This is a genomic window from Teichococcus rhizosphaerae (assembly GCF_002631185.1).
Lineage (GTDB): Bacteria > Pseudomonadota > Alphaproteobacteria > Acetobacterales > Acetobacteraceae > Pseudoroseomonas > Pseudoroseomonas rhizosphaerae.
The window spans coordinates 1-110,810 of sequence record NZ_PDNU01000004.1; the positions used below are offsets into that span (position 1 = coordinate 1).

At 73.4% G+C, this 110,810-nt stretch carries 106 protein-coding genes and 1 tRNA gene (1 of these 107 running past the window's edge); 52 read left to right on the forward strand and 55 right to left on the reverse strand.

Going from position 1 to position 110,810, the window contains the following annotated elements:
* The coding region (locus CR162_RS04305) for a VapE domain-containing protein (protein WP_176559712.1) at positions 1-1,781 on the reverse strand (1,781 nt) is incomplete at its 3' end.
* 406 nt (positions 1,782-2,187) lie between these two features.
* Between CR162_RS04305 and CR162_RS04310 the strand changes: the two genes are divergently transcribed.
* The 4 genes from CR162_RS04310 (at position 2,188) to uvsE (ending at position 5,453) form a co-directional block, all read left to right on the forward strand.
* Positions 2,188-2,490 (forward strand): hypothetical protein, encoded by a 303-nt coding sequence (locus CR162_RS04310; protein WP_099094313.1) that lies wholly within the window; start codon positions 2,188-2,190, stop codon positions 2,488-2,490.
* Positions 2,491-2,633: 143 nt separating this feature from the next.
* The gene (locus tag CR162_RS04315) at positions 2,634-3,239 is read left to right on the forward strand and encodes a DNA-3-methyladenine glycosylase (protein WP_099094314.1); all 606 of its coding nucleotides are present in this window, start codon (positions 2,634-2,636) and stop codon (positions 3,237-3,239) included.
* A gap of 129 nt (positions 3,240-3,368) precedes the next feature.
* Positions 3,369-4,184 carry an SDR family oxidoreductase gene (locus CR162_RS04320; RefSeq protein ID WP_099094315.1) on the forward strand — a complete coding sequence of 272 codons (816 nt, stop codon included), beginning with the start codon at positions 3,369-3,371 and terminating at the stop codon, positions 4,182-4,184.
* Between the two features lie 270 nt (positions 4,185-4,454).
* Positions 4,455-5,453: a UV DNA damage repair endonuclease UvsE gene (uvsE, locus tag CR162_RS04325; protein WP_099094439.1), complete on the forward strand. Its 999-nt coding sequence runs from the start codon at positions 4,455-4,457 to the stop codon at positions 5,451-5,453.
* A gap of 56 nt (positions 5,454-5,509) precedes the next feature.
* Here uvsE and CR162_RS04330 read toward each other — a convergent pair whose 3' ends face one another.
* The 4 genes from CR162_RS04330 to CR162_RS04345 all read right to left on the reverse strand — a co-directional run bounded on the left by CR162_RS04330 (position 5,510) and on the right by CR162_RS04345 (position 17,703).
* Positions 5,510-12,436 (reverse strand): hypothetical protein, encoded by a 6,927-nt coding sequence (locus CR162_RS04330; RefSeq protein WP_141563067.1) that lies wholly within the window; start codon positions 12,434-12,436, stop codon positions 5,510-5,512.
* A 13-nt stretch (positions 12,437-12,449) separates the two neighbouring features.
* Complete coding sequence (locus CR162_RS04335) at positions 12,450-13,742, reverse strand: HlyD family type I secretion periplasmic adaptor subunit (RefSeq protein ID WP_176559713.1); 1,293 nt, start codon at positions 13,740-13,742, stop codon at positions 12,450-12,452.
* Between the two features lie 134 nt (positions 13,743-13,876).
* Positions 13,877-16,012, reverse strand: coding sequence for a peptidase domain-containing ABC transporter (locus CR162_RS04340; RefSeq protein ID WP_099094318.1), 2,136 nt, complete (start codon positions 16,010-16,012; stop codon positions 13,877-13,879).
* Complete coding sequence (locus CR162_RS04345; RefSeq protein ID WP_099094319.1) at positions 16,009-17,703, reverse strand: ATP-binding cassette domain-containing protein; 1,695 nt, start codon at positions 17,701-17,703, stop codon at positions 16,009-16,011. The genes CR162_RS04340 and CR162_RS04345 overlap by 4 nt, the downstream gene beginning before the upstream one ends.
* A 287-nt stretch (positions 17,704-17,990) precedes the next feature.
* Here CR162_RS04345 and CR162_RS04350 point away from each other — a divergent pair, with 287 nt between their 5' ends.
* The 5 genes from CR162_RS04350 (at position 17,991) to CR162_RS04370 (ending at position 22,324) form a co-directional block, all read left to right on the forward strand.
* Complete coding sequence (locus CR162_RS04350; protein WP_099094320.1) at positions 17,991-18,995, forward strand: 2-hydroxyacid dehydrogenase; 1,005 nt, start codon at positions 17,991-17,993, stop codon at positions 18,993-18,995.
* A gap of 121 nt (positions 18,996-19,116) precedes the next feature.
* Positions 19,117-20,121: a TRAP transporter substrate-binding protein gene (locus CR162_RS04355; RefSeq protein ID WP_099094321.1), complete on the forward strand. Its 1,005-nt coding sequence runs from the start codon at positions 19,117-19,119 to the stop codon at positions 20,119-20,121.
* Positions 20,122-20,165: 44 nt separating this feature from the next.
* Entirely contained in the window at positions 20,166-20,672 is a 507-nt protein-coding gene (locus CR162_RS04360) for a TRAP transporter small permease (RefSeq protein ID WP_099094322.1), read from the forward strand.
* The gene (locus tag CR162_RS04365; protein ID WP_099094323.1) at positions 20,669-21,988 is read left to right on the forward strand and encodes a TRAP transporter large permease; all 1,320 of its coding nucleotides are present in this window, start codon (positions 20,669-20,671) and stop codon (positions 21,986-21,988) included. The genes CR162_RS04360 and CR162_RS04365 overlap by 4 nt, the downstream gene beginning before the upstream one ends.
* Before the next feature lie 132 nt (positions 21,989-22,120).
* A complete protein-coding gene (locus CR162_RS04370; RefSeq protein ID WP_099094324.1) occupies positions 22,121-22,324 on the forward strand; it encodes a hypothetical protein in 204 nt (67 codons plus the stop codon).
* A 32-nt stretch (positions 22,325-22,356) separates the two neighbouring features.
* Here CR162_RS04370 and CR162_RS23040 read toward each other — a convergent pair whose 3' ends face one another.
* Together CR162_RS23040 and CR162_RS04375 are read right to left on the reverse strand one after the other, a co-directional pair.
* The gene (locus CR162_RS23040; protein ID WP_281254949.1) at positions 22,357-22,488 is read right to left on the reverse strand and encodes a hypothetical protein; all 132 of its coding nucleotides are present in this window, start codon (positions 22,486-22,488) and stop codon (positions 22,357-22,359) included.
* A 1-nt stretch (position 22,489) separates the two neighbouring features.
* Positions 22,490-22,963, reverse strand: a complete 474-nt coding sequence (locus CR162_RS04375) for a hypothetical protein (RefSeq protein WP_099094325.1) — start codon at positions 22,961-22,963, stop codon at positions 22,490-22,492.
* A 186-nt stretch (positions 22,964-23,149) separates the two neighbouring features.
* On the opposite strand from CR162_RS04375, the gene CR162_RS04380 reads away from it, so the two are divergent.
* Positions 23,150-23,551 carry a DUF4112 domain-containing protein gene (locus CR162_RS04380; RefSeq protein ID WP_099094326.1) on the forward strand — a complete coding sequence of 134 codons (402 nt, stop codon included), beginning with the start codon at positions 23,150-23,152 and terminating at the stop codon, positions 23,549-23,551.
* A gap of 10 nt (positions 23,552-23,561) precedes the next feature.
* Here CR162_RS04380 and CR162_RS04385 read toward each other — a convergent pair whose 3' ends face one another.
* The 9 genes from CR162_RS04385 to CR162_RS04425 all read right to left on the reverse strand — a co-directional run bounded on the left by CR162_RS04385 (position 23,562) and on the right by CR162_RS04425 (position 32,521).
* Positions 23,562-23,993, reverse strand: a complete 432-nt coding sequence (locus tag CR162_RS04385) for a secondary thiamine-phosphate synthase enzyme YjbQ (RefSeq protein ID WP_099094327.1) — start codon at positions 23,991-23,993, stop codon at positions 23,562-23,564.
* A gap of 16 nt (positions 23,994-24,009) precedes the next feature.
* On the reverse strand, positions 24,010-24,423 hold the full coding sequence (locus CR162_RS04390; protein ID WP_099094328.1) for a hypothetical protein: 414 nt from the start codon (positions 24,421-24,423) through the stop codon (positions 24,010-24,012).
* Between the two features lie 144 nt (positions 24,424-24,567).
* Complete coding sequence (locus CR162_RS04395) at positions 24,568-25,689, reverse strand: hypothetical protein (RefSeq protein WP_099094329.1); 1,122 nt, start codon at positions 25,687-25,689, stop codon at positions 24,568-24,570.
* An 83-nt stretch (positions 25,690-25,772) separates the two neighbouring features.
* Complete coding sequence (locus CR162_RS04400; protein WP_099094330.1) at positions 25,773-26,477, reverse strand: FkbM family methyltransferase; 705 nt, start codon at positions 26,475-26,477, stop codon at positions 25,773-25,775.
* 47 nt (positions 26,478-26,524) lie between these two features.
* Entirely contained in the window at positions 26,525-27,598 is a 1,074-nt protein-coding gene (locus tag CR162_RS04405) for an ABC transporter ATP-binding protein (protein ID WP_099094331.1), read from the reverse strand.
* A gap of 5 nt (positions 27,599-27,603) precedes the next feature.
* Entirely contained in the window at positions 27,604-29,352 is a 1,749-nt protein-coding gene (locus CR162_RS04410) for an ABC transporter permease (protein WP_099094332.1), read from the reverse strand.
* A 34-nt stretch (positions 29,353-29,386) separates the two neighbouring features.
* Entirely contained in the window at positions 29,387-30,445 is a 1,059-nt protein-coding gene (locus tag CR162_RS04415) for an ABC transporter substrate-binding protein (protein WP_099094333.1), read from the reverse strand.
* 92 nt (positions 30,446-30,537) lie between these two features.
* Positions 30,538-31,602, reverse strand: a complete 1,065-nt coding sequence (locus tag CR162_RS04420) for an ABC transporter substrate-binding protein (protein ID WP_099094334.1) — start codon at positions 31,600-31,602, stop codon at positions 30,538-30,540.
* 109 nt (positions 31,603-31,711) lie between these two features.
* Complete coding sequence (locus CR162_RS04425) at positions 31,712-32,521, reverse strand: enoyl-CoA hydratase (RefSeq protein WP_099094335.1); 810 nt, start codon at positions 32,519-32,521, stop codon at positions 31,712-31,714.
* Positions 32,522-32,731: 210 nt separating this feature from the next.
* Between CR162_RS04425 and CR162_RS23045 the strand changes: the two genes are divergently transcribed.
* From CR162_RS23045 to CR162_RS04455, 6 genes are all read left to right on the forward strand, one after another.
* Positions 32,732-33,520, forward strand: coding sequence for a GntR family transcriptional regulator (locus CR162_RS23045; RefSeq protein WP_176559714.1), 789 nt, complete (start codon positions 32,732-32,734; stop codon positions 33,518-33,520).
* Positions 33,521-33,546: 26 nt separating this feature from the next.
* Entirely contained in the window at positions 33,547-34,380 is an 834-nt protein-coding gene (locus tag CR162_RS04435) for a sugar phosphate isomerase/epimerase family protein (RefSeq protein WP_099094337.1), read from the forward strand.
* Positions 34,381-34,530: 150 nt separating this feature from the next.
* The gene (locus CR162_RS04440; protein WP_099094338.1) at positions 34,531-34,776 is read left to right on the forward strand and encodes a DUF3297 family protein; all 246 of its coding nucleotides are present in this window, start codon (positions 34,531-34,533) and stop codon (positions 34,774-34,776) included.
* Between the two features lie 73 nt (positions 34,777-34,849).
* Positions 34,850-35,632: a M48 family metalloprotease gene (locus tag CR162_RS04445; RefSeq protein WP_141563068.1), complete on the forward strand. Its 783-nt coding sequence runs from the start codon at positions 34,850-34,852 to the stop codon at positions 35,630-35,632.
* Between the two features lie 11 nt (positions 35,633-35,643).
* Positions 35,644-36,186, forward strand: coding sequence for an NUDIX domain-containing protein (locus tag CR162_RS04450; protein ID WP_099094340.1), 543 nt, complete (start codon positions 35,644-35,646; stop codon positions 36,184-36,186).
* A 122-nt stretch (positions 36,187-36,308) separates the two neighbouring features.
* Positions 36,309-36,938 (forward strand): YcbK family protein, encoded by a 630-nt coding sequence (locus tag CR162_RS04455; protein ID WP_099094341.1) that lies wholly within the window; start codon positions 36,309-36,311, stop codon positions 36,936-36,938.
* Positions 36,939-37,026: 88 nt separating this feature from the next.
* Here CR162_RS04455 and CR162_RS04460 read toward each other — a convergent pair whose 3' ends face one another.
* Positions 37,027-38,649 carry an ABC transporter substrate-binding protein gene (locus CR162_RS04460; protein ID WP_099094342.1) on the reverse strand — a complete coding sequence of 541 codons (1,623 nt, stop codon included), beginning with the start codon at positions 38,647-38,649 and terminating at the stop codon, positions 37,027-37,029.
* Between the two features lie 257 nt (positions 38,650-38,906).
* On the opposite strand from CR162_RS04460, the gene CR162_RS04465 reads away from it, so the two are divergent.
* Both CR162_RS04465 and CR162_RS04470 read left to right on the forward strand, forming a co-directional pair.
* Positions 38,907-39,764, forward strand: a complete 858-nt coding sequence (locus tag CR162_RS04465; protein WP_176559715.1) for an isocitrate lyase/PEP mutase family protein — start codon at positions 38,907-38,909, stop codon at positions 39,762-39,764.
* Between the two features lie 233 nt (positions 39,765-39,997).
* Positions 39,998-41,176: a BaiN/RdsA family NAD(P)/FAD-dependent oxidoreductase gene (locus CR162_RS04470; protein ID WP_099094344.1), complete on the forward strand. Its 1,179-nt coding sequence runs from the start codon at positions 39,998-40,000 to the stop codon at positions 41,174-41,176.
* Positions 41,177-41,191: 15 nt separating this feature from the next.
* On the opposite strand, the gene CR162_RS04475 is transcribed toward CR162_RS04470, so the two are convergent.
* Positions 41,192-41,866: a glutathione S-transferase gene (locus CR162_RS04475; protein WP_245870123.1), complete on the reverse strand. Its 675-nt coding sequence runs from the start codon at positions 41,864-41,866 to the stop codon at positions 41,192-41,194.
* Between the two features lie 168 nt (positions 41,867-42,034).
* Here CR162_RS04475 and CR162_RS04480 point away from each other — a divergent pair, with 168 nt between their 5' ends.
* Entirely contained in the window at positions 42,035-43,249 is a 1,215-nt protein-coding gene (locus CR162_RS04480) for a polyhydroxyalkanoate depolymerase (RefSeq protein WP_456316207.1), read from the forward strand.
* A 49-nt stretch (positions 43,250-43,298) separates the two neighbouring features.
* On the opposite strand, the gene CR162_RS04485 is transcribed toward CR162_RS04480, so the two are convergent.
* Positions 43,299-43,820, reverse strand: coding sequence for a flavin reductase (locus tag CR162_RS04485; RefSeq protein WP_245870124.1), 522 nt, complete (start codon positions 43,818-43,820; stop codon positions 43,299-43,301).
* A gap of 171 nt (positions 43,821-43,991) precedes the next feature.
* Here CR162_RS04485 and CR162_RS04490 point away from each other — a divergent pair, with 171 nt between their 5' ends.
* Complete coding sequence (locus CR162_RS04490) at positions 43,992-44,690, forward strand: dienelactone hydrolase family protein (protein WP_099094347.1); 699 nt, start codon at positions 43,992-43,994, stop codon at positions 44,688-44,690.
* A 58-nt stretch (positions 44,691-44,748) separates the two neighbouring features.
* Here CR162_RS04490 and CR162_RS04495 read toward each other — a convergent pair whose 3' ends face one another.
* A complete protein-coding gene (locus CR162_RS04495) occupies positions 44,749-45,330 on the reverse strand; it encodes a GNAT family N-acetyltransferase (protein WP_099094348.1) in 582 nt (193 codons plus the stop codon).
* A gap of 147 nt (positions 45,331-45,477) precedes the next feature.
* Here CR162_RS04495 and CR162_RS04500 point away from each other — a divergent pair, with 147 nt between their 5' ends.
* The 7 genes from CR162_RS04500 to CR162_RS04535 all read left to right on the forward strand — a co-directional run bounded on the left by CR162_RS04500 (position 45,478) and on the right by CR162_RS04535 (position 52,478).
* Positions 45,478-46,302 carry a CoA transferase subunit A gene (locus CR162_RS04500; protein WP_099094349.1) on the forward strand — a complete coding sequence of 275 codons (825 nt, stop codon included), beginning with the start codon at positions 45,478-45,480 and terminating at the stop codon, positions 46,300-46,302.
* Entirely contained in the window at positions 46,299-47,057 is a 759-nt protein-coding gene (locus CR162_RS04505; protein ID WP_099094350.1) for a CoA-transferase, read from the forward strand. The genes CR162_RS04500 and CR162_RS04505 overlap by 4 nt, the downstream gene beginning before the upstream one ends.
* Positions 47,054-48,310 carry a CaiB/BaiF CoA transferase family protein gene (locus CR162_RS04510; RefSeq protein WP_099094351.1) on the forward strand — a complete coding sequence of 419 codons (1,257 nt, stop codon included), beginning with the start codon at positions 47,054-47,056 and terminating at the stop codon, positions 48,308-48,310. The genes CR162_RS04505 and CR162_RS04510 overlap by 4 nt, the downstream gene beginning before the upstream one ends.
* Before the next feature lie 110 nt (positions 48,311-48,420).
* Positions 48,421-49,320, forward strand: coding sequence for a DMT family transporter (locus CR162_RS04515; protein ID WP_099094441.1), 900 nt, complete (start codon positions 48,421-48,423; stop codon positions 49,318-49,320).
* 45 nt (positions 49,321-49,365) lie between these two features.
* Positions 49,366-50,145, forward strand: coding sequence for an urease accessory protein UreH domain-containing protein (locus tag CR162_RS04520; RefSeq protein WP_099094352.1), 780 nt, complete (start codon positions 49,366-49,368; stop codon positions 50,143-50,145).
* Between the two features lie 64 nt (positions 50,146-50,209).
* Complete coding sequence (locus tag CR162_RS22295) at positions 50,210-51,937, forward strand: DUF4214 domain-containing protein (protein ID WP_176559716.1); 1,728 nt, start codon at positions 50,210-50,212, stop codon at positions 51,935-51,937.
* A 103-nt stretch (positions 51,938-52,040) separates the two neighbouring features.
* Positions 52,041-52,478, forward strand: a complete 438-nt coding sequence (locus CR162_RS04535) for a hypothetical protein (protein ID WP_099094354.1) — start codon at positions 52,041-52,043, stop codon at positions 52,476-52,478.
* A gap of 55 nt (positions 52,479-52,533) precedes the next feature.
* Here CR162_RS04535 and CR162_RS04540 read toward each other — a convergent pair whose 3' ends face one another.
* From CR162_RS04540 to hemC, 4 genes are read right to left on the reverse strand one after another with little or no spacing between them, the layout of a single operon-like run.
* Positions 52,534-53,784: a heme biosynthesis HemY N-terminal domain-containing protein gene (locus tag CR162_RS04540; protein WP_099094355.1), complete on the reverse strand. Its 1,251-nt coding sequence runs from the start codon at positions 53,782-53,784 to the stop codon at positions 52,534-52,536.
* Positions 53,784-55,508, reverse strand: coding sequence for a hypothetical protein (locus CR162_RS04545; RefSeq protein WP_099094356.1), 1,725 nt, complete (start codon positions 55,506-55,508; stop codon positions 53,784-53,786). The genes CR162_RS04540 and CR162_RS04545 overlap by 1 nt, the downstream gene beginning before the upstream one ends.
* Positions 55,505-56,305, reverse strand: a complete 801-nt coding sequence (locus tag CR162_RS04550) for a uroporphyrinogen-III synthase (RefSeq protein ID WP_176559717.1) — start codon at positions 56,303-56,305, stop codon at positions 55,505-55,507. The genes CR162_RS04545 and CR162_RS04550 overlap by 4 nt, the downstream gene beginning before the upstream one ends.
* 4 nt (positions 56,306-56,309) lie before the next feature.
* Positions 56,310-57,431, reverse strand: coding sequence for a hydroxymethylbilane synthase (gene hemC, locus CR162_RS04555; protein WP_099094358.1), 1,122 nt, complete (start codon positions 57,429-57,431; stop codon positions 56,310-56,312).
* Positions 57,432-57,478: 47 nt separating this feature from the next.
* Here hemC and tsaD point away from each other — a divergent pair, with 47 nt between their 5' ends.
* The 3 genes from tsaD to CR162_RS04570 are packed head-to-tail and all read left to right on the forward strand — an operon-like array spanning position 57,479 to position 60,410.
* A complete protein-coding gene (gene tsaD / locus CR162_RS04560; RefSeq protein ID WP_099094359.1) occupies positions 57,479-58,606 on the forward strand; it encodes a tRNA (adenosine(37)-N6)-threonylcarbamoyltransferase complex transferase subunit TsaD in 1,128 nt (375 codons plus the stop codon).
* Positions 58,603-59,430, forward strand: a complete 828-nt coding sequence (locus CR162_RS04565) for a 23S rRNA (adenine(2030)-N(6))-methyltransferase RlmJ (protein ID WP_099094360.1) — start codon at positions 58,603-58,605, stop codon at positions 59,428-59,430. Before tsaD ends, CR162_RS04565 begins: the two co-directional genes overlap by 4 nt.
* Positions 59,427-60,410, forward strand: coding sequence for an NAD(P)H-dependent glycerol-3-phosphate dehydrogenase (locus CR162_RS04570; protein ID WP_099094361.1), 984 nt, complete (start codon positions 59,427-59,429; stop codon positions 60,408-60,410). Before CR162_RS04565 ends, CR162_RS04570 begins: the two co-directional genes overlap by 4 nt.
* Before the next feature lie 15 nt (positions 60,411-60,425).
* Here CR162_RS04570 and ccmB read toward each other — a convergent pair whose 3' ends face one another.
* Together ccmB and ccmA are read right to left on the reverse strand one after the other, a co-directional pair.
* Positions 60,426-61,076, reverse strand: a complete 651-nt coding sequence (ccmB, locus tag CR162_RS04575) for a heme exporter protein CcmB (RefSeq protein WP_099094362.1) — start codon at positions 61,074-61,076, stop codon at positions 60,426-60,428.
* Positions 61,073-61,669, reverse strand: coding sequence for a heme ABC exporter ATP-binding protein CcmA (gene ccmA / locus CR162_RS04580; RefSeq protein WP_099094363.1), 597 nt, complete (start codon positions 61,667-61,669; stop codon positions 61,073-61,075). Before ccmA ends, ccmB begins: the two co-directional genes overlap by 4 nt.
* Before the next feature lie 93 nt (positions 61,670-61,762).
* On the opposite strand from ccmA, the gene acnA reads away from it, so the two are divergent.
* The 3 genes from acnA (at position 61,763) to CR162_RS04595 (ending at position 66,747) form a co-directional block, all read left to right on the forward strand.
* A complete protein-coding gene (acnA, locus tag CR162_RS04585; RefSeq protein ID WP_099094364.1) occupies positions 61,763-64,459 on the forward strand; it encodes an aconitate hydratase AcnA in 2,697 nt (898 codons plus the stop codon).
* Positions 64,460-64,890: 431 nt separating this feature from the next.
* Positions 64,891-65,844, forward strand: a complete 954-nt coding sequence (locus CR162_RS04590; protein ID WP_099094365.1) for a diacylglycerol/lipid kinase family protein — start codon at positions 64,891-64,893, stop codon at positions 65,842-65,844.
* A gap of 78 nt (positions 65,845-65,922) precedes the next feature.
* Entirely contained in the window at positions 65,923-66,747 is an 825-nt protein-coding gene (locus tag CR162_RS04595) for a metallophosphoesterase family protein (RefSeq protein ID WP_099094366.1), read from the forward strand.
* 7 nt (positions 66,748-66,754) lie between these two features.
* Here CR162_RS04595 and CR162_RS04600 read toward each other — a convergent pair whose 3' ends face one another.
* Complete coding sequence (locus CR162_RS04600) at positions 66,755-67,870, reverse strand: MFS transporter (protein ID WP_176559718.1); 1,116 nt, start codon at positions 67,868-67,870, stop codon at positions 66,755-66,757.
* A 102-nt stretch (positions 67,871-67,972) separates the two neighbouring features.
* Entirely contained in the window at positions 67,973-69,661 is a 1,689-nt protein-coding gene (locus CR162_RS04605; RefSeq protein WP_099094368.1) for a methyl-accepting chemotaxis protein, read from the reverse strand.
* Positions 69,662-69,832: 171 nt separating this feature from the next.
* Here CR162_RS04605 and CR162_RS04610 point away from each other — a divergent pair, with 171 nt between their 5' ends.
* From CR162_RS04610 to CR162_RS04625, 4 genes are all read left to right on the forward strand, one after another.
* Positions 69,833-72,730, forward strand: coding sequence for a helicase-related protein (locus CR162_RS04610; protein WP_245870125.1), 2,898 nt, complete (start codon positions 69,833-69,835; stop codon positions 72,728-72,730).
* A gap of 1 nt (position 72,731) precedes the next feature.
* A complete protein-coding gene (locus CR162_RS04615) occupies positions 72,732-73,088 on the forward strand; it encodes an RNA-binding S4 domain-containing protein (RefSeq protein WP_099094369.1) in 357 nt (118 codons plus the stop codon).
* Positions 73,089-73,254: 166 nt separating this feature from the next.
* Entirely contained in the window at positions 73,255-73,587 is a 333-nt protein-coding gene (fdxA, locus tag CR162_RS04620; protein ID WP_099094370.1) for a ferredoxin FdxA, read from the forward strand.
* Between the two features lie 262 nt (positions 73,588-73,849).
* Complete coding sequence (locus tag CR162_RS04625; RefSeq protein WP_099094371.1) at positions 73,850-74,419, forward strand: CarD family transcriptional regulator; 570 nt, start codon at positions 73,850-73,852, stop codon at positions 74,417-74,419.
* Between the two features lie 142 nt (positions 74,420-74,561).
* Here CR162_RS04625 and CR162_RS04630 read toward each other — a convergent pair whose 3' ends face one another.
* From CR162_RS04630 to CR162_RS04640, 3 genes are all read right to left on the reverse strand, one after another.
* The gene (locus CR162_RS04630; protein WP_099094372.1) at positions 74,562-75,347 is read right to left on the reverse strand and encodes a Bax inhibitor-1/YccA family protein; all 786 of its coding nucleotides are present in this window, start codon (positions 75,345-75,347) and stop codon (positions 74,562-74,564) included.
* Between the two features lie 139 nt (positions 75,348-75,486).
* Positions 75,487-78,021, reverse strand: a complete 2,535-nt coding sequence (locus tag CR162_RS04635) for an ABC transporter permease (protein ID WP_099094373.1) — start codon at positions 78,019-78,021, stop codon at positions 75,487-75,489.
* Positions 78,018-78,791, reverse strand: coding sequence for an ABC transporter ATP-binding protein (locus CR162_RS04640; protein ID WP_099094374.1), 774 nt, complete (start codon positions 78,789-78,791; stop codon positions 78,018-78,020). The genes CR162_RS04635 and CR162_RS04640 overlap by 4 nt, the downstream gene beginning before the upstream one ends.
* 67 nt (positions 78,792-78,858) lie before the next feature.
* Between CR162_RS04640 and CR162_RS04645 the strand changes: the two genes are divergently transcribed.
* From CR162_RS04645 to CR162_RS04670, 6 genes are all read left to right on the forward strand, one after another.
* Complete coding sequence (locus tag CR162_RS04645; protein WP_456316208.1) at positions 78,859-79,461, forward strand: arylesterase; 603 nt, start codon at positions 78,859-78,861, stop codon at positions 79,459-79,461.
* A gap of 6 nt (positions 79,462-79,467) precedes the next feature.
* Positions 79,468-80,052, forward strand: a complete 585-nt coding sequence (gene thpR / locus CR162_RS04650) for an RNA 2',3'-cyclic phosphodiesterase (protein WP_099094375.1) — start codon at positions 79,468-79,470, stop codon at positions 80,050-80,052.
* 12 nt (positions 80,053-80,064) lie between these two features.
* Positions 80,065-80,460 (forward strand): DUF2946 family protein, encoded by a 396-nt coding sequence (locus tag CR162_RS04655; protein ID WP_099094376.1) that lies wholly within the window; start codon positions 80,065-80,067, stop codon positions 80,458-80,460.
* 74 nt (positions 80,461-80,534) lie between these two features.
* On the forward strand, positions 80,535-81,056 hold the full coding sequence (locus tag CR162_RS04660) for a copper chaperone PCu(A)C (protein WP_245870126.1): 522 nt from the start codon (positions 80,535-80,537) through the stop codon (positions 81,054-81,056).
* Positions 81,057-81,150: 94 nt separating this feature from the next.
* Complete coding sequence (locus CR162_RS04665) at positions 81,151-81,873, forward strand: NAD-dependent deacylase (protein ID WP_099094377.1); 723 nt, start codon at positions 81,151-81,153, stop codon at positions 81,871-81,873.
* An 83-nt stretch (positions 81,874-81,956) separates the two neighbouring features.
* The gene (locus tag CR162_RS04670; protein WP_367604090.1) at positions 81,957-82,457 is read left to right on the forward strand and encodes a uracil-DNA glycosylase family protein; all 501 of its coding nucleotides are present in this window, start codon (positions 81,957-81,959) and stop codon (positions 82,455-82,457) included.
* Positions 82,458-82,491: 34 nt separating this feature from the next.
* Here CR162_RS04670 and CR162_RS04675 read toward each other — a convergent pair whose 3' ends face one another.
* Together CR162_RS04675 and mscL are read right to left on the reverse strand one after the other, a co-directional pair.
* Positions 82,492-82,884 (reverse strand): metallopeptidase family protein, encoded by a 393-nt coding sequence (locus tag CR162_RS04675; RefSeq protein WP_099094445.1) that lies wholly within the window; start codon positions 82,882-82,884, stop codon positions 82,492-82,494.
* A 49-nt stretch (positions 82,885-82,933) separates the two neighbouring features.
* Positions 82,934-83,404 (reverse strand): large-conductance mechanosensitive channel protein MscL, encoded by a 471-nt coding sequence (mscL, locus tag CR162_RS04680; RefSeq protein WP_099094378.1) that lies wholly within the window; start codon positions 83,402-83,404, stop codon positions 82,934-82,936.
* 101 nt (positions 83,405-83,505) lie between these two features.
* Between mscL and CR162_RS04685 the strand changes: the two genes are divergently transcribed.
* On the forward strand, positions 83,506-83,937 hold the full coding sequence (locus CR162_RS04685; RefSeq protein WP_099094379.1) for a VOC family protein: 432 nt from the start codon (positions 83,506-83,508) through the stop codon (positions 83,935-83,937).
* Between the two features lie 86 nt (positions 83,938-84,023).
* On the opposite strand, the gene CR162_RS22300 is transcribed toward CR162_RS04685, so the two are convergent.
* The 9 genes from CR162_RS22300 to CR162_RS04735 form a co-directional block, all read right to left on the reverse strand.
* Positions 84,024-84,578, reverse strand: coding sequence for a hypothetical protein (locus tag CR162_RS22300; protein ID WP_176559720.1), 555 nt, complete (start codon positions 84,576-84,578; stop codon positions 84,024-84,026).
* Between the two features lie 127 nt (positions 84,579-84,705).
* Positions 84,706-86,037 carry a TRAP transporter large permease gene (locus tag CR162_RS04700; RefSeq protein ID WP_176559721.1) on the reverse strand — a complete coding sequence of 444 codons (1,332 nt, stop codon included), beginning with the start codon at positions 86,035-86,037 and terminating at the stop codon, positions 84,706-84,708.
* On the reverse strand, positions 86,037-86,573 hold the full coding sequence (locus CR162_RS04705; RefSeq protein WP_099094382.1) for a TRAP transporter small permease: 537 nt from the start codon (positions 86,571-86,573) through the stop codon (positions 86,037-86,039). The genes CR162_RS04700 and CR162_RS04705 overlap by 1 nt, the downstream gene beginning before the upstream one ends.
* A gap of 85 nt (positions 86,574-86,658) precedes the next feature.
* A complete protein-coding gene (locus CR162_RS04710) occupies positions 86,659-87,648 on the reverse strand; it encodes a TRAP transporter substrate-binding protein (RefSeq protein WP_099094383.1) in 990 nt (329 codons plus the stop codon).
* A 186-nt stretch (positions 87,649-87,834) separates the two neighbouring features.
* Positions 87,835-88,272: a CBS domain-containing protein gene (locus CR162_RS04715; protein ID WP_099094384.1), complete on the reverse strand. Its 438-nt coding sequence runs from the start codon at positions 88,270-88,272 to the stop codon at positions 87,835-87,837.
* 131 nt (positions 88,273-88,403) lie between these two features.
* Positions 88,404-89,138 carry a S1 family peptidase gene (locus CR162_RS04720; RefSeq protein ID WP_176559722.1) on the reverse strand — a complete coding sequence of 245 codons (735 nt, stop codon included), beginning with the start codon at positions 89,136-89,138 and terminating at the stop codon, positions 88,404-88,406.
* A gap of 436 nt (positions 89,139-89,574) precedes the next feature.
* The gene (locus CR162_RS04725; protein WP_099094386.1) at positions 89,575-90,486 is read right to left on the reverse strand and encodes a CDP-alcohol phosphatidyltransferase family protein; all 912 of its coding nucleotides are present in this window, start codon (positions 90,484-90,486) and stop codon (positions 89,575-89,577) included.
* Complete coding sequence (locus CR162_RS04730) at positions 90,486-91,199, reverse strand: phosphatidylserine decarboxylase (RefSeq protein ID WP_099094387.1); 714 nt, start codon at positions 91,197-91,199, stop codon at positions 90,486-90,488. Before CR162_RS04730 ends, CR162_RS04725 begins: the two co-directional genes overlap by 1 nt.
* An 86-nt stretch (positions 91,200-91,285) precedes the next feature.
* A complete protein-coding gene (locus tag CR162_RS04735; protein WP_099094388.1) occupies positions 91,286-92,362 on the reverse strand; it encodes a LysM peptidoglycan-binding domain-containing protein in 1,077 nt (358 codons plus the stop codon).
* 152 nt (positions 92,363-92,514) lie between these two features.
* Between CR162_RS04735 and CR162_RS04740 the strand changes: the two genes are divergently transcribed.
* Positions 92,515-93,186 carry a cytochrome b/b6 domain-containing protein gene (locus CR162_RS04740; protein WP_099094389.1) on the forward strand — a complete coding sequence of 224 codons (672 nt, stop codon included), beginning with the start codon at positions 92,515-92,517 and terminating at the stop codon, positions 93,184-93,186.
* Positions 93,187-93,256: 70 nt separating this feature from the next.
* On the opposite strand, the gene CR162_RS04745 is transcribed toward CR162_RS04740, so the two are convergent.
* Positions 93,257-93,721 carry a c-type cytochrome gene (locus tag CR162_RS04745; protein WP_099094390.1) on the reverse strand — a complete coding sequence of 155 codons (465 nt, stop codon included), beginning with the start codon at positions 93,719-93,721 and terminating at the stop codon, positions 93,257-93,259.
* 161 nt (positions 93,722-93,882) lie between these two features.
* Here CR162_RS04745 and CR162_RS04750 point away from each other — a divergent pair.
* A tRNA-Pro gene (locus CR162_RS04750) sits at positions 93,883-93,959 on the forward strand.
* Between the two features lie 171 nt (positions 93,960-94,130).
* On the forward strand, positions 94,131-94,880 hold the full coding sequence (locus CR162_RS04755) for a TorF family putative porin (protein ID WP_099094391.1): 750 nt from the start codon (positions 94,131-94,133) through the stop codon (positions 94,878-94,880).
* 89 nt (positions 94,881-94,969) lie between these two features.
* Here CR162_RS04755 and CR162_RS04760 read toward each other — a convergent pair whose 3' ends face one another.
* Positions 94,970-95,164 (reverse strand): DUF2842 domain-containing protein, encoded by a 195-nt coding sequence (locus tag CR162_RS04760; protein WP_099094392.1) that lies wholly within the window; start codon positions 95,162-95,164, stop codon positions 94,970-94,972.
* Between the two features lie 241 nt (positions 95,165-95,405).
* Here CR162_RS04760 and CR162_RS04765 point away from each other — a divergent pair, with 241 nt between their 5' ends.
* Both CR162_RS04765 and CR162_RS04770 read left to right on the forward strand, forming a co-directional pair.
* On the forward strand, positions 95,406-95,987 hold the full coding sequence (locus tag CR162_RS04765; protein ID WP_099094393.1) for an adenine phosphoribosyltransferase: 582 nt from the start codon (positions 95,406-95,408) through the stop codon (positions 95,985-95,987).
* Between the two features lie 5 nt (positions 95,988-95,992).
* Positions 95,993-97,135, forward strand: coding sequence for a hypothetical protein (locus tag CR162_RS04770; protein WP_099094394.1), 1,143 nt, complete (start codon positions 95,993-95,995; stop codon positions 97,133-97,135).
* 17 nt (positions 97,136-97,152) lie between these two features.
* On the opposite strand, the gene CR162_RS04775 is transcribed toward CR162_RS04770, so the two are convergent.
* The 4 genes from CR162_RS04775 to CR162_RS04790 form a co-directional block, all read right to left on the reverse strand.
* On the reverse strand, positions 97,153-97,488 hold the full coding sequence (locus tag CR162_RS04775; RefSeq protein WP_099094395.1) for a flagellar biosynthesis regulator FlaF: 336 nt from the start codon (positions 97,486-97,488) through the stop codon (positions 97,153-97,155).
* Positions 97,488-97,943, reverse strand: coding sequence for a flagellar biosynthesis repressor FlbT (locus tag CR162_RS04780; RefSeq protein WP_099094396.1), 456 nt, complete (start codon positions 97,941-97,943; stop codon positions 97,488-97,490). Before CR162_RS04780 ends, CR162_RS04775 begins: the two co-directional genes overlap by 1 nt.
* A 245-nt stretch (positions 97,944-98,188) precedes the next feature.
* Positions 98,189-99,394, reverse strand: a complete 1,206-nt coding sequence (locus tag CR162_RS04785; RefSeq protein ID WP_099094397.1) for a methyltransferase domain-containing protein — start codon at positions 99,392-99,394, stop codon at positions 98,189-98,191.
* A gap of 16 nt (positions 99,395-99,410) precedes the next feature.
* Positions 99,411-101,084, reverse strand: a complete 1,674-nt coding sequence (locus tag CR162_RS04790) for a formate--tetrahydrofolate ligase (protein WP_099094398.1) — start codon at positions 101,082-101,084, stop codon at positions 99,411-99,413.
* 157 nt (positions 101,085-101,241) lie between these two features.
* Here CR162_RS04790 and CR162_RS04795 point away from each other — a divergent pair, with 157 nt between their 5' ends.
* Together CR162_RS04795 and CR162_RS04800 are read left to right on the forward strand one after the other, a co-directional pair.
* Positions 101,242-102,249 (forward strand): Bug family tripartite tricarboxylate transporter substrate binding protein, encoded by a 1,008-nt coding sequence (locus CR162_RS04795; protein ID WP_099094399.1) that lies wholly within the window; start codon positions 101,242-101,244, stop codon positions 102,247-102,249.
* Positions 102,250-102,343: 94 nt separating this feature from the next.
* A complete protein-coding gene (locus tag CR162_RS04800; RefSeq protein ID WP_176559727.1) occupies positions 102,344-103,009 on the forward strand; it encodes an OmpW/AlkL family protein in 666 nt (221 codons plus the stop codon).
* Positions 103,010-103,075: 66 nt separating this feature from the next.
* On the opposite strand, the gene CR162_RS04805 is transcribed toward CR162_RS04800, so the two are convergent.
* From CR162_RS04805 to CR162_RS04840, 7 genes are all read right to left on the reverse strand, one after another.
* A complete protein-coding gene (locus CR162_RS04805) occupies positions 103,076-103,711 on the reverse strand; it encodes a hypothetical protein (protein ID WP_099094400.1) in 636 nt (211 codons plus the stop codon).
* A 195-nt stretch (positions 103,712-103,906) separates the two neighbouring features.
* Positions 103,907-104,524 carry an ABC-type transport auxiliary lipoprotein family protein gene (locus CR162_RS04810; protein WP_099094401.1) on the reverse strand — a complete coding sequence of 206 codons (618 nt, stop codon included), beginning with the start codon at positions 104,522-104,524 and terminating at the stop codon, positions 103,907-103,909.
* Between the two features lie 14 nt (positions 104,525-104,538).
* Entirely contained in the window at positions 104,539-105,561 is a 1,023-nt protein-coding gene (locus tag CR162_RS04815; RefSeq protein WP_099094402.1) for an MlaD family protein, read from the reverse strand.
* Between the two features lie 4 nt (positions 105,562-105,565).
* Positions 105,566-106,351, reverse strand: a complete 786-nt coding sequence (locus tag CR162_RS04820) for an ABC transporter ATP-binding protein (protein WP_099094448.1) — start codon at positions 106,349-106,351, stop codon at positions 105,566-105,568.
* Positions 106,352-106,437: 86 nt separating this feature from the next.
* Positions 106,438-107,691, reverse strand: a complete 1,254-nt coding sequence (locus CR162_RS04825; protein WP_245870127.1) for an ABC transporter permease — start codon at positions 107,689-107,691, stop codon at positions 106,438-106,440.
* Between the two features lie 46 nt (positions 107,692-107,737).
* The gene (locus CR162_RS04835) at positions 107,738-109,021 is read right to left on the reverse strand and encodes a flavin monoamine oxidase family protein (RefSeq protein WP_099094403.1); all 1,284 of its coding nucleotides are present in this window, start codon (positions 109,019-109,021) and stop codon (positions 107,738-107,740) included.
* 11 nt (positions 109,022-109,032) lie between these two features.
* Positions 109,033-109,506, reverse strand: coding sequence for a YccF domain-containing protein (locus CR162_RS04840; RefSeq protein WP_099094404.1), 474 nt, complete (start codon positions 109,504-109,506; stop codon positions 109,033-109,035).
* A gap of 139 nt (positions 109,507-109,645) precedes the next feature.
* On the opposite strand from CR162_RS04840, the gene CR162_RS04845 reads away from it, so the two are divergent.
* A protein-coding gene (locus CR162_RS04845; protein WP_099094405.1) for a molybdopterin guanine dinucleotide-containing S/N-oxide reductase crosses the window boundary here: on the forward strand, positions 109,646-110,810 show its 5' portion. 1,151 nt of this gene lie beyond the right edge of the window; 1,165 of the gene's 2,316 nt are visible here — the first part of the coding sequence; the start codon lies at positions 109,646-109,648; its stop codon lies beyond the right edge, outside the window.

Genomic DNA, 110,810 nt, shown 5'->3' on the forward strand with positions numbered 1-110,810 from the left:
ACCTCCGCTTGGTCGAGGGCGCTCATCTCTGCCACCTCGATCAGCCACTTGCCGTTGAGGTGCTGCGACACGTCCTTGCCGCCGCGAATATCGGGCAGGTTGTCGCTGAACCACGGGCCGCCCAGGATGGCGCAGGCGGTGGACTTGCGGGCGCCCTGCGCGCCCTCCAGCACCAGCATGTAATCGGCTTTGCATCCCGGCTGGAAAACGCGGGCGACCATGGCGATAAGGAACATGGTGCCGATGCAGGCGGTGTAGGTGTTCGCCTCGGCGCCCAGGTAGGTGTGCAGCCAGGTTCCCAGCCGCGCCTTACCATCCCACCGCAGCCCGTTCAGCAGATCCCGCACCGGGTGAAAGCCGCGCTCCCTCGCCCGCAGCGCCACCGCCTGATGCACCGTATCCTTGCTGACCCGCTCCAGCCCACGCCGCTGCAAGAACTCCTGTAGGGCCGACACGTCCGCGTCCTGGATCGGCCGTGCTTCCTCCGGCGGGCGCAGGCTGGCCGGAACAGGCCGCGTCAGCAGCTCGGCCCGCAGCATCTCGTCATAGGCCAGCAGGTCGGACAGATGCGGGTCCGCCCGGAGCGCGGTCATGGTGTTGAACAGGTTGCCGCGCGGATCGCCTTCGCGGTCGGTCTGGCAGTGCTCTAGCCAGGCGGGCGCGTTGTCCTTCCGGCTGCCCTTGCCACTCTGCTGCCGCTCGCGCTTCTCCCGCCAGCCGCAATCCTCCGGGGTCACGCTCAACTGCTCGCAAAGCCAGAAGGCAGCTTCCTGCGGATTCGCGGCGCCACCCCATTCCATCACCACGTCGATGGGGGAACAGCTCTCCCGCGTGCCGAAATCCTGCCCGCCCTCGGTCGGGTGCATGGACAGGTCTTCCTCCAGCCCGCGTCCCAGATCGGCGGAGTGAACTCGCCAGGCGCCCGTGCCCGGCTGCTGCTCGGCCTTGGGAAAGAGGCCAGGGAACCAGGCGCCCAGATCGGCCAATGCCCGGCGGTTCACCTCCTGGAAGAAGGCATTGCCCCCTGCCCCGTGCTTGGGCCGCGCCGGGTTGATGGTTGGCTCGGGTTCGGGCTCGGCGGCGCGCTCCTTCTCCGTCTGACCACCTGCCCCGCGCAGGGTGCTTTCCGCCGCCGCCAGGAAGCCGCGCAGGGCCGCCGCCGTGGTCGGCGGAAGGTCTGCCAGCGGCACCACGTCCGGGCCGCTCTCCGTCCACTCGTATTCCTGCCCGGTGTCGGGGTGGATGCCGTAGGCGACGAACTGCTGCCCCTCGGCCAGCACCTCCACCTGCGCCTTGCTGCCATCGGGTAGGGTCAACTCGGGCGTCTCCATCTTGGAGATACCTTCGCCGGCCCGGTAGCACAGCAGCAGCTTGGGCGCCTTTCCCACGCGCCGCAGCGGTGTGGCTCCCAGCATCTCCACGGCCATGCCTTCCAGCCTCTTGGCCAGCTCAGGCACCAGCACGTCGATATCCAGGCCGATCAGCGCCCCGCACAGAATGCCCGTGTTGGTGTGCTGGTCGCCGCGATAGACGCTCTGTCTACCCTTGGCGTTCGCGTAGCTGAAGCTGGTGGTCCACCGCTCCAGCTCGGCACGGTCGGCCCTCGCGGCGCATCCCCGCCAATCGGGCAGCAGCGGCCGCTTCCCCATCACCGGCACGGGCTTGTAGCCCTGGCTCAGCAGTTGAAGACGCAGCGCCGTGCGGTTGTCATTTGCACCATCTGAGCGCGCCGAATAGAAATTGTCGGTGGGACTATCCTTCGCGGAAACCCTTGTATTCACAGGGGATGAACTTTGGTCCCACCGTGTGCTAAACTGCTGATTCAGCGGGCGTTCTTCCGCCCGGCTCTGGGCACCATCTCCTTTTCCGCGCGATGCCGGCCGCCAACCTGTCGCGCAGGGGCGGCTTCCTTGCCCCGGCGCATCATCTCCGCCTGCCTGCCACGCGCCATCCGCCCCGTCTCGTGCCTGCTTGACCAGCCCGGCGGATCGGGCGTTCCGGGGAGCGATGCGGCCCCTCAACCGCATCCCCGCTCATGCGTTCACCAGCAACGCGGCCCGAGAAGCACGCCCGGGAAGGCTGCCGGAGCGGCGGCCCCTGGAAGCCGGCCTGTTCCAGGGCCCGCAAGGGGTGGGAATCTTCCGGCTCCTGCCCGGCAGGCGCCGCCGCGCATGGATGGAGAGCAGGATGTATCTGGCCCGGTTTTCCTATGATGTGCTTCCCGCCAACAGGCAGGACGCGCTCGGCTTCATCCGGCGGGAGGTCGAGGCCGCGCGGCGCGAAGGGCTCAATGCGCGGCTTCTCGTGCCGCTGACCCGGGGCCAGGGCGGGGCGGCCCTCCAGTTCGAGGTGGAGCTGACCAGCCTGGACCAGCTCGAGGGCATCCGCCACCGCGGCGGCAGCCCGGCCGAGGAAACGGGGGACTGGATGCGGGCCTTCAGCGAGATCCTCCTCGCGCCACCCGCCGTCGAGATCCTCCGGGTCGACTGACACGGCCGGAGCGCCGCCCGCTTGCCTGCAGGGAACGAACGTCTCCGCCGACACCGGTGCCCGTTTCCCCGGCGCCGCTTTCCGCCCTTCGGCACCCGCGAAGCCGGAGGCAGCCCGCGATTCATGCCCGGCCGACGCGCCGCATGCCGATGACGATCCAGGAAACCGACCCACCGGTGCCGCCGGATGCCAGACTGCCCGAGGCCTTCTACCGGCAGCCGCCGCCCCGGCTTGCGCGGGCGCTGATCGGGTGCCGCCTCTTTGTCGATGGAGCAGGCGGGCGGATCGTCGAGACGGAGGCCTATGATGCCGATGATCCGGCCTCGCACAGCTTCGGCGGCCGGACCCTGCGGAATGCCTCCATGTTCGGGCCGCCGGGCCATGCCTATGTCTATCGCTCCTATGGCCTTCACTGGTGCCTGAACGTGGTTTGCGGCACGGTGCCGGGCGGTGCCGTGCTGATCCGGGCGCTCGAGCCGGAACGCGGCCTGGACAGGATGCAGGCGCGCCGGGGCGGGCTGGCGCCGCGCGATCTCTGCCGGGGCCCCGGGCGGCTCTGCCAGGCGCTGGCCGTCACCGGGGCGCTGGATGGATGCTCCATGAGCGCGCCTCCCTTTATCCTCGCCGCCCCGGTGGAAGGGGTGGCGGCCATCGCGGGGCGCAGGATTGGCATCACGCGCGGGGCGGAGACGCCCTGGCGCTTCGGCCTCGCCGGCTCGCGCTTTCTCAGCCGCCCCCTGCGGGATTGAGCAAGCGAGGGGGCGCGGGAGCGGCTTGCGCATGCTTCCGGGGCCCTTCTCCGGTGCAGCGTGGCAAAACCCCACGGGCCTTTCCCGTGTTGATCAGACCATCGTCTCGTCTGGCCGGAGAAGTGGAACATGAGCAGCACAGGAAAAGGCATCCTGGCGGACCGCCACGCGCTGGTCACCGGTGCCAGCTCCGGGATCGGCCTCGCCGTCGCCCGCGGGCTGGCAGAGGCCGGTGCCGCCGTCGCCGTGAACTACCACTCCGACGGAGAGGCGGCCTGCCAGCTCGTCTCCGAGATCCGGGCGGGAGGCGGCCAGGCCATCGCCCTGGAGGGCGATGTCTCGCGGGAGGATGAGGTCCGGCGGCTGTTCGAGGAGGCCAGGGGCGCCTTTGGCCGGCTGGACCTCCTGGTGGCGAATGCCGGCATCCAGAAGGACGCCGGGATCGCGGAGATGACGCTCGCCGAATGGCAGGCGGTGCTGGAGGTGAACCTGACGGGCCAGTTCCTCTGCTGCCGCGAGGCCATCCGCCTCTTCCGGGAACAGAAGGACCAGCCCCGCCCGGCACGGGCGCTGGGCAGCATCGTCTGCATGAGCTCGGTGCACGAGGTCATTCCCTGGGCGGGGCATGCGAACTACGCGGCCTCGAAGGGCGGATCGAAGCTCCTGACGCAAAGCCTGGCCCAGGAGGTCGCGCCCGAGCGGATCCGCGTGAACGCCGTGGCGCCGGGCGCCATCCGCACCCCCATCAACCGCGAGAGCTGGGAAACGCCCGAGGCGTTGCAGCGATTGCTGCGGCTCATCCCCTATGGCCGCATCGGCGAGCCGGAGGACGTGGCGCGGGCGGTCACCTGGCTGTGTTCCGACGAGGCCGATTACGTGACCGGCACGACGCTGTTCGTGGATGGCGGCATGACGCTCTATCCCGGCTTCGCCGGAAATGGCTGAGCGGGCGCCCGCGCGGCACCGCGGCGCACGGGGAGGCTCCGGAAGCATAGGGCCGGAAACCTTGCCGCGGCCCCGGGCGTCTTGGAGCCAGGCGCCAGCCGGCGATGGAGCGGGAGGAAGCGGAACCATGTCTCAGCGGGCCGCCGGTGAAGCCGGGCGCGGGGCTGCCTCCAGGATGGCCGGGGCCAGGCGGCGGGTGCCGGCGTGAAGGCACCCGCCGATAGCCGGCCGGAACCGGCGCCGCTCCGCCTCGGCTTTCCGGTGAAGCTGATGGGCGATCCCGGGATCCGGAGCAACGACACGCGGCGCTGGCAGCAGAACCCGCACCTGAAGGTCTCGCTCGAACACATGGACCGGGCGCTGGACTACCTGGACCGGCACGACATCCGCATGTACCGCCTCTCCTCGGATCTGGCGCCCTATGCCACCCATCCGGACATGCCGCAGTTCCACGACATGGTGCGCGAGAGCGATGCCGAGCTGCGCGCCTTTGGCGCCAAGGCGCGGCGGCTGGGCATCCGGCTGAGCTTCCATCCCTCGCAGTTCGTGGTGCTGAACAGCCCGGACCCGGCCCTGGTGGAAAAGAGCATCTGGGATCTGAGCTCACAGGCCGAGATGCTGGACCGCATGGAGCTCGGGCCCGAGGCGGTGATGGTGATCCATGTCGGCGGCACCTATGGCGACCGCGGCGCCGCCAATGCGCGCTGGGTGGAATGCTGGAACACGCGCCTGCCCGAGCACGTGCGGCGCCGCCTGGTGCTGGAGCATGACGACCTGCGCTTCTCCGCCTCCGACATCCTCTGGATCCACGAGCATACCGGCGTCAGGCTGATCTTCGATCACCAGCATTTCTGGTGCCTCAACCCGGAACGGCTGGAGATGCGGGACGCGCTGGAGCGGATCCTGCGCTCCTGGCCCGCCGGGCAGCGGCCGAAGGTGCATTTCTCGTCCCCGCGCACGGAAATGCGGGAACAGAAGCGCAAGGACAGGGCCACGGGAAAGCCGAGGACGGTGCTGGTGGCGCCGGTGAACACCGGACACGCCGATTTCTGCAATCCCTTCGAGTTCATCACCTTCATGCGGATCGCCGAGGGGCTGGAGTTCGACGTGATGCTGGAAGCCAAGGTGAAGGACCTCGCGCTGATCCGCCTGCGCTCGGACCTGCTGCGCTACGCGCCGGATGTGGCGCGGCGCTTCGGCCTGGACGAGGCCGATGCGGCCGCGCTGCCGGCGGAAGCCGGGGAGATCGTGGCGGAGGAGGCGGAATAGGGCCGCCCGCGCGCCAGCCAGTGCCCGGCGCGCGGAAAGATCCGCGCTGGGCAGGCTCAGGGCCAGTGCGGGCGCTCGGGCAGGGTGATGCCGAGCATGCCGTCATCCTGCGGGATGCCCGCGCCGGCATCCGCCTCCACAGGTTCCGTGGCGGCAGCCTCCTCCATTCGGATCCAGTCACTTCCCTGCGCCGGCTCCGCGCCGGCGGGCGGGCTGGCCCAGTCCGCCGCGGCATCGCCCGCCGCATCCCCCGCCGCCGCCACCGCCAGGGTGAGGGCGTCCGGGCCCGCCACGTCCTGCGCGCCGCCTGATGCCTCGGCCATGCCGGGGGGCGGGGCCGGCGGCACGGGCTGCTCCAGTGTCAGGCTCACCGTCTGCCGCGCCGCCTCGGCGCCCTGCTCGTCCCGCAGCACCACGCTGACCGACCGCGCGCCCGCCGCCAGCCCCTCCGCGCCGTTGTTCTCCAGCACCAGGGACCGCAGCACGGCCGAATAGGTCTCGGCGCTCGCCGGCCCCCGCAGCAGCAGCTGGCCGGTGGCGCCGTCATAGCCCCCCTGCACCAGTTCGATGCCGGTATCGCCGAGGAGGATGCGCCCCTCCGCCTCGCGCGGCGCGTAGCCCTCGAAGGCCAGGGCATCGCCTTCCCGGGCGCCGCCCAGGGTGATCGCCGCGCCGCCGAGTTGCGCGCTGTCGGTGTCGGCGGCGGAAGCGCCTTCCAGCACCGCCACCTCCGCCGCGCCGGCCACGCCCGGCTGCGCGGCGGGGGTCAGGACGAGCGTCGGGGCATCGTTCACCGCGCCGAGGGTGACGGTGAAGTCGCGGCTGGCGGCGGCCGTGGCGCCCGATGCGCCCTCCTCGCTCACGGCCCGCAGCGTCAGGCGCATCGTGCCGTTCCAGTCCGGCGGCGGGAGGAGCCGCAGCGTGCCGAGATCCGCCGCCGCGACATGCCAGGCGCCGCCGCCATCCGGCTGGCCGGCCGACAGGGCGGCGCCCTCCGGCAAGCCGTGCAGCGTCACCCCGGAGAGGCGCTCCGAGCCGTCCAGGTCGGCCAGCGTGACACCGAGCGGCAGCGCCACCGGCTGGTCCTCCAGGCCGGTGGCGTCCTGCGCCGCCAGAAGCGGGGCATCGGCCACGGGCGCCACATGCACGCTCATGCTGCCGGTGCTGCCGGCCTCCATGCCCGTCGCCCCCTCGACCGAGACAGCGGTGACGGACAAGGTCAGCGGCCCGGAGAAGTTCGGCGGCGGCGCCAGGGTCAGGCCGGCCAGCTGGTCGGGCCGCAGCACCCAGCCACCATCAGCCGCCCGGCTGCCGGCGGAAAGCCGCGCCCCCGCCGGCACCCCGCTGACGATGATCCGCGCCAGCTGCTCCGAGCCGCCCGTGTCCGACAGGGCGGCGGCGATGGGCAGCGCCACCGGCATGTCCTCGGCGCCGCTGGCGCCGGCCAGGCCCAGCACCGGCGCATCCGCCACCGGGTGGATGGCGAGGGTCATGTCGAAGGGGGGGTGGCTGCTGCTGTCGCCATCCGCCTCCGCCGCGACCACGGTGAAGCGCAGCCGCAGCGTGCCCGAATAGTCGGGCGGCGGCTGGAAGCCGAGCGAGGGCAGTGCCCCGCCCGGAATGGTCCAGCTGCCGTCGCCATGGTCCGTGCCCATGGTGAAGCGCGCGCCCGCGGGGACGCCCGCCACATGCACGGACAGCGTCTCCGACCCGTCGCCATCGGCGAGCAGGGCGCGGATGTCGAGCGGCAGCACCGCGTCCTCCCCACCCGCGGCGTGGCTCGCGGCATCCACCATCGGCGCATCGGCCACACCGGCCACCTCGACATGGAAGCTGGCGCGGCTGGAGGCGGCGGCGGCGTCCTCGCCCTCCATGGCGTGGGCCACCAGCGTCAGCGCCATGCGGCCGCTCCAGTTGCCCGGCGGCGTCAGGGTCAGCCCGGCCAGCTGCGCGGATGTCAGGGTCCAGCTTCCGTCGCCGTTGTTGACGCCGGCCGAAAGCCGCGTGCCATGCGGCAGCCCTTCCAGCACGACCGAGAGGATCTCCGAGCCGTCACGGTCCGCGAGCAGCGCGGAGAGCGCGAGCGGCACCGCGCGGTCCTCCAGCCCCCGGGCATCGGCGGCGGCGGCGAGGGGGGCGTCCGGCGCCGGGCTGACGGTGAAGGCCACCTCCGCCGACTGGCCGCGCGTGTCGCCATTGCCGGCCTCCCGCGTGATGGCCGTGACCGTCAGCCGGAAGGTGCCGGAGGCATCGGGCGGCGGCAGGAGCCGCACATCCGCCAGGTGCTCGGGCGCGACCGACCAGGTGCCGTCGCCATTGTCGGCGATGCCGGGGCCTGCCGCGATGGAGGCGCCGGCAGGCAGTCCGGAGATCAGCACCGCCACCACGCTTTCGCTGCCATCCGTGTCGCCGGGCGCGGCGCGGAGGTTCAGCGCCACCAGCCCGTCCTCGCGCGCGGGAGCCGGCGCGGCGGTGACCAGGGCGGCATCGGCCACGGCCTCGACCGCGATGTCGAGCGCGCGGGTGGTGGTCAGGCTGGTGCCGCCCGGCTCCACCGCGACGCCGCGCAACACCAGGTGCAGGGTGCCGGAGAAATCGGCCGGCGGCAGCACGCGCAGTTCCGCCAGTTCCTCGGGCCGCAGCACCCAGGCGCCGGTTTCCGGGTCCCGCGCGCCGGCGGAAAGCCGCGCCCCCTCGGGCAGCCCCTCCACCCGCAGGCCGAGCACGTCCCCGCGGCCCTCCGGGGCGGCGCTGGCCAGGGCGATGCGCAGCGCGGCGCTGCCATCCTCCCGCGCCGGCTCCGCCTCCGCCACCAGCAGCGGCGGCGCGCCGGGGGGCGGGCTCCCGCCGCCCGGCCCCGCCCCCGGCGCAGGCCCAGGTCCAGGTCCAGGCTCGGGTCCCGGTCCAGGCTGGGGCTCGGGCTCGGGCCCAGGCTCTGGCGTGGCCTCTGGCGCGGGCGTGATCGTCACGTGCAGCAGGCCGCCGGAGATGGCGCGCCCGCCTTCCGCCTCTTCCGACACCGCCTGCACCCGCAGGGCGATCCCGCCGGTGAAGCCGGCGGGCGGGCGGAGCGAAAGCCCCTCCAGGGCGGCGGCGGGCACCAGCCAGGCGCCCTCCCCTTCCGGCGTGCCGGCGGAGAGCATGAAACCCTGCGGCACGCCGCGCACCCAGACCGCCAGCGTTTCCGACCCATCCAGATCCGCCAGCGACGCCGATACGGGCAGGCCCACCCAGCCCGCGGCCGGGTCGCCGCCGGCATGCGCGGGCGCCTGCACGTCCCGCAGCGCCAGCACGGGCGCATCCGCCACGCCGGCCGGGTCCACCACCATCCGGCCGCCGATCTCCTGGCGCACGCCGCCCGTGTCCTCCACCGTCATGCGCAGCGTCAGGGTGGCGGCGGCGTCGCTGTCCGGCGGCATGGTGAGGGTGACGCCCTCCATCCGCGCGGCGTCGATGCGGTGGAGGCCGTCCGCGCCGGGCGCGACCGCGCTGCCATCGGCCAGGCGCAGCACGGCGCCTTCCGGCACGCCGCCCAGCACGATGGCGCCGACCACCCGCTCCGACCCGTCGCGGTCCCGCAGGCCAGGGTCCAGCCGCAGCGCGATGGGCGTGTCCTCCGTGCCCGCCATGCGGCCCCAGTCGCCGGAATGGCCATCGAGCCCCCCCACGGCCGGCGCGTCCACCACGGCGCCGATGCGGACCGGCAGCAGGGCGGCGGCACGGGCGGTGGAGCCGCCATCGGCCTCCTGCGCCACGGCGGTCAGGGTGATGCCGATGGTGCCGGCGAAATCCCGCGGCGGCAGCAGCGAGACGTGCCGCGCCTCCTCCGCCGTGAGCGACCAGGCGCCGCCGCCCCGATAGGCGCCGGCCGAGAGCCGCGCCCCCTCCGGCAGGCCGGACACCAGCAGGAACAGCCGCTCCGATCCATCCTCGTCGGCGAGATGGGCGGAAAGGTCGAGCGGCACGGGATTGTCCTCGGCGCCCTCCCCGCCCGCGCCGGTGACGACCGGCGCATCGGCCACGGCGCGCACCCGCACCGGCAGGTCCAGCGGCGCGGCCTCCGCCCGGCTGCCATTCGGCTCGGCCGAGATGGCGGAGATCCTCAGGGTGAAGTCACAGCCGGAATGCGGCGGCGGGGTGACGGTCAGGCCGCCCATGGCCTCCGGCGCGACCAGGATGCTGCCATCCGCCTCCCGCGCCAGAACCACGCCGGCCGCCCGCACCACCGCGCCCTCCGGCACACCGGCGAGGCGGAAGGCGATAAGGGATTCCGAGCCATCGGCGTCAGTGGTCCAGCCCGCCGTGCGCAGGGCGATGGCGCTGTCCTCGTCGCCCGCCACCGGCCCCGTGCGCAGCCCCGGCGCGTCGGCGACGGCCGCCACGCGCACCGTGAAGGGCACGCTGGTGACGGCCACGCTGTTGTCGCGGTCTGTCGCGGTGGCGCGCAGCGTCAGGCCGATCTCGCCCGAGAAGTCGCGCGGCGGCGTCAGCGACAGATGCTCCAGATCGGCCGCCGTCACCGTCCAGCTGCCATCCGCCGCGCGGCTGCCGCGCGAGAGCGTGGCACCCGCCGGCACGCCGAGGATGGCCAGGCCGAGCTTCTCCGAGCCATCCGTGTCGCGCAGCGCCGCAAACAGGGACAGCGCGATGGGCCGGTCCTCCTCGCCTGCGGCGCCGGCGGCGCTGGCCAGCGGCGCATCCGCCACGGCGGCGACCTTGACGGTGTAGCTGCCGGCGATGTCGCGGCTCACCGCCAGGCCGTTGCCGGTGTCGGTCAGGCTGGCAGCGATGGTCAGCTGGAAATCGGCGTCGCTGTCGGGAGGCGGCGTCAGCGTCACGCGCCCGTCGCGCAGCGCGGCGGTGGAAACCCGCCAAAGCCCCGGGGCGACCTCGGTGCCCTGGCTCAGCACGGCCCCGGCCGGCACGCCCCCGATCTCGCTGAAGGCCGACCAGCTTTCCGATCCGTCCGCGTCGGGCGTGGCGAAGGCGGGGCGCAGCGTGATGGCCCTGTCCTCCTTGCCGCTCGCCTGGCCGCCGATCGTGCCGGGGTCGGCCACCGGGTCGAGGCTGACGGTGAAGCCGGCCGAACTGCTGGCGGCGGGCCTGCCATCCGCCGCCTCGGTGGCGATGGCGGTGAGGGTAAGCGGGATGCGCCCCGAGAACTGCGCGGGCGGCGTGAGGGTCAGCTCCGCGAGCTGCGCCGGGGTGAGCGCCCAGCTTCCATCCGCCAGCTTCGTGCCGGCGCTCAGCCTGGCGCCGGCCGGAACGCCGCTCAGCACATAGCCGAGGCTTTCCGAGCCATCCATGTCGCGCAGCGCGCCGCCAAGCCCGGAAAGCCGCAGCGGCATGTCCTCCTGGCCCTGGAAGTCGGCGACCGCCACGAGCGGCGCATCGGCGCTCGCCCGCACCACCACGCTCACCTCGGCCTCGGTGATCCGGCTGTCCTCCAGCCCCGCGGCGCTGTCGGTGCTGGTGACGGAGAGGACGAGGCGCATGTCGGCATCGCTGTCGGCGGGCGGCAGCACCGCCAGCGCGCCGGAGCGGAAGGCTTCCAGCGGCACCTCCCAGATGCCCGGCGCGGTTTCCCGGCCTTGCGACAGCAGCGCCCCGGCCGGCAGGCCCCGAACGGTCAGCATCCCGCCGAACCGCTCGGAGCCGTCCCCGTCGCTGAGCGCCAGGCTGCCGCGCAGCGGAATCCAGCCATCCTCCTCGCCCCTGCCTTCCGCGCCAAGCAGGACGGGGTCGGCAACCGGCGCCACGGTGACGGTGAAGGAGGCCAGGTTGCTGGCGGCCTCCCCGCCTTCCTCCCGCGCCGTGCCGCGCAGGGCGAGGCGCAGCGTGCCGGCGAAATCGGCCGGTGGCGTCAGCCGCAATCCCGGCAGGTCCTCCGGCGCCAGCGCCCAGGCGCCATCCGCCTGCCGCGCCCCGGCGGACAGCGCCGCCCCCTCCAGCATTCCTTCCAGCCGCAGCAGCAGCGTCTCCGACCCGTCCATGCCCATCAGCGCCGCCGAGAGATCCAGGGCGACAGCCGAGTCCTCGAGGACGAAGGCATCGGCCGCATGCAGCAGCAGCGTCGGATCTGGCCGCGGCGGAGGAGGGAGAACAGGTTCAGCAACAGGCGGCTCGGCGACGGGCGGCTCGGCAACAGGCGGTTCGGCGACGGGCGGCTCGGCAGCGGGCGGCTCGGCAGCGGGCGGTTCGGCAGCGGGCGGTTCGGCAACGGGCGGTTCGGCGGCAGGCGGCTCGGCGACGGGCGGCTCGGCGGCAGGTGGCTCGGCAGCAGGTGGCTCGGCGGCAGGTGGCTCGGCAGCAGGTGGCTCGGCGAGAGAAGGCTCAACGATGGGCAGCTCGGCGAGAGGAGGCCGCGGCGGCAGCGCCGCTTCGGCGAGCCGCAGGGGTGGGGCAGAGCGGGCGGGCGCCGCGTCCGGGGCCGGCGGAATGCCGGGTGGCGGGGCGGGATCGGGGGACGCGGCATCCTCCGCCCCTGGCGCTGCCGGGGAGGCGGCCGCCGGCCCCGACCGCTTCACGGGGGTGCCAACCTGCGGGGCTTCCAGGGGGGGCGGCGGCAGGGCGGAAGGGGGCGCTGGCGGCCCCGGCCAGGAGGGCGCGGCAACCGGCGCGCCGCCGTCCAACGCCTGGTTCGGCGCAAGCGGCGCCGCCCGAGGCGCCGCCGGAACAGCGCCGGGCGCCAGATCCGCCGGCGCCTGCGGCTGGGGCCGCGCAGGCTCCGGCACCTCCCCGGAGAGCGGCCGCGGAACGCCGGGCGCGGCACTGGCCCCGGGCGGCTGGGTGCCCGCCTCCACCGCCGGGCCGCTGACCGCCCGCCCCCCCTGGGCCGCGGCGACACCGCCCACCAGCGCGCCCTGCCCCGCTTCCGAGCCGGGCACGAGCATGCGCTGCACCGCGCGCAAGGCACGCAGCGCCTCCTCGTTGACGACGCTGGAGTCCGGGGTGGAAGGCGGGGAAGCCGGATGCTCGGCCATGCGGGAAACCCTTTCAGCGCTCTTGGAAGGACGCCGCCGCCGCCGCGTAGATCGGCTTCAGCAGGTATTGCAGCACCGTCTTGGTACCCGTGGTGATGTCGGCCTGGACCGTCATGCCCGGCGCCAGCCGCGCATGAGCCGGGTCATGGCCCAGATGCTGCCGGCTCAGGGCGATGCGCGCGCGGTAGTAGGGCTGGCGCTGGTCATCGAGGAAGGTGCCCGCGGAGATGCGCTCCACCCGCCCCTCCAGGGCGCCGAAGCGGGCATAGTCGAAGGCCTGGACCTTCACATGCACGACCTGCCCGGGCGCGATGAAGCCGACATCGCGCGGGGCGAGGCGCACATCGGCCACCAGCGGCGCGCCCTGCGGCATGATCTCGGCGACCAGTCCGCCCGGCGGCAGCACCGTGCCCGGGCGCTGCACCGCCAGCCCGCGCAATATGCCGCCGATCGGCGCGCGCACCAGCGTCCGCTCCGCCCGGTCCGCGAGCCGCCGCACCGCCTCGGCCGTTTCCGCGATCTCCAGCGCCACGCGGGCCGCGTCCTGCCGCGCCTCGTCGGCGGCGCCGGCCTGCAGGTCGAGGATGCGCGCCTCCGCCTCCGCCAGGGCGCGGGCGGTGGAGGCGTGCTGGCCGCGCAGGCGGTCGCGCTCCGCCGTGGCGTTCATCAGCAGCCGCCGCGCCTCCAGCACCGCGAGCCGGGTGGTGAGGCCGCCGCGGGCAAGCTCCTCGCGGGTTCCGAGCTCCATGCCATGCAGCGCGACCTGCTCCTCCAGCGCCAGGATCTGGCCGGACAGCGTGGCGAGGTCGGCCTGCCGCTGCGCCACCTGCTCGCGCAGCACGGCGCGCCGGCCGGCCAGAGCCTCCAGCCGCGCTTCCAGCGCGGCCTGCTGCGGGGCGGCGATGCCGCCATCCGGCGCGGGCGGCAACGTCTCCGCCCGCCCCATGGCGATGGCGGCGAGCCGCCCGGCCTGCAGCCGCAGCGCCTCCAGCCGCGCCTCGGCCTGCCGCAGCTCGGCCCGTGCCGCCACCCCGCTCATGCGCAGGATCGGCTGCCCGGCCTCGACCATGTCGCCCTCGGCCGCCAGCACCGCGTCGACGATGCCGCCCTCCAGATGCTGCACCGGCGCGGGCGCCACCGGCGGGGCGATCTCGCCCGTGCCCATGGCCATCTCCGGCACCCGCGTCACCGCCGCCCAGCACAGGGCGGCGGCCACCAGCAGGGCGGTGCCGAACACCACCGCCCGCTCCAGCCCCTGCACGCGCACCTCCTCCAGGGCCAGCACATGGCTGTCGGGGCGTGGCACGCGGCTCGCGCGCGGCAACGCCGGAGAGGGCGGCGGGGATGCCGGAAGCGGCGCCGCGGGCAGGGCTGCGGGGGGAGAGGGCTCCATGCCGGTCGGGTCTCCAGGGGGCGCGGCAGGCGGCGCGGCGCGGGGTGTCACCGCGCCCCCCGCGCGCCGAAGACGGGAATGCGCGCGGGGCGGGGCGCGCCGGGCGGCTCGGCCTCCTCCACCTGCCCGTCCCGCAGGCGCAGCACCCGGTCGGCCAGCCGGATATGGCTGGGCCGGTGCGTCGCCATCAGGATGGTGCAGCGGCCGCGGCGCGCGGCGATCACCTCGGTGAAGGCCTTGGCGCAGGCATCGTCCAGCCCGCTGACGGGCTCGTCGAGCAGCAGGATCGGGGCGTCGCGCAGCAGCGCCCCGGCCAGGGCGATGCGCAGCAGGATGCTGCGCGGCAGGCGCCCGCTGTAGTTGTCGCCCACCCGCGTGTCGAAGCCCTCCGGCAGCGCCTCGATGGCGTCCAGCACGCCGGCCTCGGCGGTCGCCGCACGCAGCTCAGCCTCGGAGGCGGTGGGGTGCGCCAGGCGGAGATTCTGCGCGATCGTGCCGTAGAGAAGCTCGGGCGCCTGCGGCACCCAGCCGATGTTGCGCCGGAGCACCGCCGGGTCGAAGGCGCGCACGTCATGCCCGTCGATCCGCACCACGCCGCCCTGCGGCCGGTACAGCCCGGCGACCAGCATCATCAGGCTCGACTTGCCCACCCCCTCGGCGCCGATGATGGCGACCACCTCGCCCGGCCGGATGGAGAAGCTGGCGCCCGCCAGCACCGGCTCGGATTGCTGCAGGTAGCGCAGGGTCACGCGGTGGAAGACGATGGCGCCCTGCTCCGGCGGCGCCATCCGGGCCTCGAGCGCGCTGGGGCGCTCGGTTTCCAGCGCGAGGAGCCCGTCCACCTGACGGATCGAGGCCTGGGTCTGCTCCCAGCGCGACAGCATCAGGAAGCCGGTCTGCAAGGGGCCGAGCACGCGCCAGATCAGCATCATGCCGGCGATCAGCGCACCCGCGCTCATCGAGCCGCCCAGCACGGCGAGCACCCCCGTCACCACCGCCGCGAGCCCTGACAGGGTGACCAGCGCCTGGCTGGTGGCGTGGACGGCGCTCGACAGCGTGCCGACCCGCGCCGAGGTCAGGGCGGCGGCGGCGGCGGCGGCGGCGTAGCGCTCGATCCAGCGGTCCTCCGCGCCGGTGAGCTTCAGGCTGCGCACCGCCTCCAGCGCCTCCACCGCCAGCGCCTCCCGCGCCTGGGTGGCGCGCGCCGCCTGGCCGATGGCCGCACGCATGGCCGCGCGGGAAGCCAGGAACAGCAGCGCGAAGCCGGCCACCGTGCCGGCCGGCACCAGCGCGATCCAGCCGCCCTGCGCCGCCATCAGCAGCATGACGACCAGGGTGAAGGGCAGGTCGAGCACCGCGATGGCGAAGCTGCCGGTCAGGAACTCGCGGATCGAGGCGAAGTCGCGCAGGCGCGAGACCTGCGCGGCGGTGCCCGCCCGCTCCACCAGGGCGGTGGGCAGGGACATCAGCTGGGTGAAGACGGCGCAGGAAACCAGCCGGTCCAGCCGCTCGCCGATGCGCAGGAGCGCCCGCTGCCGGATGCCGCGGAAGCCGACCTCCAGCAGCAGGGCGCCGAGCCCCCCCGCCACCAGCATGGGCAGCGTCTCCGGGCTGTGGCCGGCGACGACGGTGTCGAACACCGCCATGGTGAAGAGCGGCACGGCGAGGCCGAGCAGCGCCATCAGGCCGCTGATGCCGAGCAGCGCCGGAAGGTCGGCCCGGAAGCGCCGCGCCATGCCGGCGAACCAGTTCTGCCGGGAAAGGGTGGCGGGCGGCTCCGCCAGCAGCAGGAGCCTGCCGCGCAGCCCTTCCGTCCCGCAGGGGACCACGGCGCCGGTCGCGCCGTCGAGCCGCAGGAGCTGGCCGTACTCGTTCCGGTACAGCACGGCCGCCGCCGCGCCGGGCGCGAGCAGGATGGCCGGCAGGCGCCGGGGGTCCAGCCGGCCCGGGCGCAGCCGCTCCTCCCGCGTGGGATAGCCCAGCACCGCCAGCGTGTTGCGCAGGTCGGTGATGTCGATGTCCGGCTTGGCGTGCGGCAGGGCGGCCAGCAGGTCGTCCGCGCCGCCCGACCAGTCGAGCAGCCACAGCAGGGCCGAAAGGCAGCGCGCGAGGTCGGAGGGTGCGAGCAGCGCCCCGGGCAGGGCCAGCGGGGGCCGCGCGCGGCCGTCGCCCAGCAGGCTCATGCGCCGGGCTCCAGCAGGCCGCCGCGCAGCGTGAGGACGCGCTCGGCGATGCTCAGCGTGGAGCGGCGATGCGTCATCATCACCACCGTCACGTTGCCGCGCAGGGCCGAGAGCAGCCGCGCCAGGCGCGCATCGCCCTCGCTGTCGAGCTGGGCGGTGATGTCGTCGAGCAGCAGGATGCGCGGCTGCCCGATCAGCGCCCGCACCACGCCGATGCGCTGCGCCGCGCCGCGCGGCAGCGGCGTCGCGGCGATGCCCACCGGCGTGTGCCAGCCGCCCGGCAGGGTGCTGGCGACGTGGTCGAGGCCCAGCTCGGCGGCCAGGCGCAGGGCCGCCGCCTCCTGGTGCGGCTCGTGCAGGGTGAGGTTCTGCAGCAGGGTGCCGCGCACCAGCGCCGGGTCCGGCGGCACCAGGGCCACCAGGCGCCGCGCCGGCCACACATCCACCCCCGCGAGGTCCTGCCCGTCGATGCGCACGCGCCCCTGGTCGGGCCGCAATTCCCCGGCCATGAGCCGCAGCAGGGTCGAGCGCCCCGTGCCGTTGGCGCCGACGATGCCGATGATCTCCCCCGGCCGCGCCTCGAGGGAAAGCCCGCCGAACAGCCAGCCCCCCTGCCCGGCGCAGCGGAAGCGGATGTCCTCCAGGGAAAGCTGGCCGGCGGGCACCCGCAGCGGCGGCCGCTCCGCGTGGCGCTCCTGCGGCAGGGCGGCGATCTCGGCGACGCGCCGGCGGCTTTCCGCCAGGGATTGCAGGCGCGACCACAGGGCGATGCCGCCCAGGAGCGGCTGCATGGTGCGGCCCGCCAGCATGGTGCAGGCGCTCAGCCCGCCGACGGTCAGCTGCCCCTCGAGCACCATGCGGCAGCCGAGCGCGGCGACGCCGATGGTGGCGATCTGCGCCAGCAGCAGCCCCCCCTCCTGCCCCGCGGCGACCGCCTCGCCCAGGCTGCGGCGAAGCTGGGCGGAGCCACCCTGCAGGCGCTCGTAGCGGCGCTCCAGCAGCGGCTCGGCGCCCAGGATCTTCATGGCCTGGATGCCGTGCAGCGTGTCGAACAGGAAGTTGAAGCGCCGCTCCTCGGCCAGGGCCAGCGCCTGGGCCGCGCGCCGCACGCGGCGGCCGGTCAGCGCGGCCAGCAGCCCCGCCAGGGCCAGCAGCGCCAGCGGCACCAGCACCAGCGGCCCGGCGAGGTACCACATGCCCAGCAGGTAGAGCAGCGCGAAGGGAAGGTCGAGCATCGCCTGCAAGGCCGGGCCGGACCACGCCTCGCGCAGGGTGCCGATGGCGGAGAGCCGCTCCGCGTAGTAGCCGTTGCCATGCGCTTCCAGCGCCGCGAGGGGTGCGTGCAGCAGCCGCTGCATGGCCTGCCGGTGCGCCCGCGCCTCCGCGGCGGCGGCGATGCGCGCCAGGATGCGGGCGCGGGCATGCCGCACCAGCGCCTCCAGCAGGATGGCGGAGGCGACCGCCACGGCCAGGACCGCCAGGGTGCCGAGCGCCGCGTTCGGCAGCACGCGGTCATAGATCTGCAGGAGCATCGCCGGCAGGGCCAGGGCCAGCAGGGTCAGCAGCAGCGTGGCCAGCGTGACGGGCAGGAGGAAGGCGCCGCCGAAGCGGCCAAGGACGCTGCGGAAAGGGCGTGTCAGCCACGCGCCGGAGCCGCTGGCGGAAGGCGGGGGAAAGGCCGCGCGGAGCATCGCGTCACCCGCCCGCCCGGCCGGCGCGGAAGGGCCGCCCGGGGCGCCGGCGCGGAAGGCTGCCGATATGGCTCGTCCAGATCTTCATGCCACGTTGTTCCGCTGCGGGCGCTTCCGCCACGGGGCGGATCGGCACGGGCGGATCTTCGCGGCATCCGCTGAACGCATCGTTAACGCGGGCGGCCGGAGGTGCCTCGGGCGCTGGCCTCGGCACCGCCCCGAGGGAGGTGCGGGGGGCGGCGGAATCTGCGAGGCTCGCCGCTCGCCCCGCCGGAAAGGAGGAAGCCATGCAGGTCGCGGTCTTCAGCACCAAATCCTATGATCGCCGGTTCCTCGACGCCGCCAACGCGGCGGAGGGCGGGCGCCACGCCTTCCGCTACCTGGAGGCCAGGCTGACGCGGGACAGCGCGCCCCTGGCGGCGGGCGCCGAGGCGGTCTGCGCCTTTGTCAACGACGTGCTGGACCGCCCCGCCCTGGAGACGCTGGCCTCGGGCGGCACGCGGCTGGTCGCGCTGCGCAGCGCCGGGTTCAACAATGTCGATCTCGCGGCGGCCGCCGCGCTCGGCCTTGCCGTGGCGCGCGTGCCGGCCTATTCGCCGCATGCGGTGGCCGAGCATACGGTGGCGCTCATCCTTTCGCTCAACCGCAAGATCCACCGCGCCTATGCGCGGGTGCGGGAAGGCAATTTCGCGCTGGAAGGGCTGCTGGGCTTCGACCTGCGCGGCCGCACCGTGGGCATCGTCGGTACCGGCAAGATCGGCATGGCCGTCGCGCGGATCATGGCCGGGTTCGGCTGCCGCCTGCTCGCGCACGACCCCTTCCCCCCGCCGGAACTGGCCGCGCTCGGCGCGGCGGCCGTGCCGCTCGACACGCTGCTGGCCGGCTCCGACATCGTCTCGCTGCACTGCCCGCTGACGCCCGACACCCGCCACATGATCGACCACGCAGCCATCGCCCGCATGCGGCACGGCGCCATGCTGATCAACACGGGGCGCGGCGCCCTGGTCGATGCCGGCGCGCTGATCGAGGGGCTGAAGAGCGGCGCCATCGGCCATCTCGGGCTCGACGTCTATGAGGAGGAGGGCGACCTGTTCTTCGAGGACCTGTCCGACCAGATCCTGCAGGACGACGTCTTCGCCCGGCTGCTCACCTTCCCCAACGTGCTGATCACCGGGCACCAGGGCTTCTTCACGGCCGAGGCGATGCAGGCGATCGCGCGCACCACGCTCGAGAACCTGTCGAGCTTCGAGGCGACGGGCCGGCCGGCCAACCCGGTCGGGCCTCTCGGCTGAGCGGAAGGCCGGGCGGCCGCGGGGCGCCCTGTTTCGGAGGTTTCGTTTTCCTTTGGTATCGGTCTAGTCTGTTTCCCAGGCCATCGAACGTATGGCCATCCGATCAAGGGGGAGGACGACCATGCACCGCAGGACGCTGCTCGGCGCCACGCTGGGGGTGGCCGGAGGGGTCACCGGCTTCGCCATCACCGGGCGCGCCCAGGCCCAGGCCATCACCCTGAACGGCGCGTCGCAGTTCAACGACGAGCACGCCTTCACCCGCTGCATCGCGCGCTTCGAGGAGCTGGTGAAGCAGTACTACGGCAAGCCCATCAACTTCGTCCTGCACAAGAACAGCAGCCTCGGGCTGGAAAAGCAGTATTTCGAGTACATGGCGCAGGGCCGGGCGGTGGATTACGGCATCGTCTCGCCGGCCCACATGTCCACCTTCTCGCGCGCCGCGCCCTTCATCGACGCGCCCTTCCTGTTCCGCGACCTGCCGCACTGGAACAAGGTGCTGGACCAGGACATGCTGAAGCCCATCGCCGAGGAGATCGAGAAGCGGGCGCGGGTGATGCTGATCGGCTATGCGGGGGGTGGCGTGCGCAACATCTTCGCCAGCCGCCCCGCCGGCAGCCTGGACGCGCTGCGCGGCATGAAGGTGCGCGTGCAGGGGGCGCCGATCTGGAGCCGCACCTTCGCGGCGGCCGGCATGTCGCCCACCGTCATCGCCTATAACGAGATCTACAACGCCATTCAGAACGGCGTCATCGAGGCCGGCGAGAACGAGGCGGCGGGCGTCGAGCAGATGCGCTTCTACGAGGTGGCGCCGCACCTGGCGATGACGCAGCACGCCATCACCATCCGCCCGCTCTGCTTCTCCGTCGCCACCTTCGCCCGCCTGCCCGCCGACCTCCAGGCGGCGATCCGGCGCGCGGGGCCCGAGGCGGCCGCCTATGGGCGGCGCATCGAAGCCACCGAGGACGGGCAGAAGATCGCGGCGCTGGAGGCGGCGGGGCGGCTGAAGCGCGTGCCCTTCGCCGACCGCGACGCGTTGCAGCAGAAGGTGGCGCCGGTGCTGGCCACCTATGCGCGGGAGATCGACGCCGAGAGCATGCTGCGCCGCATCGCCGAGGTGACGAGCTGAGGGAAAGGCCGGATGCGACCCTTCCCCTCCAGCCGGACGACACCATGACCGAACCACGAAGGGCGGGGCCGCTGCGGCGCCTCGCCGACGCCTATGCGGCGCTGCTGCGCGGGCTGCTCGGCTGCACCGTGCTGCTGCTGCTGTTTCCCGTCACCCTGCAGGTGTTCTCGCGCTACACGCCCTTCATCCCGCACTACATCTGGACCGAGGAGATGGCGCGCTTCGCGCTGGTCTGGATGGTGATGCTGGGCGCCATCCTGGCGGTGCGCGAGGGCACCCACTTCATCGTCGATGTGTTTCCCGTCCTTTCGCCACGCGCGAGCGCGCTGATGGAGCTGGTCTCGGGCACCTTCGTGCTGGCGATGGCGGTGGCCTTCCTCGTCTGGGGCTGGGAGTTCACCGAGTTCGCCTTCTACCGCATCAGCGAGATGGCGGAGCTGCCGCTCTGGCTGATCCATGTCGCCTGGCCGCTGGCCGGGCTGTCCTGGGTGCTGTTCATGGGCCAGCGCATGGCCGATGCGCTGGCCGTGCTGCGGGGCGGCGGGGCATGAGCGGCGCCCTTCTTTCCCCGGGCGTGGCGGCGGTGCTGATGTTCGGCGTGTTCTTCGGGCTGATGGCGCTGCGCGTGCCGGTGGCCTTCTGCCTCGGCCTCGCCTGCCTGCCGATCCTGCTGATCGAGCCGCGCCTCTCGCCCTCCATCCTGGTGCAGGAGACCTTCAACGCCTACAACAGCTTCATCCTGCTGGCGGTGCCCTTCTTCCTGCTCACCGCCAACCTGATGAACATCGGCGGCATCACCGACCGGCTGATGCGCCTGGCGCGCGCCATGGTGGGCCACTTCCCCGGCGGGCTCGCGCAGATCAACGTGGTGCTCTCCTTCTTCTTCGCCGGCATCTCCGGCAGCTCCACCGCCGATGCGGCGAGCCAGAGCAAGGTGTTCATCGAGGCGCAGCGGCGGGAGGGCTATGACGACAGCTTCTCCGTCGCCATCACCGCCGTCTCGGCGGTGCTCGCCGTCATCATCCCGCCTTCCATCCTGATGATCGTCTGGGGCGGCGTGCTGAGCGTCTCGATCGGCGCGCTGTTCCTGGCGGGTGTGGTGCCGGGGCTGCTGATCGCGGGCGTGCAGATGGCCACCGTCCACGCCTATGCCAGGCTGCGCGGCTACCCCACCTATCCGCGCTCGACGCTGCGCGAGCTCGGCGTCGCGCTGCTCGTCTCGGTCCCGGCGCTCACCACGCCTTTCATCATCATCGGCGGCAAGCTGTTCGGCTGGTTCACCGCGACCGAATCCGCCTGCATCGCGGTGCTCTACGCCGGGGCGCTGTCGCTGCTGGTCTATCGCGAGATGGACATGCGGGGGCTGTGGCTGGCGCTGCTCGACTCCGGGCGGCTGGCGGCGGTGGCGCTGTTCTGCGTCGGCACCGCCAGCGCCTTCGGCTGGCTGCTGGCCTATTACGAGATCCCGAAGGCGCTGCTGGCGGGAGTGGAGGCCTGGGGCATGGGGCCGCTCGGCGTCGGGCTGTTCATCGCCGCCGTGTTCCTCGTCACCGGCTGCTTCCTCGACGCCATCCCCGCCATCATCATCGTCGGCAGCATCCTGCAGCCGCTGACCGTGACGGCGGGCATCGACCCCGTGCAGTTCGCCATGATCGGCATCGTCTCGCTGGCCTTCGGCCTGGTCACGCCGCCCTATGGCCTCTGCCTGATGATCGCCTGCTCGGTGGCGGGGATGCGCATGGCGGATGTGCTGAAGGACACCTTCATCATGCTCCTCCCCATGCTGGGGGTGCTGCTGCTCATCATCGCCTGGCCGGCGGTGGTGCTGTTCCTGCCGGGCCTCGTCTCGCCCGAGTTCCTCAACTGAGCCGCGGCGGCGCGGCCCTGGCGGCCGCCCCCTTGCCAGCCGCGCCGCGAGGCACGATCTCCCGCCCTCCGGGCGACCGGGCCGGCATGGTGCCGCGCCCGCGCCCCCCTGGATGAGGCGGAACGCGATCCGATGGCGTCACAGCTCTGGTTCCTGGGCAGCCTGCTGGTGGCGCTCGGCATCGCCGCGCATGTGCTGGGCTGGGACACGCTGCTGTGGATCCCCTCCATGGTGCTGGAGACGGTGCGGCAGAATCCCGGCACGGCGGGGCTCGTCGCCGCCGGCGGCATGCTGATGCTGGTCGCGCGGCTGATCGGCCGGCGGCGGCGGGACTGAACGGGAGGAGCCTGAACGGGAGGAACCTGGCCTCAGCGGCGCCCGCGCCCTCGCGAGACCCGCCAGAGCGCCAGCCCGTAGCGCGCCACCCCGTAGCCGCCCAGCCCGATGCCGAGCAGGCTGGCGCCCCAGATCAGGGTGGCGAGGATGTCCTGCCCCCCCATGCTAGCCCTGGCGGTCGTTCCTCATGCCCCGATCATGCGCCTTCCACAGCGTGAATTCCAGCCTCAGCACATAGGCCAGGGACAGCAGCGCCGTGGCCAGCAGCGCCGCCCCATAGGCGCTGCGCAGCGCGGGCCGCACCGCGCGCGCCAGCACCACGGGGTCCGACATCACCACCAGCCCCAGCACCGCCGCATGGGCGCACAGGAAGAACAGCAGCAGCCCCACCGCCCAGCGGTTGAAGGCCCCGGCGCATTGCCAGGCCCGGTCCGGCGCGCAGGCGCGGAACAGCAGGTCCGAGATCGGCCACAGCGCCAGCAGCAGCCCGAGCGCCGAGGCCTGCGGCCCGAAGCGCACCAGCATCTCGCCCAGTTCCAGCGCCGGCAGCGGGGAGCGGTAGTTGTCGCGGAAGATCACCGCCAGGGTGCCCAGAAGGCCAAAGGTCTGGGCCAGGGTCCAGCGCGCCAGGTTCTCCATGCCCTCCTCCCGTCTCCATCCGGTGTGCCACGCGGCCTGGGCGGGGGCAATGTTCTTCTTTTGTTCGTCCGATCAATCACACGGGAAAGGAACGGCGCCGGCCGCCCCCACAGCCAGGGCGTGCGCGGCGCCGGAACGCGCCTGCCTCATGCGCGTTCTTTCCCCGAACGCTCCGGAAGCTCCCTCATGCCGCCCCTCTCCCCCACCCCTCCCCCGCCGCCCGAGACGGAGACCGTCCGGCGGCGGCTGGAAGCCATCGCCCGGCTGCTGGACAGCCGCTGGCGCATCCCGCTGACCAACATCCGCTTCGGCGCCGACCCCGTGCTGAACCTGATCCCGGGCCTCGGCCTGCTGGCCTCCAAGGGGGTGTCGGTCTATCTGCTCTGGGAGGCGCGGCGGCTCGGCGTGCCGCCGGGCACGCTGCTGCGGATGCTCGGCCATCTCGGCCTCGACGCGCTGATCAGCGCCGTGCCGCTGGTGGGCTGGGCGGGGGACGTGTTCTACCGCGCCAACCAGCGCAACATGCGGCTGCTGCGGTCGCATCTCGAGCGCTCGCCCCCGCCCCGGCCTCCCTCCCCGCCCGGCTGAGGCGGGGCGTTCAGCCGCCGGGCGTGCCGAGCAGGTGCAGGACCAGCTCCCGCCGGTGCGGGCGGGTGCGGTGCTCGCACAGATAGACGGCCTGCCAGCGGCCCAGCACGGGCCGCCCCTCCAGCACGGGAATGGAAAGCTGCGTCTGGGTCAGCACGGCGCGCAGATGGGCGGGCATGTCGTCCGCTCCCTCCTCGTCGTGCCGGTAGGCCATGGCGTCCCCGTCGGGGATCAGGCGGCGGAGGAAATCCTCCAGGTCCTCCAGCACCTCCGGCGAGGCGTTCTCCTGCACCAGCAGCGAGGCGGAGGTGTGGCGGCACCAGACCGTGAGCAGCCCGGTGCCGATGCCGCATTCCGCCACCCAGCCCCGAAGCGGGGCGGTGATGTCGCGCAGACCGCGGCCCGTTGTCGCGATCTCCAGCCGCCGGCTGTGCTGCATCATGGGCAGGAGGCGCCGCTCAATGGGGCCGCTGGCCGCGCAGCTCCGCCAGCAGCTCCCGCAGCCGGGCATGCGCGGCGGCCACGTCGGGGCGCAGCAGGAAGCCGCCGATCCTCTGCCGCGTCTCGGCCTCCTCCTCGCCGCCCTCCTCCAGCACCATGGCGGTGGCACGCGAGAGAAAGCCCTGCATCGCCTGGGGCGAAGGCGTGGCGCCCTTCGCGCCCGCCTCGTCGATGGCCAGGATCAGGTCGCTCAGCCGGCGCAGCCAGAGAAAGGCGGGGTCGTGCATCACCGCCTGCAACAGGGCATAGGGGTTGCTGGCCACGGGCGAGCCGGCGGCCTGGGCGTTCAGCAGGCTGCGGTGCAGCTCGGCGATGGCGGCCGCCAGGCGGCGGTGCGGCTGGCTGGCCAGGGTTGTGCGGGGCTGGATCATGCCTCCCGCTATACCCAACCCGCCCCGCAAGGCGAGAGCGCGGATGCGGCGCAGGCATGAAAAAGGCCGGCATCGCGCGGATGCCGGCCTCTTGGACAGGAGGCCCGGCCGGGAAGCCGCGCGGGCTCCCCGGAGAGCGTCGCCTCAGCCGACCAGCGGGTCGTAGGCGCCGGCGCGGCCCTCGGACAGGCCGTACTGGATCCAGTGCAGCGCCAGGTCCTCCGCCGAGGTCAGGCCGGCGGCGGCGAGATCGGCATTGACGGCGGCGTAGCTGGTCTCGTTGAACAGGTCGGCCTCGCGGCCCTCGCCGGAGCCGTACTGGATGAAGTGCAGGGCACCGGCATCCGAGATCCCCTCGGCGCCGTTGGCGCCGCGGTAGGCCTCGACCAGATCGACATGGCTGGCCACATATTGCAGGCCGCCGAAGGTGATGTCGCGGCCCTCGCCGAGGCCGTTCTGGATGTAGTGGGCGGCGCCCGCATCCTCGATCGCCGCGGCACCGCCCGCGCCGCCGAAGGCCGCGATCAGGTCGTCATGGCTGGCCACATAGTCCAGCCCGTCGAAGGTGACGGTGCGGCCCTCGTTGAAGCCGAACTGCACGAAATGCTCGGTGCCGGCCACGTCGTTCGCGCCGAAGACGCCGATCAGGTCCTCATGGCTCGCGATGTAGGACAGGCCGGCGAAATCGGTCGGGCGGCCCTCGGCGCGGCCGGCGACGAGATAATGGCGGGCGCCGCCCTCATCGGCGTTGGCGCCGAAATCGGGGCTCGCCAGCACGTCCAGATTGGCGGCCAGATAGGAATTACCGTCGAAGCCGAAGCCGCGGCCCTCCACCGCGCCATAGTCGCGGAAGTGATCGAACGCGGCGCCCGGATCAACACCCAGCGCGTCCGCCACGTCGAGGTTCGAGGCGAGGTAGGTGTAGGACAGGAACTCGTTGAAGTCGTTGAACTCGTAGGCGCCCGGGTTGCCGGTGAACTCCAGCGCCTCGATGTCCAGCAGGGTCTTCACGCCCTCCGGCCCCCGCAGCACGCCTTCATTCTCGTAGCGGTAGACCTCCCACGCCTCCAGCGCGCCGCCGACGCGGACGGTGTCGCGCCCGTCGCCACCCTCGACGCGATCGATGCCCGGGCCGGGCTGGAGCAGGTCGTTGCCGCCACGCGCCTCGATGCGGTCATTGCCGCCAAGGCCGACAATGGTGTCATTCTCGCGCGAATCGGGAGCGACCAGGTCGTCGTTGCCTTCGGTGCCTATGATAACAGCCATCGGCGCTTCTCCTTGTTTCGACTGGCCGGAAAACGGCGAAGCGCGGAACTGGTTGCCTGCCCGCCCCTGCCGTTACGCAGCCGTCACACGCCGCGGACCTCCGCGTCCCGCTCGCGCGGCCAGGCGAAGAAGTTGAAGACATAGCGCTCGGAGGCTGCGCCGAAGACCGAGGGATCGGGGCTCGCGCGGTGCATGCGCGGCCGGTCCAGCGCGGCGACGGGATGCCAGCGCCCGTCCAGGTGAAAGCCGGTGTCGTAGCCGAGGGCGTCGAGAAAGGCGGGAACGGCCCAGGTGGCGCCTTCGCGGTGCCGCTCCTCGAGCTCGAGCGTGAGCAGGGGCCGGCAGCGGCGCAGCGTCTCGCGGGCGCCGCGCAGCACCTCGTATTCGGCGCCCTCCACATCCAGCTTGAGCGCCACCACATCCGCCAGCGCCAGGCTGTCCAGGGTGACGGCCGGGACGGACAGGCGGCGCGTGCCGACGCGCTGCCCGAAGCCGGCATAGGATTTCACGGTGGAAGCCCATTGCTCCTGCGGCACGCCGTCCAGCACGGGCAGCACGAGCTTCAGCGTGCCCGCGGCATCCGACAGCGCTTCCCGCCGCAGCGTGACGTTGGCAAGCCCGGCACAGGCGCGGGCGAGGCGCGCATGGGCCTCCGGCAGCGGCTCGAAGGCCAGGACGCGCGCGCCCGGCAGGCGGGCCAGCGGCAGGGTCAGCAGGCCGTCATGCGCGCCGGCATCGACGATCAGGCCCGGCCGGTGCCACCGGGTGAGGAAGGTGAGCTCATCCATGGTGGGAGCAGGGCATGGCGCCGGCCCGGGCGCCAGCGCCCTCCCCGTCAGTTGACCACGGCGATCTGCTGCGGGTCGAACTCCAGCCACACCTTCTCGCCCACCTCGTGCACCTGGAGCGGCGGCGCGGTGACGCGCAGCTGGAGGCCGCTCTCCTGCGGGCGCACCACATAGTCCCAGGACTCGCCCAGATAGGTGCGCTGCGAGACGGTGGCGGGCAGCAGCGGATGGCCCTCGCGCGCCACGGGCGGCGTGCGGTGCAGCGCCATGCTCTGCGGCCGCACGGACAGCAGGATGGGCCTGGCCGAATCCGGCACCGCCCCGCCGAGTTGCGCGGCGCGCAGCGCGAAGCCGTCGAGCCCGATCTCGCCATTCGCCAGCCGCCCCTCCAGCAGGTTGGTGCGGCCGATGAAGGCGGCGACGAAGCGCGTGCGGGGCCGGGTGTAGATCAGGTGCGGCGCGTCCACCTGCTCGATGCGTCCCGCGTTCATCACCGCGATGCGGTCGGCCGTCGCCATCGCCTCCGCCTGGTCGTGCGTGACATAGACGGTGGTGATGCGGAACTCGTCATGCAGGCGGCGGATCTCGAAGCGCATCTCCTCACGCAGGTTGGCGTCGAGGTTGGAGAGCGGCTCGTCGAGCAGCAGCACGGAGGGCTGCACCACGATGGCGCGCGCCAGCGCCACGCGCTGCTGCTGCCCGCCCGAAAGCTCGGCCGGGTAACGGTCCGCGAGGTGGCTCATCTTCACCACCTCCAGGATGCGGCCGATGCGCGCCTTCACCTCCGCGCCCGGCAGCTTCTGCAGCTTGAGGCCGAAGCCGACATTCTCGGCCACCGTCATGTTCGGCCAGATGGCGTAGCTCTGGAAGATCATCGACATGCGGCGCCGCTCCGGCGGCAGCACCGCGCCGGGGGCGGAGAGCACCTCGCCGTTCATGGTGATGCTGCCCTCGGTCGGCTCGATGAAGCCGGCGATCATGCGCAGCGTCGTGGTCTTGCCGCAGCCCGAGGGGCCGAGGAGGGAGACGAACTCCCCCTCCTCCAGCGTCAGGTCCACATTGTCCACCACCTTGAGCGGGCCATAGGCCTTGCCGAGGCCCTTGAGCGTCAGACGGGGCATGGTTCTCAGTTCCTCCGCAGCATGAAGTCGCGGCCGGCCAGCTTCATGCCGATGGCGACCAGGACCAGGGTGATGGCCAGCAGCAGCCCGCCAAAGGCCGCGAGCACCTCGAAATTGCCGGCCTCGCTCAGGTCGTAGAGCAGCACGGCCATGGTGCGGGTGCGCGGCCCCACCAGGAACACCGCCGCCGACAGCTCGCGCGAGGCGACGATGAAGACGATCAGCCAGCCGCCGATCAGGCTCCGGCTGATCAGCGGCGCGGTGATGCGCCGGATGGTCAGCAGGCGGCCGCCGCCCAGGATGCGCGAGGCCTCCTCCATCTCCGGATGCACCGCCCGCACCGCGGCCGAGGAGTTGGCGAAGGCGATCGGCAGGAAGCGCGCGGTGAAGGCCAGGATGATGATCAGCGCGGTGCCGTAGAGCGCCACGGGCGGCGCCGCGTAGGCCGCGTAGAAGCCGATCGCCATGACGATGCCGGGGATGACGAAGGGCGCCATGGCCAGGAAGCCCAGCGCCGAGCCGAAGGGCACCAGCCGCCGCGCCACGATGTAGGCCACCAGCACCGCGATGATCACCGCCGCCGTCGCCGCCGCGGCCGAGAACCACAGCGTGTTCCAGATGGAGGTGAGCGCCATCTCGTGCCGGAACAGCAGGTAGGCGTAGTTGTCGAGCGTCAGGTTGGAGAAGGAGAGGCCCCGCCCCCAGGCCTTGGCGAAGGAGGCCTGCAGCAGCACCGCCAGCGGCATCAGCACCGAGAGCGCGCCCACGAACACGCAATAGCCGAGCAGCGCCCAGCGCCAGCCGCCCAGCCGGATCGGGCGCCGCTCGCCGCCCTTGCCGGTCTGCGAGACGAAGCCCTTGCGCGCCAGCAGCAGCTTCTGCACCGCGATCATGCCGATGGTGATGAGCAGCAGCGGCATGGCGTAGGCGGCCGCCACCTCCACCCGCACCGGATACTCGAAGAACTGCCAGAGCTGGGTGGTGACGACGTTGATGCGCGCCGGGATGCCGATGATGGCCGGCGTGCCGAACAGCGCCACCGTCTCGAGGAACACCACGATGATGCCGCCCAGCACGGCGGGCCAGACCAGCGGCAGCGTCACCTTGCGCATCGCCGTCAGGGTGCCGGCGCCGAGGATGTTGGCCGCGTCCTCCATCTCCGACGAGATCAGGTCGAGCGCCGACTTCACGAAGATGAAGATCAGCGGAAAGGAGTGCAGCGCGATGACGAGCGCGAGCCCGGTGAAGCTGTAGACGTTGACCAGCGGCGCCTCGATGCCGGTCAGCCAGCTCCAGGCCTGGTTGAGGAAGCCGGAGTTCGGCCCCGCCAGCAGGATCCAGCCCACCGCGCCGAGATAGGGCGGCATGATGAAGGCGCCCATCACCATGGCCCAGGTGAAGCCCTTGCCCGGCATGTCGGTGCGCGAAACGGCCCAGGCCATCGGCACCGCGAAGACCACCGAGAACAGCGAGGACAGCGCGCCCAGCATCAGGGAGTTGCCGAGCGCCTCGAGGTAGCGCGCGCGGCCATAGGCGGTGGCGTAGTTGGACAGGGTGAAGGCGCCGGTGCCCTGCTCCTCGAAGGAGACGATCAGCAGCTTGCCGATCGGCACCGCCACCAGGAACAGCAGGGCCGCCACCAGCAGCACCCAGAGCAGGTTCGATGGCTCCAGGTAGCGCAGGCGCCTGAGCAGGCCGGACCGCCGCGCTTCCAGCGCGGCGGGCTTGGCCAGGATCGCGGCGGAATCCGTCATGCGGTCGCGTCTCCCTCGCGGCGTCGGGGTGGGTTCAGATGCCGAAGGTGTCGCGCCATTGTTCCTTCACCTCCGGCACGCCGCTCTCCACCTCCTGCGGTGTGGGCATGATGATCTTGATGGCGCTGAGCGGGGCCGCGCCTTCGGGCGGCGGCACGTCGCTGCGCAGGGACTCCGAGAAGTAGCGCCGCGTGGTGCGGAAGTATTCCGGCCCGGTGGCGAACTCCATGAACAGCTTCGCCGCATTGGGGTGCGGGGCGTTCTTCTGGATGCAGCTCGGCGACGGGATCACCACCGTGCCGTCCGTCGGGTAGATCAGCTCCTGCGGGTTGCCGCGCGAGATGGACAGCAGCGCCGTGGCCGATGGGACCGCGACGCCGATGCTGCGCTCGCCGGCGTTCAGCGCCGTCACTGGGTCGATGCTGGAGCGGCCGATCTGCGGCTGGTTCCTCTCAAGCTTGGTGAAGTAGTCCCAGCCATACATCTTGCGCATCAGCACGGCCCAGGCGCCGATGGCGCCGCTGAAGCCCGGATGGCCCACGGCCAGCTTGCCGCGCCATTTCGGGTCCAGCAGGTCCTGCCAGCTCTTCGGCGCCTCCTCCGCGCTCACCTGCCGGGTGTGGCGGGAGATGAGGTGGACGCCGATGTAGAAGACATGGAACTGGTCGTCCGGGTCGCCGGCCTTGCGGACGAACTCCATCAGCCCCTCGGCATTGCGCGGGCGGTAGGCCATCAGCCGCCCCTGCCGCTTGAGGAAGGTGGAGTGGCTGTAGTCGGTGGAGCTGAACACGTCGCATTGCGCGACGCCGGCGCGGATGTCCTGGGAGAGCCGCTGGAAGGCTACCTGCGAGGTGCTGCGCACCACGTTCACATGCACGCCCGGATAGCGCTCCCCGAAGGCGCGGCCCACCGCCTCGGAGGTTTCCGCGCTCTGCTGGCCGGAATACCAGGTGACCTGGCCCTCGCGCCGGGCCGCCTCGTAGAGCTCCCTCTCATGCGCCGGCAGCTCCTGCGCGGCGGCGCGCGCGGCGGCGCCGCTGCCCGCGATGATGGCGGCACTGGCCAGCAGGCCGCGCCGGCTGATCCCTTCCATGGTGTCTCTCCCCTGTGCTTCCTGCTTGCCGCCGCGGCGTCGTTGCGCCGCGGCCCGGTCCGGCCAGGCGCCGGCCTTCGGGCGCCGTTCCCTCAGACGCCGAAGGTGTCGCGCCAGAGCTCCTTCACCTCCTGCCCGTCGCGCTCCAGCGCCTCCGGGTCGGCGGTGATCAGCGGGATCTCGGAAAGCGGCCGCGCGCCGGGCGGCGGCGGCACGTCGTCGCGCAGCGACTCACCGAAGAACCGGCGGGTGACCCGCTGGCCCTCCGGCCCGGTCAGGAACTCCATGAACAGCCGCGCCGCGCTGGCATGCGGCGCGTTCCTCAGCACGGCGCTCGGCGCGGGCACCATCAGCGTGCCATCGGTCGGGTAGATCAGCGTGATCGGGTTCCCGCGCGAGATGGAAAGCAGCGTGGTGGCCGAGGGAATGCCGGCGCCGATGACGCGCTCCCCGGCGTTCAGCGTGGTCACCGGGTCGCCGCTGGAGCGGCCGATCTGCGGCTGGTTCTTCTCCAGCGCCTTGAAGTAATCCCAGCCATACATCTTGCGCATCAGCAGGCACCAGGAGGTGATGGCGCCGCTGTAGCCGGGATGGCCCACCGCGATCTTGCCGCGCCACTTCGGGTCGGTCAGGTCCTTCCAGCTCTTCGGCGCCTCCGCCTCGGACACGGCGTTGCTGTTCCGGGCCATCAGGTAGAGGCCGAGATAGGTGACGTGGAAGAAGCCGTCCGGATCGCCCGCGTCGCGCGCCGCCTGGATCAGCCCATCCGCGTTGCGCGGGCGGTAGGCCGCCAGCCGGTCCTGGCGCTTCAGGTGGGCGGCGTGGCTGTGGTCGGTGGAGCTGAACACGTCGCATTGCGCGATGCCCGCGCGCATGTCCTGCGCCAGCCGCTGGAAGGCCACCTGCGAGGTGCTGCGCACCACATTCACCTTCACCCCCGGATAGCGCTCGGAGAAGCCCCGCCCCAGCGCCTCGGAGGGCTCGGCCTGCATCTGGCCGGTGTACCAGGTGACCTCGCCCTCGCTCTTCGCGGCCTCGTACAGCGCCTTCTCATGCGCGGGCATGTCCTGCGCCCGCGCCTCCTGCGCCTGCGCGAGCCTCGCCGCGGCCCCGCCCGCCGCCAGGCCAAGCAGCAGACGCCTGTTCAGAACCACCATCGCCAGTTTCCTCCCTTGTCGCGGCGGGGTGGCGGCTCTGCGTCCGCCTTGGCGCCCCGCACGGTGGCAGCCCGGCCCAAGGGCCGGGGAAGATCGGGCCGCGGAAGCCTCAGCGCCCGGCGAAGACCGGCGGCCGCTTCTCCTGGAAGGCGCGGCGGCCCTCGGCATAGTCGGCGCTGTCGAAGCAGGCGCGGTTGAGCTGCTCCACCAGTGCCTTGTCCCGCGCCATCGGGTCGCCCGCGAGCTGGTCGATCGCCACCTTGGACGCCTCCACCGAAAGGGGCGCGTTGCGGGCGATCTGCAAGGCCAGCTCGGTCACGGTGGCCTCCAGCTCCTCCGGCGGCACCACGCGGTTGACCAGGCGGCAGGCCAGCGCCTCGGCCGCGTCGAGCTGGCGGCCGGTGAACAGGATCTCCTTGGCCATGGCCGGCCCCGCCAGCGCCACCAGCCGCGACAGGCTCTCATAGCCATAGGCGATGCCGAGCTTGGCCGCCGGAATGCCGAAGCGGCTGTCGCTGGAGGCGATGCGCAGATCGGCCATTAGCGCCGTGGCGTAGCCGCCGCCGATGCAGAAGCCCTGGATCATCGCAATCAGCGGCTTGCGCAGCCCTTCCAGCCTGCGCCGCGCCTCGCCGCTGCGCCGGCCATATTCCTGCTGCGCCGCGGCATCGGCGCGCACGCGGTCGAACTCGCTGATGTCGGCGCCCGAGGCGAAGGCCTTGCCGCCCGCGCCATGCATCACCACCACGCGCACCGCGTCGTCGGCGGCGAAGTCGTCGGCGGCCGCGGCGATCGCGTCCCACATCGCCAGCGAGATGGCGTTGCGCTTCTCCGGCTGGTTGATCGTCAGCCAGCCAATGCCGTGCTCCTTGCGGGTCAGGATCTTGTTGGCGGCGTCAGGGGAAAACTGGACGTTCATGGAATGCCGGACCTTGCTGCAGTGCCAGAGGCGATCACGCGCGTCGGGGAACGGCGCCGGGCCAGTGGCCAGCGTGGCGGCGTGTGGCGGCGGCCTGCCCGTGGGGGCGGTCCACGCTTCCGGTTCGTTCCTCTCCTGAGAGGAAGCTTGTCACCGCCCATGCAGGCTGTAAACAATAAACACCGCGCTCAGGCGGGGAGGCCACCGTCCATGTCACACCGACCGGCAGCCGGCGGCCGCTCCGGTGACGAGACACGCGAAGGCGCGAGCGGCGTCTCGGCATTGCGCGACCGCATCGCCGCGCGGCAGCCGCTCGGCCGCAGCGTCAAGGCGGCGCTGGAGGCGCTGATCGAGAGCGGCGCGCTGCCGCCCGGCGCGCGGCTGAACGAGGTGGCGCTGGCGGCGCGGCTCGGCGTCAGCCGCGGCCCGGTGCGCGAGGCGGCGCGCGCGCTGGAAAAGGACGGGCTTGTCACCGTCATCCTCAACAGAGGCGCCTTCGTGCGCACCCTCGGGCTGGAGGAGGCGGCGCAGATCTACGAGCTGAACGCGGTGCTGTTCGGCCATGCCGCCGCCCTGCTGGCCGAGCGCCTGTCCGGCCGCGCCGGCGCGCCGGAGGCCGCCACGCTGCGCGAAACGGTGGCGCGCATGGACCGCGCCGTGGAACAGGGCGCGCTTGAGGCCTTCTTCGCCGACAACGCGCTGTTCCACCGGCAGATCGTGGAGTTCTGCGGCAACCAGCCGCTGCGCGCGGTCTATCTGGAGCACACGCGCAAGCTGCTGCTGCTGCGCCGCCGCTCCTTCGATGCCGCCGGCAACATGCGGGCGGCCAATGCGGAGCACCATCGCCTGCTGGCCAGCATCCTGGCCGGGGCGGCAGAGCCGGCGCGGCGCCACGCGGAGGCGCACACGCGCGCCGGGCGGGCCCGCTTCCTGGCCGCCATCGCGCAGGGCGGCGCGGCGGCGGAGCCCAGCGACACGCCCCATGAACAGGCGCCGTGACACACGGCGGATCGGAAGGAAACACCATGCTGCTGCTTGACCGGATCGGCGTCGACATCGGCCGCCGCCTGAAGCTGGAGGACGCCATCGAATGGGCGGCCGCGAACCAGGTCCGCTACATCGACATCCAGCTCGACACCGGCCCCAACCGGGTGAACGCGTTCGACGACGCCCGCGCGGCCGCGATCCGCGAGCAGGCGGCGCGGCGCGGCGTGACGATCGGCCTGCACACGCTCTCGGCGGTGAACGTGGCGGAATACTCGCCCTTCCTGTCGGAAGCCGTGGACGCCTACATGCGCGCCTATATCGACCTCGCGCCGAAGCTGGGCGCGGAATGGATCGTGGTGCATGCGGGCTACCACTTCACCGCCGACGTGAAGCCGCGCATGGAGGCGGGGCTGGAGCGGCTCAAGCGCATGGTGGGCCATGCCGAGGAGCGCGGCGCGCTGCTGCTGCTCGAGAACCTCAACAAGGAGCCCGAGGACGCCGAGGTTCACTACCTGGCGCACAGCATCGAGGAATGGCGCCACTACTACGAGCGGATCAACTCGCCCGCCTTCGCCCTGTCCTTCACCGCCAACCACGCGCATCTGATGCCGGAAGGGGTGGAGGGCTTCGTCGACGCCATCCCGCTGGAGCGCGTGGCCGAGGTGCGGCTGGCGGACTGCTTCCGCAACGGCCATGAGCAGCACCTGCTGCCCGGCCAGGGCGACTTCGACTTCGGCGCCATGTTCGCGCTGCTGGAGCGGAAGGGCTTCAAGGGCCACTACATGAACGCCTTCGGCACGCTCGACGACATGCAGAAGGCCCGCCACGACATGGTGGCCATGGCGCAGGAGGCCGGCACCCCGGTTTCCTGAGGCGCGGCGTCCTTCCGGAAGCGCCCGGGGGCTTCCCCGAGGCCCCTCCCCGGCGGCCATTCCCGGCCCGATGGTTGGCAAAGCGCCGCGCGGTTGGGTATCACCCACCGCGCGGCGGCGCCTGCCCGCCAATCCAGCACGAGGCCCAGCATGAGCACCGACACCCCGCCCGACCGCCTCTCCAGCAACCCGAAGAGCCCCTACTACGATGCCGCCGCCATGGAGCGGGGCGTGGGCGTCCGCTTCAAGGGCGTCGAGAAGAACAACGTGGACGAGTATTGCGTCAGCGAGGGCTGGGTGCGCCTGACCCTTGGCAATTCGGTGGACCGCAAGGGCAACCCGATGACCATGAAGCTGCAGGGCACCGTCGAGCCCTATTTCCGCGACACCGTCTGAGGCGGCGGCCGGAACCCGGCCGCGCCTTCTCGCCGCTCCCTCCCCGCCCCGCCCACCGCCGAAGGACATGACCATGCGCCCTGCCCTCCCGCTGCTGCTGTGCCTGCCGCTGCTGGCCTGCGCCCAGCCCGTCTACGAGGTGCCGGTGGCCACGCCGGCGGGCGTGCAGGCGGCGGTGGCGGAGATCGGCCAGGGCGCGGCGCCGGGCCGGCGCAGCCTCACCGAGGCGGAGGCCAAGGCCGCCATCACCCGCGTGGCGCAGCGCCTGGCACCGGCCGGCAGCGCCGTCTGCCAGGAGGTGGGCCGCGGCGCCGGCTGCGAATGGCGCTTCGTCTACGACCCCAGCACCGACCTGAACGCCGCCGCCACCGGCGAGGGCGTCATCGTCGTGCAGCGGGGCGTGGCGGAGCATGCCCGCAACGACGCCGAGATCGCCTTCGTGGTGGCGCATGAGATGGCGCACCACGTGGCCGACCATGTCCGCTCCACCCAGAACCGCGCCCAGGCCGGGGCGGTGCTGGGCGGCATCCTGGCCTCGCTGGCCGGCAGCTATGCGGGGCTGGAGACCGGCCAGCTCGCCCAGACCGCCTCCGGCGTCGGCGCGCAGCTCGGCGTCATCTCCTACAGCAAGGCGCAGGAGCGGGAAGCCGACGTGCTCGGCGCCGCCATCCTGCACCGGGCGGGCTACGACATCGGCGAGGCGCGCGAGATGCTGCTGACGCTCGCCCGGCTGTCCGGCCGCACCGAGACCGGCCGCCTGTCCACCCACCCCGCCGGCCCCGACCGCATCGCCTCCTTCGATGGCGCGGTGTCCGAGCTGCAGGCGCGCAGCTGGCGCCTCGCGCCGGGCCGCTGAGGAACACCGCCATGACCGACGAGATCATCGCCCTCAGCAGCCGCATCGCCTACGAGAACCGCTGGCTCCGCGTGCGGGAGGACCGCATCCGCCGCCGCGACGGCTCGGACGGGCTGTATGGCGTGGTGGAGCGCAGCGACTTCGTGGTGGTGGTGCCGTTCCAGGACGGCCGCATCACCCTGGTGGAGCAGTACCGCTACCCGATCCGCGCGCGGCAATGGGAGATGCCGATGGGCACGTGGGAGGACAAGCCGGGCGCCGATCCCGCCATCCTGGCCGCCGCCGAGCTGCGCGAGGAAACCGGGCTGGTCGCGGCCAGCATGACGCCGGTGGGGACGATCTTCCAGGGCGCCGGCTACTGCAACCAGCGCGGCCATGTCTTTCTCGCCACCGGCCTCACCCAGGGCGAGCATGCGCGGGAGCTGTCCGAGCAGGACCTGATCTGCCGCGACTTCAGCCTGGTCGAGATCGAGGCGATGGTGCGGGACAATGTGCTGCAGGACTCGCAGAGCCTCGCGGCGCTGGGCATGCTGCGGATGCGAGGCTTGCTCTAGGGGCGAAAAGCTCCGGGCTTCATCGCTTTTTTGAGAAAAATCCGTGACTTTGTTTTCAATTTGGTCCCAATCGCGTGAGGTGTGCTTCCGCCTGGCCTGACCCTTCTTTAGGGTCCCGCGCCATGCGCCGCCAATTCCTGTTCCTGGCCGCCACGGCCCCGGCCCTGCTCGTCGCCCCCGGCCTCGCCCATGCGGCAGCCCGGCGGCGGGCAAGCCCCCCGCTCGCGCAGCGCCGGCTCGAGCTGCGCCACGCCGCCACCGGCGCCCGCTTCGAGGGCCCCTACCACAATGGGGTGGATTTCGACGCGGGCGCCATGCGGGAACTCTCCATCGTGCTGGCGGACACCCGCACCGGCACGGTCCGCCCCTTCGACCCCAAGGCCATCGACATCCTCTGGGAGGTCGGCGCCCGGGAGCGGATGGCTTCCTTCAACGTGCTTTCCGGCTACCGCACCCCGGCCAGCAACGCCGCCGTGCACGGCGCGGGCGACAGCCAGCACATGCGCGCCGCCGCCCTGGATGTGCAGGTCCCGAAGGCGAAGCTCGCCTCCTTCGGCCATGCCGCCCTCGCGCTCGGCCGCGGCGGGGTGGGAAGCTATCCCGACCATGGCTTCGTGCATGTCGATTCCGGGCCGGTGCGGAGCTGGGGCTTCGACAGGGCGGCGGGCGTGGCCCGCGCGCCCGCCCGCACGCCCGAGCAGATCCGGCTGGACCGCATGGCCGAGGCCTGGGCGCAGACCCGCCGGCGCTGAACCCAGCCCCAGGGCAGGGGAAGCCCGCGAAACGGGAAAGCCCCGGAAGGCACCGCCTCCCGGGGCTTCGCCGTTCCTGCGCCCTGTCTCAGCGCGCGGCGCGGCGGATGTTCCACAGCACGGGAAAGCCGAAATCGATCACCCCTTCCAGCTCGGCGCGCCACACGGCGGGGCTGGAGAACTGGCCGGTGAGCGGGAAGTTCACATTGGCCAGGGCGCGCCGGTTGATCTCGGCCACGGTGGCGCGGCGCTTCTCCAGCGCGCTTTCCGCCTCGAACCGCTCCAGCAGCGGCTTCAGCGCCTCGTCGCAATAAAGCCAGGGCGCCGAGCCGGTGCAGTTGTAGCCGATGCCGGGGTTGCTCAGCGGCTCGGACATGTCGAAGCCCGTGTAGATCACCGGCACCAGGCTCCAGCCGCCCTGCTCCACCGGCGCGCGGCTGAGCCAGCGCTGCGCCACGGTGGCCCAGTCCAGCGTCTGCACCTCCACGTTGAAGCCGGCGCGCTTCACGCGGTCGGCCACCACCATCGCCATCGGGTTGATCAGCGCGGAGTCCGCCGGGTGCAGGAACACCACGCGCTCGTTGTTGTAGCCGCTCTGCTTCAGCAGCGCCCGGGCGCGCTCCAGCTCGGGCTCGCGCAGCGCCTCGCCGCCGGCCTCGCTGCTGTAGCGCGTGCCGCACATCGTCATGGACTGGCAGGGCACGCGCGTCATGTCGGGCGGCAGGCCATGCACCGCCACCACCTCCCGCTGGTCCAGCGCCATCTGCAGCGCCTGACGCACGGGCAGGCTGTTGAAGGGCGGCTGGGCGTGGTTCACCGCCACCGCCCCCATGATCTGCGCGATGCCGCCGGGCTTGGCCAGCACCAGCTTCCGGTCCCGGCGCAGCATGGGCAGGTAGTCGAGCGGCGCGTATTCCAGGTAGTCCACCTCGCCGTTCTGGAGCGCCGCGGCGCGGGTGGCGGGGTCGGTGATGGTGAGGAACTCGGCGCGCTCCACATGCGCCACCTTGCCGCCGGCCAGGCCGTCGGCCGGCTCGTCGCGCGGGCGGTAGCGCGGGTTGCGGCGGAACACGGTGCGCTCGCCCGGCACCCATTCCTCCTTCACGAAGAGGAAGGGGCCGGAGCCCACGATCTCCGCCACCGGCTGGGTGGGCGGGGTGGCGGCCAGCCGCGCCGGCATCATGAAGGGCGTGTGCAGGCTGGGCTTGCCCAGCGCGTCGATGACGCCGCCATAGGGGCGGGACAGCTCCAGCTCGAAGCTGTCCGGGCCGGTGGCGCGCAGTTCCTTCGTGGCGCCCATCAGCCGGCGGCCGGTGGAATCCCGCGCGCCCCAGCGCTTCAGCGAGGCCACGCAATCCTCCGCCGTCACCGGCTGGCCGTCATGCCATTCCAGGCCCGGGCGCAGGGTGAAGCGGTAGGTCAGGCCATCCGCGCTCACCTCCCAGCCCTGCAGCATCTGCGGGCGGTACTGGCCCTGGCTGTCCATCGCCACCAGCGTGTCGAACACCATGTAGGCGAAGTTGCGGGTGACGAAGGAGGTGCCGGCGATCGGGTCCAGCACCTGCAGCCCGACATTCACCACCAGCCGCAGCGGCTTCTCCGCCGCCCTGTCGGTCGGCTGCGCCCGCGCGGCAACGGGCGCCAGGGCGAGCCCCGCCCCCAGCAGGGCCGAGGCCAGCACCTTCCGCCCGAGCCAAGTCCTGATCCGCATTCCCCACGCTCCCCTGCAATGCGCCGAGCGGCGCGCTTCCCCTGGCGGGCGGCCGGCCCCTGTGCCGGCAAGCCGCATCTCCTGGCGATACGCGAGCATTGATCGCTGGCTGGCATGAAGCCACCCGCCCCGCCCATCGGCAAGCGAAGACCGCGCCACCCCGCACCGGGCGCCCCTCCCCCGGTTCCGGCGCATGGCCCCTCCGGCCCGCCTGCGGCATGCTGGGCGCCGAGGAACCGCACAGGAAACACGCCGCCATGACCGCCAATCCCCGCGCCGCCTTCCAGGCCCTGCTCGCCGGCCCCGGCTGCGTTCACCCGGCCTCCGTCTATGATGCCGCCACCGCCCGCATCGCCGCCGATCTCGGCTATGAATGCGCGATCCTGGGCGGCTCCGTGGCCTCGGCGGCGGTGCTGGCGGCGCCGGACCTCATGGTGATGACGCTTTCCGAGCTGGCCGGGCTGGTCCGCCGCATCACCCGCGCCGCGCCGCTGCCGCTGCTGGTCGATGCCGACCATGGCTTCGGCAACGCCCTCTCGGCGGCGCGCACCGTGGAGGAGCTGGAAGCCGCCGGCGCCGCCGCCCTGACGCTGGAGGACACGCTGCTGCCCCAGCCCTTCGGCGAGAGCGCCACGCGGCTCGTCAGCCTGGAGGAAGGGCTGGGCAAGATCCGCGCCGGCCTGGCCGCACGGCGCGACCCCATGCTCTCCGTGATCGCGCGCACCGGGGCGCTGTCCGTCACCGGCCTCGAGGACGCGCTGGCCCGCGCCCGCGCCTATGCCGCCGCGGGCGCGGACGGGCTGTTCCTGACCGGGGTGCAGAGCCTGGAGCAGCTCGCCGCCCTCCGCGCGGCGGTCGATCTTCCCCTGCTGGTGGGCGGCAGCCGCGAGGGGCTGGGCGACGCCGCCGCCCTGGCCGGGCTCGGCGTGCGGGTGATGCTGCAGGGCCACCATAGCTTCCCCGCCGCGCTGCGGGCGGTGGAGGAGACGCTGCGCGCCCTGCGCCAGGGCGGCGCCCCGCCCGCCAGCGACCCGGCCCTGCTGCGCCGCGCCCTGAGGGCGGAGGATTACGAGGCGGCCGGCCGCGCCTTCCTCCAGCCGCCGCGCCCGGCCTGAACGGAGGCGGCAACGGAGGCGGCGCGGCCGGTGCGGAATCGCAACGCCACCTTCGGGGCATCCGCGGGAAGCCCTTGGCGGGGCTCGGGACTTTCCGCGCAGTCCATCGCTGTCCCCACCCTATGCCGCCACTTATCCCCAGCCTCATCCACGGGATCGGGGGATAAGTCGGCGGCCTCCCCCTTCCGCCCTCCGCTTCCTTTGGCGGCCGCCAGCGGCTAAAGCCCGCCCCCATGCGGAACTTCGATGCGGTGATCCTCGGCGCCGGCGCGGCCGGGCTGATGTGCGCCATGCGCGCCGGGCAGCGCGGCCGGCGCGTGCTGGTGCTGGACCACGCCCCCCAGGCCGGCTCCAAGATCCTCATCTCCGGCGGCGGGCGGTGCAACTTCACCAACATCCACACCACGCCCGAGCGGTTCTTCTCGGCCAACCCGCATTTCTGCAAGTCGGCGCTGAAGCGCTACACCCCGGCCGACTTCCTGGCGCTGGTGGAGAAGCACCGCATCGCCTGGCACGAGAAGACGCTGGGACAGCTCTTCTGCGACAACTCGGCGCGCGAGATCGTCGCCATGCTGCTGGCGGAGTGCGCGGCGGCGGGGGTGGAGATCCGCCTCGGCCACCGCGTCACCGACGTCTCCCGCGCCGACCACTACCGCGTGCAGACCGACCGCGGCGAGTTCACCGCCCCCGCCCTGGTGCTGGCCACGGGCGGGCTGTCCATCCCCAAGATGGGCGCCACCGGCCTTTCGCTCGACATCGCCCGCCGCTTCGGCCTGCCGCTCACCGAGACCCGCCCCGGGCTCGTTCCCCTCACCTTCGCCGGCGAGATGCTGGAGCTGATGCGCCCGCTTTCCGGCGTGGCGCTGCCGGCGGTGGCCCGGCTCGGCCGGCACGGCTTTCCCGAGGCGGTGCTGTTCACCCACCGGGGCCTGTCGGGGCCGGCCATCCTGCAGGTCTCGTCCGCCTGGCGGGAAGGGCAGAGCATCGCGCTCAACCTGCTGCCGGGCGTGACGAACGCCAGCGAGGCGCTGGTGGCGCGCAAGGTGGCCCGCCCCAGGGCCGAGCCGCGCACCGTGCTGGCCGAGCTGCTGCCGCAGCGCCTGGCGCAGTCCCTCGCCGCCGCCTGGCTGCCGGATCGCCCCATGGCCATGCAGACCGACCGCGACCTGAGGCGGGTGGCCGGCACGCTGGCGCACTGGCCCCTCACCCCGTCCGGCACGGAAGGCTACGCCAAGGCCGAGGTGATGCTGGGCGGCGTGGACACCGCCGCCCTTTCCTCCCGCAGCATGGAAGCGAGCGCGGTGCCTGGCCTGCATGTGGTGGGCGAGGCGGTGGACGTGACCGGCTGGCTCGGCGGCTACAACTTCCAATGGGCCTGGGCCAGCGGCTGGTGCGCGGGCGAGGCGCTGTAGCGCGTGCCCCGCCGCCTAGAACTCCACTTCCAGCTCCTCGATCGCCTCCGGCTCGGCCTTGGCCTCCTCCATCCACTCCACCATGTCCGGCCAGGCGAGGAGGTGGTCACGGTAGGCGGCGCAATCCGGCTCCAGCGCGACGTCATAGGTGAGGAAGCGGCTGGCGACGGGCGCGTACATGGCATCCGCCACGCTGGGCCGCTTGCCGAACAGCCAGGGGCCGCCCCAGCCGCCGAGGCAGTCCCGCCAGATCTCCTGGATCAGCGCGATGTCGGCGCGGGGTCCGGACCAGAGGGTGAAGCCCGGCCGCCGCGCCCGCATGTTCAGCGGCAGCGAGGCACGGAGCGCCGCGAAGCCCGAATGCATCTCGCCCGAGATCGAGCGGCAGCGCGCCCGCGCCAGGCGCTGGGCGGGCATCATCTGCGCCTCGGGGTGGCTCTCGTTCAGGTGCTCGGCGATCGCCAGCGTGTCCCAGATGGCGATCTCCTCCTGCAGCAGGCAGGGCAGGCGGATGGTGGGGCTGCGCGAGAGCAGCTCCGCCCGGGCCCGCGGGTCATCCGCCGCCGCCACCTGCACCGTGAAGGGAATGCCGGCCAGCCGGCACAGCAGGAACCCCCGGAGGGACCAGGAGGAATAGTTGCGGCTGCTGATGAGGAGCCGGGACGGGACCATGGCGGCGTCTTTGAACACGATTGGGGTGCAACCTTAGCCCCGCCACGGTCTTGACGGAATGGCAATATATGCCCGGCCAACATTCCCCTCGCGGCGAAGGAACCTTACCGTTACCGTTCGCTGGGGCGGCGGCAATATGCTGGCCACTTGGGCAAGGCATGGGCGCGGGAGAGGCTCCAGCGGATGATGTACCAGATCTATCAGGCCCAGCAGGACCTGATGACACCGATCCGGCTCTTTGCCCGGGGAACCGGGGCGGTGTTGCGGCAGTTCGATACCGGGCGGCCCGAGACCTTCGCCCTGCGGCAGCTGACCGCGGCCCTGGAGCTGCTCGGCAGCACCGGCATCACCCACACCCGCCCCCCCTTCGGCTTCACCAGCGTCGAGATCGGCAACAGGGATGTCGCCGTGGAGGAGGTGCCGCTCCACAGCACCCCGTTCGGCACGCTGCTGCACTTCCGCAAGGACATCGACCTGCCCCAGCCCAAGGTGCTGGTGGTGGCCCCCATGTCCGGCCACTTCGCCACCCTGCTGCGCGGCACGGTGCAGGTGCTGCTGCCGGAGAACGACGTCTACATCACCGACTGGACCAATGCCCGCGACGTGCCGCTTTCCGCCGGCCGGTTCGGCATGGACGAGTTCATCGACCATGTGATCCGCTTCCAGGAGGAGATCGGGCAGGGCGGCCATGTGCTGGCGGTGTGCCAGCCGGCCGTGCCGGTGCTGGCCGCGGTCGCCGCGATGTCGGAGAGCCGGAACCCCGCCACGCCGCGCAGCATGACGCTGATGGCCGGCCCCATCGACACCCGCATCAGCCCGACCAAGGTGAACGAGCTGGCGCAGGGCAACACCATCGAGTGGTTCGAGAAGAACCTCGTGGACACCGTGCCGTGGCGCTTCCAGGGCGGCGGGCGGAAGGTCTATCCGGGCGCCCTGCAGCTCACCGCCTTCATGTCGATGAACATGAACCGCCATGTGCGGGCGCATCTGGAGCAGTACCGCAACCTGGTGGGCGGCGACTCGGAGCTGGCCGATGCGCACCGGCGCTTCTATGACGAGTACCTGGCGGTGATGGACCTGCCGGCGGAGTTCTACCTGGAAACCGTCCGCACCGTGTTCCAGGAGCACCACATGCCGCTGGGAAAGTTCCACTACCGCGGCCGGCTGGTGCGGCCGGAGCTGATCCGCCACACCCGGCTGCTGACGGTGGAGGGCGAGCGGGACGACATCTGCGCCATCGGCCAGACGGCGGCGGCGCTCGACCTCTGCTCCGGCCTGCCCGCCGGCATGAAGCGCAACCACCTGCAGACGGGCGCCGGCCATTACGGCGTGTTCAGCGGCCGCCGCTGGGCGAACGAGGTCTATCCGCTGGTGCGCGACACCATCGAGGCCGCTTCCTGAGGCGCCCGGGGAGGGGGAGCCGCCCCCCTTCCCGCCCTGCCGCCCCGCCCTACGCCACGGGATGGCCGAGATGGTGGTAGTCCCGCTGCCACCAGATCAGCGCCGGGCCGGGCGCGCCGAAGCGGATCGCCCGGATGCTGGCGAAGAATACGCTGTGCGTCCCCTTCTCCAGCACCTCGTCGATCACGCAGTCCATCGACACGGCGGCATCGGCCAGCACGGGCGCGCCGGTTTCCAGCGCCGTCCAGTCGCCATGGGCGAAGCGCTGCTCCGCCGTGGTGGCGCCGGTGAAGCCGGCAAAGACGTTGGACAGCTCCTGCTGCCCCGCCGAGAGCACGTTCACGCACAGCACGCCATTGCCCTTGATGGCCGCGTTCTGCCCGCTGTTGCGGTTGATGCAGACCAGCAGCGTGGCGGGGTCGTCGGTCACGCTGCACACGGCGCTGGCGGTCAGGCCGGCGCGGCCGCCCGGGCCGTCGCTGGTGATCAGGCTCACCGCCGCGCCCAGGCGCGCCATGGCTTCACGGAAATCGGGGCGGGAGACGGTCATGCGGGAGGCACCTTCGGGCATGCGTGTCACATGGTGCCATGCGGGCCTCCTGCAAACCACCCGGGGCGCCGGCGAAAGGGGTGGGCGCCCGGCGAAGGGAGCGCTGGCGAAAGCCTGAAGCGGCGGGGCGCTTCCGCCCGCCCGGCATCCCGCTATCCTGCGTCGCTCCGGAACCGCGAGCGAGGAGACGACATGCCCGAAATCACGATCCAGGCCGCCGATGGCAGCGGCAGCTTCTCGGCCTACCTGGCCATGCCGAAGCAGGTGCCGGCCGGCGCGGTGGTGATGATCCAGGAGATCTTCGGCGTGAACCACGCCATGCGCTCGCTCTCCGACTGGGTGGCCGACATGGGCTTCATCGCCATCTGCCCCGACCTGTTCTGGCGCCAGGAGCCCGGCATCCAGCTCACCGACGGCAGCAAGGAGGAGTGGGACCGAGCCTTCGCGCTGATGAACGGCTTCGACCAGCGGAAGGGCATCGAGGACCTGAAGGCGACGCTCGCCGCGGTGCGCACCATGCCGGGCTGCAACGGCAAGGCCGGCACCATGGGCTTCTGCCTGGGCGGGCGGCTGGCCTTCATGATGGCGACCGACTCCGATGCAGACTGCAACATCTCCTATTACGGCGTCGGCATCGACGGGCTGCTGGAGGGAGTGGGCCGCATCAGGAATCCGCTGCTGATGCACATCGCCGAGCTGGACAAGTTCGTGCCGGAGGAGGCGCGCCGGAAGATCCTGGCGGGCGTCGGGGGCAACGGCCAGGTCGCGGCGCATGTCTATCCGGGGGTCGATCACGCCTTCGCCCGCATGGGCGGGCATAGCTGGGACGGGCGCGCGGCGACCATCGCCAACGGGCGCACGGCGGAGCTGCTGGCGAAGTGCCTGGGGTGAGGCGGGAAGGCCGGGGGGGAAGGAGTTCCCCCGGCTCGCCTTCCTGTCCGGCCGGGCTTCAGGGGCCGAGGCGGGCCTCGATCCAGCCGGCGCGGTCCAGGCGGTAGAGCATGTGGCGGCGCAGGCGGTGGCCCTGGGGGATGCGCGGATGCTCGAATGCGCCGGCGGGCCGCATCCCCAGCCGCTCCATCAGCGCCCAGGAGCGCAGGTTCTCGGCCACGGTGAAGGCGACGATCTCCGCCAGCCCCAGCGGCCCGAAGCCATGCGCCAGGGCGATGCGCGCCGCCTCCTCGGCATAGCCCTGCCGCTGGAAGGCGGTGGCGAAGCGCCAGCCGATCTCCACCGGCGGGTCGGCCGGCGCGTCCCAGGGGATGCTTTCCCAGGAAAGCCGCGCCAGGCCGCACAGCCCGATCACGCCCGGCGCCTCCCGCCGCTCCACCGCCCAGAAGCCATGGCCATGCGCCTCCAGATGCGCCGTGAGCCGGTCCATGAAGGCATCCGAGGCGGCGCGGTCGAGCGTCGTGGGGAAATGGCGCATCACCGCCGGGTCGGCGTTCAGCGCGGCCAGGGCGTCGCGGTCCTCTTCCCGCCAGGGGCGCAGGATCAGGCGCGGCGTGTGCAGGGTGAGCGGGGTGGCCATGCCCGCCAGCCTAGAGCAGATCCCCCTTGGGCGGAATCGCCCGATGGGGCGAGGCTGCCCACCGCCCGCCACGGGCCGGCCCGCCAGCCACCCCCCTCCCCCCGCGCGCCCCGAAGGGGCTATGGTGCCGCACGGAGGAAACGGCCCATGACCCCTGAGACCCTGGAGGCCCTCGCGCAGCGCGTGCCGGACGGCGCGATGGTGGCGCTGCCGCCCGACAATTCCCTGCCTTCGGTCGCGCTGGCCAAGGCGCTGATCCGCCGCCGCGCCCGGGGGCTGCGGCTGCTGGGCGTCCCCGTCTCGGGCTTCGCGACCGACATGCTGATCGGCGCGGGCTGCGTGGCGGAGGTGCAGACCAGCGCCGTCAGCCTGGGCGAGGCGGGCTTCGCCCCCCGCTTCACCGCCGCGCTGAGGGAAGGCCGCATCACGGTGCGGGACGCCACCTGCCCGGCCATCCACACCATGCTCCAGGCGGCCGAGAAGGGCGTTCCCTTCATGCCGCTGCGCGGGCTGATCGGCAGCGACATCCTGGCCAACCGGCCGGACTGGCGCGTCATCGACAACCCCTTCGCCGAGGGAGGGGACCCGATCGTGCTGCTGCCCGCCCTGTCGCCGGACTTCGCCCTGTTCCACGCCGTCATGGCGGACCGCGAGGGCAATGTCTGGGTCGGCCGCCGGCGGGAATGCGCCACCATTGCCCATGCCGCCCGCGCCGCGCTGGTCACGGTGGAGCGCCTGCACGAGGGCAACCTGCTGGAGGATGAGCGCCTCGCCCCCGGCACCATCAGCGCCACCTATGTCAGCGGCATCGCCCTCGCGCCGCGCGGCGCGCGGCCCGTGGCGCTGCTCGACGAATACGGCATGGACAGCGCCTTCATCGCCGGCTACGCCCGCGCCGCCCGCACCGAGGAAGGCTTCCAGGAGTGGCTCGCCCGCCACGTCACCCCGCAGGCCGAGGAGGCCCTGGCATGATCCACCCCGAGGAGCGCCTCGCCGCCGCCCTGGCCCGGCTGATCCTGGATCCGGCCGCGCCGCCCGCCCGCCACATCGCGGTGGGCGCCGCCTCGCCCATCCCGGCGGCGGCCTGCTGGCTGGTGCGGAAGTCCGGCCACCCGGTCCGCCTTTCCCTGCTGCACAAGCGCAGCGGCAACCCCTTCACCGAGGGCACGCGGGAGCTGTTCGACCTCACCGGCCAGGGACGGATCGACCTGTTCTTCCTGGGCGGCGGGCAGATCGACGGCCAGGCCAACATCAACCTGGTCGGCACGGGCGAGTGGCCCGGCACGGAGGCGCGCTTCCCCGGCAGCTTCGGCAGCGCCTTCATGTACATGATGACGCCGCGCACCATCCTGTTCCGCGAGGAGCACTCGCCCCGCGTGCTGGTGCCGCGGGTGGACAACATCTCCGCCCCCGGCCTTTCCGCCCCCGGCGTGTTCCGGCGCGGCACGGCGCAGGCGCTGGTGACCGGCCGCGCCGTCTTCCGCTTCGACCCCGCGCGCGGCCGCTTCGCGCTGGAAAGCGCCCATCCCGGCGAGGACGCCGCGAGCATCCGCGCCGCCACCGGCTTCGACTATGACGAGCCCGCGCATCTCCCCGCCACGCCGGACCCGGCGCCGGAGCAGCTCGCCCTGCTGCGCGGCCCGGTGCGCGACGAGATGCTGGAAACCTACCCCGAGTTCTGCGCCCGCGTGTTCGGCGCAGCCGAGAAGAAGGACGCCGCCGCATGACCGATGCCCTCCCCACCAACGATGCTGCCACGGGCGACGCTTCCATGGGCAACGGCCTGGCGCGCTCCGCCGGCGCGCTCGCCGGGCTGAAGGTGATCGACCTGACGCGCGTGCTGGGCGGCCCCTACTGCACCATGATCCTGTCCGACCACGGCGCCGAGGTGATCAAGGTGGAGCCGCCGCAGGGCGACGAGGTGCGCGAATGGGGCCCGCCCTTCCACGGCGACGCCGCCAGCTACTTCATCGGCGTCAACCGCAACAAGAAGTCGATCGCGCTCGACCTCGCCAAGCCCTCCGGCCGCGCCGTGCTGCTGCGCATGCTGGAGGACGCGGACGTGCTGGTGGAGAACTTCAAGCCCGGCTCCATGGAGAAGTGGGGGCTGGGCTATGAGGAGGTTCTCAGCAAGAAGTTCCCGCGGCTGGTGCATTGCCGCGTCTCGGGCTTCGGCGCCACCGGCCCGCGCGGCGGCCTGCCAGGCTACGACGCCATCATCCAGGCCATGGTCGGGCTGATGTCGGTCAACGGCACGCCGGAGACGGCGCCGGTGCGCATGGGCACGCCGATCGTCGATCTCGCCACCGGCCTGTATTCCTCCATCGGCATCCTGATGGCGCTGCAGGAGCGGGCCCGTTCCGGCCAGGGCCAGTATGTGGACATGACGCTGCACGATTGCGGCATGGCGCTGCTGCACCCGCAGGCCGCCAACTACCTGCTGAACGACAAGCGCCCCAAGGCCACGGGCAACCCGCACCCGAACATCGCGCCCTACTCGGCCTTCCGCACCCGGACCTGCGAGATCTTCGTGGCCTGCGGCAACGACCCCGCCTTCCGCAAGTTCTGCGCCTTCCTCGGCCTGGATGGGCTGCCGGAGGACCCGCGCTTCCGCACCAATGGCGACCGCGTGACCAACCGCGAGGCGCTGGCCGCCATCCTGGAGCAGCGCCTTTCCACCGAGGACGGCCACGACCTCACGGACCGCCTGCTGGCCGCCGGCCTGCCCGCCGGCCCCGTGCTGAACGTGGACGAGGCGCTGGCCGCCCCGCACACGGCGCACCGGGAGATGGTGACGCAGCTCGGCGAGTTCCGCGCGCTGGGCACGCCCATCAAGCTTTCGCGCACGCCGGGCGGCACGCGCGCGGCGCCCCCCGCCTTCAACCAGCATGGCGAGGACGTGCTGGCCGCCCATGGCTACAGCCCCGAGGAGATCGCCGCCCTGAAGGCCGAGGGCGTGCTGATCGAGAAGCGCCGCTGAACTGACGCAAGAAGGATGAGGCCCGGGGAACTCCTTCCCCGGCCTTTCTTTCCCGCCCGGCCGCACCCGCCGGAGTGCGCCGCCTCGCCTTCCGCGCCACAACCCCGGCCATGAACACATCCCTCACGCCCCGCCAATGGGGATTGCTGCTGATGCTCGCCCTGGCCTGGGGCGGCAGCTTCTTCTTCATGGCCGTGGCGGGCGCGGCCTGGCCGCCCTTCACCGTGGTGCTCGCGCGCGTGGCGCTGGCGGCGGCGCTGCTGTGGGGCCTGCTGGCGCTGAACCGGCAGCGCCTGCCGCTGCGCCGCCCGGTGCTGCTGGCCTGCCTCGGCATGGCGGTGCTGAACAACCTCACCCCCTTCAGCCTGATCGTCTGGGCGCAGCAGAGCATCCCGAGCAGCCTGGCCTCGGTGGTGAACGCGGCGACGCCGGTGCTGACCGCGGTGGTCGCGCATTTCGCCACGGCGGACGAGAAGCTCAGCGGCCACCGCCTGGTCGGCGTGCTGGTGGGGCTGGGCGGCGTGGCGGTGCTGGCCGGGCCCGCGGCCTTCGGCGCGGGGGCCGAGCTGCCCGGCATCCTGGCCGGGCTCGGCGCCTGCCTCAGCTACGCGGTGGCGGGGGTGTGGGGCCGGCGCTTCCGCCGCCTCGGCGTGCCACCGCTCGCCGCCGCCGCCGGCCAGACCACAGCGAGCTGCCTGCTCGCCCTGCCGCTGGTGCTGCTGCTGGACCGGCCCTGGCACCTGCCGCCCCCGGGGCCGGAGGTGATCCTGGCCGTGCTGGCGCTGGGGCTGATCTCCACCGGCATCGCCTATGCGCTGTTCTTCCGCCTGCTGGCCGAGGCCGGCGCCACCAACACCGCGCTGGTGACGCAGCTCGTGCCCGTCATGGCCATCCTTCTCGGCGTGCTGGTGCTGGGGGAGGCGCTGCTGCCGCGCCACCTGGCGGGCATGGCGCTGATCGCGCTCGGCTTCGCGCTGCTGGATGGCAGGCTGCGGCGCCGTGCCGCTTGATCTGGCGCAACACGGCGCCCCCCTTTCCGCGCTAGGCTGCGGCGCATGATCGCCAACTGCCTGCATGACCTCACCGCCCTTGGCCCCGGTGGGCTGGCCGCGTTGATGAGCGCCCTGTTCCTGGCCGGGCTGGCGGGCGGCGCCACCCATTGCGCCGCCATGTGCGCCCCCTTCGTGCTGGCGCAGGCGGCGGCGGTGGCGCCAAGCAGCGCGGGCGGCGGCCGGCTGGCGCGGCTCGGCGGCGCGGCGCTGCTGCCCTACCACACGGGCCGGATGCTGGGTTACGCCCTGCTGGGCGCCCTGGTGGGCGGCGGCGCCGGGCTGGCGGGGGGCCTGGCCGAGGCGGGCACCACTCCCGGCGCCCTGCGCCTGGCGCTGGCGGCGCTGCTGCTGCTGGCGGCGCTGCTGATGCTGGGGCAGGCTTCCGCCCGGCTGGGGGGGAGCCGCCTGGCGCAGTGGCTGCCGCGCCTGCCCGCGCCGCGCCTGCCGGGCTTCCTGTCCCGGCACCTGGGCGGGCTGCTGGCGGCGCCCGGCGGCTGGCGCGGCGTGGCGCTGGGGCTGATGCTCTCCGCCCTGCCCTGCGGCCTGCTCTATGGCGCGCTGGCGGGCGCCGCGGCCGCCGGCAGCGCGCTCGGCGGGGCGCTGGCGATGCTGGCCTTCTGCGCCGGCACCGTGCCGGCGCTGATGGGCGTGGCGCTGCTGGGCCGCTTCTTCGGCCGCCGCGCCGGGCCGCGCCTGCGGCAGGCGGGCGCCGCGCTGTTCGGGCTGAACGCGGTGATGCTGACGGCCCTGGCCTGGCGGCTGTTGCAGGCACAACCCTCTTAGCCTTCCTTTACCGCCTGCCCCCGACCTTCCCTCCGGCGCCACCGGACGAGGAAGGAAGGAAGGGATGGCATTGCTGGTGACCGGCGAGGTCCCGAACACCATCCTGGAGAATGACCGCGCGGGCGACTGGGTGGCGCAGCTCAAGCTGTCCGGCATCGCCAGTCCGCTGGAGGTGCGGCTGACCGGCGAATCCGCCCGGCTGTTCGAGGCGACGCTCGACCGCCTGACCGGGACCGTCACCATCACCCCCGTCATGGTGTTCGACCGCGAGGCCGATACCGGCGCCACCGACCCCGTCTTCACCTTCGGCCTTTCCGTGCGCACCGCCAGCGGCTGGCAGGATGCGCCGCGGAGCTGGTCCGTCACCCTGCGCGGCGTGGACGACGCGCCGCCCCGGCGGCTGCTCTTCGCCTCCGGTGGCTCGGTGCTGGAAACCGAGCTGGGCGGCGTCGTCGGCCGGCTGCAAGGCTATGATTCGGACACCGACATCCGCACGCTGACCTATGAGGTGGCCTGGCCGGACTCCGCCCTGTTCGAGGTGGTGGGTGACGTGCTGAAGCTGCGCGACGGGGTTGACCTGCTGCGGGAAGGCGGCACCACGCGCCAGGTGATCATCATTGTCTCCGACGGCCGGCAGGAGGCGAGCTTCCTGATGGATGTCGCGGTGATCGACGTCACCACGCTGGACGTCACCCCGGCCCCGCCCGCCATCGAACCGCCACCACCGCCGCCGCCACCGCCCCCGCCGCCACCACCACCGCCGCCACCGCCGCCGCCTCCACCGCCTCCACCGCCTCCACCGCCTCCACCGCCTCCACCGCCACCACCGCCGCCGCCACCGCCGCCGCCTCCACCGCCTCCACCGCCTCCACCGCCACCACCGCCGCCGCCACCACCACCGCCGCCACCACCACCGCCGCCACCGCCTCCACCGCCTCCACCGCCTCCACCGCCGCCACCGCCGCCACCGCCGCCGGAGACGCGGGACAGCCTGCACATCACGGCCATGGCGGCACCGGCGCTGCTGAACAGCCTCAAGCTGGTCTGGCAGGCGGAGCACACCAGCATCCCGGCCGGTGGCGCGGCCCAGACCAGCCTGACCTCCGGCGGCCTGCTCTGGCTCTCGGCCGAGGACCGGCAGCGGCTGCAATCCGGCCTCGCGCAGTTCGAGCCGCCGGCGGACGCCGCATACCGGCTGGACTTCGGCGGCAATGGCGAGGAGCGGAAGATGCTCGTCTGGGTGGCGGCGGCCGAGCCGGAAGCGGAGCTGTCCGGCCTGCTGCAAGGGCTGCTCGGCCAGCGCGAGAAGCTGGAGCAGCTCAGCCTGCCCGCCGGCGGCCAGCTGCTGGACGCGCTGCACGCCCTGGCGGGAGAAGCGCCCGCACCCCCTGTTTCGCTCACGCTCGAGGTGCTGGCGCCGCTTTCCCCCGCCGCCGGCCTGTTTGGCCCGTTGCAGCCCAAGGCGGTGATCGCCGTGCTTTATGACGCGGTGCTGGACCGCGCCCCCAGCCGGCCCGACATGGCCTATTGGATCGGGCATGGAGGCGGCGGCCCGCTGGATGCGCGGCAGGTGGCGCAGGCCCTGCTGGAAAGCCCGGAATTCCTCGCCCGCCATGGCGGCGCCAGCGACCGCGACTTCGTGGCCGGCCTTTACCGCAACACCCATGACCAGGACCCGAGCCCCGCCATCCTCGACCACTGGACGGAGATGCTGGGAAGCCACGCCCTGGACCGGACGGAGCTGGTGCTGCGCATGGCCCTGCTGTCGGAGGAGGATTTCGTCCTGCGTTGAGGGGTGCCGCGCGCCCGGCGGCTGCGAGGGATTTTTTGCGACTCATTCTCACTTGCGGCAAGCTGTCCCGATCACCTCCGGCCAACAGGGAGATCCAACAGCCATGGCGACACACGGCCTGCCAACCTGGCCCTGGACCAACGCGCATGTGGACGCCCTGCCCGCGCCCGAGGCCCTGCTGCTGGAAGGCATCCGCCGCTGGTCCTGCGCCGAGCGGCGCGGCCTGCCGGGCCTGCCCGAGGCGCGGCTGCCCTTCATCGCCGAGAATGTGGCGCCCGCGGCGCCGGCGCTGGATGCGGTGATGCGCCTGGGCGGGCAGCGCTTCCTGGCCGGCGAGACGGTGCATCCGGCGCTGGTGGGCAACGAGCCCGCCCTGCTGCTGGCCTTCGCCCTGGCGCAGCGTGGCCCGCGGCGGGAGGCGCTGGCGGCCTTTCTGCGCCTGCTCCAGCCCGCCGGGGCCTATGCCGCGATGGGCCCGGCCATCGGCCTGGCGCTGAGCTTCCGCCGGGCCGGCCTGCTGCTGGCCAATCCGCTGCGCTGACAAAAAAGGGGCGCGCCACCGGCGCGCCCCTGGATGGGTGGGGAAGAGCTTCCCCTCAGTCCTGCCGCCCCCAGGCGATCCGCCCGGCGGTGCCGCAGGCCTCGCAGACCGGCTTCCACTGTGCGTGCGCCTTGCCGCAATTCCCGCAGCGCCAGCGCGGCTCGGCGGGGGCGGCGGTGGCGGCGCGCAGCCACTTGGCCTCGGCGGCGCGGGCCACTGGGCTGTCGCCATGCTCCAGCTGCTCCAGCTCCACCAGCAGCAGGTAGGCGCGGGCATCGGCCTCGCCGGATTCCACCAGCGCCTCCAGCTCGCTGCGGGCGCGGCCGGTGAGGCTGGCCTGCAACGCCACGCGGGCCAGCAGCAGCCGGCTTTCCGCGGCGGTGCGGTTGCGGCTGACCAGGGTCTCGGCCAGCTTCACCCGGGCCAGCGCATCGGCCTCGCCTTCGAGGTAGGCCTCGGCGATCTGCGGGTGCGGCGCCGTGGCCCAGCCCTGCTCCAGCACCGAGCGCGCCCGGCGCGGGCTGCCGGTGGCGGCCATGCGCTTCGCATGCGCCAGCACGGCCGGGGTGAAGCCGGGATCGGCCTGGAAGGCCTGGCGCTCCAGCTCGGCGGCGCGCTCCGCATCCGTCTCCTGGCTGGCGGCGGCCAGGGCGAGCGGGGCGCGCGGCGTTTCCGGCGCGGCGAGCGCCAGCGCCTCGCGCCAGTCCTGGGTGCGCTGCGCCAGCAGGGCGCGCTCCTCGCGCAGCCAGGCGGCGCCGGGATGGGCGGCCTCCGCCTCGCGCGCCAGCGCCTGGGCGGCCGGCCAGTCCTTGCGCTGGATCGCCTGCCGCAGCAGCCCGCGCAGGCCGATGAAGCGGGCATCCTCGCGCCTGGCCAGCGCCTGGAACGCCTCGGTGGCGGCTTCCTCGCGGCCGGCCATGCGCTCGGCCTCGGCGGTCAGCAGCAGCAGCTGCGGCGTGTCGCCCAGCAGGGAGCGGGCGCGCCTCACCTCGCTCCGCGCCGTGTCGGCCGAGCCGGCGGCGAGGGAGACCAGGGCCTTGGTCAGCACCGCCTCGCCCTGCTCGCGCCGGCGCGCGGCGCGGCGGGCGCGGGCGCGGGCGGGCCAGCCGATCAGGGCGCGCAGCCCCACCAGCAGCCCGTGCAGCACGATGAACAGCACGACGAGGCCGATCAGCAGCACCGGCATCGAGACGCCGATGAACATGTCGCCGACGCGCAGCTCCACCGAGCCGCCCAGGCGCATCAGCCCCCAGGCGAGGGCGACGGCGACGAGGCTGACAAGCAGCAGCCCGATGGCGCGGCGCATCAGCCCTGCCCTCCGCTGCGCAGCTCGGACAGGGCGCCACGGGCGGCCACCAGGCCGCGTGCCTGCTCAAGCCACTGGCCCATCGGCGCGCGCACCGGCTCGGGCAGGCCCTCGATGCGGCGGATGGCGGCGGGCAGGTCGCCCGCCTCCAGGGCGCGGCGGGCCGTTTCCAGCTCGCCGCTGACGGAGTCGCCCCACACCACGTTCTCGCCGCGGCGGACGGTGACGAGGTTGCCGAGCCGGGTGGCGGCGGATTCCCACACGCTCTGCCCCTCGGTCGCCGGCTCCGCCCTGGCGCGGGCGGCGCGCGCGGCATCCTCGAAGGACAGGCGCAGCGAGGCCTCGGTGGGCGGCGCGGCCTCGGCATAGCGGCGCAGCGCGGCGGGCGCCTCGCCGCCAAGGCCGGACAGCGCCTGGCCCAGCGGCCGGCCGGCTTCCAGGGCGGTCTCCACCCCGGCGCTGGCGATCAGCCGCGAAAGGCGGCGCTCGGCGGCGGCGAGGCGGCTTTCGCGCGCCTCCAGCGCCGCGAAGCGCTCGTCCAGCGCCCGGTCGCGCGCCGCGTTGCGCTCGCGCGCCGCGTCCTCGGACGCGATGACGCGCTGGCGCATGGATTCCTCGACCGCCGCGAAGCGCGGGCCGAGCGCCGCCTCGGCGGCGGCCAGGCGCTGGGCGATCTGCGCCTCGGCGCCGCTGATGCGCTGGGCGAGGTTGCGCTCCGCCTCCTCGATGCGGGCATTGGCGGCGCGCTCCAGCGCCTCGCGGTCGCTGCGCTGGCTCTGCAGCTGCTCGCGCAGCGCGGCCACGGCCTGCCGGTTCTCGCCCGTCCCGGCCTCCAGCGCGCCGAGCCGCTGCCCGGCCTGGGCGAGCGGGCCGCTTTCCAGCGCCTGCAGGCGCTGCGGCAGGGGCTGCAGGGCGCGGAGCTGTTCCGGCACCGGCTGCAGGGCGCGAAGCTGCTCCGGCACCGGCTGCAGCGTGGCCATCTGCTGCTCCAGCGCCTCCAGGCGGGCCGGCTCCACCGTGGGGCCCGGCCGGTTGGCCAGGCTGATGCCGAGGGCCAGCAGGGCGGCCACGCCGCTCGCCGCGGCGATGGGCAGGGCCAGGTGCTCCAGGCGGCCACGCGGCCTGGCGGGGGGCGCGGGCGGGGTGGGGGTAGGCTTGGTCATGCGGGGCGGGGAGCTGTCCTGCGGGGTGGCGGGGCGGGGTGGCGTCGGCACGGGCGGAATGGCTGTCTCCTGGGCGGGGGCCGGCGGCCTGGAAGCCGGCTGATGCGCCGCCGCCGGCTTTGCCGGCAGGGCGGAGGGCGCGGGCGCAGCGGGGGCCGGGCCGGGGGCCATGCCGGGGGCCGGGCTGGAGGTCGGGCCGGGCGACGTGCCGGAGGCACCGGCCGGCGCGGCGGGCGGCGTGGGGTTCATGCCGCCGCTGGCGGAAGCCGGGACGCTGCCCGCGGAAGGGGCGGCGGGCGGCGCGTCGGCGGAAGGCGGCGCCACGGGCGGGGTGGCCGAGGCCGGCGCGGCCGGAGCCGGAGGAGCGGAAGCGGGCGGCGCGGAAGCGGGCGGGGCAGCGGGGCGGGCGGCTTCCGGCGCCGGCTTCGCCGCCGGGTTGATGCCGCTGAAGGCGCGCGGCGTCACGGTCGGGTTCTCGCGGCCCGGCCTGCCTTTCGGCGGAGCGTTGCGGCTGCCCGGCACCGGCTCACCCTTGGGGCTGTCTTTCGGCGTGTCGGTCATTCTCTCTCCTGCCCCTCGCTTTCCGGTTCTGGCAACCCGGCCCATGGGGCGCCGGGAGGCGCCGCATCCGGCCATGCCCCGGGCGGCCGGCCCAGCAGGGCCAGCAGCGCCGGAAGCTCCGGCACCCGGGTAGCATGGATCGCCCGCCATGGCATGCCCGCCAGGGCCGACTCGATGCGTGGCGAAAGCGCGAACGCCACGGTCCGCCGCACGGTTTCGGCGAGCCCCGCCTGCCGCAGCAGCGCCTGGGTGTGAAGCGCCGAGCGCGGCGAAAGGAACAGGGCGCCGCGCACCGCCCCCTCCCGCAGCGCGGCGATGCAATCCGCCGGCAGGGCGGCGGCCGGGCGCGCCTCATAGACGACGCGGCGGCGCACGGTGAAGCCCGCCCCGCGCAGCGCCGCCGCCAGCGCCGCGCTGTAGCCCCGCCCCACCGCCAGCAGCAGCGGGCCGCCGCGCGGGTCGAGCCGCGCCGCCGCCAGCTTCGCCAGGGACACCGCGTCGCCGCTGGCGTGCTCGACCCGCAGGAAGCCGGCGCGGCGCGCCTCATCGCCCGTCCCCTCGCCCACCGCCAGCACGGGCCGGGCCTTGTCGGGCCAGCCGGCCAGGGCGCGGGCGCTGGCGCGGCTCGGCAGCAGGATGGCCTGTGCGGGGCGGCCGCCCTCGCGCGGCGCCGGCAGGGCGGTCAGCACCAGCGCCGGCGCCGCCAGGGCACGCCAGCCCAGCACCGCCACGGCGGCCGCGGTTTCCGCGCAGCCGGGCTCCGGCCGCGTCACCAGGATGGCGGGCGCTTCCCGCACGGGATCAGCTGATGAAGATGTCGGCGGGGCTGTCGGCGCGCAGCCCGTCGCCCAGCTCGCGGCCCAGCCGCTCGGCATCGGCGGCGGCGCCGTGGATGCTGCGCTTGAGCAGGAAGCTGCCATCGGGGCGCGCCACCAGCCCGGTCAGGTGCAGCTCGCCATTGGGCAGCAGCCGCGCATGGCCGCCGATCGGCGTGCGGCAGGAGCCGTCCAGCGCCGCCAGCAGCGACCGCTCGGCGCGGGAGACGGCGCGCGCGGCGCGGTCCTCGATGCCTGACAGCAGCTCGTGCAGCTCCCCGTCCGCCGCGCGCACGGTGATGCCGACGATGCCCTGCCCGGCGGCCGGCACCATCGCCTCGGCATCCAGCACCACCGAGGCGCGCTCCTCGAGCCCGAGGCGCTTCAGCCCGGCCAGCGCCAGCAGCGTGGCATCGGCCTCGCCGGCCGCCAGCTTGGACAGGCGGGAGCCCACATTGCCGCGGATCATCTCCACCCTCAGGTCTGGCCGGGCGTGCAGCAGCTGCGCCTGGCGGCGCAGGCTGGCGGTGCCGATGCGGGCGCCGGCGGGAATGGCGGAATAGGGATCGGCCGGATCGACGGCGTGGCAGCTCGGGCCCAGGATCAGCGTGTCCCGCGCATCCTCGCGCTTGAGGGTGCAGGCGAGCACGATGCCGGGCGGCAGCTCGGTCTCCAGGTCCTTGAGGCTGTGGACGGCGAAGTCGATCCGTCCGTCCAGCAGCGCCTCGTGGATCTCCTTGGCGAACAGGCCCTTGCCGCCGATATCCGCGAGCCGCTTGTCCTGGATGCGGTCGCCCGAGGTGGTGATGATATGCTCCTCGAACGCCTTGGCGTTGCGCAGCACGGGGCAGAAGCGCAGCAGCAGGTCGAGGAAGGTGCGGGTCTGCCACAGCGCCAGCGGCGAGCCGCGGGTGCCGACGCGCAGCGGCAGCGGCCGCCGGGCATGCGGCTTGACCGGCCCGGATGAGCGGGCGGCGGGCGCGGCATGGCCTGGATGCGCGGTGGCCGGCACGGCGCCCCCCGTCCGGATGTCGGCCGGGGCGGCGACGCGGGAATGAGCGAAGGCGCCCGCCGCGGCAGACGGCGGGACGGGGTGGGCAAGGGACATGCGGGCGTCATAGAACCACCGCCCGGCATTGGGGAAGGCAAGAACGGATGCAATCGGCGCCTATCAGAGGTCCAGTCCTGGGGTTGGAGGCGAGCTGCGACGAAACCGCGGCCGCCCTGCTGGCGCCCGACGGCACCATCCTGGCCGAGGCGGTGCGCAGCCAGCTGGCCGAGCACACCCCCTTCGGCGGGGTGGTGCCCGAGATCGCGGCCCGCGCCCATCTCGCCCATCTCCCGGCTCTCGCGGCGCAGGTGATGGGCCAGGCGGGCGTGCGGCCGGCGGAGCTCGGCGGCATCGCCGCAACGGCCGGGCCGGGGCTGATCGGCGGGCTGATCGTCGGCGCCAGCTTCGGCAAGGGCATGGCGATCGCACACAACCTGCCCTTCGTGGCGGTGAACCACCTGGAAGGGCACGCGCTGACGGCGCGGCTGCCCCTGCTACGGCAGACGGGCGTGGTGGAGGGGGAGGTTGCGTTCCCCTACCTGCTGCTGCTGCTCTCGGGCGGGCATTGCCAGTGCGTGGCGGTGGAGGGGCTCGGCCGCTACCGCCGCCTCGGCTCGACGCTCGACGACGCGGTGGGCGAGGCCTTCGACAAGTCGGCCAAGCTGATGGGCCTGCCCTGGCCCGGCGGCCCGGCGCTGGAGAAGCTGGCCGCCTCGGGCGACCCGATGCGCTTTCCCCTGCCCCGCCCCATGCTCGGCCGCCCCGGCTGCGACTTCTCCTTCAGCGGGCTCAAGACCGCCGTGGCGCAGCTCGTGCCGAAGCTGGAGAACGAGCAGGACCGCGCCGACCTCGCCGCCGCCTTCCAGCGCGTCGTCGCCGTCGTGCTGGCCGACCGCGCGCGCAACGCCCTGGCCATGCTGCCGGACGCCACGGCCATGGTGGTGGCGGGGGGCGTCGCCGCCAACCAGGGGGTGCGCGCGGCCCTCGCGGCCGAGGCGGGGCGGGCCGGCCTGCCGCTGGTGGCGCCGCCCATCCGGCTTTGCACGGACAACGCGGTGATGATCGCCTGGGCCGGCATCGAGCGGCTGCGCGCCGGCCTGACCGACGGGCTGGACCACGCCCCCCGCCCGCGCTGGCCGCTGGCCGAGCTTTCGGCGGAGCGCCCCCGAAACCAACCGGCAGGCCAACCGGGAGCCCAACCAGGGGGGCATCCGGGGGACCGGGCCGCATGAACTACCGCCACGCCTTCCACGCCGGCAACTTCGCCGATTGCGTGAAGCACGCGCTGCTGGTCTCGCTGGTCCGCCGCATCGCCGCCAAGGACAAGCCCTTCCGGGTGCTCGACACCCATGCCGGCATCGGCGCCTACGACCTTTCGGGCTCGGAGGCGGAGCGGACGGGGGAATGGAAGCGCGGCATCGGCCGGCTGCTCGACATCACCGAGGGGCCGCTGGCAGACTGGCTGGCGCTGGTGCGCAACGCGGGCTTCCCGCCCCGCTACCCCGGCAGCCCCTCGCTCGTGCGGATGATGCTGCGCCCGAACGACCGGCTGGTGCTGTGCGAGCTGCACGAGGAGGACCACGCCACGCTGCGCACCCTGTTCCGCGGCGACCCGCAGACCGCCGTGCACAAGCGCGACGCCTGGGAGGCGCTGGCCGCGCTCACCCCCTTTGCGGAGAAGCGCGGCCTGGTGCTGGTCGATCCGCCCTTCGAGGTGGAGGGCGAGTTCGGGCGCATGGCGGAGGGGCTGGTCACGCTGGCGCACCGCTTCCGCGCGGGCGTGCAGGCGCACTGGTATCCCATCAAGCACCGCGCGCCGGTGCGCGCCTTCCACGCCGCGCTGGCCGGCAGCGGGGTGCGCGACATCCTGGCCTGCGAGCTGTGGCTGCGCGAGCCCACCGACCCGCAGCGGCTGAATGGCTGCGGCGTGGCGGTGGTGAACCCGCCCTGGCGGTTCGAGGAGGAGGCGCAGGCGATCCTCGCCGCCCTGCTCGAACGCCTGGGCGAGGGCGAGCCCGGGCAGGGCTGCGCCGTCACCCGCATCGCCGAGGAATGAGCATGCGCCGCATCGCCGTCATCGGCGCCGGGGCCTGGGGCACGGCGCTGGCCATCCAGGCCGCGCGCGCCGGGGCCGAGGTCAGCCTCTGGGCGCGCGACCCTGGCCGCGCCGCCGCGATGCGGGCGGCGCGCGAGAACGCCGCCCACCTGCCCGGCCACCGCCTGCCCGACGCCATCGCCGTCACCGCCGACCCCGCCGCCGCGCTGTCGGGGGCGGAGCTGGCGCTGCTGGTGGTGCCGGCGCAGCACATGGCCACGACCCTGGAAGGCTTCCCCCGCCTGCCGCCGGCGCTGGTGGCGGCCAAGGGCGTCACCGCCCGGGGGCTGCACCTGCCGCTGGAAACGCTGGCCCTGGCGCGCCCCGGCCTGCCGGCGGGGGTGCTGTCCGGCCCCAACTTCGCCGCCGAGGTGGCCGCCGGCCTGCCCGCCGCCGCCGTGGTGGCCGGCCTGCCGCCCGAGCTGCGCGAGCAGGCCATCGCGGCGCTGGCCACCCCCGCCTTCCGCCTCTACGGGCAGGACGACGCGGTGGGCGCGCAGGTCGGGGGCGCGGCGAAGAACGTCATCGCCATCGCCGCCGGCGCGGTGATGGGCGCGGGGCTCGGCGAGAACGCCCGCGCCGCGCTGGTGACGCGCGGCATCGCCGAGATCGGCCGCCTCGCCCTGGCGCTGGGGGGGCGCGCCGAAACGGTGGCCGGCCTGTCCGGTCTGGGCGACCTGCTGCTGACCTGCACCGGCCCCGGCAGCCGGAACTTCTCGCTCGGCTTCGCGCTCGGCCAGGGGCGACCGCTCGGGGAGATCCTGGCCGAGCGCAACAGCGTGACGGAGGGCGTGGCCACCGCCCCCGCCCTGCTCGCCCGCGCCCGGGCCGCGGGGGTGGAGATGCCGATCGCGGCCGCCGTGGCGGAGTTGCTGGAGGGCCGCCACGACGTGCCCGCCGCGGTGCGGGGGCTGATGGCGCGGCCGCTCAGAGACGAGTAGGGCTGGCTGCGCGCCTCACTCGGCGCGCAGCGCGGCGCCGGCGGCGAGCGGGGCCAGCGGCAGGGCGGCGGCGGTGAGCGCCCCCAGCAGCAGCAGGAAGGGCCGCACCGCCACGCCGCCCGCCGCCGCCTCGATGCCCGCCGCGCCGAAGATCATGGCGGGGATGGCCAGCGGCAGCACCAGCAGCGGCAGCAGCACGCCGCCGCGCCGCGCGCCCAGCGTCAGCGCCGCCCCCGCCGTGCCCAGCAGCGACAGGAACAGCGTGGCCAGCCCCAGCACCAGGATGGCCACGCCCCAGGCCGGCTCGGGCAGGTTCAGCATGGCGGCGGCGACGGGCGCCGCCAGCAGCAGCGGCGCCCCGGTGGTCAGCCAGTGCGCCAGCGCCTTGGCCAGCGCGATCTCCCAGCCCGAAAGGCCGGACAGCAGGAGCTGGTCGAGCGAGCCATCCTCCGCCTCGGCGCCGAACAGCCGGTCGAGCGGCAGCAGGGCGGCGAGCAGGGCGGCGGCCAGCAGCGCGCCGGGGGCGAGGCGCGCCAGCGCCTCCGGCGCGGGCCCGACGCCGAAGGGAAACAGCGCCGTCACCAGCAGGAAGAACAGCATGGCCGCCAGCGTGTCGGCCGGGTGGCGGAAGGCGAGGAGCAGCTCCCGACGCAGCAGCGCGATCATGCCGCGCCCCGCAGGCGCAGCTCGCCCGCGCCCTCCAGCGGCAGCGGCACATGGGTGGCGGCCACCACCGCGCCGCCCGCCGCGCGGTGCCGCGCCAGCAGCGCGCCGAAGCGGGTAATGGCGGCGGCGTCCAGCCCCACCGTGGGCTCGTCCAGCAGCCAGAGCGGCACGGGGGCGAGCGCCAGCCGGGCCAGCGCCAGCCGCCGCCGCTGCCCGGCCGAGAGCAGCCGCGCCGGCAGCCCGGCGAGCGGCGCGAGATCCACCGCCTCCAGCGCCGGCTCCACCGCCCCGCCCCAGCAGCTCGCCCAGAAGGCCAGGTTCTCGGCCACCGAGAGGCCGGGCTTCAGCGCCTCGGCATGGGCCAGGTAGCGCAGGCGCGACTCCGGCCCCTCGGCCTCCGCCGCGGCGCCTCGCCAGCGCAGCTCCCCCTCGGCCAGCGGCACCAGCCCGGCCAGGGCACGCAGCAGGGTGGACTTGCCCGCGCCGTTGGCGCCCGTCAGCACCAGCGCCTGCCCCGCGCCCAGGTTGAAGGACAGGCCGGCGAACACCACCCTGCCGCCACGGACCACCGCCAATGAATTCGCTTCCAGCACGGCACCTCACACCCCCGCCCGCCGATGGACCGTGGCCGCTCCCCGTGTAATAAGCGGCAGCGTTCGCAGCAAATATTGAGGGGACCCCGGACCATGCGGATGATCGGGCAGGATAGCCTGAAGGCGCGTCGCTCCCTGACGGTGGACGGCAAGGTTTATCACTACTTCAGCCTGCCCGAGGCGGCGAAGAGCATCGGCGATGTCAGCCGCCTGCCCTTCAGCCTCAAGGTCCTGCTGGAGAACGTCCTGCGGCACGAGGATGGCCGCGCCTACACCACGAACGACGCCAAGGCGATCGCCGAGTGGGTGCAGGAAGGCAAGAGCGAGAAGGAAGTGCCCTTCCGCCCCGCGCGCATCCTGATGCAGGACTTCACCGGCGTCCCTGCCGTGGTGGATCTTGCCGCGATGCGCGACGGCATCACCAAGCTCGGCGGCGACCCGCGGCGCGTGAACCCCCTGGTTCCCGTGGACCTCGTGATCGACCACTCGGTGATGGTGGACGTCTCCGCCTCCCCCACCGCCCTGCAGAAGAACGTCGACATCGAGTTCGAGCGCAACGGCGAGCGCTACGAGTTCCTGCGCTGGGGCCAGGAGGCGTTCAACAACTTCCGCGTCGTGCCCCCCGGCACCGGCATCTGCCACCAGGTGAACCTGGAATACCTGGCGCAGGGCGTCTGGACCGCCAGCGAGGATGGCGAGACCTTCGCCTACCCGGACAGCTGCTACGGCACGGACAGCCACACCACCATGGTGAACGGCCTGGGCGTGCTGGGCTGGGGCGTGGGCGGCATCGAGGCCGAGGCGGCCATGCTCGGCCAGCCGATCGCCATGCTGATCCCCGATGTCATCGGCTTCAGGCTGCATGGCAGGCTGCGCGAGGGCGTGACCGCCACCGACCTGGTGCTGACGGTGACGCAGATGCTCCGCAAGAAGGGCGTGGTCGGCAAGTTCGTCGAGTTCTATGGCCCGGGCCTCGCCGACATGGCGCTGGCGGACCGCGCCACCATCGGCAACATGGCCCCGGAATACGGCGCCACCTGCGGCATCTTCCCGGTCGATGAGGTGACGCTGGACTATCTGCGCCTTTCGGGGCGCGACGAGCACCGCATCAACCTGGTGCGCGAATACTACAAGGCCCAGGGCATGTTCCGCGAGGAAGGCCAGCCCGACCCCGTGTTCACGGACACGCTGGAGCTGGACATGTCGACGGTGGTGCCGTCCATGGCCGGCCCGAAGCGCCCGCAGGACCGCGTCGAGCTGACCAACGCCGCCCCCGCCTTCGCCAAGGAGTTGGCCTCCGGCAACCTCGGCGTGCCGGGCGACAAGGCCGACCTGCGCGTGCCGGTGGCCGGCGCCAACTACGACCTCGGCCATGGCGACGTGGTGATCGCCGCGATCACCTCCTGCACCAACACCTCGAACCCCTATGTGCTGGTGGCGGCGGGGCTGGTGGCCAAGAAGGCCAACGAGCTTGGCCTGACGCCGAAGCCCTGGGTGAAGACCTCGCTGGCCCCCGGCTCCCAGGTGGTGACCGACTACCTGAACAAGGCCGGCCTGACCCCGCACCTGGACGCGCTGGGCTTCCAGACGGTCGGCTATGGCTGCACCACCTGCATCGGCAACTCGGGGCCCCTGCCGGACCCGATCGTGGACGCCATCGAGGAGAACAAGCTGGTCGCGGTCTCCGTCCTGTCGGGCAACCGCAACTTCGAGGGCCGCGTCCACCAGAACGTGCGCGCCAACTACCTGGCCTCGCCCCCGCTGGTGGTGCTCTACGCGCTGGCCGGCTCCATCACGCTCGACGTGACGACGCAGCCGATCGGCACCGGCAAGAACGGCCAGCCGGTCTATCTGAAGGACATCTGGCCGACGCAGAAGGAGGTGAACGACACCGTCGCCTCCGTGGTCACGCGCGAGATGTTCCAGAGCCGCTACTCGGACGTCTTCAAGGGCCCCGAGCAGTGGCAGGCGATCCGCGTCGATGCGGGCTCGGACACCTATCGCTGGAACTCCGGCTCCACCTATGTCCAGAACCCGCCCTATTTCGAGGGCATGGACGCCGAGCCGAAGCCGATCGCCTCGGTGCATGGCGCCCGCGTGCTGGCCAAGCTCGGTGACTCGATCACCACCGATCACATCAGCCCGGCCGGCAACATCAAGAAGACCTCGCCCGCCGGCGAGTATCTGGGCGAGCACCAGGTCCGGCAGGCGGACTTCAACAGCTACGGCGCCCGCCGCGGCAACCATGAAGTCATGATGCGCGGCACCTTCGCCAACATCCGCATCAAGAACGAGATGGTGCCGGGCATCGAGGGCGGTATCACCAAGCACCAGCCTTCGGGCGACGTGATGCCGATCTATGACGCGGCCATGCGCTACAAGGCCGAGGGCACGCCGCTGGTGATCTTCGGCGGCAAGGAATACGGCACCGGCTCGTCGCGCGACTGGGCGGCCAAGGGCACCTTCCTGCTCGGCGTCAAGGCGGTCATCACCGAGAGCTTCGAGCGCATCCACCGTTCGAACCTGGTCGGCATGGGCGTGCTGCCGCTGGTGTTCCGCCCGGGCGAGAACCGCGAGACGCTGGGCCTGACCGGCGAGGAGACCATCGACATCCTGGGCCTTGAGGATCTCAAGCCCCGCATGCTGCTGGACCTCGTGATCCACCGCCCCGACGGCACCACCACCACCACCCAGGTGCAGTGCCGCGTCGATACGGCCGACGAGGTCGAGTACTACAAGAACGGCGGCATCCTGCACTACGTGCTGCGCAACATGGCCAAGGCCGCCTGAGGCCCAGGCCCGGGCGGGAGGGGCGGCCGCCTCTCCTTCCGGGCGCCGCATGAAAGCAGGGCGCGCCCCCAGGCCGGGGGCGCGCCCTTTTCACGTTCCGCGGCGGGCTTCAGGCCCGGTGAGCGCCGCCCCCGGCCGGCTTCAGCTTTCGGGTCGCTGCACCCGGACCGGCCCGAAGAGCGGCGCGTTCCAGGGCAGGTCCATCAGGCCGCGCAGGGCGTTGCGGGGCGTGAGGGGCTGCTGGCGGGTGGTCCAGGACATGGAAGCGTCTCCTCTGTTGAGCGACCATATTGAGTATGGTTTCGAAGGGTGAACAATTCCTGAATCGCCCATGAACTGGAGTTCATCCAGGCGGAAATCCGCCGCTTTCTCCGGCCCACCGCAACCGCCCTGCTCAGGCCGCGTTCGGGCGCTGGAGACCCGTCCCGTCCATGCGCGCCACCCTGTTGCTGAACCCCCGCTCCGGCACGCTGCTGGGCGAGCCCGCGCTCGCCGAGGCCTTGCCGGCGGCGCTGCGCCGCGCGGGCTTCGCGCTCACCGTCATCCCGCCCGACGCGGCGCCCGACCTGCCCGGCCGCATCGCCCTGGCCCTGGCCACCGCGCCGGAGGCGCTGATCGTCGGCGGCGGGGACGGCACCATCCGCAGCGCCGCCGCCGCCCTGCGCGGCACCGGCATCGCGCTCGGCGTGCTGCCGCTCGGCACCATGAACCTGCTGGCGCGCGACCTCGGCCTGCCGCTGGCGCCGCTGGAGGCCGCCGCCGCGCTGGGCCGCGCGCGGGTCGCGCCGATCGACCTGGCGGAGGTGAATGGCGAGATCTTCCTGTGCCAGTCCGTCATCGGCCTGCCCAACCGGATCGGCCAGCACCGCGAGCGCTCGCGCGGCGATGCGCGTCTGGCCTCGCGCTGGCGGGTGGTGGTGGGGGCGGCGCGCGCCTTCTGGCGGCACCCGCCGCTGCGGCTCGGCCTGCGCCTCGGCACGCCCGGGCAGCCGCCCGAGGCGGCGCCGGTGCTGCGGGTCTGGACCCGCGCCCTGTCCGTGGTGAACAACGCCTATGAGGAGGCGCCCGGCGCGCTGTTCCACCGCCCGAAGCTCGATGGCGGCATCCTCGCCCTGCATGTGGCGCGCGATTTCGGCCTGTGGTGGCTGCTGCGGCTGCTGCTGGCCATGGCGGCGGGGCGCTGGCGCCGGCGGCCCGACCTGCTCACCCGCCGCGCGGCGGCCATCACCATCCATGCCCGCAAGCGCCACCTCTGGGTGGTGAACGATGGCGAGGCGCTGCTGCTGGAGACGCCGCTGCACTACCGCATCCACCCCCGGGCGCTGCGCGTGCTGGTGCCGCCCGGCCGCGGCGATGCCACGGAAGCAGGGGCGGAGGCCGGTTGAAGGCGGCGCATCCTTTGGCGCGCGCCGCGCGTTCTGCAAGGCATCGCCCGCCACCATGCCCGCCCCGGAAGGAACGTGATGAGCCTGCCACGCCGCATCGACCACATCTCCGACCTGCATTTCGGCCGGGTGGACGAGCGCGTGGCCGGGGCGCTGATCGAGACGCTGAACGCCGAGCCGGCCGACCTGGTGGTGATCAGCGGCGACCTGACGATGCGGGCGCGCTCGCGCGAGTACAAGGCGGCGCGCCGCTTCATGGAGGCGCTGCGCGCGCCGCTGCTGGTGGTGCCAGGCAACCACGACATCACCAACTACTGGCCGTGGGAGCGCTTCCTGGACCCGTTCGGCCGCTGGCGCCGCTTCATCGGCGGCGAGACGGAGCCGGTGTGGCGCGACGACCATGTGGCGGTGATCGGGCTGAACACGGTGGTGCGGGGCGGGCTGAACCTCTCCTGGGAGGGGGGGCGGGTGAAGCGCCACCGCCTGAAGCGCCTGCTGAACCGGCTGGAGGAGCTGCCGCCCGGGCTGTTCCGCATCGTCGTGGCGCACCACCCCTTCCTGGCGCCGGAGGATGCGCCGGACACGCCCCTGGCCCGCCGCGCGGCGCCGGCGCTGGAGGCGCTGCAGCGCGCGGGGGTGCGGCTGATCCTCTCGGGCCACCTGCACCGGGGCTATGTGCGGCTTCACCGCGGCGCCGCCGCGCCGGACACGCGGAAGCCGGAGCTGCTGGTGGTGCAGGCCGGCTCGGCCATCTCCACCCGGCTGCGCGGCGAGCCCAACGCCTATAACCGCATCGTCATCCAGGACCACGCGGCGCGCATCGAGCCGCGCCGCTGGAACGGCGAGGCCTGGATCAGCGCCCCCGCCCCCGCCTGGCCCACCACGATGCTGGCGGAAGGCTGAGCCGCCCTCAGCGGATGGGCAGCCGCCAGGCCAGCGGCAGCGCCAGGGCGCAAAGCCCCGCCATCAGCAGGAACACCCCGCCGCCCCAAGCCGCATGGAGCGGCCCCGAGAGCAGGGTGAACACCCCCATCAGCAGCCCGACGCCGAGTGCCGCGTGCAGCGCCTGCGCCGTGCCCGCCTGGGCGGGCGGCACCAGCCGCAGGATCATGTGCATCGCGGCCAGGTGCTGCGCGCCGAAGGTCAGGGCGTGCAGCAGCTGCATCAGCGCCAGGGCCGGCAGCCAGGCGGTGGTAGCCATCAGCCCCCAGCGCAGCACGCCCGCGCCTGCCGCCAGCAGCGCCATGCCGCGCGGCCCGACCCGCGCCAGCAGAGGGCGCGCCAGCAGGAACAGAGCCACCTCCCCCACCACCCCCAGCGCCCAGAGCAGGCCGATGGTGGCGGGCGCGTGCCCCATGGAACCCCAGTGGATGCTGCCGAAGCCGTAATAGGCGGCGTGGCTGCTCTGGATCAGCCCGGACAGCAGCAGCAGCCGCGCGAAGCCGGGCAGGCGCAGCGTGGCGCGGAAGCCGCCCCCCGCCTGCCGCGCCGGCACGGCCGCCGGGCGCGGCATCAGCAGGGTGGCGGCCAGGGTGGCCAGCATGGCCGCGCCGATCATCACCGGCACCGCGCCATGGCCCCACAGCCCGACCAGCCAGCCGGCCAGCACCGCCGCCGCCATGAAGGCCACGGAGCCGGCCGCGCGCACCGGCCCGTAGTCCAGCAGCCCCTGCCGCGCGGCGGCGAGGCAGAGCGCGTCCGCCAGCGGCACCTGCGGCGCCATGGCGATGCCGAGCAGCACCTGCACCAGGATGAAGCCCAGCAACCCCGCCGCCAGCAGGAAGCCGCCCGCCACCAGCAGGCCCAGCAGCGCCAGCCCGCCCAGCAGCAGCCGGGCATCGCCCAGCGCATCCGCCCAGCGCCCGGCCGCCGGCCCCGCCAGCAGCCGCGCCAGCGAGCCCAGCGCCAGGGCCAGCGCGATCTCGCCGGATGACAGGCCCTGCGCGGCCAGGAAGGCCGGCAGGAAGGGCTGCGTGACGCCGATGGCGGCGAAGATGGCGCTCAGCAGCAGGACGTGGCGGAGCACGGGAAAGCGAAGGGCGGAAATGGCGGGCACCAGGGAAGCGGAAAGCGGCGGAGCGGAAAGGCGGCGGGCCGGACCGCGCCCGCCGAGGCCTTCCCTTCTGCCTCAGGCCCGCTCGATGCGCAGCAGGAATCCGTCCACCGCTCCCCGCAGCGCGGCGTTGCGCTGCTGCAGGCCGAGCGCCGCCTCGGACAGGCGGGTGACCTCCTGCTGCGCCTCGCCGGCGGCGCCGCGCACCTCGCCGCTGCGGCGGGCCACCTCGCCCGTGCCATGGGCGGCGGCGGCGGCGGCGCGGGCGATCTCGCGGGTGGCGGCGCCCTGCTCCTCCACCGCCGCGGCAATGCTGCCGCTGATGCGGTCCACCTCCGCGATGGTGCCGGCGATGCCGCTGATCGCCTCCACGGCGGCGCCGGTCGCCTGGCGCATGGCGGCGATCTGGCTGCCGATCTCCTCGGTGGCGCGCGCCGTCTGGCCGGCGAGGTTCTTCACCTCGGAGGCGACCACGGCGAAGCCCTTGCCCGCCTCGCCGGCGCGCGCCGCCTCGATCGTGGCATTGAGCGCCAGCAGGTTGGTCTGGCCCGCGATGTCGCCGATCAGCTTCACCACGTCGCCGATGCGCGCCGCCGCCTCGGTCAGGCTCTGCACCGTCCGGTCGCTGCGGCGGGCGGCCTCGGCCGCGCCGGCGGTGACCTGGGTGGCCTGGGCGGTCTGCCGGGCGATCTCCTGCACCGCCGAGGCCATCTGCTCGGCGGCGGCGGCCACGGTGCGCACCTCCTGCGCCGTGCCGTCGGCGGCGCCGGCCATGGCGCCGCCCGCCTGGGTGGTGTGGTCGGCCACGCGCCGCAGCGTGCCGGCCGCCTCCCCCACCGCCTGGGCGGCCTGGGAAAGCCCGGCCATGGCGGCGTCCACCTCCTGGCGGAAGGTTCCCACCGCGCCGGCATAGACCTCGGCGCGTTGCAGGCGGGCGGTGGCGGCCTCCCGCGCCTGCTCCTCCAGCGTCCGGGCATGGCGCAGGTTCTCGCGCAGGTTCTCGGCCGCGCCCGCCAGCACGCCGATCTCGTCGGCGCGGGCGGCGCCGGGCACGGGCCGGTCCAGGTCGCCGGCCGCCATGCTGGCGATGCCGCCCGTGGTGGCCGAAAGGGGGCGCAGGATGCTGCGGCGGACGGTGACGACCAGCACGCCCCCCAGCAGGGCGAGCCCCGTGCAGACCAGCATCAGCAGCATGACGGAAAGGCGGTCCGCATAGGCGATCGCCTCCTGCGCCGTCCGTTGGCTGGCGGCCCCGGCGCTGCTGGCGGCCCTGTCCAGCATGTCGTTCAGCACCCGCCGGTTGGCCCGGTTGGTCTCGTTGTTGCCCATCATGTTGGCGGCGGCGGGCCCTTCCGCCACGCCCAGGCGGGCGATCTCGGCGCGGAACCGCACGAACTCGCCGGCGACGCGCGCCAGTTCCTCGAAGGCCGGCCGCTCCTCCGGCCGCAGCAGGGACTGCCAGGCCGCCATCTCGGCTTCCAGCCCGGAAAGGGCGCGGCGCAGCGAGGCGGCGGCCTTTTCCGCATCGGCGCCCGGCGCCGCGAAATAGAGCAGGCGGCTGTCGGAGACCGCCTCCATCACCCGCCCGTTCACCCGCTCCACCTGCCAGGCGACCGCCCCGCTCCGCTGCGTCGCGCGCACCTCCTCCTGGTAGCTGGAGAGCGCCCACATGGCGAAGCAGGCCGTGACCAGCGCCACCAGCGCCGAAAGTCCCAGCAGGAGGTAAAGGCGCGTGGCGAGCGAGCGCGACAGCCAGCCGATCATCGGAGCCTCTCTTCGTCCCGGACATGCCGCCGGGCGCGAAAGGGGCCGGCCAGGCGCGGCCATCCTCGGCGGGCGCATGCTTCCATTCCGTTAAGGCGCCCCCGGCCAAATGGCGCCGCCACGCGCGCCGCGGTTGCCAAGCCCCCCCGCTTGGCCCACTTAGAGCGGCAGATGCCCGTTCCCGCCCCGTACTCGTCCTCCACCGCCTCCATGTTTCCCGCGCGCGTCAAGGCCGTCCTGGGTCCGACCAACACCGGCAAGACCCACCTGGCCATCACCCGCATGCTGGCGCATGAGACCGGCATCATCGGCTTTCCGCTGCGGCTCCTGGCGCGGGAGAACTACGACCGCATGGTGGCCGTGAAAGGCGAGCGGCAGGTCGCCCTCATCACCGGCGAGGAGAAGATCCTGCCGCCCGGCGCCAAGTGGTTCGCCTGCACGGTGGAGGCCATGCCGCTCGACCGGCGGGTGGAGTTCGTGGCGGTGGACGAGATCCAGCTCTGCGCCGACCCGGACCGCGGCCATGTCTTCACCGAGCGGCTGCTGCATGCCCGCGGCATGGTCGAGACCATGTTCCTCGGCGCCGAGACCATCCGCCCGCTGCTGCAGCGGCTGGTGCCGCAGGCCGAGATCGAGACGCGGCCGCGCCTGTCGCAGCTCCACTACGCGGGGCCGGCCAAGCTGACGCGGCTGCCGCCCCGCTCCGCCGTGGTCGCCTTCTCCGCCAGCGAGGTCTACGCCATCGCCGAGGCGATCCGCCGCCGGCGCGGCGGCTGCGCGGTGGTGATGGGCCGCCTTTCCCCGCGCACCCGCAACGCCCAGGTGGCGCTCTACCAGAACCGCGAGGTGGACTTCCTGGTGGCGACGGACGCCATCGGCATGGGGCTGAACATGGACGTGGACCATGTGGCCTTCGCCAGCCTGCAGAAGTTCGACGGCCACCGCCCCCGCCCCCTTTCGGCGCAGGAGGCGGCGCAGATCGCCGGCCGCGCCGGGCGCGGCATGCGCGACGGCTCCTTTGGCGTCACCGCCGACTGCCCGCCCCTGCCGGACGAGATGGTGGCCAAGATCGAGGGCCACCACTTCGAGTCGCTGAGCACGCTCGCCTGGCGCAACGCCGACCTGGACCTGTCCGGCATCGACGCCCTGCTCGACAGCCTGGCCGCGCCGCCGCCCGTGCCCGGCCTCGCCAAGGGCAACGACGCGACCGACCACATCACGCTGGAGGCCCTTTCGCGCGATCCGGAGATCCGCCGCCTCGCCCGCGGCAAGGCGCGCATGCGGCTGCTGTGGGAAGCCTGCCAGATCCCGGATTTCCGCAAGCTGGCCGATGACAGCCACACCAAGCTCTGCGCCCGGGTCTTCGGCCATCTGGTCAAGGACGGGCACCTGCCCGCCGACTGGGTGGCCGGCCAGATCGCGCAATGCGCCACCACCGAGGGCGACCTCGACACGCTGATGACACGCCTCTCGGCGATTCGAGTCTGGACCTATATCGCGGCGCGTGCAGACTGGGTGCGCGACGCCGCCCGTTTCCAGGACGCCGCCCGCGCCGCCGAGGATGCCGTCAGCGATGCCCTGCATGAGCGCCTGACCGCCCGCTTCGTCGATCGCCGCGCGGCGCACCTGATACGGCGGCTCGACGAATCAGCCGACGAGCTGCTCTCCGCCGTCAACCGGCAGGGTGAAGTGGTGGTGGAAGGCCACCCGGTTGGCCAAGTGAAGGGTTTCGTGTTTGAACCCGATGCCGCTGCGGGTAATGGGGAAGAGCGCAAGCTTGTCCTGCGTGCCGCCCGCCGTGCCTTGCAGAGTGAGATGCCGAAGCGCGTGACTGAGATCGAAACCGCGTCCGACGACGCTTTCGCCCTGACCCCGTCCCACCGCATCACCTGGAACGGTGACGAGGTCGCCCGCCTGCGGCCCGGGCCCGCCCCGGACAAGCCGCTGGTCGAGCCGCTGCCCTCCGACCTCCTCGACGGCGCGCAGCGCGAGCGCCTCCGGGCACGGCTCGCCACCTGGATCGAGGCGGCGATCAAGCGGGAGTTCGCCCCGCTCGACACGGTGGAGGCCAAGGCGGCCGAGGACGGCACGCTGCGCGGCCCGGCCTTCCGCCTGCGCGAGTATCTCGGCCTGGTGCCCGGCGGCACCGAGGCGGAGGTGAACCCCGAGCTGCGGCAGAAGCTGAAGGCGATCGGCATCCGCGCCGGCCGCTTCGCGCTCTACCTGCCCGAGATGCTGAAGCCCAAGCCCATGGCGCTGCGCGCCCAGCTCTGGGCGCTCAAGGCGGATTGCGACGTGCCGTCCGTGCCGGGCGGCGGCCTGGTGTCCGTGCCGCCGCCGGAAGGCTGGCCGGAAGGCTTCGCCGCCACCATGGGCTGGGTGCAGGCCGGGCCCGTGCTGCTGCGCCTGGACGTGGCCGAGCGCGTGGCGGGCGAGCTTGGCCACCTGACGCGCCGCGCCCCCGCCATGCTGCCGCCCGATGTCGCCAGCCGCCTCGGCGTCAAGGCCGACATCCTGCCCGGCGTGCTGCAGGCGCTGGGCTTCCGCCTGCTGGCGCCGGAGCCGATGGCCGAGGATGCGTTCGGCCCGCCCGCTCCCGCCATGGTCAGCGCCCGTCGCGAGGATCGCGGCCGCTTCCGCCCGGGCGGGCGCCCCGAGGGGCGCCAGGGCGAGCGGCGCGACGGCCGGCAGCCCGACCGCCGCCCCGAGCGGGGTGGCGAGCGCGGCCCGCGCCCGCCGCGCGAGGCCGCCCCCGCCGCCGAGGGCGCGGCCGAGGGCGCGAGCCCGGCGCCGGAGCGCGAGCCGCGCCGCGAGCGTGGCCCGCGCGACCAGGCCGGTGGCGCGCCCCGCTTCCAGGGCAAGGGCGGCCCCCGCCCGCAAGGAGAGCGCCCTCAGGGCGAGCGGCGGCCGCAGGGCGATCGCGGCGATGGCCCGCGCGACCGGCGCGGCCCGCGCAACGACCGTGGCCAGGAGCCGCGCTCCTTCTCCTTCTCGCCCGAGAAGGGCAAGGGGCCGGACCCGGACAGCCCCTTCGCGGTGCTGGCGCGACTGAAGCTGGGCAAGGACTGACTTGGCCGCCGGCGGCGACGAGGACCGGGACTGGCAGCGGCTCGACAAGTGGCTGTGGTGCGCGCGGGTGGCCAAGACCCGCGCGGAGTGTTCCCGCCTCGTGGCGCGCGGCGCGGTGCGGCTGAACCGCCAGCCGGTGGACAAGCCGCATGCCCGGATCCGCCCGGGCGACGTGATGACCCTGGCCCTGGGCGGGCCGGAGCGTGGCACGGTCAAGGTCTGGCGCGTCCTGTCCCTCGCCCTCCGGCGCGGCCCCGCCCCCGAGGCGCGGGCGCTCTACGAGGACCTCACCAGGCCGGCTTCCGCGGAAGCGGCGCCGCCCCAGGTGCCACCCCAGGCGCCACCGGCCGAACCCTGAGCCGTGCCATGCCCCAGGCGGGACGCGCCATGCCCCAGGCGGGATGCGCCATGCCCCAGGCGGGGCCGGGCCATCGCAGAAAGGCGGTTGCGCGGGCGGGGATTGCGGTCCATCTCTCCGCCGCGCGCCGGGCTGTGTGGACCGGGTGGCAGAAGGATTGGGGCCCGTGACTTACGTCGTCACCGAGAACTGCATTCGCTGCAAGTACATGGACTGCGTGGAAGTCTGTCCGGTGGACTGCTTCTATGTGGGCGAGAACATGCTGGTCATTCATCCCGATGAATGCATCGATTGCGGCGTCTGCGAGCCCGAATGCCCGGCCGAGGCCATCTTCCCCGACAGCGACGACCGCGCCGCCGAATGGGCCGAGCTGAACCGCACCTATGCCCAGCAATGGCCGAACATCACCCGCAAGGGCGAGGCCCCGGCCGATGCCGAGGAATGGAACGGCAAGCCCGACAAGAAGGCCCTGTTCGACCCGGCACCGGGCACCGCGTGACGAATCACGCGTTTTTTGCTATCCTGCGATTTGGCCCTGGTTGTCCGCGCCCAGGCGCGGCCCCAGCTTTTCTGGGTGCGTGAGGCGATGATCCCGCTGCCGGTTGCTTCCGGCGGCGCGGCCCCTTTCAGCACTTGCGGTTCGCAGGAGTAGACAGCGGATGAAGTCACCCGCCGGCGCGAGATCCACCAGCACACCACCCGAGCCGGCTCCGGCGGAACCCCGAGCCTCCTCCCGCACCCTACCCGGACGTCGCCCTGGCATGTCGGAATCGCAAAGCCCCTCTCCCACCGAGGGCGGCTCCTCCCGCCCCGTGCCGCCGCCCAAGCCGCTCGGCAACCAGGGCAGCGAGTTCAGGGCGGGCGACCATGTGGTGTATCCGACGCATGGCGTGGGCCAGGTGCAGGGCATCGAGAGCATGGCGGTGGCCGGCACGGAGCTGAAGGTGATCATCGTCACCTTCGAGGAGAACCGCATGACGCTGCGGGTGCCGCTGAACAAGGCGGCCTCCTCGGGCCTGCGCAAGCTGGCCAACACCGGCATGATGGGCGAGGCGCTGGAGACGCTGAAGGGCCGCGCCCGCATCAAGCGCACCATGTGGTCCCGCCGCGCCCAGGAATACGAGCAGAAGATCAACAGCGGCGACCCGGTGCAGATCGCCGAGGTGGTGCGCGACCTGCACCGCAACGCCGGCCAGCCCGACCAGTCCTTTTCCGAGCGGCAGATCTACGAGCTGGCCATGGACCGCCTCGCCGCCGAGGTCGCGGCCATCGACGGCACGGACAAGAACGCGGCGATGAACAAGCTGCTGGAACACCTGAAGCAGGGCTGACCGCCCGGGCGGAGGGCCGGAGCCGGGGGAGAGATCCCCCGGCTTTTTTCGTGCCCTTCCCTCCCCACCGGCGGAGGGCATGAAAAAAACCCCGGAGGTTTCCCTCCGGGGCCATTTCCGCCGCGTTCCGTGGCAGCGGGCGTCAGTCCTGCTGGCGCACGCCCATGAACTGCAGCAGCAGCTGGAACAGGTTGATGAAGTTCAGGTACAGCCCAAGCGCGTCGAACACGCTGCGCTTGGCGGCGATGTCCGTGCCCTCGGCATAGGCATACTCGACATAGTCGGACTTGATCCGCTGCGTGTCATAGGCGGTCAGGCCCACGAACACCACGACGCCGATGACGCTGATGGCGAACTGCAGCGCGGACGAGCCCACGAACATGTTCACCAGGCTCGCGATGATGATGCCGATCAGGCCCATCATCATGAAGGCGCCGAGCTTCGTCAGGTCCGCCTTGGTGGTGTAGCCGTACAGGCTCACGGCGGCGAACATGCCGGCGGTGATGAAGAAGGTGCTGGCGATCGAGGCGCCCACATAGACGGCGAAGATGTTCGCCATGCTGGCGCCCATGGCGGCGCAGAACACCCAGAACAGCGCCTGCACCGTGCCCTTGCTCATCCGGTTGATGCCGAAGGAGAGCACCAGCACGAAGGCGAGCGGGGCGAACATGGCCGCGAAGCCCAGGATGGTCGGCTGCGTGGCCAGGCCGCGCGGCGTGCGGACAACCGTGTAGAACAGGTCGGCCGCGCCGGTGTTGGCGATGACATAGGCAACGATCGCCGTCAGCAGCAGGCCGGAGGCCATCCAGTTGTAGACGCGCAGCATGTAGGACCGCAGCCCGGCATCGACGGCGGCCGCGTCGGCAGTCGCGGTGCGACCCCAGCCCGGCGCACCCGTCGTGTATCGATAGTCGGGACCAGTGGCCATAGGTGTCTCAACTCCTCCCAGCGCGGAGAATCCGCGGGTCATGATCAATATGGACTATCGGTAATCTCGTTCAACGGGAATCACGGGCAAGGCCGTGCCCAACGCACAGAATTCATCGGACTTTCTCCATCATGGGGGCTCATTCGTTGCGCAACAGTGGCGCCGCCCGGGCGCGCAGCGCCAGCGCCGTGCCGGCATAGCCCAGCAGCAGGGTCAGCAGCGTGCAGCCGAGGATGGTGGCGGCGAGCGTCCCCGGCAGGAACACCCAGTCGGTCCGCATCACCCAGCGTGCCACGGCCCAGCTCGCCGCCGTGCCGCAGAGCGCGGCGATGACCCCCGCCGTGGCGCCGAGCAGCCCGAACTCCACCATCCAGGCGCGGCGCACCTGGGCGCGCGTGGCGCCCACCACCTTCAGCACCACCGCGTCCCGCACCCGGCGGCGCTGGCCGGCGGCCATGGCGCCCGCCAGCACCAGCCCGCCCGCCAGCAGCGTGACCCCCGCCACGGCCGAGACGGCGGTGCCCAGCCGCTCCAGCAGCCCCGAGACCGCCTCCAACGCATCCCGCACGCGGATGCCGGACACGTTGGGAAAGGCATCGGTGATGGCGCGCAGCACGGCGGCGTCCCGCGCCGGGTCGCCGCGCAGCGTGGCGATGTGGGTGTGCGGCGCCGCCTCCAGCAGCCCGGGCGAGGCGATCAGCACGAAGTTCAGCCCCAGTCCCTGCCACTCGATCTGCCGCAGGCTGGCGATCCTCAGCGAGACGTCGCGGCCCAGCACGTCCACCGTTACCTCGTCGCCGATGGTGACGCCCCAGCCCTCGGCCAGCCGCGCGTCCAGCGAGAGCAGCGGCGGGCCGCTGTAGTCGGCCGGCCACCATTCGCCGCCCACCAGCCGCGTGCCCTCGGGCGGCGTCGCGGCATAGGTCAGGCCGCGGTCGCCGCGCAGCGCCCAGGCGGTGTCGCCCGTGGTGCGCACCTGCTCCACCGGCACGCCCTTGATGGCGGTGATGCGGGCGCGCAGCGATGGCACGCGGCGGATCTCGGCCACGCCGGGCTGCGCCATGGCCAGTTCGTCGAAGCGCCGCGCCTGGTCGGACTGGATGTCGATGAAATAGAAGTTCGGCGCCGCCTCGGGGAGCTGGTCCCGGATCTGGCGGCGCATGTTGCCCTCGATCATGGCCACCGCCGAGAGGGTGGTGAGGCCGATGCCCAGCGCCACCAGCAGCAGCGCGGTGGGCGCGCCGGGGCGGTGCAGGTTGGCGAGCCCCAGGCGCAGCGCGGGGCGCCGCTGGTGCCGCCAGCGCCGCGCCAGCGCCATCAGCGCGGAGGCGCCGAGGCGGAACAGCAGCAGCGTGCCGCCGGCGGCGGCGCAGAAGCCGAGCGCGAAGCCCGGCTGCTCGGCGCTGGCCACCACCAGCGCCACCAGCGCCAGGGCGGCGGCGGCGTTCACCGCCAGCAGCGACCAGCGCGGCCGCGCCTGCCCGCCCTGCACCACGTCGCGGAACAGCGCGGCGCCGGGGATCTCGCGCGCGCGGCCGAGCGGCCAGAGGGCGAAGGTCAGCGCCGTCAGCACGCCATAGAGCGCCGCCTGGGCCAGCGGCAGGGGATAGAAGCCGAGGCGCGGCGGCACCGGCAGGGCGCCTTCCAGCGCCCGCGCCGCCAGCACGGAAAGCCCCTGCCCCAGCGCCAGCCCCAGCACGATGCCGAGCGCCGCCAGCACCAGCACCTGGATGAGATAGGTGGTGAAGATCACCCGCGCCGGCGCGCCCAGGCAGCGCAACGTGGCGATGGTGCGCGCCCGCTGGTCCAGCCAGGCGCGCACGCCGGTGGCGACGCCGATGCCCCCCACCAGCAGCGCCGTCAGCCCGGCGAGCGTCAGGAAGGAGGCGGCGCGGTCGAGGAAGCGGTTGACGCCGGGCGAGGCCTCCGCCGCGCCGCGGATGCGCCAGCCGCCATCGTCATGCGCTGCCCGCAGCGCCTCGCCGAAGGGACCGGGCGCCATGCCGGGCGGCAGGGCGATGCGGTATTCGTACTGCACCAGGCTGCCGGGCTGGATCAGCGCCGTGTCCGGCAGGCTTTCCAGCGCGATCATGGCGCGCGGCCCGAGAATGGCGGGGCTCGCCACCTTGTCCGGCTCGGCGCGGATGGTGCCGGCATGGCGCAGGGAGGCCTCGCCCAGCCGCACCATGTCGCCGGGGGAGACGCCCAGGCGCTCGGCCACCAGCGGGTCCAGCGCCACCTCGCCGGGGGCGAGGTGGCCGCCCCGCGCGGCCGGCAGCGGCGGCTCCAGCTCCAGCGCGCCATAAAGGGGGTAGCTCCCGTCCACCGCCTTCAGCTCCACCAGCGTGCGCTCGCCCGAGGGCGCGACGGCCATGGCGCGCATCTCCACCACCTCGGACAGGCGCGTGCCGCGGCCGGTGATCCAGTCCCGCGCCGCCTGCGGCATGGGGCGGTAGGAGACGCGCACCGAAAGGTCGCCGCCCAGGATGCGGGCGCCGTCGGCGGACAGCCCTGCCTGGATGCCGGCGCGCAGCGTGCCCACGGCGGCGATGGCGCCGACCCCCAGCGCCAGGCAGGCCAGCACGATGCGCAGGCCCCGCAATCCGCCGCGCAGCTCGCGCCGGGCGAATCGGAGGCTCAGCCCGGAGGTGCCTCGGCCGAAGGCGCCGCTCATGCCGGGGACGCCGCCGGGGAGGAGGCGGCCAGGGCCGTGTCCTCCGCCAGCAGCCCGTCCGCCATGCGCAGGCGGCGGCCGCAGCGCGCGGCGAGCGCGGGATCGTGGGTGATCAGCAGCAGGGTGGTGCCGAGCTGCTCGCGCAGGCCGAACAGCAGGTCCATCACCGCCTGGCCGGTGGCGCCGTCCAGGTTGCCGGTGGGCTCGTCGGCCAGCAGCAGGCTGGGCTCGCCCACCACGGCGCGGGCCAGCGCCACGCGCTGCTGCTCGCCGCCCGAGAGCTGGCCGGGGTAGTGCCCGAGCCGGTGGCCGAGGCCCACGCGCTCCAGCGCCACCCGGGCGCGGTCGAAGGCATCGTCGCGTCCGGCGAATTCCAGCGGCACCGCCACGTTCTCCAGCGCCGTCATGGTGGGGATCAGGTGGAAGGCCTGGAAGACGATGCCGAGATGGTCCCGGCGGAAGCGCGCGAGGCCATCCTCGTCCAGCGCGCCGAGATCGGTGCCGGCGACGGTGAGCCTGCCGCCCGTGGCGCGCTCCAGCCCGGCCAGCAGCATCAGCAGCGAGGTCTTGCCGGAGCCGGAAGGGCCCACCAGCCCCACCGCCTCCCCTTGTTTCATGTCCAGATCGAGGCCGCGGAGGATGTTGACCTCACCCCCCGGCCCCGCCACCTTGAAGGCGAGCCCGCGGGCCTCGATGAGGTTTGCGTCGCGTCCGGCCCCCGCGGGGGGCCTCGCAGCGGGGGAACGGATGGCGTTCGGTGCGTCCAGCATGTTCCGCAGATATGGCCGCCGTGCCGCACTGCGAAGATCTGCTCTCGGTATCGGAATATTTCTTTCGGTGCGGCCGGCCGGGGCGCGGGCGGCGCAGCCGGCCGGCGAGGTGCGGCTGCTGATCCTGGGGGACTCGATCACCGCCGGCTACGGGCTGGCGCCGGAGGAGGCCTTTCCCGCCCAGCTCCAGCGGCTGCTGCGGGAAGCGGGGGAAGCGGTGCGCGTCATCCCCGCCGGCGTCTCGGGCGATACCACGGCGGGCGGCAGGGCGCGGCTCGACTGGGCGCTGGCCGACCGGCCGCAGGCGGTGATCGTGGCGCTCGGCGGCAATGACGGGCTGCGCGGCCTGCCGCCGGCCGACAGCCACGCCAACCTCGACGACATCCTGAACCGGCTGAAGGCGCGCGGCCTGCCTACCCTGCTGGCCGGCATGCTGGCGCCGCCCAATCTCGGCGCCGACTATGGGCGCGACTTCGCCGCCACCTTCACCCGGCTGGCCGAGGCGCATCCGGAGGCCGTCTTCTATCCCTTCCTGCTGGAGGGTGTCGCGGGGGAGCCGGCGCTGAACCAGCCGGACCGCATCCACCCCAATGCGCGGGGCGCGGCCGAGATGGCGCGGCGCATGCTGCCCGCCGTGCGGGAGCTTCTGTCCAAGGTGCAGGGAGGTTGAGCCACCATGCCACGCCTGTTCGTCGCCCTGCCCCTGCCGGAGCCGTTGCGGGAGCAGCTCTCCGACCTCGCGGGCGGCATTCCCGGCGCGCGCTGGGTGCCGCCCGAGAACTACCACCTGACGCTGCGCTTCATCGGCGAGACCGAGGGCTGGCGGGCCGATGAGCTGGACGAGGCGCTGGCCGGCATCCGCGCCAAGCCCTTCGCGCTGCAACTGGCGGGGCTCGACATCTTCGAGAAGGCGGGGCGCATCCATTCCCTGCATGTGAAGGCGGAGCGGAGCGAGCCGCTGGCGCACCTGCAATCGAAGGTCGAGACGGCGCTGCAACGCGCGGGCCTGCCCCCCGAGCGCCGCCGCTTCACCCCCCACGTGACGCTGGCGCGCACCGACAAGGCGGCGCCGGACAAGCTGATCAGCTTCGTCCAGGCGCACAACCTGTTCCGCCCCCCGCCCGTGGCGGTGACGCATTTCTCCCTGTTCTCCTCCCGTCTCGGCAAGGAACAGGCGCATTACGAGGCCGAGGTGGACTACCTGCTGGAAGGCCAGCCGGACGATCACCGCGGGCTTGCCCCGCGCGAAGCGGAGTTCTAGGCAGCGGCCAGGATGACCCGGCCGCGCCCCTTCCTGCTGAGCCTGCTCGCGCTGCTGCTGATCGGGCAGGGGCTGGCGGCGGCCGTGCATTGCCTGCGCGCGGCCCAGCCCCCTGCCCAGGGCCTCATGGTGCATCTCTGCACCCCGGAAGGGCTGCGGCTGGTGCGGATGCCCGCCGGCCCGGACCAGCCGGCGGAGGAGGAGGGCGCACCCGGGCAACCCGGCCTCGGCGGCTGGTGCCCGGCCTGCCACGCCCTGCCCCAGCTCGCGCTGCCCGCCCCACCCCTGCTGCCGGCGCCGCGCTGGCACCTGGCCGACATCGCCCCGCGGCTGCCGGAGGCGCGCGCGCCGCGCCCTCCGGCCCGCGCGCCGCCCACCATGCCCCGGGCACCGCCCGCCGCCGCCTGAGCACGCGCCCTTCCCCTTGCCGCCCTTCCGGGGCACCCCCGGGCCGCCCTGGCCCGAAAGCGGAATATTCCCGCATGTTCACGCGTCGCCTGATGCTGGCCACCCTGCCCGGCCTGACCCTCGCCCTCGGCGCCACCGCCCAGATCGCCACTGCCCAGATCGCCACTGCCCAGATCGCCGCCGCCCATGGATACAAGGCGGGGGATGTCGAGATCGGCCATCCCTGGAGCCGCGCCGCGCCGGCCAACGGCACCGGCGCCGGCTTCATGAGCCTGCGCAACACCGGCACCCTGCCCGACCGCCTGGTCGGCGCCCGGGCCGGCATCGCCCGCGTGGTGGAGATCCACACCCACATCCAGGAAGGCGGCGTGATGCGCATGCGCCCCGTGGAGGCCATCGAGATCGCGCCGGGCGCCGAGGTGAAGCTCGCGCCCGGCGGCTACCACCTGATGCTGATCGGGCTGAGGGAGCCGCTGCGGAAGGATGACCGCGTGCCGGTCACCCTCACCTTCGAGCGGGCGGGCAGCGTCACCGTCGAGCTGGCGGTAGAGGCGGCCGGCGCCAACCCGGCGCGTCAGGGCGGGCACCGGCACTGAGGGCGGGCGGAGGCCCATTTCCCGGCCTCCGCCCTTCTGCGCCGCCTGAAGGCACCGCTTGACCGCGCCATTCCGGCGCGGGAAGGCTGGAACCATGTCCGTCCCGCCCCTGATCGTCCTGACCGGCGCCGGCATCTCCGCCGAATCCGGCCTTTCCACCTTTCGCGACCCCGATGGCCTCTGGGCCCGCCACCGCATCGAGGACGTCGCGACGCCCGAGGCCTTCGCGCGCGATCCGGCGCGGGTCCATGCCTTCTACAACATGCGCCGGGCGCAGCTGCGCGACCCGGCCATCCGCCCCAATGCCGCGCATCACGCATTGGCGGAGCTGGCGGCGCGCTGGCCGGCGCCCTTCCTGCTCGTCACCCAGAACGTGGACGACCTGCACGACCGCGCCATGGGGGAGGACGCTCCCGGCCTGCTGCACATGCATGGGCGGCTCGGCCACGCGCGCTGCCTGCGCTGCGGCGCCACCCGCCCCTGGCCCGGAGACCTTTCCACCGGAACCCCCTGCCCCGGTTGCGGCCGCGCCGGGGGGATGCGGCCGGATGTGGTGTGGTTCGGCGAGGTGCCGCTCGGCATGGAACGGATCGAGGCGGCCATGGCGGGGTGCCGGCTGTTCATCTCCATCGGCACCTCGGGGCAGGTCTATCCGGCGGCGGGCCTCGTCTCGGCGCTGCGTGGCCGCGCCCGCACGGTGGAGCTGAACCTGGAGCCGAGCGCCGGCAGCCGCCTGTTCGACGAGGCGCGGCACGGCCCGGCGACGGCGCTGGTGCCCGAATTCGTCGCGGCCCTGCTGGCGGAGCACGCGCCCTGACGCTGGAGGAGGAAGCGGCCGCCGCGCGCGCCTGCACCCTCTGCGCCGCCGCCCTGCCGCTGGGGCCGAACCCCGTCTTCCGCGTGGGCGAGGCGGCGCGGCTGCTGATCATCAGCCAGGCGCCGAGCAGCCGCGTCCACGTCACCGGCCTGCCCTGGAACGATGCCTCGGGCGAGCGGCTGCGCGGCTGGCTGGGCATCGACCGCGCCACCTTCGACGATGGCGCGCGGGTGGCCATCGTGCCGGTGGGGCTGTGCTATCCCGGCCGCCTGCCGCGCGGGGGCGACGCGCCGCCGCGCCCGGAATGCGCGCCGCTGTGGCACCCCCGGCTGATCCCGCCCATGCGGCAGCTGCGGCTGACCCTGCTGGTGGGGGCGCATGCGGTGCGGGCGGTGCTGGGGCGGCGGGCCGCCGCGCGCCTCGGCGAGACGGTGCGGAACCAAGCGGGGCTGCGGGCGCGGGGGCTGGCGGTGCTGCCGCACCCCTCCTGGCGCACCAAGGTCTGGGCCGATGCCCGGCCCTGGTTCGGGCAGGAGGTGCTGCCGGGACTGCGCGAGGCGGTGGCGCGCGCCCTGGCGGGCTGAAACCGCCGTAGGGGCCTTCCCGAAGGGAGGCTTCTCAGCCCTCGTTCTCGAGGCGCGTGATCTCGTCGTCCGAGAAGCCGAAATGGTGGCCGATCTCGTGGATGAGCACGTTGCGGACCAGCCGGAACAGGTCCTCCCCCGTCTCGATCCATTCCACCAGAATGGGCTCGCGGTAGAGCAGGATCATGTCCGGCTCAGCGGGCACGCCGAGACTGGTCTTTTCCGTCAGCGGCGTGCCGCGGTAGAGGCCCGTCAGCTCCCAGGGGTGCTGCAGGTCGAGCGCCTCCAGCGTTTCCTCGTCCGGCACCTCCTCGACCAGGATGGCGACGCCCTTCACGGCCTCGCGCAGCTCCTGCGGAATGGCGGCGAAGGCCGTTTCCGCCATGTCCTGGAGATCCTCGAGGGAGGGGGGATGATTGAAGCGCATGGCCTTCATCCTAGCATCCCCTGCCTCCCAGAGCGACCATGCCGCGCCTTCAGAGCGGGCGGGGGCCAGGGCTCGGAGTGGGGCCGGGAATGGGAGCAGCCGGATCGCGCCGTGCCACCAGCGCGTCGCGGATCTCCATCAGCAGCTTCTCCTGGGTGGTGGGCGCGGGCGGCGCCGCCGGCTCCTCCTTCTGCCGCATGCGCAGCCTGGTCAGCACGCGCAGCAGCCAGAAGATCGCCATCGCCACGATCAGGAAGCGGATGATGGCGTTGATGAACACGCCGACCGCCAGCACCACGGCGCCGCTCTGGCGGGTGGCCTCGAGCGACGGCCCGCGCTCGCCACGCAGCACGACAAAGACGTTGGAGAAGTCGACGCCGCCGATCAGCAGGCCGATCAGCGGGTTGATGAGGTCCTCCACCAGCGAGCTGACGATGCCCGTGAAGGCGGCGCCGATGACAATGCCGACCGCGAGGTCGACAACATTGCCGCGCATGATGAAGGCCTTGAACTCCTTCAGCCAGAGCGGCTCCTGGACAGGGCGGCTTCATGCGGTCTCCTGCTGCCGGGGGAGGCGGCGCCTCCCATTGCCGGGATGGCCGGAGCGGAGCAGGATGGCGCATGCGCACCGCCCTGCCCGGCCTCGGCCAACAGATCACCTTTCTTTATGCCGAGCAGGCCGAGGCCAGCTGGCACTTTTACGAGACCGTACTGGAATTTCCGCTGGTGCAGGACCAGGGGCGCTGCCGCATCTATGCGGTGGCCGGCGGCGCCGATGCGCCGCGTGCCTTCCTGGGCGTCTGCCAGGCCCGTGCGCCGCGGGCCGGCGACGAGCCGCGCGCCGAGGGCGGGGTGGTGCTCACCTTCGTCACGCCGCGCGTGGCCGAGTGCCATGCGGCGCTGAAGGCGAAGGGCGTGGATGTGGGCGAGGCCCCCGCCTGGTCGGAAAGCTATGGCGTGGAGCACTTCTTCTTCCGCGACCCGGCGGGCTACCTGCTGGAGGTGCAGCGCTTCGGCCGTGGTGGCTGGCCGGAGCCGCCGGAGGAAGCCTGACGGTCCACTGGCCGGGGCGGGTCCGTCCGCTCCGGCCAGGGTGAGCCCAATCTCGCGGGCCTAGGACCTGGGCCCGGATCCGTGCCTCAGGGCGCGGTGCGCGGCGTGGTGGGCGTGGGGGTGGACAGCGCGCCGCCCGTGGTGGTGCCACCGCCCGTCGTGGTGGTGGCCGCGCCGCCCGCGCCCATGTTGCCCGTGCCCGTCGCGCCCGTGCCCGTCGCGCCCGTGCCGGAGCCGCTCATGCCCGTGCCGCCCGAGGGGGTGGGGTTGGACGGGGTGCCGCCCTGCTCGACCACCATGCCGCCGCCCATATAGGCGCCATCGCTGCTGGAGCGGCTGGAACGGGAGGTGCCGCGGCCGCGCCGGTTGTCATTGTCGAGCGGGGTGCGCACCTCGGGGTCGCGCCACAGCGGGCGGCCGAGATTGACGTCGGAAGGCGAGGTCGTGGCGCCGGTCACCGCGCCCGCGCCGCCGCCGACCACGGCGCCCACCGCCGCGCCCACCGGCCCGCCCAGCGCGCCGACACCGGCGCCCGTGGCGGCGCCCGCGGCCGCGCCGCCCTGCACCCGGTCCCGCTCGTTCGTGCCGCAGGCGGCGAGCGCCAGCGCCATGGCGGCCACACCGATCATATGAAGCTTCATCGGAAGTTCTCCCTGTCTGGTGCCGCGACAACGCGGCAAGGGGAGAAAGGTTGTGCTGCCGCTGTCACGTTTCGTGACACGGCGCGGGCAGCCATCGCTCCCCGCGCCGGCCTCAGTGGGCGGGCGGTCAGCCGGACAGCATGGTCCGCGGCAGCCAGGTGACGATGCCGGGGAAGAGGAAGACGATCACCACCGCGAACAGCATCAGGAAAAAGAAGGGCAGCGTGGCACGCGCCACGGCGAAGATGCCCTGCCCCGTCAGCCCCTGGATGACGAAGAGGTTGAAGCCCACGGGCGGCGTGATCTGCGCCATCTCCACCACCAGCACGATGAAGATGCCGAACCACACCAGGTCGAAATTCGCCGCCGAGATCACCGGCAGCACCACGGAGGCGGTGAGCACGATCATGCTGATGCCGTCGATGAAGCAGCCGAGGACCAGGTAGATGAGGGTGAGCACCAGGATGATCATGGCCGGGCTGAAGCCCTGCTCGCCCACCCATGCCCCCATGGCGGCGGGGATGCCGGAATAGGCCATGGCCTGGGTCAGGAAGGCGGCGCCGGCCAGGATCAGGTTGATCATGCAGGCCAGCCGCGTGGCGCCCATCAGGCTGTCGCGCAGCGAGGCCCAGCTCAGCGTGCCGCCCCAGGCGGAGAGCCCCAGCGCGCCGATCACGCCGAACACCGCCGCCTCCGTCGCCGTGGCCCAGCCGAAATAGATGCTGCTCATGACGAAGCCGATCAGCGCCACCACCGGCAGGAGCTGCGCGCTCTCGCGCAGCCGCGCGCGCAGCGGCATCGGCGGGTCGCGCGGCGGCGTCAGCTCCGGGTGCAGCAGGGACCAGAGGGCGATGTAGCCGCTGAACAGCGCCACCAGCAGCAGCCCCGGCAGCACGCCCGCGATGAACAGCCGCACCACCGAGACCTCGGCCGCCACGCCATAGACGATCATCACGATGGAGGGCGGGATCAGCAGGCCGAGCGTGCCGGCGCCGGCCAGGCTGCCCATGGCCATGGGCAGGTGGTAGCGCCGCTGCGTCAGCGCCGGCAGGGACATCTTGCCGATGGTGGCGGCCGTCGCGGCGGAGGAGCCGGACACGGCGGCGAAGATGGCGCAGCCGATGACGTTCACATGCATCAGCCGCCCCGGCAGGCGCTGCACCCAGGGCGCCAGGCCCCGGAACATGTCCTCCGACAGCCTGGTGCGGAACAGGATCTCGCCCATCCAGATGAACAGGGGCAGGGCCGCCAGGGTCCAGGAGGCCATGGACTGCCAGATGGCCGTGCCCATCACCTTGTCCACCGGGAATGTGGGCATGGAGGGGATCAGCCAGGGCAGCACCACGACGCCGCAGAACCCCACCATCATCAGCGCCACGCCGATCCAGACGCCGAGGCCGAGGAACAGGAACAGCAGGGCCAGCAGCAGCAGCCCCGCCCCGGTTTGGGCCAGCTCCATCAGAGTTCTTCCCCCGCGCGGTCCAGGGCCGAGCCGCCCGCCCGCCGGTAGGAGGGGGTGCCACCCGCCAGGTGGACCACCAGGTCGTCCAGCAGCGACAGCGCGAAGAGCGCGGCGCCCATGGCCGCCAGCGCCTGCGGGATCCACAGCTTCCAGGCCACGCTGCCCTGCGCCACGTCGTCGAACGCGAGCGAGTCGCTGGCGAGGTCGGAAAGCGCCCAGGCCAGCATCACCACCATGGCCAGCGCCAGCAGCAGCGCCACCGCCTCCAGCGCGAAGCGCGCCCGGCCCCGCAGCGCGCCGATGATCAGGTCGACGCGGATATGCGTGCCGTGGCGGAAGGCGTAAGCCAGCGGCAGCAGCGCGGAGGCGGCGACGGCAAAGGCCGTCAGGTCGTCCGCTCCCGGCACGGTCCGGCCCAGGAAGCGCCCGCCCACCTGGGCGGCGATGATGACGGCGATGGCGGCGAGCGCCAGCGCGCCCCCTACCCCGCCCAGCAGATACAGGAAGTCGAGCACGGATCGCAGGGCGCGCATGCGTGTCCTTTCTGGTTCGGCGATTGCGGCGGTGCGCGCCGCCCCCCGCCGCGCCGTGGCGGGGGGCGGCGCGACGGGCGCGGCCTCAGGCGGCGCGATAGGCGTCGATCAGCTTCTTGCCGTCCTCGCCGGCCTTGGCGAGCCATTCCTGCACCATGGTCTCGGAGACCTTGGCCATGCCTTCCTTCAGCGCGGCGGTGGGCGGGCTCACCGTCATGCCGCGCTCGGCCAGGATCTTCTCCCGCGCCACCTGCTCGGCGGCGGACATCTCCCAGCCGCGCGTCTCGGCCGCCTTCGCGGCATCGAGGATCGCCTTGCGCGCCGGCTCGGGCAGCGCCTCCAGCGCGCGGCTCTGCACCATCACCGCGTTCTTGGTCCAGGTGAAGCCGATCGGCGTGAAGAACTTGGCGAAGTCCCAGGCCTGCACGTCGACGCCGGTGGCGGCGGAGGTGACCATGCTGTTGACCACGCCGGTGGCGAAGGCCTGCGGCACCTCGGCCGCCTGCACCAGGGTGGGCGTGGCGCCGACCAGCGTGGCGAAGCGGTTGGTGGCGGCGCTGAAGGTGCGCATCTTGTTGCCGCGCAGCGCCTCGATCGTGTCCACGGGGAAGTTGGTGTAGAAGCCCGAGGGCGGCCAGGGCACCATGTAGAGCAGCGTGATGCCGGTGCGCTTCAGCCGCGCCTCGATATAGGGGCGCGAAAGGTCGGCCAGCTTGCGCGCCTGCTCGTAGGAGGTGACGAGCTGCGGAATGCCGTCCACCTCGAAGAACGGGTCCTCGTTGCCATAGGCCGAGATCAGGATCTCGCCCATCTGCACCTGGCCCGTCTGCACGCCACGGCGGATCTCGGGCATCTTCAGCAGGGCCGCGTTGGTGTGCATCTGGATCTGCACCGCGCCGCCCGAGGCCTGCTGCGCCGCCTCGACGAACTGGCGCAGGTTGCGGGTGTGGAAGTTGCCGTCCGGATAGGGCGTGGCGAGCTGCCAGCGGGCCTGCGCCAGGGCCGGGCGGCCGGCGAGCGGCAGCATCGCGCCCGCGGCGCCGGCCGCGAGAAGGGAGCGGCGGTGGAGATTCATGGACCCAGACCCTTGCCTGTTGCTTGAGGGCATCATCGTCGCGCCCGCGAAAGGCTTGCAAGGGTGTTTCGGGCGCCCTTTGGCGGGGTTCGCGGCGCCAAAGGGCGGCTTTCGGGCAATTCCCGCGCGGCGTCTGACCGTGTTTCGGGCAGAACCGCCTTCCGGGCGGATCGCTCCTCCCGCGGCTCAGCCGCCGGAGGTGACGAAGTTGCGCAGGTCGCTCGCCTCCTGCTCCGCCTCGGCGATGCGCGCCTTCACCAGGTCGCCGATCGAGATCATGCCGGCCAGCGCGCCGCCGGCATCGAGCACCGGCAGGTGGCGCACGCGGCGGTCCGTCACCATGGACAGGGCGGTGGTGATGGGCGTCTCCGGCGTGACGGTGTGCAGCACGCGGGTCATCAGCTGATCGGCGCGCAGGCGGCTGATGCCTTCCTGCTGCCCGGCCAGGGCGCGGACGATGTCGCGCTCGCTGACGATGCCGAGCACGCCGCCCTGGGGATCCCGCACCAGCACGGCGCCGATGCGGTGCTGCGCCAGGGTGCGGGCGATGGCGGCGGCATCCTCCTCCGGCCCGACGGACACCACCTGCGAACCCTTGCCGCGCAGGATGTTGGCGATGGTCATGGACGGCTTTCCTTGGCATGCGGGCCGGCGCCGCCAGGGGAAGACGGCATTGGCCCGCCTTGGTTGTTGCCGCAACGATGCGGCGGGCGGAAGCCGCAAGTCCAGGAGAATCGGCGTGCCGGCCGGGGCGCTCAAGCGGCCGTGCGGCCGAGCAGCCGCTGCGCCTCCGCCTCGGCGCGGCGGATGCCGAGCACGAAGACCTGCCGGTCCCGCCGCGCCAGCCCGTCCAGGTCGGCGCCCGTCAGGAAGGCCAGCGCGCCGGCGGCGCCCGGGCTGGGCAGCGCCGCCGTCAGGCCCATCAGCTGCCCGGAGGCATCCACCACCGGGCCGCCGGAATAGCCCATCAGCGCCGGCATCCGGGCGGTGAAGCCGCGCCCGAAGCCCGGCATCTCCGCATCCGGCGCCTCGACCCGCCCCTGGGCGATGGCGGGGCCGAAGCCCGGCGCGCCGGCCGCCCACACCGCCTCGCCCTCGCGCGGCAGGTCGGAGGCGCGCGGCGCCGCCGCCAGGAAGCCGCGCGGCACGCACAGCACGGCAAGGTCCATCCGCGCGCTGCGGCCGACCAGCACGGCCTCCGCCTCCGCCCCGTCGGCGCGGCGCAGGCGCGCCCCCGTGGCGCCGCCCTCCAGCACATGCGCGCAGGTCAGCGCGTGCCGCGTGCCGAAGCCCACCGCCGCGCCCCGGCCGCCCAGCCCGTTGTGGAGCACCGCGGAACCCTCGGTGGCAATGGCCTCCGCCGGGGTGCCGCGCGCCTGCTGGCCGAGCGGTGCCGCGCAGCCGGCCAGCAGGCTGGTGCCTCCGCCCAGGACGATGCCCCCCAGGGCGGCGCGCAGCAGGGCACGGCGGTGCGGCGACGCAACGGACATATGGAAGGCTCCCAGGCGTTCATCAACCATTTGGTTAAATACATTAGCCAAACCCCTCAAATCACAAACTCATCAGAGCGTGATTGAGACGGGTCTCAGCCTAGGAGGGAAGGGTGAACAGGAGCCTAACGAGGAACAGCAGCGCCAGCAGAAGCAGCGCCAGCCGCCACCCTGCCCGCCAGCGGCCGCAGCAGCGCCTCGGGCGCCGGTCATTGGCGGGCGGCGGCGGGGGCCGGTAGGCCGGCAGCACGCGCCGCGTCCAGGATGGATTCGCGGGCGGGCGGGGTCGCGGCTCAGCCATGGCGAGGCCCCCGCCACGCGGCGAGCGCCTCCCCTCCCGCCATGCGGGCATGAGGGCCGGGCCGGGGCCGGGCGCGTGGGGGGAGGCCGCCGCGCGGGGGCGGGGCCAGGCCAGCTTGGCCCCTGCCCCGCCCGCTCATGGGGAGGGTGTTGCGCTTTCGCCCGGGGCGGGCGGCAGCGGCTGGATCAGCGCCTCCGTTTCCCGCTTCAGCCGCAGATAGGAGCGGAAGGAGAAAGGCAGCATGCCGCAATAGATCAGTCCCGCCGCCGCCAGCGCCGCCCAGGGCTCGCTGACCAGCAGCGCGGCATAGGCGCCGATGGAGAGCAGCAGCGGCAGCACGTATTCGCGCCGCACCTTGAAGTTCTTGAACGACCAGGTGGGCAGCGTGCTGACCAGCATCAGCGCCACCACGATCAGCAACAGGCCCACGAAGAGCGGGTGGCGCACCGCGCCGGCCAGGCCGGGCAGGCCCCAGCCCTCGAAGGCCAGCGCCGCGAAGATGGGGAACATGCCGAGCAGGGCGCCGGCCGGGGCCGGCACGCCGGTGAAGAAGCTCTGCGCATAGGCGGGCTTGGGCGGCGGGCCCGGCAGCGGCATCGGGCCCGCATCCAGCGCCGCGTTGAAGCGCGCGAGGCGCAGCGACATGCAGACGGCGAACATCACGCAGGGCACGAAGCCGAGGCCCCGGTAGTCGTGCATGGTCCAGAGATACAGCACCATGGCCGGCGCCACGCCGAAGGAGAGGAAGTCGGCCAGGCTGTCGAACTCGGCGCCGAAGCGGCTGGTGGCCTTGAGCAGGCGGGCCAGGCGCCCGTCCAGCCCGTCGATCGCGCCGGCCAGGATGATGAGGCCCGCGGCGGGCTCCCACCGCCCCTCCAGCGCGAAGCGCATCGCCATCAGCCCCGCGCAGAGGCCGAGCAGCGTCAGGATGTTCGGGATCAGCCGGTTGAAGGACTGGCCCTGGAAGCGGGGCCGCTGGCGGGCGGCGAAGCGGAAGTGCCGCCTGGAGGGGGGCGCGGCGGGAGCGGGACGCGGGGCCTCGTCCATCAGGGGACCATGCCCGGCGCCATCGCCGCCGCTGGGGTGGAGGCGGGCGCCAGCTCGGCGATCACCGTCTCGCCGCCGATCATCAGCTGGCCCTCGGACACCACGGGCTTCACGCCTTCCGGCAGGTAGAGGTCGGTGCGGCTGCCGAAGCGGATGATGCCGAAGCGCTCGCCGGCGCGCAGCTCGTCGCCCTCGCGCACGTTGCAGAGGATGCGGCGGGCGATCAGCCCGGCGATCTGCACCACCGCGATCTCCTGCCCGCTTGGCAGGCGGATCGCCAGCGCGTTGCGCTCGTTGTCGTCGCTGGCCTTGTCCACGCTGGCGTTGAGGAACTTGCCGTGGCGGTAGGCGATGCGGGTGACGACGCCATCGACCGGGCTGCGGTTCACATGCACGTCGAGCACCGACAGGAAGATGGCCACGCGCCAGCGCGGCGCGGCGCCGAGGCCGAGCTCGGCGGGCGGCACGGCGGGCCCGACGCTCACCACCCGCCCATCGGCGGGGGCGACGAAGACCGAGCGGTTCGGCGTCACCCTTTCCGGGTCGCGGAAGAAGTAGAGGCAGAACAGGGTGAAGGCGACACCGAGCCAGAACAGCCAGGAGCCCAGCAACAGGCCCCCGACCACGGCAACGGCCGCGCCACCGATGATGAAGGGCCGGCCTGCCGGATGCGGCGGGGCCAGGACCATGCGAAGGCTTTCAATAAGCGCCATGATACCCCTGGTTATGGTCCGTCGTGGAACCGCAAACAATCCCCGGCCCGCGGCCCCCGCCCCCGGCTCCCCGCCCAGGCCGGCCCTCAGGGGGGTGGCAGGGTGAAGACTTGGCCGGGATAGATGCGCCCCGGATCGCGGATCTGCTCCTGGTTCGCACGGTAGATGGTGGTGTAGCGGGTGCCGCGGCCGTAGGTTGCGCGGGCGATCCGCCAAAGGTTGTGCCCTGGCTGCACCACCACGCGGCCCTCGGCCGGCGCCGCACGGTCGCGCTGGAAGGGCAGCTCCAGCCGCGCCGCCACGCCGCCCCGCGCGTCGAGCTGGTCCAGCCGCAGCATGTGCAGGCCCGGCGCGGCCTCGCGCTCGGGCCGCAGCGCCCAGCGCCCCTCGGTGTCGGCACGCGCATCGCCGGCATGGCCCTGGTCGATGTAGAGGCGCAGATGGCTGCCCGCGGGCGCCCTGCCGGCGAAGCGCAGCGCGCCATCCTCGTCATAGTCCACCACGTCGAGCGCCAGCGCGGGACCGGCCGCCGGCGCCGTGGGCCGGCCGGCGGCAGCGCGCGCCTGCAGCAGGCGCGGCGCCGCCTTGCCGCCGGAGGGCAGCAGCACCGCCAGCGGCCCTTCCGCCTCGGGGTTCTCCTGGCCGGGCTCGGGCGCGGGAACCAGCACCAGCAGGGCCTCATCCCCCCGGCGGGGCGGATCCTGCCCCAGCCGGGCGGTCAGGCTCAGCTCATGCGGCCCGGGCGGCAGCGGCTCGGCGGGCAGGATGACCCATTCGCCCCGGGCATCGGCCCGGACCCGGCCCAGCTCGCGCCCGTTCTCCCGCATCAGCACCACCTCGGCGCCCGGCGCGGCGCGGCCGGCCACCACGGCGGTGCCCCGCGCGCCGATGCGGACGATGTCGAAGCGCGGCGGCATGTCGGCGGCGGCCAGGGGCAGCGCGGCGCCACGCGCCGGCGGCATCGGTGCCGATGATGGCCACTCCGGCGCCAGCCGGGCCGGGGCGTCCCGCGCCGGGGCGTGCGTCGGCCACAGCCCGGGCAGGCTGTGCGCGAGCCACCAGGCCAGGCCTCCGCTGGCCGCCACCCCGGCCACGCCCAGCAGGGACAAGCGGGCGGGCAGGCTCGGGCGCGTGGGCGGGGACAGGCGCGTCCGATCCGTCATGTTCCGCCTCATCCGGCCAATCCGTCCCTTCCCGCCGACCCTTCCCGCGATCCGGCCATAGCGCCAATGGCCCGGCATTCCGGCCTCTTGCGGGAGGGGGCCGGTGAAATGCTGAATGCTGCCCTGCCACAGGCCATGGGAGCAAGGCTGCGATGCGCAACGAGACAAGGATTCGCGTTCAGGTCTGGGATGGCTGGGTGCGGCTGACGCACTGGCTGATCGTGGCCCTGCTCGGCCTGTCCTGGTGGACGGCCGAGACGTCGCGCATGGATCTGCACATGACCAGCGGCTACGCCATCCTGGCACTGCTGCTGTTCCGCCTCGCCTGGGGCGTGGTGGGGTCCGACACGGCGCGCTTCTCGCGCTTCCTGCGCTCGCCGCTGGCGGCGCTCGGGCATCTGCGGCACTTCTTCCGGCCCGCCCCCGACACCGAGCTCGGCCACAACGCCGCCGGCGGCTGGATGGTTCTGGCGATGCTGGCCACGCTGCTGCTGCAGGCGGTGAGCGGCCTCTTCGCCGACGACATGATCTTCACCCGCGGGCCGCTGGCGGCCCATGCCCCGGCCGCCGTCAGCGACTGGATGACCTTCCTGCACATCCGCAACTTCAACCTGATCCTGGCGCTGGCGGCGCTGCACGTGGCGGTGGTGGCGCTCTACGCGCTGGTGAAGGGGCAGAACCTGGTGCTGCCGATGCTCACCGGGGGCAAGTGGCTGCCCGCGCCGCTGGCCGCCACGGCGCCGCGCATCGCCCCGCCGCTGCGCGCGGCGGCGCTGCTGGCGCTCGCCGCCGGGGCGGTGTGGCTCCTCTCCCGCCTCGGCTGAGCGGCATGGCCGGGCGGCGCCAGGGGCGGCGCCAGGGAGCGCGCCCCGAGACACGCCAGGGCGGCGCCGCCTAGCGCGCGCGGTAGTTGCGGTGGCAGGCGCCGCAGGTGCCGCCCGCCTCGCGGAAGGCGGTGGAAGTGGCCCCGGCATCGCCCGAGGCGGCGGCGGCGCGCAGCTTGCCGAGCGCCGCCACCATGTTGGCGCTCGCCTGCTCGAAGCCGGCGCGCTCGGACCAGACGGCGGGCCGGGCGCGGCTCTCGCCCGTGTCGCTGCCCGGCGGGAAGCGGGCGGGAAAGGTCTCGAAGAAGCGCTGCATCTCGGCGGCGCGCCCGGCGACCGGCTCCAGCGCGCCACGCGAATCGAGGATCTCCTTGATGGCCTCCAGATGCCCGCTCATCTGCTTCAGCCCGGCCTTGCGCTCGGCCACCACGTCCCCCGCGCCGCCCTGGGCCAGCGCCGGAACCGCCTGCCCCATGGCCGCCAGGGCCATCGCCGCCATTGCCACGCCCGCCAGCCGGGCTCCTGTCATCCGCATGTCGGAACTCTCTCCTGTTGCCGTCCCGCCGTATCACAGCATGGCGGGCGCGGCAGAAAAGTGACTTTTTCTTCTCCGCCATGGCCCGGGCGCCCTTGCTGGCACCCCCGCCTGCCGCTATACGCCGCGCCGTGCCCGAGAGGACGCGCCGGCCGGAACGACGGAGCGTAGCTCAGCCTGGTAGAGCACTGTGTTCGGGACGCAGGGGCCGGAGGTTCGAATCCTCTCGCTCCGACCAAATGATCCGGCCGGGGAAAGCCCTGCCCGCCAGCCCGGAAAGGGCCAAGGCGGGCGGGGCTTTCTGATTCCACACCCCCAGGCGGGCACGGCGCCGTGAAGTTGCACACATTTTGCTAAGGCATCGGTTGCCACTGGAAGCACGAGGCTTCCGGCTGGAGGGAACCTGCCCATGAAGCCTTCCTTTGCCACCGCCGCTGCCCTTGCTCTGGGCATTCTGCCGCTGGGCCTGCCCGCAGCGGCGCAGACCACGATCGATAGCGCCGGCCTGACCGTCACGGCGACGCCCGCCATCTCCTCGGACTACCTGTTCCGCGGCATCTCGCAGACGCGCAACCGGCCCGCGCTCTCGCTGGCGCTCGACGTGCAGCACGAGACGGGGCTGTATGTCGGCGCCTTTCTCAGCAACGTCGCCTTTCCCGGCAGCAATGCACGGCAGGAGCTGGACCTGCTGGCCGGGTACCGCTTCGAGGTGGGGCCGGTGAGCCTGGACCTGGGCGGGGTGTTCTACACCTATCCCGGCTACGACAAGCCGGCGGGCAGCTACGAGTACAACTACTTCGAGGCGGTCGCGAAGGCGAGCTACACCCTGGACGCAGTCAAGTTCGTCGGCAGCGCCGCCTATTCGCCGGACTTCTACTTCGAGGCCGGCTCGGCCTTCTACCTCGAGGGCGGCGCCGATGTGGCGCTGCCGCTCGACGTCACCCTGGCCGGCCGCTACGGCTACCAGTGGATCGACAGGAACCCGCGCTACGGCGCGCCGGACTATGCCAACTGGTCTGTCGCCCTGTCGCGCGAGGTGGTGGCGGGCTTCACCCTGACGGTCGGCTACTACGACACCGACCTTTCCAAGGCGGAGTGCTTCGCCGGCACCAAGCTGTGCGACGCGCGGGCGATGGTGATGCTGAGCCGCGCCTTCTGAGGCCCGACCCGAGGGGCGCTCCGCAGGGAACGCTCCCACGGGGTGGCCTTTGGGGAAATGGCCTCGGGGCTTCCCGCCCCCGGCGCGCCTCAGCGTTGCGGGCGGGCCGCCCAGATCATCAGGGCCCGGATCGGGAACACCCAGACAAAGCCGGCCAGCATGAAGAACGGCACCTGGAGTGCCCAGTGCAGGCCCAGCACCAGGTCGGCAATGCGCAGCACCGCCACCAGGTAAAGGAGCAGGAACAGGAAGCCCGCCAGGCAGGCGAGAAGGATGCGCGGCATGGCCTGCTCTTGGCAGGAGCGCGCCGCTTCGCCAAGCCTTGATCGGGCGCGGATCCCCTCTGTTCCGGCCACGCTCCTCCGTTCCGGCCGCCACCCCGCCCCCCCCCGCCCTGCGGCGCATCGCGCGGCTTGCGTTGCAGCGGCGGGCCCGGGCGCCTAGTCTCCGCCCCGACCGGACGGGCCATGCCGCCCACCCAACCTTGCCTGCTGGCTGCCACCTCCTGCCGATTGAAAGACCCCGATGCCCGACACCGGCCTCCCCCCCGCCTCCGGTGCCTCCTCCGGCGCTCCCTCCGGCGCCGGAGGTTTCGACCTGAAGGCGCATATCCGCAGCGTGCCGGATTTCCCGAAGCCGGGCATCCTGTTCTACGACATCTCCACCCTGCTGCGGAACGGCCCCGCCTGGCGCGGCGCGATGGACCGGCTGGCCGAGGTCATCCGCCCCTATGAGCCGACGCTGCTGGCCGGCATCGAGAGCCGCGGCTTCCTGATGGCGGCGCCGCTGGCGCTGGAGCTGGGCCTCGGCTTCATCATGCTGCGCAAGCCGCGCAAGCTGCCGGGCGCCACCATCGGCTACGACTACGACCTCGAATACGGCCAGGACCGCATCGAGATGCAGGCCGACGCGCTCCGCCCCGGCGAGCGCGTGGTGCTGCTGGACGACCTGCTGGCCACCGGCGGCACCATGGCCGCCGCCATCCAGCTGCTGAAGCGGGCGGGGGCCGAGGTGCCGGTGGCGGCGACGCTGATCGAGCTGCGCTTCCTGAACGGCCGCGCCCGCATCGACGTGCCGGTCGAGACCCTGGCCGCCTACGACGACTGAGCGGCATGGCGGGGCGCGGCACTTCCTCCCCCTTCACGGCTCCGCCGCCCGGCGGCGAGCCGCGGGCCCCGCAGGCCCTGCCGCAGCGGGCCCTGCCACGGCGGGCCTGGCTGCGGCTGGCCGGCGCGGCGGCCCTGCTGCCCGCCCTGCCCTTGCCGCTGCGCGGGCAGCCCAATCCCGCCGGCCTCGTCCCCCCGGGCCTCGTGCCGCCGAACCTCGCACCCGCCGCCACCGCCCCCGCCTCCCTGGCGGCCGACAACGTGACGCTGCTGCTGCCCGGCCCCGAGGGCGGTGCCGCGGCGCTTTGGGCGCGCGGCGTGATGGCGGGGCTGGCGCGCGGCCTGCCGCATGCCGTGGCGCTGCGCGCCACCATCCTGGGCGGGCCGGACGGCGTCACGGCGGCCAACCGCTTCGCCACGCTGGAAGCCGGCGATGGCCGCACCCTGCTGGTATTGCCAGGCCTTGCCGCCCATGCCCGGCTGGTGGGGGAAAGCCGCGCCCAGTTCCAGCCGGAAAGCTGGCTGCCGCTCTGCGTCTCCTGGCAGGGGGCGGTGCTGGCCGGCCACGCTCCCGCCGCCCCTTCCACGCGGCCGCTGCGGCTGGCGCTGCCCGGCCCCGACGCGCCGGAGGCGGCGGCGCTGCTGGCGCTGGACCTGCTGGGCCAGCCCGCCTTGCCCGTCTTCGGCATCGCCGCGGCCGATGCTCCCAGCGCCCTCGCCCAGGGCGCGGCGGATGCCGTGGTGATCGCGGCGCCCGCCGCCGCCGCCCAGGCGCGCCGCCATGGCCTGACCCCCTGGCTGGAGCTGGACACGCCCGGCCGGCGGGAGAACCCCGAGCTTCCCGCCGCCAGCGCCCTGCCCGCGCTCCGCCCCGCCGCGCTGGCCGCGGCGCAGGCGGGCTTCGCGGCGCTGCGGCTGCGCGCGGCGCTGATGCTGCCCGCCCTCACCTCGGCCGACGTGGTCGCCGCCTGGCGCCGTGCCGCCCTGCTCTGGCAGGAGGATGAGGCGCGGCAGCCGGCGGAGACCACCGCCCCCGCCCTGGTGGGCGCCGAGGCGCGCGCCACCATCGCGCCGCTCTGCCCGGCCCCCGACGCGGTGCTGGCCTACCGCGAATGGCTGCTGCGGCGGCTGCGCTGGCAGGCCGGCTGAACCCACGGGCCGCATCCTCAGTGGTAGGTGGCGAGACCCGCCATCACCTGCTCGTTGACCATGATCAGGAAGTCGAGGTCGGGCTGCTCCCGCTCCAGCTCGCGCAGCACGGCGCTGCCCAGCAGCCCGAAGCCGTCCCGCAGCGCCTCGGGCAGCGGGCAGCCGGGGCTGCTCACCGCCAGCAGCACGGCCTGCCACAGCCGGCGCGTGACGCGCACCGCCGCCGCGCGGCGCCCGCTGCCGCCCGACCGCGCCTGCCGTAGCCGCGACACCGCCGCGCGGAACGCCTCGGCCTCCGCCGCGCGGCCTTCCAGGAAGGCGCGCCCCGGGGCGATGCCGCCATCGCGCGCCATCACGCCACCGCCCCCGCCCCTTCGCCGGGGGGAGAGGGGGGGCGGGAGGGAATCGCCGGCTCCGCGTCCCGCAGCACGGCGTCCTCGTGCTGCATGACGCGCCGGACCAGCTTCAGCGCCTGGTAGCACTCGTCCTGCTGGGCCAGCGCCAGGGCGCTTTCCAGCAACTCGCGCACCAGGCCCGAGGTGGTGGCGCCCTGGAACTCGGCGACCAGGTCGCGCGCCAGTTCGAGGCCGCGCTCGCGTTCCTCGTCATTGCCGATATAGGCGGCCTGCAGGGCGAAATAGATGCGCCTGGCCGGCGTGGTGGCGGCCTCGGGCGTCATGATCTGCTTGCCGAAGAGAAAGCGCGCGCGGCTGGTCAGCTCCACCCGGGCACGGTTGCGGAAGCGCAGCGGAGCGCCGTTGACGACCAGCAGATCGCCCTGGCGCAGTTCGAGCACAAGCGTGGACATGAGCAGGCGGTCCTTCGGGGCCCGGGCGCCTGGCGCCGGGCGGATGGCGGGAAAGCTCGGGGCCGCAGGCGGAAGCCGCCGGTGCCGCGCCCATGCGTGCGGGGCTTCAACACATCTCGGGTCCTGCTCCTGGCTCGCGGGGGCTGGCTTCCCCCCTGCCGCCGCCGGTGGTGACGGTGGCTCAATCTGCGATGCAGGACGTTAACAGGGGCTTGAGGCCGCGGGGCGCCGCCGGGCCCTCGCCTTCACGCCTGGCGGAGCAGCATCAGGGCGCCCTGCACGGGGGAGCCCTGTTCCAGGCGCAGCACGTCCCGGCGCTCCGCCACGGCGGCGAGGCCCACCTCGGCGCAGAGCGCGCGCAGGGCCGGCAGTGCGTGGCGGTAGCGCAGGCCGGGGCCGAGCGCGTAGCCGCCCTCCCCCTCCCCCAGCTCGACGCTGAACAGCGCGAGCCCTCCCGGCCGCAGCGCGCCGCGCAGCGCCGCCAGCGCCGGCGCCAGGTCGCCCAGGTAGTTCAGCACGTCGGCCGCGGCGATCAGGTCGAAGGCGGCAGGGTGCCGGGGCAGGAAGTCCAGCAGGTCCGCCTCGTGCAGGGCGGCGTAGCAGCCCTGGCGCGCGGCCTCGGCCAGCATGCGCGGCGAAAGGTCGAGCCCCTCCAGCCGCCGCGCGAAGGGCGCCAGCGCCACCCCCGAAAGCCCGGTGCCGCAGCCGAGGTCGAGCACGTCCAGCGCCGCCGCCGCGGCAATTCCCGAGTCGCGCAGCAGCTCCGCCAGGGCGGCGGGGGTGCGGTAGCCGAGCCGGCCGGTGAGGTCCGCCTCGAAGCGCGGCGCGTACTGGTCGAACAGGTCGCGCACATAGGCGGCGGGGGCGCGCTCCGGCATCGGCGCGCGGCCGAGCGCCGCGAGCAGGAAACGCGCCTGCGCCGCCACCGCCGGGTCCGGCCCGGGGCGCGCCAGCGCCGCCTCGGCCATGCGGATGGCCTCTGGCAGCGCGCCGGCCTCGCGGCAGGCATGGGCCAGGGCCAGCTTCGGCTCGGCGGCGTGGGGCGCCAGCTTCACCGCCTGGCGCAGCGGCGCCAGCGCCGCGCGCGCCTGGCCGAGGCCGCACAGCGCCTGCCCCAGGTTGCGCAGCGCCACCGCGTCATCCGGCCGCCGGGCCAGCGCCGCCCGCAGCGCCGCCACCGCCGGCTCGAGCTCCCCCGCCTCGGCCAGCGCGCCGCCGAGCGAGGCGAGAAACACCGGCGCCTCCGGCCGCAGCGTCACCGCCCGGCGGATGAGCGGCAGGGCGCGCGCCAGCTCGCCACGCTGGCGGTGCAGCGTGCCGAGCAGGTTCAGCGCGTTGGCGTCGTCCGGGCTGCGGGCCAGGAGTTGCGCGTAAAGCGCCTCCGCCTCCTCCAGCGCGCCGGCGGCATGGCGCGCGGCGGCCTGGCGCAGCAGCGCCGCGTCGTCGCTCATGCGCGGCGCGGCCGGTTCAGAACAGCCCCTCGATGCGCCCTTCCGCGTCGAGGCCGATGCTCTCGGCAGCGGGGCGGCGCGGCAGCCCGGGCATGGTCATGATCTCGCCGCAGATGGCGACGACGAAGCCCGCGCCGGCCGAGAGCCGCACCTCGCGCAGCGGCAGCACATGCCCCTCCGGCGCCCCCATCAGCGTGGGATCGGCGCTGAAGGAGTACTGCGTCTTGGCGATGCAGACGGGCACATGGCCGAAGCCCTGCTCCTCGAAGCGCCGCAGCCTCGCCGCCACGGGCGGCGGCACGGAAACGCTGGCGGCGTGGTAGATCTCGCGCGCCACCGTCTCGATCTTCCCCTGCAGCGACATGTGGTCGTTGTAGAGCGGCTCGAAGCTCGCCGTGCCGCCGGCGATGAGCGCCTGCACCGCGCGGGCGAGGTCCGCCGCGCCCGCCGCGCCGTCCGACCAGTGGGTGCAGAGGATGGCCTCGACGCCGAGCGGCCGCACCGCCGCCTGCACCGCCGCGATCTCGGCCGCCGTGTCGCTGGTGAAGCGGTTCAGCGCCACCACCACGGGCAGGCCGAACTTCTGCATGTTCTGCACATGGCGCCGCAGGTTCGCCGCGCCGCGCGTGACGGCGGCGACATCCTCCGCGCCGAGCGCCGACTTCGCCACGCCGCCATGCATCTTCAGCGCCCGCACCGTGGCCACCACCACGCAGGCGGAGGGCGCGAGGCCCGCGCTGCGGCACTTGATGTCGAGGAACTTCTCGGCACCGAGATCGGCGCCGAAGCCGGCTTCCGTCACCACCACGTCGGCGAGCTGCAGCGCCAGGCGCGTGGCGATGACGCTGTTGCAGCCATGCGCGATGTTGGCGAAGGGCCCGCCATGCACCAGCGCCGGGCTGCCCTCCAGCGTCTGCACCAGGTTGGGCGCCAGCGCGTCGCGCAGCAGCGCGGCCATGGCGCCATCGGCCTTCAGGTCGCGCGCCGTGACGTTGCGCCCGTCCCGCGTCTGGCCGACGATGATGCGGCCCAGGCGCTGCTGCAGCTCCTCCAGGTTCTTCGACAGGCAGAACACCGCCATCACCTCGGAGGCCACGGTGATGTCGAAGCCGTCCTCGCGCGGGAAGCCGTTGGGCACGCCGCCCAGCGCCGCGTTCACCTGCCGCAGCGCGCGGTCGTTCATGTCGATGGCGCGGCGCCAGGAAACGCGGCGGGCATCGAGGCCCAGCTCGTTGCCCCAGTAGAGGTGGTTGTCCAGCATCGCCGCCAGCAGGTTGTTCGCGGAGGTGATGGCGTGGAAGTCGCCGGTGAAGTGGAGGTTGATCTCCTCCATCGGCGCCACCTGCGCGCGGCCGCCGCCCGTGGCGCCGCCCTTGACGCCGAAGCAGGGCCCGAGCGAGGGCTCGCGCAGCGCGATCATGGCGCGGGTGCCGAGGCTGTTCAGCGCGTCGCCAAGCCCGATGGTGGTGGTGGTCTTGCCCTCGCCCGCCGCGGTGGGGCTGATGCCGGTGACCAGCACCAGCGCGCCGCGCGGCGCGGCGCCGTCGCGCGCGGTGGCGAATTCCAGCCCGACCTTCGCCTTGTGCCGGCCATAGGGCTCCAGCGCCGCCTCCGGGATGCCGGCGCGCGCCGCGATCTCCTGGATGGGAAGGAGCCGCGCGGCCCGCGCGATGTCGAGGTCGGTCACCATGGAGTCATCCTGCCGGCTTACGGAGGCAACGGCTTATCCGCAGCGTTCCATGCCGGCAAGACAGGCCCGGGCGTCCGGTCCGGCCCGTCCCCCTGGCCAGGGCGGGCGCCGTCATGTCATCGTACCGCCAGAAACAGAACAACACGGAGAAACGTCCATGCGCCGCCGCACACTCGCCGCCCTGCTGGGCGGCCTGCCGCTGCTGCCCGCCTTCCTCGCCCCCGGCTCCGCCGCGCTGGCCCAGCAACCGGCCGCCCAGACCGCCTGGCCCAGCCGCCCCGTCACCATGCTGGTGCCTTTCGTCGCCGGCGGCCCGTCCGACATCGTGGCGCGCGCCATCGCCAATCGCATGAGCCAGACCATCGGCCAGCCCGTGGTGGTGGAGAACCGCGCCGGCGCCAATGGCGAGGTGGCCGGGCGCCTGCTGGCCCGCGCCGAGCCGGATGGCCACACGCTGATGGTGGGCTCGATCGGCGTCTATGCCATCAACGCGGCGCTGCGGCCGGAGCTGGGCTACGACCCGGTGAAGGACTTCACCCCCATCAGCCTCGCCGTCACCACGCCCAACGTGCTGGTGGTGAACCCCGAGAAGGTGCCCGCCAGGACCATGGCCGAGCTGGTGGAATGGCTGAAGGCCAACCCCCGCAAGGCAAGCTACTCCACCAGCGGCGTCGGCTCCTCCGACCAGATGACGGCGGAGCTGTTCAAGCAGCGCACCGGCACGGACGTGGCGCATGTGCCCTATCGCGGCGGCGCCGCGGCGGCGACCGACCTGATCGCCGGCAACGTGCAGATGTCCTTCCAGAACCTCGGCACCGTGGCGGGCCACATCCAGGGCGGGCGGCTGCGCGCGCTGATGGTGACGGATGCGAAGCGCCACCCCGTGCTGCCCGACGTGCCCACCGCCGCCGAGGCGGGGCTGGCGGACTTCGTCGTCACCTCCTGGCAGGCGGTGATGGCGCCGGCCAACATGCCCGCCGCGCTGCGCGACCGCGTCCATGCCGCCGTAGCCGAGGCGCTGCACCACCCGGAGGTGAAGCCGCGGCTGGAGCAGATCGGCCTCATGGTGGTGGGCAACACGCCGGAGGAGTTCGGCCGGTTCCAGCGCGCCGAGATCGCGCGCTGGCGGCAGGTGATCCAGACCGCGGGCATCACCGCCGAGTGAATGATCCAGATCAAGGATCTGGCCGCCCAGCCGACCTATTCCCCTCCACGGCGGCGCCCGCGCCGCCTGGAACGAGAGGTTGGTCGTGAACAAGATGACGCGCGGCGCCCTGATGGGCGCCGCCATGGGTGCCGCCCTGATGGGGGCGCCCGCCCAGGCCCAGGGCCTGATGGGAGAGCTGCCGGGCTTCCGGGGCAAGCAGGCGGGCGACCTGGTGGTGGGCTTCGGCGCCATCGGCGTGCTGCCGCAGAAGGGCGGCCGGGTGGATGCCATCGGCGGCAAGCCGGAAGCCTCCGACACCCTGACCCCGCAGCTCGACCTGACCTACTTCCTCACCTCGAACCTGTCGCTCAACCTCATCGCCGCCACCAGCCGGCATGACGTGTCGGTGCAGGGCTCGGCGCTGGGCGATGTCGATCTCGGCCGGGTCTGGGTGCTGCCGCCCACCCTCACCCTGCAGTTCCACCCGCTGCCCGCCGCGCGCCTCAGCCCCTATGTGGGCGCCGGCGTGAACTACACCGTGTTCTATGGCGAGGGCGGCGGCCGCACCCCTCCGGTGAGCAAGGTGGATGTGGAGAACAGCTGGGGCTGGGCGCTGAACGCCGGCGTGGACTATGCCCTGACCCCGAACTGGGGCCTGAACCTGGACGTGAAGAAGCTGTTCCTGCGCCCGGACGTGTCGGTCAATGGCGGCGCCATCGGCGCCCGCGCCGACCTCGACCCGTGGATCGTGGGCGCGGCGCTGCGCTACCGCTTCTGAGGCACCTCTCCCCGGCTGGCCGGCCCTCGTGCCGGCCGCGCCGGGGCCCCGGCGGTCCGGACCGGGCTACCCGGCCCCGGACCGCAGCGTCACCTGCCGGATTTCCCAGCTTCCCTGGCGCCAGGCCAGGTCGAGCGACAACCCCCCGCCTCCCTCGCGCGGCAGCAATTCCAGCCGCGCCGCGCCCCAGCCCAGCGGCCAGGCGAGGCGCACCGTTCCGGCCGGACCCACCGCCGGGTCGCGCAGCGGCGGCGCGGCGAGCCGGCGCGCTTCCAGCAGCCGCGCCACCGCGGCCGGGTCGCGCGCGCCAGCGGCCAGAGCCGAGGCGAGCCCTCCCAGATAGGGCCGGGAAGCGCCCTGCGCGGTGCCGGCGGGGGCTTCGAACCGCAGCGCGGCCCCGTTCGCCGGAAGGGCGGCCAGCAGCCCCGCGGCGTCGTGGCGGAGCATCAGCCCCATCAGCTGCAGCACGGGCGTGGCAAGCGCCAGCAGCCCCGCCAGCCCTCCAGCCGCAAGCCAGACCGCCAGCCGCCGCCCTGGCGCCACCTGTTCCCCGGGCTGTTCCCTGGGCGCCACCTGTTCCCCGGGCAGCACGCCTTCCCCTCGCGCCATCCGCTCCGCCGGGGCCGGCTCGGCGGGGCCAGGGTCCCGGCTGCGGGCCTCATAGGCATCCCATGCCTCGTCCCACGGATCCGCGCTCGGCATGCGAAAAGCCCCTTCCCTTTCCGGCCTGGCCCGCCGCTCCCGCCCCTCAGGCCGAAAGGGCGACGTGCCAGCCGCCCGTCTCGTTTTTGAGATTATCCGGAGGCGGCTTGCTCAACCGTTAACGGAAGATGGGCAGCGGACGAAAAACGGATGGGGCACGGCGCCGGGCACCGCCACCCCGTGCCACCGCCCCGCTCAGGCGTAGCGCGCCAGCCCCTGCTCCAGCGCGCCCAGGGCGCTGGCCATGGCCTCCTTCATCGACTCGGCCAGCGCCTCCGGCGGCAGCGGGCGCTGCGGCGGGAGCAGCGCCGTGCCGCGGATGGCGAGCTGGGTGAGAAGCTGCGCATCGCCGCCCGTCTCGCGCAGCAGCACCACGGAGAGCCCGGCCACCGCCTCGCCCTTCTCCAGATCGGCATGCAGCGCCGTCAGCTCGCTCTCCAGCACCAGATCGGGGCTGACGCGGCTGCCGGTGGCCACCACGCCGTTGAACAGGCCGGAGGCGGAAAGCCAGCGGCGCATCGCCTCCTCGGCCAGCTCCACCGGCGGCGCGCTCCATTCGGCGTAGAAATCGACCGAGACGGTGCCGTCCTCGCGCAGCGTGCGCAGGCCGCGCGTGTCCTGGCCGGGGGCCGCGCGCATCAGCCGCACCTGCAGCACCCGCCCGCGTCCGCGCCGGCCCGGCGGGCCATCCCGCCGCGGATCGAGCGGGAAGCGCTTGGTCTCGACATAGGGCCGCTCGGGGATGACGCTGCAGGCGCCCAGGGGCAGCGAAGCCAGCGCAGGCAGGGCCAGGAGCAGCAGGCGTCGGTTCATGCGGGGGGCTCTCATCAGCGGTTGGCGGGCGGCGGCGGCGGCGCGCCGAAGATGGCCTGGCCGGGGGCGCGGCGCAGCGTCTCGGTGGTGTCGCGCAAATTGCTCACCACGGCGCGCAGGTCGCGCAGGATCGGCGCGAGGTCGGCATTGGTGTCCTGCGTGGTGTTGCGCGCCGCCCGCGCCGTCTGCTCCAGCGCGCCGATGACGGCGGGCAGCCGGGTCAGGGCGCGGCGCATCTCCTCGGTGGCGGCGCCGGTGTTGGCCAGCGCCTCGCGGATCTCGGGGCCGGCGAAGGTGGTGCGCAGGTCGGCCGCCACGCCGCGCAGCTCGGCCACCATGGCGGGCACGTCGGAGCTCTGCACCACCTGGCGCAGCAGCGCCATGGTCTGCGCCGCCTCGGCCAGAAGGTGAGCGAAGTCGCCTTCGTCCACCTGGGTGCGCAGGGTGCGGACAATGCCGCTGACATCGTCCAGCAGCTGCTCCAGCGGCGCCTGCTGGATGCGGGACAGGATGGCCTCCGCCGCGTTCTGCACCTGCGCCACGGTGGAGGGCATGGAGGGCACCACCGGGTAGTCCGGCTCCCAGGGCACCTCGCGCGGCGGGAATCGCTCGGGGCTGACGAAGTCCAGCTCGATATAGGCGACGCCGGTGATGCCCTGGCTGGAAAGCCGGGCGCGCAGCCCGCGCTCCACCGAGCGCATGGCCTGCTCCTGGCTGCGCACCGTCGCCTTGGCGGGGTCCAGCGACAGGCGGACCAGCACGAGCTGGAAGGCCTCCAGCGCCGCGTTGCGGCTGCTCGGCGGGTATTCGGCGTTGACCAGACCGACCTGGCTCACCTGCCCGATCTGCACGCCGCGGTAGCGCACCGGCGCGCCCACCTCGAGGCCGGTGACGCTTTCCTCCAGGTAGGTTTCGAAGACGATGCTCTGCCGGCCGAAGCCGCCGCCCGTCAGGAACAGCAGGAAGCCGAGGCCAAGCGCCAGCCCGACCAGGATCAGGGCGCCGACGCGGACATAGAGGCTGCTGGAACTCGCCATGGTGTCAGGCCGCCTCCCGGCGGAAGAAGGCGCGCACGGTCGGGTGCGTCGCGTGGTCGCGCAGCGCGCGGGGGTCGCCCTCGGCGATCATGCCCTTGGCCTGCTTGTCCAGCATGATGCAACGGTCGCCAATGGCCAGGATGCTCTGCAATTCGTGGGTCACGACGATGAAGGTGGTCCCGAGGTCGCGCGCGAGGTCTCGGATCAGCTGGTCGAGGCCCGCGGAGGTGATGGGGTCGAGCCCGGCCGAGGGCTCGTCGAGGAACAGCAGCGGCGGGTCGAGCGCCATGGCGCGGGCGATGCCGGCGCGCTTGGCCATGCCGCCCGAGATCTCCGCCGGCAGCCTGTCGGCCGCGTCCGACAGGCCGACGAGGCCGAGCTTGACGCGCGCCACCTCCTCGCGCGCCGCGCGCGGCAGGCGGGTGTGCTCCTCGAGCGGCAGCATCACGTTCTCCAGCAGCGTCATGCTGCCGAACAGCGCGCCGGACTGCCACATGACGCCGATGCGCGAGAGCAGCTCGCGCCGCTCCTGGCCGCGCGCCGCGCCCAGGTCCTCGCCCAGGATGCGGATCTCGCCCCCGGTCGGCCGGTGCAGGCCGATCAGCAGCTTCAACAGGGTGGACTTGCCGGAGCCCGAGCCGCCGAGGATGACGAACACCTCGCCCTGGCGCACCTCGAAGGTGACGTCGCGGAACAGCACGTTGTCGCCGAAGGCCATGGTCACGCCGCGCGCGCCGACCACGGCGGGGGCGTCCGCCCTTCCCGCCGCGTCCCGCATGGTCCCCTCCATCCCGGCTGCGTCCTTTCCGGTCACGTCCTGCCCGGTCACGTCCTGCCCGGTCACGTCCCCTCCGGTGACTTCCATGCCGGCCATGCTCACCATCCCAGCCGGTAGAACAGCACGGCGAACAGGCCGTCCAGCACCACGGTGGCGACGATGCCGCCGACCACCGCCTGGGTGGCGGCATCCCCCACCGCGCGCGGGCCGCGCCCGGCGCCGAGCCCCGCGCGGCAGCCGATGCCGGCGATGACGAGGCCGAACACCGCCGCCTTGAACAGCCCGCCCAGCAGCGAGCCCAGTGTGAGCCACTCGGAAAGCTGGTTCAGCACCAGGGCCGCGGGGAAGCCCAGCGTGCCCATCACCACCCCCATGCCGAACAGCCCGGTGAGGTTCACCAGCAGCGCCAGCACCGGCATCACCAGCAGCGCCGCCGCCAGCCGCGGCAGCACCAGCATGCTGACGGGGTCCACCCCCATGATCCGCAGCGCGTCCACCTCCTCGTTCACCGTCATGGTGCCAAGCTCGGCCGCATAGGCCGAGCCGGTGCGGCCGGCGACGATGATGGCGGCGATCAGCGGCCCCAGCTCGCGGATCAGCGAGATGCCGACCAGAGGCGGGATGAAGATCTCGGCGCCGAACTGCCGCATCGGGATGGAGGACTGGAAGGCCAGGATGACGCCGATCAGCGTGCCCAGCAGGATCGCCAGCGGAAAGGCGCGCAGCCCGGCCTCGTCCAAGTGGCGCATCAGGTCGGCCAGGCGCAGGCGGCGGGGCTGCGGCACCACGGCCAGCCCCATCAGCACCGTCTCGCCGAGGAAGCCCGTGGAGGCGCGAAGGCGGCGCAGCCCGCCCACCGCCCAGGCGCCGACGCGGCCCACAAAAGGCAGCGGCCTGGGCGCTGCGGCCGGGCGCGGTGCCTCCAGCGCGGCCCGCGCCCGCTGAAGCACGGCGGCGACCGGCGGGCTGGCGCCCTCCACCCGCACGCCCTCCACCCGCACGCCCTCCGCCCGCACGCCTTCCGCCCCGGCACCCCCGCCTTTCCTGCCGGCCGCCGCCTCAGCGGCTCCGCCAGCGCCTGTCCCAGCGGCTCCGCCGCCCATCCCTTCAGCGGCTCCGCCGCCCATTCCTTCAGCGGCTCCGCCGCCGGCCACCGCCGCGCCGCGCAGCACCAGGGCGGCGCCCGTGGTGTCGAGCGCGGTGACGCCGGACAGGTCGAGCCGGCGGGCACCGCGCGCGGCCTTGAGCAGCGGCTCCCAGAGCCTTCCCACCTGCCGCGTCGTGAGCGGCCCGTGCAGCCGCAGCGTGTCGCCCTGACGGTCGAAGCCCGCCTGTTCTGCCTGGTCCGTCATGCGGTGCAGCAAATAGGCGAGCGGGAGCGGAATTTTAAGGCCTTCCTCACGCGGGCATCTCCCGCTCCATCCCTTCGAGGCTGTCCAGCGCGGCGCGCGCCGCCCATTCGCCGCTTTCCCAAGCGCCCCCCACCGTGGCGGCGAGGCGCGGGTGGCAGGCCTCGCCGGCGAAGCAGAGGCGGCCGCCCGCCAGCGGCTCGCCGAGCACGCGCCGCGCCGAGGCCCGGCCGGGGCGGGCATGGGAATAGGCGCCGCGCGCGAAGGGATCGTTGCCCCAGTCGCTGGCGAGCATGGGCATGCCGGCCAGCGCCGCGCCAGCACGCGCGCCGAAGGCATGGCGCAGCTCGGCGCGGGCCAGCGCCTCCAGGGCGCGCGGCCCCTCGCGGCTGGCCTCCCAGGCGGCGGGGCCGCCGAGGAAGCCCATCAGGTGGTCATGCCCGAAAGGCCAGGCGATGAAGCTCATCGCCGCCTCGTCCTCCGTTTCCACCCGCCGCTCCAGCCCGGTGAAGGGGGCGAGACCCAGGCGGTCCTCCCCCGCCGCGCGCAGGCCGACCTTGTTCAGCAGGCCGAGCGGCAGGTCATGCGCCGCCTGCCCGGTCCGGTGCGGCAGGGGCGGGTCGAAGCGCGGCGCGCCGGCGGCGATCAGGGAAGTGGGAATGGTGACGATGGCGGCGCGGGCGGCGACGCGGCCGAAGGCGCCCTCCGCCACCACCCCCGGCCCGCCCCAGCGCAGCCGCTCCACCACCGCGCCATAGGCGATGGGCAGGCCGGCGGCGAAGCCGGACAGGAAGCTCCCCAGCCCCTGCGGCAGCAGCCAGTTCGGCGCATCGAGCTGGGTATCGAGGAAGTCCCGCAGGTCCATCTCCGCCAGCCGCGCGGCGCAGATCACCGGGCCTTCCCAATGCGCCACCGTGGCATCCCAGGCGCCGCCGCGCGGAGCGAAGTCGGCGGCCGAGGCATCGGGTGGCGCGTCGGCCAGGGCGGCGCGGAGCCGGGCGTGGAAGGCGGCGTAGGTGGCGTCATAGGCGGCCGTCTCCGCCTCGCTCGCCGGGCGGCGGGCGATCAGGCAGAGGGAATGGCGCACCGCGTCGTGGTCGAAGGGCGCGGCGCCGCCGGCGAGCGGCGCCAGCGGGTTGTCATGCGCCTGGTGCAGCCAGGTGGCGCCCAGGTCGAAGGGGGCGCCCAGCGTGGCGGCGTCGGTCCAGGCGCGGCCGCCGGGCCGGCCGCGCGCCTCCAGCACCTGCACGCTCCGCCCGGCGGCCATGGCGGCGCGCGCCGCGGCGAGGCCGGCGGCGCCGGCCCCCACCACCAGGATGTCGGGATCGGCCATGGGAGGCGTGCTCAGCCGCCGCGCATCCGGCCCCAGGCGGCGCGGCCACGGCCGAGCGAGATGGCATCGGCCACCTCGTTCGGCACCACGCGCTTGCCCACCGGGAAGATGGCGGCACCCGCCAGCTTCAGATGCGCCCAGGCCAGCGGCAGGCCGATGATGGTGACCGCCATCGCCGCCGCCAGCGTCAGGTGCGAGATGCACAGCCAGATGCCGGCCAGCAGGAACCAGACGAGGTTGGCCAGCAGCCCGAGCGGCCCGGTGCCGATGGAGCCGACGCCGGTCAGGTCCTCGCGCGAGACGAGGCTGCGGCCGAAGGGGAGGAAGCTGTAGCTCGCCATGGTCACGCAGGCGCGGGCCCAGGGAATGCCGATGATGGTGACGGTCATCAGCACCGCGGCCAGCAGCCACATCGCCGCCGTGACGAAGCCGAGGGCGAAGACGTTCCACAGGATGTTCAGCAGCAGCGCCAATTCGTTCTCCATCGGGTTCCCGCTGCGGCAATGCCGGGCGGAGGCGCCGGGTTGCCCCACCCCGGAAGCGGGGTGACAGGCCGGGCCGGCGGTCGCACACTGGCCTCCATATGGGGTCGGTCCAGGGCGATCGCAGCGGAGGAAGCAGGAGATGGCGGAACAGGATGCCAGGATGCGGCCGCACGCCGCGCATTGGGGCGCCTTCCAGGCCGGCTGGAAGGACGGCGCGCTGGTGGTCGAGCCGCATCCGGCGGATCCCGACCCCTCGCCGATCTTACAAAATTTCCCAGACGCGCTGCGCCACAGGGCGCGCATCACCCAGCCCATGGTGCGGCGCGGCTGGCTGGAGCGCGGCCCCGGCCCGAGCGACGCGCGCGGGCGGGACGCGTTCGTCCCCGTCTCCTGGGAGCGGGCGCTGGCGCTGCTGGCGGGCGAGCTGGCCCGGGTGCGGGACGCGCACGGCCCGCAGGCGGTGTTCGGCGGCTCCTATGGCTGGGCCAGCGCCGGGCGCTTCCACCATGCGCAGAGCCAGATCCACCGTTTCCTCAACATCGCGCTCGGCGGCTATGTGCGGTCGGTGAACAGCTACAGCGCCGGCGCCTCGGCGGTGATCATCCCGCACATCCTGGGGCCGTTCGAGGCCGTCACGCGCCGCAACGTCACCTGGGAGCAGGTCGTGGAGCACACCGGGCTGGTGCTCTCCTTCGGCGGCATGGCGGTGAAGAACAGCGCGGTGGCCAGCGGCGGCGTCAGCCGGCATGTCGAGCGCGGCGCGATGGCCGCCGCCGCCGCGCGCGGTGCCCGCTTCGTGCTGATCGGCCCGCTGAGGGACGACCTGCCGGAGGAGGCGGGCGCCGAGTGGCTGCCCATCACCCCCGGCACCGACACGGCGCTGATGCTGGGCATGGCGCACACCCTGCTGGCCGAGGGGCTGCACGACACCGCCTTCCTGGCCACCCACTGCACCGGCTGGGAGCGCTTCGCCCCCTACCTGACCGGCGCCGCCGACGGCCAGCCGAAGGACGCCGCCTGGGCCAGCGCGATCTGCGGCGTGCCGGCGGAGAGCATCCGCCAGCTGGCGCGGGACGCCGCGGCCAGCCGCACGCTGATCAGCATGGCCCATTCCCTCCAGCGCGCCGAGCATGGCGAGCAGCCGGTGTGGATGGGCGCGGTGCTGGCGGCCATGCTGGGGCAGATCGGCCTGCCCGGCGGCGGCTACAACTACGCGCTCGGCGCCATCGCCCATTACGGCAAGCGCGCCAACGCCGTGCCGATCGCCAGCCTGCCGCAGGGGAAGAACGGGGTGCGGGACTTCA

Coding starts and splice junctions, on each gene's coding strand:
- CR162_RS04310 (WP_099094313.1), top strand. CDS start 2,188: ATGTATCTGGCCCGGTTTTCCTATGATGTGCTTCCCGCCAACAGGCAG.
- CR162_RS04315 (WP_099094314.1), top strand. CDS start 2,634: ATGCCGATGACGATCCAGGAAACCGACCCACCGGTGCCGCCGGATGCC.
- CR162_RS04320 (WP_099094315.1), top strand. CDS start 3,369: ATGAGCAGCACAGGAAAAGGCATCCTGGCGGACCGCCACGCGCTGGTC.
- uvsE (WP_099094439.1), top strand. CDS start 4,455: ATGGGCGATCCCGGGATCCGGAGCAACGACACGCGGCGCTGGCAGCAG.
- CR162_RS04330 (WP_141563067.1), bottom strand. CDS start 12,436: ATGGCCGAGCATCCGGCTTCCCCGCCTTCCACCCCGGACTCCAGCGTC.
- CR162_RS04340 (WP_099094318.1), bottom strand. CDS start 16,012: ATGAGCCTGCTGGGCGACGGCCGCGCGCGGCCCCCGCTGGCCCTGCCC.
- CR162_RS04345 (WP_099094319.1), bottom strand. CDS start 17,703: ATGCTCCGCGCGGCCTTTCCCCCGCCTTCCGCCAGCGGCTCCGGCGCG.
- CR162_RS04350 (WP_099094320.1), top strand. CDS start 17,991: ATGCAGGTCGCGGTCTTCAGCACCAAATCCTATGATCGCCGGTTCCTC.
- CR162_RS04355 (WP_099094321.1), top strand. CDS start 19,117: ATGCACCGCAGGACGCTGCTCGGCGCCACGCTGGGGGTGGCCGGAGGG.
- CR162_RS04360 (WP_099094322.1), top strand. CDS start 20,166: ATGACCGAACCACGAAGGGCGGGGCCGCTGCGGCGCCTCGCCGACGCC.
- CR162_RS04365 (WP_099094323.1), top strand. CDS start 20,669: ATGAGCGGCGCCCTTCTTTCCCCGGGCGTGGCGGCGGTGCTGATGTTC.
- CR162_RS04370 (WP_099094324.1), top strand. CDS start 22,121: ATGGCGTCACAGCTCTGGTTCCTGGGCAGCCTGCTGGTGGCGCTCGGC.
- CR162_RS23040 (WP_281254949.1), bottom strand. CDS start 22,488: ATGGGGGGGCAGGACATCCTCGCCACCCTGATCTGGGGCGCCAGCCTG.
- CR162_RS04375 (WP_099094325.1), bottom strand. CDS start 22,963: ATGGAGAACCTGGCGCGCTGGACCCTGGCCCAGACCTTTGGCCTTCTG.
- CR162_RS04380 (WP_099094326.1), top strand. CDS start 23,150: ATGCCGCCCCTCTCCCCCACCCCTCCCCCGCCGCCCGAGACGGAGACC.
- CR162_RS04385 (WP_099094327.1), bottom strand. CDS start 23,993: ATGATGCAGCACAGCCGGCGGCTGGAGATCGCGACAACGGGCCGCGGT.
- CR162_RS04390 (WP_099094328.1), bottom strand. CDS start 24,423: ATGATCCAGCCCCGCACAACCCTGGCCAGCCAGCCGCACCGCCGCCTG.
- CR162_RS04395 (WP_099094329.1), bottom strand. CDS start 25,689: ATGGCTGTTATCATAGGCACCGAAGGCAACGACGACCTGGTCGCTCCC.
- CR162_RS04400 (WP_099094330.1), bottom strand. CDS start 26,477: ATGGATGAGCTCACCTTCCTCACCCGGTGGCACCGGCCGGGCCTGATC.
- CR162_RS04405 (WP_099094331.1), bottom strand. CDS start 27,598: ATGCCCCGTCTGACGCTCAAGGGCCTCGGCAAGGCCTATGGCCCGCTC.
- CR162_RS04410 (WP_099094332.1), bottom strand. CDS start 29,352: ATGACGGATTCCGCCGCGATCCTGGCCAAGCCCGCCGCGCTGGAAGCG.
- CR162_RS04415 (WP_099094333.1), bottom strand. CDS start 30,445: ATGGAAGGGATCAGCCGGCGCGGCCTGCTGGCCAGTGCCGCCATCATC.
- CR162_RS04420 (WP_099094334.1), bottom strand. CDS start 31,602: ATGGTGGTTCTGAACAGGCGTCTGCTGCTTGGCCTGGCGGCGGGCGGG.
- CR162_RS04425 (WP_099094335.1), bottom strand. CDS start 32,521: ATGAACGTCCAGTTTTCCCCTGACGCCGCCAACAAGATCCTGACCCGC.
- CR162_RS23045 (WP_176559714.1), top strand. CDS start 32,732: ATGTCACACCGACCGGCAGCCGGCGGCCGCTCCGGTGACGAGACACGC.
- CR162_RS04435 (WP_099094337.1), top strand. CDS start 33,547: ATGCTGCTGCTTGACCGGATCGGCGTCGACATCGGCCGCCGCCTGAAG.
- CR162_RS04440 (WP_099094338.1), top strand. CDS start 34,531: ATGAGCACCGACACCCCGCCCGACCGCCTCTCCAGCAACCCGAAGAGC.
- CR162_RS04445 (WP_141563068.1), top strand. CDS start 34,850: ATGCGCCCTGCCCTCCCGCTGCTGCTGTGCCTGCCGCTGCTGGCCTGC.
- CR162_RS04450 (WP_099094340.1), top strand. CDS start 35,644: ATGACCGACGAGATCATCGCCCTCAGCAGCCGCATCGCCTACGAGAAC.
- CR162_RS04455 (WP_099094341.1), top strand. CDS start 36,309: ATGCGCCGCCAATTCCTGTTCCTGGCCGCCACGGCCCCGGCCCTGCTC.
- CR162_RS04460 (WP_099094342.1), bottom strand. CDS start 38,649: ATGCGGATCAGGACTTGGCTCGGGCGGAAGGTGCTGGCCTCGGCCCTG.
- CR162_RS04465 (WP_176559715.1), top strand. CDS start 38,907: ATGACCGCCAATCCCCGCGCCGCCTTCCAGGCCCTGCTCGCCGGCCCC.
- CR162_RS04470 (WP_099094344.1), top strand. CDS start 39,998: ATGCGGAACTTCGATGCGGTGATCCTCGGCGCCGGCGCGGCCGGGCTG.
- CR162_RS04480 (WP_456316207.1), top strand. CDS start 42,035: ATGTACCAGATCTATCAGGCCCAGCAGGACCTGATGACACCGATCCGG.
- CR162_RS04485 (WP_245870124.1), bottom strand. CDS start 43,820: ATGCCCGAAGGTGCCTCCCGCATGACCGTCTCCCGCCCCGATTTCCGT.
- CR162_RS04490 (WP_099094347.1), top strand. CDS start 43,992: ATGCCCGAAATCACGATCCAGGCCGCCGATGGCAGCGGCAGCTTCTCG.
- CR162_RS04495 (WP_099094348.1), bottom strand. CDS start 45,330: ATGGCCACCCCGCTCACCCTGCACACGCCGCGCCTGATCCTGCGCCCC.
- CR162_RS04500 (WP_099094349.1), top strand. CDS start 45,478: ATGACCCCTGAGACCCTGGAGGCCCTCGCGCAGCGCGTGCCGGACGGC.
- CR162_RS04505 (WP_099094350.1), top strand. CDS start 46,299: ATGATCCACCCCGAGGAGCGCCTCGCCGCCGCCCTGGCCCGGCTGATC.
- CR162_RS04510 (WP_099094351.1), top strand. CDS start 47,054: ATGACCGATGCCCTCCCCACCAACGATGCTGCCACGGGCGACGCTTCC.
- CR162_RS04515 (WP_099094441.1), top strand. CDS start 48,421: ATGAACACATCCCTCACGCCCCGCCAATGGGGATTGCTGCTGATGCTC.
- CR162_RS04520 (WP_099094352.1), top strand. CDS start 49,366: ATGATCGCCAACTGCCTGCATGACCTCACCGCCCTTGGCCCCGGTGGG.
- CR162_RS22295 (WP_176559716.1), top strand. CDS start 50,210: ATGGCATTGCTGGTGACCGGCGAGGTCCCGAACACCATCCTGGAGAAT.
- CR162_RS04535 (WP_099094354.1), top strand. CDS start 52,041: ATGGCGACACACGGCCTGCCAACCTGGCCCTGGACCAACGCGCATGTG.
- CR162_RS04540 (WP_099094355.1), bottom strand. CDS start 53,784: ATGCGCCGCGCCATCGGGCTGCTGCTTGTCAGCCTCGTCGCCGTCGCC.
- CR162_RS04545 (WP_099094356.1), bottom strand. CDS start 55,508: ATGACCGACACGCCGAAAGACAGCCCCAAGGGTGAGCCGGTGCCGGGC.
- hemC (WP_099094358.1), bottom strand. CDS start 57,431: ATGTCCCTTGCCCACCCCGTCCCGCCGTCTGCCGCGGCGGGCGCCTTC.
- tsaD (WP_099094359.1), top strand. CDS start 57,479: ATGCAATCGGCGCCTATCAGAGGTCCAGTCCTGGGGTTGGAGGCGAGC.
- CR162_RS04565 (WP_099094360.1), top strand. CDS start 58,603: ATGAACTACCGCCACGCCTTCCACGCCGGCAACTTCGCCGATTGCGTG.
- CR162_RS04570 (WP_099094361.1), top strand. CDS start 59,427: ATGAGCATGCGCCGCATCGCCGTCATCGGCGCCGGGGCCTGGGGCACG.
- ccmB (WP_099094362.1), bottom strand. CDS start 61,076: ATGATCGCGCTGCTGCGTCGGGAGCTGCTCCTCGCCTTCCGCCACCCG.
- acnA (WP_099094364.1), top strand. CDS start 61,763: ATGCGGATGATCGGGCAGGATAGCCTGAAGGCGCGTCGCTCCCTGACG.
- CR162_RS04590 (WP_099094365.1), top strand. CDS start 64,891: ATGCGCGCCACCCTGTTGCTGAACCCCCGCTCCGGCACGCTGCTGGGC.
- CR162_RS04595 (WP_099094366.1), top strand. CDS start 65,923: ATGAGCCTGCCACGCCGCATCGACCACATCTCCGACCTGCATTTCGGC.
- CR162_RS04605 (WP_099094368.1), bottom strand. CDS start 69,661: ATGATCGGCTGGCTGTCGCGCTCGCTCGCCACGCGCCTTTACCTCCTG.
- CR162_RS04610 (WP_245870125.1), top strand. CDS start 69,833: ATGCCCGTTCCCGCCCCGTACTCGTCCTCCACCGCCTCCATGTTTCCC.
- CR162_RS04625 (WP_099094371.1), top strand. CDS start 73,850: ATGTCGGAATCGCAAAGCCCCTCTCCCACCGAGGGCGGCTCCTCCCGC.
- CR162_RS04630 (WP_099094372.1), bottom strand. CDS start 75,347: ATGGCCACTGGTCCCGACTATCGATACACGACGGGTGCGCCGGGCTGG.
- CR162_RS04635 (WP_099094373.1), bottom strand. CDS start 78,021: ATGAGCGGCGCCTTCGGCCGAGGCACCTCCGGGCTGAGCCTCCGATTC.
- CR162_RS04640 (WP_099094374.1), bottom strand. CDS start 78,791: ATGCTGGACGCACCGAACGCCATCCGTTCCCCCGCTGCGAGGCCCCCC.
- thpR (WP_099094375.1), top strand. CDS start 79,468: ATGCCACGCCTGTTCGTCGCCCTGCCCCTGCCGGAGCCGTTGCGGGAG.
- CR162_RS04655 (WP_099094376.1), top strand. CDS start 80,065: ATGACCCGGCCGCGCCCCTTCCTGCTGAGCCTGCTCGCGCTGCTGCTG.
- CR162_RS04660 (WP_245870126.1), top strand. CDS start 80,535: ATGTTCACGCGTCGCCTGATGCTGGCCACCCTGCCCGGCCTGACCCTC.
- CR162_RS04665 (WP_099094377.1), top strand. CDS start 81,151: ATGTCCGTCCCGCCCCTGATCGTCCTGACCGGCGCCGGCATCTCCGCC.
- CR162_RS04675 (WP_099094445.1), bottom strand. CDS start 82,884: ATGCGCTTCAATCATCCCCCCTCCCTCGAGGATCTCCAGGACATGGCG.
- CR162_RS04685 (WP_099094379.1), top strand. CDS start 83,506: ATGCGCACCGCCCTGCCCGGCCTCGGCCAACAGATCACCTTTCTTTAT.
- CR162_RS22300 (WP_176559720.1), bottom strand. CDS start 84,578: ATGAAGCTTCATATGATCGGTGTGGCCGCCATGGCGCTGGCGCTCGCC.
- CR162_RS04700 (WP_176559721.1), bottom strand. CDS start 86,037: ATGGAGCTGGCCCAAACCGGGGCGGGGCTGCTGCTGCTGGCCCTGCTG.
- CR162_RS04705 (WP_099094382.1), bottom strand. CDS start 86,573: ATGCGCGCCCTGCGATCCGTGCTCGACTTCCTGTATCTGCTGGGCGGG.
- CR162_RS04710 (WP_099094383.1), bottom strand. CDS start 87,648: ATGAATCTCCACCGCCGCTCCCTTCTCGCGGCCGGCGCCGCGGGCGCG.
- CR162_RS04715 (WP_099094384.1), bottom strand. CDS start 88,272: ATGACCATCGCCAACATCCTGCGCGGCAAGGGTTCGCAGGTGGTGTCC.
- CR162_RS04720 (WP_176559722.1), bottom strand. CDS start 89,138: ATGTCCGTTGCGTCGCCGCACCGCCGTGCCCTGCTGCGCGCCGCCCTG.
- CR162_RS04725 (WP_099094386.1), bottom strand. CDS start 90,486: ATGGACGAGGCCCCGCGTCCCGCTCCCGCCGCGCCCCCCTCCAGGCGG.
- CR162_RS04730 (WP_099094387.1), bottom strand. CDS start 91,199: ATGGCGCTTATTGAAAGCCTTCGCATGGTCCTGGCCCCGCCGCATCCG.
- CR162_RS04735 (WP_099094388.1), bottom strand. CDS start 92,362: ATGACGGATCGGACGCGCCTGTCCCCGCCCACGCGCCCGAGCCTGCCC.
- CR162_RS04740 (WP_099094389.1), top strand. CDS start 92,515: ATGCGCAACGAGACAAGGATTCGCGTTCAGGTCTGGGATGGCTGGGTG.
- CR162_RS04745 (WP_099094390.1), bottom strand. CDS start 93,721: ATGCGGATGACAGGAGCCCGGCTGGCGGGCGTGGCAATGGCGGCGATG.
- CR162_RS04755 (WP_099094391.1), top strand. CDS start 94,131: ATGAAGCCTTCCTTTGCCACCGCCGCTGCCCTTGCTCTGGGCATTCTG.
- CR162_RS04760 (WP_099094392.1), bottom strand. CDS start 95,164: ATGCCGCGCATCCTTCTCGCCTGCCTGGCGGGCTTCCTGTTCCTGCTC.
- CR162_RS04765 (WP_099094393.1), top strand. CDS start 95,406: ATGCCCGACACCGGCCTCCCCCCCGCCTCCGGTGCCTCCTCCGGCGCT.
- CR162_RS04770 (WP_099094394.1), top strand. CDS start 95,993: ATGGCGGGGCGCGGCACTTCCTCCCCCTTCACGGCTCCGCCGCCCGGC.
- CR162_RS04775 (WP_099094395.1), bottom strand. CDS start 97,488: ATGGCGCGCGATGGCGGCATCGCCCCGGGGCGCGCCTTCCTGGAAGGC.
- CR162_RS04780 (WP_099094396.1), bottom strand. CDS start 97,943: ATGTCCACGCTTGTGCTCGAACTGCGCCAGGGCGATCTGCTGGTCGTC.
- CR162_RS04785 (WP_099094397.1), bottom strand. CDS start 99,394: ATGAGCGACGACGCGGCGCTGCTGCGCCAGGCCGCCGCGCGCCATGCC.
- CR162_RS04790 (WP_099094398.1), bottom strand. CDS start 101,084: ATGGTGACCGACCTCGACATCGCGCGGGCCGCGCGGCTCCTTCCCATC.
- CR162_RS04795 (WP_099094399.1), top strand. CDS start 101,242: ATGCGCCGCCGCACACTCGCCGCCCTGCTGGGCGGCCTGCCGCTGCTG.
- CR162_RS04800 (WP_176559727.1), top strand. CDS start 102,344: ATGACGCGCGGCGCCCTGATGGGCGCCGCCATGGGTGCCGCCCTGATG.
- CR162_RS04805 (WP_099094400.1), bottom strand. CDS start 103,711: ATGCCGAGCGCGGATCCGTGGGACGAGGCATGGGATGCCTATGAGGCC.
- CR162_RS04810 (WP_099094401.1), bottom strand. CDS start 104,524: ATGAACCGACGCCTGCTGCTCCTGGCCCTGCCTGCGCTGGCTTCGCTG.
- CR162_RS04815 (WP_099094402.1), bottom strand. CDS start 105,561: ATGGCGAGTTCCAGCAGCCTCTATGTCCGCGTCGGCGCCCTGATCCTG.
- CR162_RS04820 (WP_099094448.1), bottom strand. CDS start 106,351: ATGGAGGGGACCATGCGGGACGCGGCGGGAAGGGCGGACGCCCCCGCC.
- CR162_RS04825 (WP_245870127.1), bottom strand. CDS start 107,691: ATGACGGACCAGGCAGAACAGGCGGGCTTCGACCGTCAGGGCGACACG.
- CR162_RS04835 (WP_099094403.1), bottom strand. CDS start 109,021: ATGGCCGATCCCGACATCCTGGTGGTGGGGGCCGGCGCCGCCGGCCTC.
- CR162_RS04840 (WP_099094404.1), bottom strand. CDS start 109,506: ATGGAGAACGAATTGGCGCTGCTGCTGAACATCCTGTGGAACGTCTTC.